This is a genomic window from Streptomyces cyaneus (genome assembly GCF_004028635.1).
GTDB lineage: Bacteria > Actinomycetota > Actinomycetes > Streptomycetales > Streptomycetaceae > Streptomyces > Streptomyces cyaneus.
Genome location: NZ_RQJW01000016.1, coordinates 55645 through 170987 on the forward strand (window position 1 = coordinate 55645; position 115343 = coordinate 170987).

The window sequence follows — 115343 nt, forward strand, 5'->3', positions numbered from 1 at the left end:
GCATTCTTGCTGTGTCGCGCGCGTGAGGGCGTACGGACGAGGTAGGGCCGATGACTGGGAGCGCCGAGGACGCAGAGCGGACGCCCGGCAGGCTGGCGGCGCTGCTGATCGATGCCTCGGCGGAGGCGATCAGCGCGGCCGGTGGCCACGCGGCCGGGGTCTATCTGCGCTCCGGCACGCCCGGACTGCTTCGTCTGGCGGTGCTGGAGGGGCTGCCGGGGCCGCTGTTCCGGCCGTGGTGGCGGCTGCATGTGGACCGGCCGTTCCCCGTTGCGGACGCCTATCGGCTCGGCGTCGAGGTGGTGCTGCCGAACGCGACGGAGACGATGCGCCGCTATCCGCAGTTCGCGGCCGGTCTGCCGTTCCAGTTCGGGTCCCTGCACGTCCCCGTCGCGGGCGGGTCGGCCGTGTACGGGGTGCTGACCGTGCTGCGGCCCTCGGCGCAGGACGCCACGGAGCTGCTGCCGGTGCGTGAGCGCATGGCCCAGGTGGCCCAGGAGCTGGGATCGGCGCTGCGGACGCTGGAGGCCCAGGACGCGTCGGCGGTGTCGTGGGACGGCGGGCCGCTGTCTGTCCGCCCGCCGGCCGGCCGCCCGCCCACGGGGCGCGTCGGACGGTTCGCCTGGGATCCGGTGACGGGTGTTGTGACCATGGACGAGCGGCTGAACGTCGTACTGGATACGGCCTCGGGGAAGTCCGACGGCGCCGCGGAGGCGTTCGCGGAGGCCGTGGCACCAGGTGATGCGGAGCGGGTTCTGGCGGCGCTGCGGGAGGCGGCCGGTGGCCGGCCGCCGGCCCTGCCGCTGTATGTACGCGCGCCGGACGGTGCGTTGCGGCTGGTCGAGGTGTGGGGGCCGCACGACGACTCGGCCCCGTTCGGTGCGGCGACGGTACGGGGTCTCGTCCTCGATCCGGGGCCGGGCGCGGTGGCGGACGCGGCGGCCGATCTGCTGCCGGACGGTGTGTTCTGCCTGGACCGGGTGGGCGCCGTCGTCTACGCGAATCCGCATGCGGCTCGGCTGCTGCGCCGGCCGCGCACCGAGTTGCTGGGCCGGACCCTGTGGGAGGGCGTGCCGTGGCTGAACCAGCCCGCCGTCGAGGATCACCTGCGCGGAGCGCTGCTGTCTCCGGACCCGGTGCACTTCCATGTCCGCAGACCGTCCGCCCATGGGCGTGAGTCCGGCGCCGTAGCCCGTAATCGCGAGCCCGCCCCTTCGCTCGAGGACGACGTGCTCGCCATGTCCGTCTATCCCGGCCGGGACCTGCTGACGTGCACGCTCCGTCCGGGACACCGGATGGCGGCCGGTCCGGCCGGGCTGCCGGACACGCCCGGCTCGCCGGAGACGGCCGGTGCGCCTTCGCTCTCTCCTCTCTACCGCCCGATCGTCCTCGCCATCGCGCTGACCGAAGCGGTCACCGCCCGTCAGGTGTCCGCCGTGGTGATGCGGGAGCTGCTGCCCGCGTTCGGCGGCCGCCGGCTGGCCATCTACCTGCTGCAGGAGCGGCACCTGTACCTGGCCTGGGAGACCGGATTCCCCAAGGGGTTCCTCGCCCCCTTCGAGGGTGTGGGGCTGGACGAGCGGCTGCCCGGCGTCGAGACGCTGACCAGTGGCCGCCCGCTCTTCTTCGACTCGATGCAGCAGCTCGCCGACGCCTATCCGGGCATCGCGCTGGACGCGACGGAGGGAGCCCGCGCTTTCCTGCCCCTGATCGCCTCCGGGCGTGCGGTCGGCTCGTGCATCCTTGGCTTCGACCGGCCCCGCAGCTTCAGCACCGAGGAACGCACCGTGCTCACCGCCATGGCCGGGCTGATCGCACACGCCATGCAGAAGGCAAAGCTCTACGAGAGCGAGGCCGCGCTGGCCCGTGGACTGCAGCAGGCACTGCTCCCCCGGCGGCTGTCGCAGCACCCGCTGGTGGAGACCGCCGGGCGCTATCTGCCGGGCACCCAGGGCATGGAGGTGGGCGGCGACTGGTACGACGTCGTCTCAGCCGGGGACGGTCTGGCCCTGGTGATCGGCGATGTGCAGGGGCACGGCGTTCAGGCGGCGGCCACCATGGGCCAGCTGCGCAGCGCCGTGCGGGCCTTCGCTCTCGGCGACCGGCCCCCCGACGAGGTCATGAGCGGCACCAACCGCCTGCTGATCGACCTCGACGCCGGTCTGTTCGCGAGCTGCTGCTACATCCGGCTCGATCCCGCGACCGGCGTCGCCCAGGCCGCCGTGGCCGGGCACCTGCCGCCGCTGCTGCGCCGCCCCGACGGCCGTACGCATGTCGTCGACCTGCCCGGCGGGGTCGTGCTCGGCGTCGATCCGCAGGCCCAGTACCCGGTGGCGGAGCTGCGGATGGAGCCCGGTGCCGTCCTGGCGTTGTACACGGACGGGCTGGTCGAGCGGCCAGGTGCCGACATCGACGACGGCATCAGCGCGCTCAGGGTGGCGCTGGCCAAGGCCGGTGCTCCTGCCGGCCGCCGGGGTGGCCGCTCGCTGGCGGGCGTGGCCGACCGGCTCACCGTGACGGCCCGGCACACGGCGGACCGCCCCGACGACATCGCGCTGCTGCTCGCCACGCGGCGGGCCACGCCACCGCCCCGTAAATGAGGGGGCGCCGATGACGCCGGGCGGCGTAACCCTGGCGTGGGGACGGGAGTTGCCCGGATTCGCCCCCTCACTTCTGTGATCGTCGTGTGAGGGAGACAGCGGGTCCTGTCACGTTCCGTGACGTCTCTCGCCTCCTGGGGCGCGGCAGTGTAGACATGGGCACATGGTCCGACTATCGGGTCGATCCGGGGCCCGGTCGGCCCGTCGTCCGAGCGGTCTGCGCACCCGGGGTGCGTCCGACCGCGTCTTTGCGGTGCCCGAACGGGGAATCCCGCGCGATCCGCTCGCCGACGGGCAGCGCAAGGGCCCGCTGGCCGGGGTGCGGTCGGCGCTGGGCGGGCGCAGCGTCGCCGGGCAGGTGTTCCTGCTGCAAGTGGTGATCGTGCTGCTGCTGGTCGTCGCCGCGGTGGTCGCGCTGGTGCTGCAGACGCGGTACGACACCACGCAGGAGGCACGCAACCGTTCGGTGGCGGTCGCCGAGGCGTTCGCGAACGCGCCCGGCACCCGGGAGGCGCTGGACAGCCCGGATCCCAGCGCCATCCTGCAGCCGCGCGCCGAGGCGGCGCGCGAGGCGACCGGCGTGGACTTCATCGTCGTCATGAACACCGACGGCATCCGCTACAGCCACCCCAGGCCGGACCGCATCGGGAAGAAGTTCGTCGGGACCCTGGAACCGGCGCTGGCCGGGAAGGTCGTGGTCGAGCAGATCACGGGGACCATCGGTCCGCTCGTGCAGGCGGTGGTTCCCGTCAAGGACCCCGACGGGAAGGTCGTGGGCCTGGTGTCGGCCGGGATCACCACGAAGACCGTGGGCGGCACCGCGGACCGGCAACTGCCGCTCGTCCTGACGGCCGCGGCGGTGGCACTCGCCCTGTCCACGGCGGGCACGGCACTGGTCAGCAAGCGGCTGCTGCGGCAGACGCACGGCCTCGGGCCGGACGAGATGACCCGGATGTACGAGCACCACGACGCCGTCCTGCACGCCGTCCGGGAGGGCGTGATCATCGTCGGCGACGAGGGGCGGCTGCTGCTCGCCAACGACGAGGCGCACCGTCTGCTCGACCTCCCCGAGGACGCCGAGGGACGCCGCGTCCTCGACCTCGGCCTCGCCCCCGACACCGCCGAACTGCTGGACTCCGGCCGGATGGCCACGGACGAGGTGCACCTGGTCAAGGACCGGCTGCTCGCCGTCAACCAGCGCCCCACCCACCTCAGGGGCCGGCCCTCCGGCAGCGTCGCCACGCTCCGCGACTCGACGGAGCTACGGGCCCTGTCCGGCCGGGCCGAGGAGGCCCGCGAACGCCTGAACATGCTGTACGACGCCGGTGTCGGCATCGGCACCAGCCTGGACGTCACCCGTACCGCCGAGGAACTGGCGGAGCTCGCGGTGCCCCGGTTCGCGGATTACGCCACCGTGGACCTGTTCGACGCCGTGCTGGGCGGCGGGCAGCCGGGGCCGGTGACCCGGCTGCTGCGCACGGCGTCCAGCGGGATACGCAAGGACGCGCCGCTGTACCCGGTGGGCGAGCAGATCCGGTTCGTCGACTCCTCGCCGCAGGCCCGGGCGCTGGGCGGCGGGCAGGCCGTCGTCGAGCCGAGCCTTGGGGAGGCGCCGGGCTGGCGCGCCCAGGATGTGGAGCGGTCGACGCAGGTCGTGGACTTCGGCATCCACTCACTGATCGCGGTGCCGCTCAGGGCGGGGTCCCTGGTGCTGGGCGTGGTCAGTTTCTGGCGGTCGCAGAAGGGCGAGCCATTCGACTCCGACGAGGTCGCGCTCGCCGAGGAGCTGGTCGCGCGGGCGGCGGTGTCCATCGACAACGCCCGCCGGTACACGCGAGAGCACAGCATGGCGGTGACCTTGCAGCGCAGCCTGCTGCCTCGCCGCCTGCCCGAGCAGAACGCGCTGGACATCGCCTACCGGTATCTGCCGGCGCAGGCCGGGGTGGGCGGCGACTGGTTCGACGTGCTGCCCCTGTCCGGCGCCCGGGTGGCGCTGGTGGTGGGGGACGTCGTCGGCCACGGGCTGCACGCGGCGGCCACGATGGGCCGGCTGCGTACGGCCGTGCACAACTTCTCCGCCCTGGACCTGCCGCCCGACGAGCTGCTCGCGCTCCTCGACGAGCTGGTCGCCCGGATCGACCAGGACGAGACGGAGGAGGGCGACAGCGCTCCGGTGGCCGGCGCGACCTGTCTCTACGCGATCTACGACCCGGTCTCCCGGCGGTGCACCATCGCCCGCGCCGGGCATCCGCCGCCGGCCCTGATCCGGCCGGACGGCACAGTGGAGTTCCCCGAGGTGCCCGCCGGTCCCCCGCTGGGCCTGGGCGGGCTGCCGTTCGAGACGGCGGAGCTGGAGCTGGCGCAGGACAGCCGGCTCGTGCTCTACACCGACGGGCTCGTGGAGGACCGGGACCGGGACATCGACGAGGGCCTGGAGTTGCTGCGGGCCGCGCTGGCCCGGGCCGGCCGGTCGCCGGAGGAGACCTGCCGAGCCGTACTGGACGGCCGGCTGCCCGAGCGGCCGAGCGACGACATCGCGCTGATCGTGGCGCGGACGCGGGCCCTCGGCACCGACCTGGTCGCCGAGTGGCAGGTCCCGTCCGACCCGGCGGCCGTCGCCCAGGTGCGCTCCGACGTGACGCGGACGCTTCAGCAGTGGGGGCTCGATGAACTGTCGTTCACCACGGAGCTGATCCTCAGCGAGCTGGTCACCAACGCGATCCGGTACGGCGGTGACCCCATCCGCGTGCGCATGCTCCGCGACCGCAGTCTGATCTGCGAGGTCTACGACGCCAGCAGCACCTCGCCGCATCTGCGCTACGCGGCCATGACGGACGAGGGCGGGCGCGGCCTGTTCCTCGTGGCGCAGCTTGCCGAGCGCTGGGGTACGCGGTATCTGCCCACGGGCAAGGTGATCTGGTCGGAGCAGCCGCTGCCGTAGTCGGCGGCTGCCCCGTGCACGCCTGTTTGTGCGCGCCGCTTCGTACCCGCCTCTTCGTACCCGCCCCTTTGTGCATTGGTACGAACCTTTGACGCGACCGGTGCGCCTCGCGGCCAACCTCTGATAGGAAACCTTCCTATCAGTGTCACGTGCGACCAACTCCCCACCCCCCACCTCCACTTGGAGCCGCCGTGAAGCACCCCACGCACACGTCGCGCCGCACCCTGCTCGCCCTGATCGGCGCGTCTCTGGCGTCGACCCCGCTCCTCAACTCCCCCCGTGCCGCCGCGGCCCGAGCCGCGGTGGGACTCGACGACCCGGCGAAGAAGGAGATCGCCATGCAGTTGGTGTCGAGCGCGGAGAACTCCTCGCTCGACTGGAAGGCGCAGTACAAGTACATCGAGGACATCGGCGACGGCCGCGGCTACACCGCCGGCATCATCGGCTTCTGCTCCGGCACCGGCGACATGCTCGACCTCGTCGAGCTGTACGCCGACCGCCGCCCCGGCAACGTCCTCGCCCCGTACCTGCCGGCGCTGCGCCGGGTGAACGGCACCGACTCGCACGACGGGCTCGACCCGAACTTCCCCCGCGACTGGGCCCGGGCCGCGCAGGACCAGGCGTTCCGGCAGGCGCAGAACGACGAGCGTGACCGGGTGTACTTCAACCCGGCCGTACGGCAGGGCAAGACCGACGGCCTACGGGTGCTCGGGCAGTTCGCGTACTACGACGCCATCGTCATGCACGGCGACGGCACCGACCCGACCAGCTTCCGCAACATCCGCAGGCGCGCCCTGAACCGGGCCCGGCCGCCGGCGCAGGGCGGCGACGAAGTCACCTACCTGCACGCCTTCCTGGACGCGCGGGTGTGGGCCATGAAGCAGGAAGAGGCCCACAGCGACACCAGCCGGGTCGACACCGCCCAGCGGGTCTTCCTGCGCAAGGGCAACCTCGACCTCGATCCGCCGCTCGACTGGAAGGTGTACGGGGACAGTTACCACATCGGCTGAGCGGCACCCGGCGCCCCGGACGAACGGGGCGCCGGACCTCGCCGAACGCACCTCTCGCCCGGCATGAGAGAGTGACCGGCGCGGCCCGCACGGGTCATAAGGTTGCTTTATGAGCTCATAGAGCGGACCCGCGTACCGACTTAGGCTTGCCTTAGTTTAGGCTTCCCGACGAGATCGTTTGTCGCCGCTCGAAGGGACCCTGATCATGCCCCGCCCCCTGCGGGTAGCCATCGTCGGAGCCGGCCCCGCCGGGATCTACGCCGCCGACGCCCTGCTCAAGTCCGACGTGGCCGCCGAGCCCGGCGTGTCCATCGACCTCTTCGAGCGCATGCCGGCGCCGTTCGGTCTGATCCGTTACGGTGTCGCCCCCGACCACCCCCGCATCAAGGGCATCATCACCGCCCTCCACCAGGTGCTCGACAAGCCGCAGATCCGCCTCTTCGGCAATGTCGACTACCCGAACGACATCAGCCTGGACGACCTGCGCGCGTTCTACGACGCCGTGATCTTCTCGACGGGCGCGACGGCCGACCGCGAGCTGCGCATACCCGGCATCGACCTCGACGGGTCGTACGGCGCCGCGGACTTCGTCTCCTGGTACGACGGCCACCCGGACGTGCCGCGCACGTGGCCGCTGGAGGCGGAGAAGGTCGCCGTCCTCGGTGTCGGCAACGTCGCCCTCGACGTGGCCCGCATCCTCGCCAAGACGGCGGACGAGCTGCTGCCGACGGAGATCCCGCCGAACGTCCACGAGGGCCTCAAGGCCAACAAGGCGCTGGAGGTCCACGTCTTCGGCCGCCGTGGCCCGGCGCAGGCGAAGTTCTCCCCGATGGAGCTGCGCGAGCTGGACCACTCCCCCAACATCGAGGTCATCGTCGACCCCGAGGACATCGACTACGACGAGGGCTCGATCGAGACCCGGCGCGGCAACAAGCAGGCCGACATGGTCGCCAAGACGCTGGAGAACTGGGCGATCCGCGACGTCGGCAACCGCCCGCACAAGCTGTTCCTGCACTTCTTCGAGTCGCCCTCGGAGATCCTCGGCGAGGACGGCAAGGTCGTCGGCCTGCGCACCGAGCGCACCGCGCTCGACGGCACCGGGAACGTCAAGGGCACCGGCGAGTTCAAGGACTGGGACGTCACCGCGATCTACCGCGCCGTCGGCTACCTGTCCGACAAACTCCCCAAGCTGCCCTGGGACATCGACTCGGGCACCGTCCCGGACGAGGGCGGCCGGGTCATACAGGAGTCCGGCGAGCACCTGCAGTCGACGTACGTCACCGGCTGGATCCGGCGCGGTCCGGTGGGCCTCATCGGCCACACCAAGGGCGACGCCAACGAGACGGTGTCGAACCTGCTGGACGACTTCGCGAACGGCCGTCTGCAGACGCCGGGTTCGCCCGAGCCGGAGGCGGTGGAGGCGTTCCTCGCCGAGCGCGAGATCCGCTTCACCACCTGGGACGGCTGGTACAAGCTCGACGCCGCCGAGAAGGCGCTGGGCGAGCCGCAGGGCCGTGAGCGCGTGAAGATCGTCGAGCGCGAGGACATGCTCCGGGAGAGCGGCGCGTAAGTCAGCGACAGCAACGCCAGAGGGCCCGGGGTTGATTCGCCGGGCCCTCTCGGTTTTCGCACCCTCGGGGTGATCGGCGCCTGTTAGCGTCCCTCGGTGTTCTCACTTCTCGAGCCCCCCTTCTTCACCCGGCTGCGCGATGCGCGGCGGGTGCTCGTCGCCGGCGCCGGCGGCGGTTTCGACGTGTACGCCGGTGTGCCGCTGGCCCTCGCGCTGCGGGCGGCCGGCAAGGAGGTGCAGCTGGCCAATCTGTCCTTCTCGGATCTGTACGGGCTGGACCTCGATGTGTGGGTGGACCACCACGTCGCGGCGATACGCCCGGACACCACGGCCCGCGGCGACTACTTCCCCGAGCGGACTCTCGCCACATGGCTCGCCCGGCAGGGCCTGCCCAACATGGTGTACGCGTTTCCCCTCACGGGCGTCCAGCCGCTCCGGGCCGCCTACCGCGCGCTTGTCGAGCATCTGGGCGGCGTGGACGCGATCGTGCTGGTGGACGGCGGGACCGACATCCTGATGCGCGGCGACGAGAACGGGCTGGGCACGCCGGAGGAGGACATGGCCAGCCTGGCCGCCGTGGCCGGGCTCGACGAGGTTCCCGAGCGGCTGGTGGCGTGCCTCGGATTCGGGGTGGATGCCTATCACGGGGTCAGCTACTCCCTGGTGCTGGAGAATCTCGCCGCGCTGGACCGCGAGGGCGGCTACCTCGGCACGTTCTCGCTGCCGCGCGACAGCCGCGAGGCAAGCCTCTACCTCGACGCGGTGGAGCATGCCCAGCAGTGCACGCCGGACCACCCGAGCATCGTCCAGGGCTCCGTCGCGGCCGCCGTACGCGGCGACTTCGGCGACGTACGGTTCACCGCGCGGACCCGGAACAGCGAGCTGTTCGTCAATCCGCTCATGGCCCTGTACTTCTGCGTCGACGCGCCCGCCCTGGCCCGGCGCAACCTCTATCTCGACCGGCTGGAGAACACCGCGCTCATGCGCCAGATCAGCTCGGCCATCGCGGAGTTCCGCGACGAGCTCCCGCGTCAGCGACCGCCGCGGGCCTACCCGCACTGATGCGCCTTCGTCTCACATTTCGGTGAAGTCGCCACAGCACTCACGTGCACTGCATACACTCCTGATCTTCACAGAAGCTCCATACAGGGGGGATGTTTCTCCATGCGTATACGCATTGTCGCCACAACCGCCGTCGTGGCCGGCGCACTCACCGCGCTGTCCGCCGTACCGGCCCAGGCCACCGAGTACTCGTCCGCGCTGAAGATCAAGGGCATCCAGTACGACGCGCCCGGCCGCGACTCCAACAGCTGCTCCACCGGAAACACCGACGAGGAATACCTGACGATCAAGAACTACTCGTCGAGCACGACGGTGAACCTCAAGGGCTATGTCGTCAGGGACGCCAGCAGCACCAACAAGTTCGTCTTCACCGCGAACCACTATCTGCAGCCCGGTGACTACGTGAAGCTCCGGGGCGGCAACGGCTCCGACTCCGACAGCAGGAACGTGGTGTACCGCGACAACTGCAACTTCATGTGGAACAACGACAAGGACACCATCAAGCTGTACAAGCCCTCGGGCGCCGGCGCCGACTTGCACTCGTACACCAAGAGCGGCAGCGACCCGGACGGAAACGGCTACATCAACTACCACGGCTGACCGTTCGCAGTCCGCGAGTGAGCAGGACCCGCCCCAATGCGGATGGTGGGCGGGCCCTGCTCACCGAGTCATTGTCATGACCGGACGTGGTGCGGGCCACGAGTGAGCGACGGTCGGGCTGTGCGGATGGTGCACACCCCGTGTGCGGACCCCCCGCCCGACCGGCGTCCATCTGCGGCGACGATACTGGTACGAGCATCTACCCCCGCCCACAGATGGACTCATGCCCAGCTCCTCCAGCGCCCGCCCCACGATCCCGCCCTCGGTGTGGTCGGCCCGTGGCCGTCACATCGGCCCCGCCGCGGAAGACGTACTCCGGCTCAGTCTGCGGCAGCTCAAGGACAGCCAGGTCATAGACGACTTTCTGGAAGTGCCCGAGGCCGAGGGCGCCCAGGAGTGGATCTTCGAGGCTCGATGGCGGGTCGCCGACGCGGTGACCGTACGGGCCCGACTGACCCTCGAACGCGACTCGGCCGAGGGGCAGCAGTGGGTGCTGGTCGCGGAGGCGCAGGCTCCGTGGGACCCGCGGTGGCCGTCCCCGGCCGCCATGTTCTGGCCGCAGGAGCCGGACGCCACCTGGGACCACGATGCGCTCACGGGCCTGCGCCTGAGGGACATCAACCCCCTCCCCTCGGACGACAAGGCCGTTCGGCGCATACTGCGGGACTCCGCGCGCGACGGCTGGACCATCCATGTCGTCGTCCACGAGGCCATGACCACGGACGAGCGCGGCCGCGTGCCGCTTGCCGGGATGCTGCCGCCGAGCCTGCGGCACCGGGTGGTCGAGCATCGCGCCGCGCCCCATCAGCTGCGCGTCGTGAACTGGGCCCTGCGGGACTTCGGCGTACAGGTGCCACGTGGTGGTGCCGTGGTGCTGCCCGGCACCACGGCCTCGTCCGGCTACGACGCCGACGACTTCGCCGTACGCAGCGTCTTTCTCGACGGCTCGCAGCCGGCCGAACTCATCCATACCGTGACGCGCTTCGCCGCGCTGCCGCGCCCGTTGCCGGACGGCGGCGAGGAGGCCGTCACCGCCCTGCGCGAGGAGTGGCGGCTGCTGACGCTCGAGGAGGAACTCGCCCGTGAGCGCAAGCTCGTGGCGATGTACGCCGAGGCGCTCGAGGCGATGACGAAGTCCCGCGACCTGTATCGGGAGGCCGCCGAGCAGGCGCATGCCGCGCTGGCGGCCTACCGGGAGTCCGCCGGGGCCGAGCCCGAGACACGGCCCCAGCCGGACGCCGCCGCGGCGACGTCCCCGCTTCAGCAGCTGACCCGGACCTTCGAGCGCCTCAAGGTCCCCGCCTGGGCTCGCAGGCCCGGTCCCGGCGCGGACCGTGAGCAGGAGGGCAAGGCCGTCGAGGAGCAGGCGGAGACGTCGGACCGCTAGAGCGTGTCTCGTCCAAGAGACGGGAGAAGAGACGGAACTAGTCCCGGGCGCCGGTGTGCAGGGCGGCGAACAGCCCCTGGGCGCGGGTGCCGTCCGGCAGCTGCCAGGCACCGCCGACATGACCGGTGGCTCCTTCGGGAAGGAGCGACGCGCCGTCCGGGGCGGGCCGCAGGACCCGGTGCAGACGGAGGGTCGTGCCATCCGGTGCGGCCAGCCGGGTGCCGTCCGGGTCGTCGATGGCGGGAGCCGTGACCTGCGTCGACGTGAGGCCCGCGCCGGTGTAGGAGCGGGTGACCTCCTCGTCGACGGTGTCGGTGATGCTCTGTGCCTGAGCCTGGACGCGCCCCTCGATCAGGGCCCACAACTGGGCGACCAGTACCGGGTCGTGGCAGCCGTCGTAGGCCCAGCGGTGCCCCAGCACCCCGTGCTCCATGGTCCCGACGAGGGCGTGCTCCGCACCGTCGAGCGGGGCGCCGCGATAGGTCAGCGGCACCAGGTAACTGACCGGCTCGGCGCCGGCGTCGTCGGTGGCCACCATGAGCTCGATCCCGACCTCGCCCCGCGGGTCGTCGAGCCGGAAGCCGCCGGCCTTGGCCAGCCTGGGTTCTTCGGCGCCGCCGTACCACGGACGGGTGGGCAGCCAGGTGGTGAGCAGTTCCAGCTTGGTCGGCTTGAGGGTGGTGTGGTGAATGATCGCCATGTCCGCAGGCTCTCACGGAAGTTGACGCGCTGATACTCTGTTCGATCATGACGTACTTCTTCCCCCTCCGCTAGCCGCTCCGTCGGCACTGCGCGGCTCGACCCGGCGCCGATGATGCGGGACGGTCATCCACCGTCCCGGGCTGCGACGTGGGAGAAAACGGCATCATGCGCATGGTGGCGCGGTGCGTACGCGGGCTGGAGCCCGCACTCGGCACGGAAATTCTGCGGACGGGTTCCGCGACCGTCGACTGGATCGGCCATCGTGAGGTGGTCTTCCGGACCAGGAGCAGTACCAGTACCCATGCCGGCGCAAGCAAGGTGCGGCTGCGGACCGCCGACGACGTCTTCCTGCTCGCCCTGCGCCGGGACGACATCGGTCCGCACAAGAGCGACCTGACCGCCTTGGCGGAGATGGCGCGCGCGGTCGATCTGGCAGGGCTGGCGCGGGAACGCGGGGCACTCGGCGGGCCGCACGGGTTCGGCGGGATCGAGGTTTCGGCGTCCTTCCTGGGGCGCAGGACGTACAACCGGTACGACATCGAGGACGCCGTCGGCCGGGTACTGGCCGAGCGCGCCGGTGTGCCGTACCACGCGCGCCGGCACGGCGATCCTGCGCCGCCCGGCCACAGCGGGTGGCGGCTGACGCTGGACGGCGACCACGCCACCCTGCTGCTGCGCCTGGCGCGGCGCCCGGCACACCGGCGTGCCTACAAGAACGCGACCATCGCGGGAACGCTGCACCCGCCGGTCGCCGCCGCCATGGCTCAGACGGCCGAACTGCGGCCGGGCCAGCGGGTGCTGGACCCGTGCTGTGGAGCGGGGACGCTGCTCATCGAGGCCCATCACACGGTGCCGGGCACCACGCTGCTCGGGTTCGATCTCGATCCGGCCGCGCGCCGGGCGGCACGGCAGAACGCCGGTCCGCTCCCGGTCGCCGTCGAGCACGGCGACGCCGGCACCCTGCCCGTCGCCGATCGCAGCATCGACCGCGTCCTGTGCAACCCGCCGTGGGGAGCGCAGGTCGACGCAGGAGGACGCCTCGCCGGGCACCCGGAGCGATGGTGGCGCGAACTCGCCCGCGTCCTCACCGACGAGGGGAGCGCGATCGTGCTGCTGCCCGAGGCACGCGGCCTGGGCCACGCCCTGGCGCTCGGCCTGGCTCCCGTGCACGTACAGCAACTCAGCCTGTTCGGCAGCCGTCCGCTGCTGGTCCGCCTCGAACGGCAACGCGACCGCGGACGTACCCGGGTCCGGCGGGAGGTGGCGGGCAAGGTCCGCACGCGCCCACGCGCGGTGCGTACGGCGCCTGCGCAGGACTCGTAGGTGGCGCGTACAGCGTCCAGCGGGTTGCCTTCGGTGCGCGTGGTGGGCGGTTCCGGCTCCTGCGCAGGCAGGTGTCGGGGCCGGTTGCGCGTCTTTCGTCCTGACGGGTGACGGGGGCCGCCAGGTGACCGCCGTCATGCAATGTGCACGCCGCGAGGGGGAATCCGACCAGCAGTGTGTCGTGCGCACCGCCGGCAGGAGGAGGGTCCGTGGAGTCGACCACCACAGTGATCGTCGTCGCCGTGGCCCTCGCGGCCGTGGTGCTCGCCCTGGCCGTCGGTGTGCTGGTGCGGCTGGTGCGAACCCGGCGCGTCATGAGGCGCGCCGGGCTGCCGACCGGGCCGCGCTGGGTGTTCTGGGGTGCCGTCGCGTACTTCGTGCTGCCCGCCGATCTGGTGCCGGATCCGGTGTATCTGGACGACATCGGCGTGCTCTTGCTGGCACTGCGTACCCTGCGCCGCTCTCCCGATGCGGGACCGCCGGACGCCGTTGGTTACAGAAAGTAAGGAAACCAATCACTCGTTCGATTCGTTTAAGTAAGAGGAACCCAAAGGACGTCGGCGGACCCGAGGACGCCGCTGGGTGACCCCGCTCGATCGGAGCAGCACCTGTGAGGGAGAGACGATGCAACCGTTCGCGCTCAACTACGCACGGCCGGCCGCGGAGTTGGAGGTCAGCGCTCCGTACGTCTACGACTCCGGCCTGCAGTTGAACGTGCTCCGTGACGGGCGGATAGCCGCCCGTGATCATGGCCTGTTGCGTGAGCTGGGGACCACGACGTCCACGGCGGGCTCGAAGACCCACTTCGACGACTGAACACAGGCCGGCGACGATGACGGTCTTGATTCTGACCAGCGAAGAAGACGTGACGGCGGACATGGTGGTCGTGCACCTGAACGCGTCCGGCGTCCCGGTGGTCCGTCTCGATCCCGCCGACCTGACCGGCGGGGTCGCACTGTCGGGCGAGTACGTCCACGGCGCCTTCCGCGGCCATCTGTCGTCCGCGGGGCGCCTGGTGGGCATCGACGGGCTGCGGTCGGTCTGGATGCGCAGGCCGGGAACCGCGGCGGCCCGGGCGGCCACGCCGTCCGCCTGGCTGACGGAGGAGGCCGGGCAGGCGTTGTACGGCATGCTGCGCGGCTGTGACGCCCGCTGGATGAACCATCCCGACGCGGCCCGCCGGGCCCGTTACAAGCCGTGGCAGCTGCGGGTGGCCCAGCGCTGCGGGCTGCCCGTGCCGGCCACATTGATCACGACGTTCCCGCAGGCCGCCCGCGAATTCGCCGATCGCTATCCGGATCTGGTGGTCAAGCCGGTGTCCGGCACCCATCCGCAGGACCCGCCCCGGGCGGTGCCGACCAGCAGGGTGGCCCCGGACGCGGACTTCTCCGCCGTCGCCTTCGGTCCCACCCTGCTGCAACGGCGCGTCGTCAAGCGGGCCGACATCCGTCTCACGGTGGTGGGCGAGCGGCTGTTGGCCGCCCGCAGGGTGACCGACGCCGAGGCCGAGGTGGACGTCCGCTTCGACGCCTCCGACGCGCCATGGTGTCCCGTCGAGGTCGCGCCGCGCGTCGCCGAGGCCGTCCGCGCGTACATGCGGGAGGCGGAACTCGCCTACGGCGCCTTCGACTTCGCGGAGGACGCCGACGGGACGTGGTGGTTCCTGGAGTGCAACCAGTCGGGACAGTTCGGGTTCATCGAGGTGGACACGGGCCAGCCGATCGCCCTCGGCATCGCCGAGTGGCTCGCCCGACCCGCCGCGTGGCGGCAGTCGCACGTCAACGGGGCGAGCGCGCAGGTTCTCTGAGGGTGCTCAGAGCTGCTGCGGGCCGGGCGGCAGGGCGCCGCGCTGCCAGGTGGGAGCCGGGGGCGCCGGGCGCCCGGGAGCGGGGGCGAGGCCACCGGACTGCAGCAGCGGCTGCATGGCGAACTCGACTTCCCTGCTGACGCGTTCGGCCTCCCGGCGCACCTGGGTCGGGATGTCGCCGCGCTCCGCGATGAGCCTGTCGTAAATGGGGGAATCCTGGAACACCCGTCAACGCGCCTTTCATGTCGTAGCCCTGTGTGCATTTGGGCACGGCTGTCGAGTCTAGGCGCCGACGCACACTGAAGTGCGAATTCTGCCAGAGCGCTTGACGAGCGACGTCAGGCACCCGTAGTCGAGCCGGGCCGGACGATCATCAAGACGGTGACGGTTGCCCACAGGAGGTTGAAGATGCCGGTGAACATGGCGAGTTGAACGGTGGCCGAGTGCTCGGCGAGCCGCGAGGCGCTCAGTTGCTCGAGGACTTCCTCCTGGCGGGGCAGGACGAAGGCGATCAGGATTCCGGCGGCCGCGGCGGTGAGGGCGATGGACGTGATGAGCCATCCGCTGCCCAGGACGCCCATGGCCAGGGCCGTGGCCATGCCGAGGACGGGGACCGACACCCCGATGGCCGCGTAGACGCGGCAGATGCGGTGCAGGAGCCGGACGGTGCCCACCGCCACCGCCCCGTCCGTCGCCGGGACGCGGCGCGCGGCCGGCGGGAACATGCTGGCCGCGACGGTGACGGGGCCGACGGCGACGATGGCGGCCAGGACGTGAAGAGTGAGGAGGATCTTGGTCACCCGCCCCACGCTAGGGATCCCGCGGGTGATCGGACAGAGGCTGAAATGACAGCTTCCAACGGGTTCCCGCCAACAGCCCTGCGTGCTCCTCCCTCACACTTCACCCGCACCACCTGGGCTTATACCTATGGCGGGAATCCGCCTAGGGTGTCACTCATGCACACCGTGGCGATCCTGGTTCTCGACAACGTGGTGCCGTTCGACATGGCGACGCCCTTCCAGATGTTCGGCTGGACAAGGCTGCCGGACGGCCGCCGTCCCTACCGGGTCCGGATGTGCGCCGAGTCGCCGGAGGTGGCCACGGAAGGCTTCGCCCTGCGGATCGACCGGGGGCTCGACGGGCTGGTGGACGCGGACACGATCATCGTGCCGGGCTGCGACGACGCCGGGCCGCCCTCCCCGCACGTGGTGACGGCCCTGCGGCAGGCGGCGCAGGCCGGCACGCGGATCGCTTCCGTGTGTGTGGGCGCCTTCGTCCTGGCCGAGGCCGGCCTGCTGGACGGGCTGCGCGCCACCACCCACTGGATGGCCACCGACGAGCTGGCGCAGCGCTTCCCGGACGTCCACGTGGAGCCGGACGTGCTGTACGTCGACAACGGGCAGATCCTCACCTCCGCCGGAGCCGCCGCGGGCCTGGACATGTGTCTGCACATGATCCGGCGGGACCTGGGATCGGCCGTGGCGGCCCACACCGCACGCATGTCCGTCGTCCCACTCGAACGGGAGGGCGGACAGGCGCAGTTCATCGTGCACGAGCACCCGCCCGTACCGCGGGGTTCGGCGCTCGAACCCCTGCTGGCGTGGATCGAGGACAATCTGGCCGGGGAGGTCACCCTGGGGGCGATGGCGGAGCGTTCAGGGATGAGCGAGCGCACCTTCAGCCGCCGGTTCCGTGAGCAGACCGGCACCACTCCGCTGCAGTGGCTGCTGCGGGCGCGGGTGCGGCGGGCCCAGTATCTGCTGGAGAACAGCGACCACCCGATCGAGCGGATCGCCCGGCAGGCGGGGTTCGGTTCGCCCACGGCGTTCCGCGAGCGGTTCCGCCGGGTGGTCGGCACGACGCCGCACGCCTACCGCTCCGCGTTCCAGGGGAAGAAGGCCGTGGTCGGCGCCCACTCATAACCGGTGACCCGCCCTGATCAGTCACGGTGGGAAAAATCACCCGAGTCCACACGGGCCGTCAGCAGTTGGACAAGGGGTATCGATCCTCCCCCAAGGACGGTGTACTCCCATGAACTACTCCAGCCGCCTTCTCTGCGCCCTCTACATCGCCACGAGCGCGGGGCTCGCCTGGACCACGGTCCTCGCCTTCCGGTACGGCCCCGTGTGGACGGCGTGTCTGTTCGCCGCCGCCAGTCTCGTGCCGGTCATCGCCGTCGTACGGGAGACGGTGATCGGCGAACAGCGGCGGTGGCTCCTGGAGTTGATCGCGCGGGCCGGGCGCGCCGGCGACGCCGCCGACGCGATCGTCCGTGCGGAGCTCGACTCGGCGTGCTGCGAGCGCTGGTGGACGAGCCTCGGCAGTGAGCACGACGTGACCTGCCGGCACGGGATGCCGCGCAGCAGCAGCGCCGCGTGAGCGTCCGGGTCAGCTGTCGAGGGCCCGGTCGACCTCCTCGCGCAGGAGGGCGACGTAGTCGCGGGTCCAGCCCTCGATCGTGGTGCGGTCCCACAGGTCGGACGAGTACTCCACGAAGCCCTTCAGTTCGTCCCCGGCCGGGACCAGCCCGAAGCTGAGCTCGGTCCGGGAAGCGGCGGGGGCGAGGTCCTCGACGGCCGTGATCAGCCCGGGCAGTTCGATCTCCGCGTCCAGCGTGCTCTGGTAGGCGAAGCCGACGTCCAGTCGGTCCGGCACGTCGACGCCCGTGCGCTGCCGCAACGCGGGGGCGATCCGGCGCACCGGCAGGGCGAGGTCCATGCACTCCACCGCCGTACGGGCGACCTGGTCCGTCAGAGCGGAGAAGGATCGGGCCGCTGCGTCGCGCACGCGCAGTGCGAAGCCGGTGATCGTGCAGGCCAGCAGGGATTCGAACTCCCGGCGCTCGCGGTTGGCGTAGGAGATGTTGAACACCACGTCGGCCTGTTCGGACTTCTGCGCGAGCATGCGGCCCAGGGCCGCGGCCGTGACCACGAAGGGTGTGGTTCCCCGCTGTCGTGCCAGTCGCTCGACGGCGGCTCGCGCCTCGGCCGGCACGGTGAACATCACGGCGCCGCCCCGTCCGCTCGCGTGCTTCGGCCGGGGCCGGTCCAGCGGGAGGTCGACCGTGAACGGCACTCCGTCGAGCTCACGGAGCCAGAACTGGAGCTTTTGTTCGTCGGCGGCTCCGTCTGCCTGCTCCTGCTGCCACCGCGCGTACGTCACGGGCTGGCACTGCACGGGCGGCAGGGTGTGGGGTTCGCCCGTCACGGCGGAGCTGTAGAGCGCGGCCAGCTCCTTGAGCAGCAGGCTGACGGACCAGCCGTCGCAGGCGGAGTGGTGCAGGACGAGGAGCAGGGTCCAGGCGCTCTCGCCGGTGCGCAGCAGGCGCAGCGCCACCGGGGTTCCGTCGGTGGGGTCGAGCGGTGTCTCGGCGGCCTCGGCACTGGCTTGTTCCAGGGCGGCCTGCCGCTCCTGCGCGGGCAGGGCGGTGAGGTCCTCGACCGGCAGCTCCACCGGGCGGGGCCGCAGCACCTGCTGTTCCCAGCCGTCCCCGCTGCGGGCCAGGCGGGTCCGCAGACCCTCGTGCCGTTCGACGAGCCGGTTCAGGGCCGAGTGCAGGGACGCCACGTCCAGGTCGCCGGAGAGGGTGATCCGCAGGGCGACGTTGAAGACCTGGGGCAGGAGGTGGTCGGCATGCACCGTGGCGAAGCGGGCCTGCTGCGCGGTGGCGGGCGCCCGGCGCTCCACCGTGCCGGGGCCGTCGTCGGCCTCGGAGGCATCGCTCTTCCGGCCCGTCGTCTCGCTCGCCGCAGCGGTCAGTCGGGCCGTCATGGCCTGCAGCGTCGGTTCCTGGTAGAAGCTCAGCATCGGGTACTCGGTGCCGAATTCCTCCCGGACCTGGTTGACCAGCCGCATCGCGGTGATCGAGTGACCGCCCAGCTCGAAGAACGAGGCGTCGGTCGCGATGCCGTCGGCGTCGACGCCGAACTCGGCCGCCCACAGCTCCCGTACCCGTCGCTCGACGTCTGTGCGGTCGCCTCCCGCCGCGTGTCCGGCACCGGCGCTCGGTCCGCGGCCGGGTGCCGAGGTGACGAGGTCGGGTGCGGGCAGCGCGGATCGGTCCAGCTTGCCGTTGCCCGTCACGGGCAGGGCGGGCAGGATCCGCCAGGCGCGCGGCACGAGGTACTCCGGGAGTCGGGCCGCGAGTTCCTCGGCCAGGAGGTCTGCGTATGCCTGCCGGTCGTCGGCCGCCGCGCCGATCGGGTCGGCGGGGACGGCGTAGGCCGCGAGGTACGCCTCGCCGCGGTCGTTGCGGCGGGCCCGCACGGCCGCTTCGCGGACGCCGTCCAGGGCGTTGAGCACGCGGGCGACCTCTTCCGGCTCGACCCGAAATCCACGGATCTTCACCTGGTCGTCGGCCCGGCCGCAGAACTCGAGCGTCCCGTCGGAACTGAAGCGGACCAGATCGCCGGTGCGGTACCTGCGGGCGTCCGGACCGCCGTCCGGGTCCGGCAGGAAGCGCTCCGCGGTGAGTTCGGGGCGATGCAGATAGCCGCTGGTCACGCCCGGGCCGCCGACGTACAACTCCCCCACCGTGCCGACGGGCACGGGGCTGCCGAACTCGTCGAGCACGCTCAGCCGTACGTTGTCGACCGGGCGTCCGATCGCGATCGGGCAGGCCGGTTGCGGTTCCTGGCCTTGCGGGGACACGGTCTGCGTGGTGCACAGCACGGTGACCTCGGTGGGCCCGTAGACGTTCACCGTCTCGTACCGCGCCTCGGGGCGCGGCCGGGTGCGCAGCACGTCACCGCCGAGCAGCAGGTGGCGCAGCGGCGGCTGTTCGCCGGCCGGCAGCCGCAGCAGTTGTTCGCCCAGGGCGGTGGGGAGGATGGAGAAGGTGGCGCGCTGCTCGCCGTACCAGCGGGCCAGCGCGAGGGGATCCCTGCGGAGCTCCTCGCCGGCGATGGTGACCGAGGCTCCGGCGGTCAGCGCGGGCCAGATCTCCAGGAGCGTGGCGTCGAAGCTCTGGCTGCACACGACCGCGCTGCGGTCGGCGGGGGTGAAGGCGAAGCGCCGGTGGTGCCACTCGCACAGGTCGACGACGCCGCGGTGCGTCACCACGACGCCCTTGGGTGTGCCGGTGCTGCCCGAGGTGTAGAGGACGCAGCACGGGGACTGGTTGTCGGTTGCGGACGCGGGGCGCGGTGCCTGGTGCGCGGTCGCGTCGGGCCGTACGACCGTCACTCCCGCCGGCAGCTTCAGGGCGGCCGCGTCGTCGTGCCTCGACACCACGATCCGGGCCCCGCACTCGGCGATGACCTGCTCGGCGCGCGCCCGCCCGAGCGACGGATCGAGCGGCACATAGGCGCAGTCCGCCTTGAGTACGGCGAGCATGGCGACGACGAGGTCGGCGGAGCGGGGCAGCCACAGGGCCACCCCACCGCCTGCGGGCTGCTGCTGCCGCAGAGCTGCGGCCAACCGCTGGGCCTCGTCGTCCAGTTGACGATACGTCAGTCGAGTGTCGCCGCTGATCACAGCCGTGCGGTCGGGCGCCGTGGCCGCCTGACGGGCGACGAGGTCGTGGACGGTCGTCTCCGCGAGGGGGCGGGCCGGGCCGCGCTGCCAGGACCGAGGGACGGGCTCCCCGTCGACGGCGGTGTCGACGACTGCCGGGGCGAGCCGGGACAGCGGTGCCTCGGGTGCCTCGGGTGCCTCGACCGCCGCCGCGAGCAGGTCCCTGAAAATGGCGAAGAACCGGTCGACGGTGTCCTCGTCGAACAGGTCGGTGTTGTACTCCAGATGGCAGCGGATGCCGTGCGGCTGGTCGGTGAAGTAGACGGTGAGATCCGTCAGGGACTTGTCCGGCCCCGCGTCCAGCGGGGTGGCCTCGATGCCGGGCAGGTCGAAGCGGAACGGTTCGGCGCGCTGGAACTCCGCGAACGCCTGGAACACCGGTGTCCGGTCGACCGCCCGGGGCGGCGCGAGCTCGCGCACCACCGTCTCGAACGGCACACGCGCGTGGTCGTAGGCGTCGAGGGCGACCGTGCGCACCCGGTCCAGCAGCGAGCCGAACGCGGGATCGCCGGACAGGTCCAGGCGCAGCGCGAGCGTGTTCACGAAGAACCCGAGCAGGTGCTCGGCCCGCTCGGGCCGGTCCGAGATCGGGGTGCCGACGACGATGTCCGTCTGCCCGGTGACCCGATGCAGCATCGCCGCGTACCCGGCGAGCAGGGTCATGAACAGGGTGCTGCGGCGGGCGCGGCTCAACTCGCGCAGTCTCCGTGAGAGTTCCGGGTCGAGGGTGTGGAAGACGGCCCGGCCGCTCGAGGTCATCGTCGCCGGGCGCGGCCGGTCGGTGGGTAGGGCGAGGGCGGGCAGGTCGCCGCCGAGGGTGCGGCGCCAGTAGGCGAGGTCCTCGTCGGCCTCTGGGCTGTTGGCGTTCGCCGCCCGTTCCCTGGCGTGGTCGGCGTAGCTCCAGGTGAGCTCGGGCAGTTCGGGTGCGGTGCCGTCGCGTTCGCTTCGGTAGAGCGCGGACAGGTCGCGGGCGAGGACGGTGGCGGAGGCCGCGTCGACCACGATGTGGTGGAGGGACAGCACGAGGACGTGCTCCGCCTCGCCCAGCTCGACCAGTCGGGTGACGAACAGCGGGCCTGCCGCCAGGTCGAAGCGGCGCGCGCTCTCGGCCGACAGGACGTCCTGGAGCGTGCGTTGGGGGCTGCCGGTGCCGTCGACGGCCTCGAAGTCGGGCTCGGCGGACGGCAGTACCACCTGGCGGGGCTCGCTCCCGGTCTCCCGGAAGACGGTACGCAGGCCCTCGTGCCGGGCGACGAGGCCGCGCAGTGCCGCGCGCAGGGCGGGTACGTCGAGTGGGCCGTCGAGGCGGATCGCCTTGATCTCGTTGTAGGCGGTACGGCCCGGGAGCAGGCGTTCCAGGAACCAGATCCGTTCCTGGCCGGGCGACAAGGGTGCGTGGGTGGGAGCGAGTTCGGCGGCTGCGGTGACCCGGGCGGCGGGTTCGGGTGCTGGCGTTGTGGAGACGGGCGTGGGACCGACGGTCGGACGGCGGCGGCGGTGGCGGCGCAGCGCGTCCAGGCGCGGGAGCCCCGCGCGCAGCTCGTCCGGTGCGACACCGAAGTCGACGAGCGCCACGATCTCGTCCGCGCCGGCCCCGGTCACCGCGTCCACCACCGGGCGCACGCTGTCCACCGTGCCGATCAGCGCACGCTGGTCGCAGTAGCGGCCGTAGGCACGCTGGAACACCGTCTCCAGGTCGTCCTCGCTGAGGGCGGACAGGTCGATGCTGTGCCCGAGGCTGTTGGTGACGCCACTGAACAGGGACAGGGACGCGCGCATGTAGCGGGACAGCGGTTCGTACGCCTCGGTCCGCGCGGTGTCGTGGTCCTCGGCGAGATAGGTGTGCAGCAGGACGGCCACCCGCCCGGCGTCCGGGTCCAGGCCGTGCAGGGCCCGTGTGCGTCGGTAGCGGGCGATGTTCTCCTGGAGCTGCTCGACCGTCTGGGTCATCAGGTTGGTGACGACGCCCAGGTCGTGGCGGGCGGCGAGTTCGTACGAGGCGGGGTTGCCGACCACCGCGGTGTACATCGGCGGGGCGTCCTGCACCGGCCGCGGGAAGAGCCGTAGGTCGGCCTCGCCGTCACCGGTCGTGCGGCGCACGGTGTCCCCGCGCCAGAACTTCCGTACCTCCTCCAGCTGTTCGTACATCAGCTCCTTGTGCCGGCCGAAACGGTCGGGGAAGAAGGCGAAGTCCTTGGCGCTCCAGCCGCCGGCGACGCCGATGCCGACGCGCCCGCCGGAGAGGTTGTCGACCATCGACCACTCCTCGGCGACCCGGATCGGGTCGTGGAGCGGCAGGACGACCGAGCCGGCGTTGAGCCGGATGCGCTCCGTCTCGCGGGACAGCGCGGCGGCGAGCACCGCCGGGTTGGGGAAGAGGCCACCGAAGGAGTGGAAGTGGCGCTCGGGCATCCACAGCGCATGGAAGCCCTGCTCGTCCGCGAACCGGGCGATGTCCATGAGGAGTTCGTACTGGCCGTGGCGCGGTGCGGAGGCGTCCTGGGGGTAGTCGCCGAAGAAGTAGACGCTGAAGTCGGTGGTGCGCGCGGCGGCTCCACTCGCGGGCCGCGTCCGGGATTCGGTGACGGCAGCGGCGTTCCAGGCCATGGAGGCCACCGGGGCCGGGGCCGGGGTTGGGGTTGGGGTTGGGGTTGGCACCATCGCAGGTTCAGTCGGTGCCGGTTTCGGTGGCGCGGCCTTCGGGGGCACGGGTCGCCCGCCCGGGAAGAACCCCGCCGACCGCAGCTCGCGCAGCGAATCCCGTACGGCGTCCGCCACGAACTCGAGGTCGCCGTCCGAGTGGGCGGTGGACAGGAAGAAGTTGCGCCACTCCCAGACGTGTACGCCGCGCACCATCAGGTGGTGGTACAGGAGCTCCATGTCGGCGCGGTGCTCGAAGCGGAACTGGGAGCCGAAGTGGCTCATCCGCAGCGGGTACTCCTCGGCCTCGAAGAAGCCGTTGAGCGTCGCCGCCAGTTCGGCGGTGCGCGCGTTGAGCCGCTCCTGCAGGTGGGGGCTGTGCTCCTTGAGGTGGGTCAGCACGGCGCGGGCGGCCACCATGGACACCGGGTGCTGGATGTACGTACCGCCGAAGAAGGTGGTGTCGGCGGGCGGGTAGCTGTCGTCGCCGTACGACCAGAAGCCGCCGTCGACGCCGTCCATGATGTCGGCGCGGCCGGCGATGGCGCCGATGGGGAAGCCGCCGCCGAGGAGCTTGCCGTAGGTGGCGAGGTCCGGTGTGACGCCGTACAGCTCCTGTGCGCCGCGCAGGGCGGGGCGGAAGCCGGTGAGCATCTCGTCGAAGAGCAGCACGATGCCGTGGCGGCGGGTCAGCTCCCGCAGCCTGCGGACGAACTCGACCGGTTGGAGCGAGGGGTGCCTGCTCTGCACCGGCTCCACGACGACCGCGGCGATGTCGCCGGCGTTCCGTTCGATCGTCTCCAGGGCGGTGTCGCTGCCGTAGTCGAGGACCAGCAGATCGGAGACCGCGGCCTGCGGGACCCCTCGGGAGACGGGCACGGTGAGCTGGTCGGCGCCGCTGCCCGAGGTGCGGCCGAGGACGTTGTCGGCGTGGCCGTGGTACGCGCCGAGGAAGGTGACGATCTTGTCGCGGCCGGTGGCGGCGCGGGCCAGGCGGATGGCCGCGGAGTTCGCCTCCGTACCGGAGGCCGCGAACGCCACCCGCTCCAGGCCGGTCAGTTCGGCGAGGAGTTCCGCCGCCTCGCCGGTCTCGATATTGCGAGGGCCGAGTTGGATGCCGCGGGACAGGTGCTCGCGGACGGCCTCGGTGACGAAGTCCGGCTCGTGGCCGAAGAGGAGGACGCCGAAGCCCATCGTGATGTCGACGTACTCGTTGCCGTCGACATCCTCCAGCCGTGCCCCGCTCGCCCGGCGGCCCGCGATCGGGTACAGCATCTCCTTGGTGCCGCTGCGGAAGCCGACGACGGCACGGCTGTCGGCCAGGACGCGGCGGTGGCGCTGGGCGATCCGCTTGGAGGTCGGGGTCCTGGCGGTGTAGCGGCGTACGAGGTCGTCCAGGTGCTCCTGCTGGGAGCGTGGGGAGGCGTCCCGCACCATGCCGGACGTCCTCGCCACCGTCACCCTGGGGCCGTGGATGCGCGGCGGCTCCGGGGACGGCTCTTCCAGTGACGGCTGTTCCGGGACGTGGAGATCTGTTCCCATCTGCTCGGCGATGCGCTGCGAGAGTTCGGTCATTGCCGCCAGGTCGCGGTCCAGTGCGGCGGATATGCCGTTCAGCCCGGTCACTTGGCCACCTTGCCGTTGAGCCGGTCCGACACCGAGGCGGTCTGGAGAGCCAGCAGCTGGGAGAGCTGGGACATCATCTGCAGCTGTATCCGGGACATCTGTTGGATCTTCTCGGCGAGGTCCTCGAGCTCCTCGCGGGTCGCGTACTCGGGAGTGGGTGCGGGTGGGGGCACAACCGGTGGGGCGGGTACGGCGGGTACGACGGCCGTGGGCACCGGATCGGGGACGGCAGGTCGTTGCGGTGCATCGCCGGGAGCGTCCGGCATACGGGCGACGATGAACTCCGCGAGCCGCCGCGGCGTACCCGTCTCCTCGAACAGCTCCCGCATCGTCACCTTGATCTGGTGCTTCTGCTCCAGTTCCCGCAGCACGCTGATCATCTGCAGCGAGTCGGCGCCGAGGTCGAAGAAGGACGCGTCCTCGACGATCGCCGAGGGATCCTCGCCGAGGTGCCGGGCGGTCGCCTCGACGATGCTGTGCAGTACCCGCGCGACCGCTGCCTCTTGCTGAACCACTTCGGCTTCCTCTCTCGCTGTTCTTTCCGTGCTCAGGGCGGTCGACTCCGGCCCTGTCCAGTAGTCCTTGTGCTGGAATCGGTATCCGGGCAGCGGGATGCGCCTGCCCCCGCTGCCGGCCAGGAGCACCGGCCAGCGGATGTCCGCCCCCGCGCAGTGCAGCCCCGCCGCCGCGCCCCAGAGGGAGCCGAGGCCGGTGCCGCGCCGCAGGGACGGCAGCGACCGCACGTCGGGCAGTGCCCGGCGGGCCAGACCGCTGAGGGTGGTGTGCGGCCCGATCTCGAGCAGTACGTCGGGCCGCTGTGCGCCGATGCCGCGCAACGCCGCGTCGAAACGGACGGGTTCGCGGGTGTGCCGTACGAAGTACTCGGCGTCCGGGGTCCAGCCGGGCGGGCGGGTCACACCGTCCACGGCGCTGACGAAGGGGATGCGCACCGGCCGGAGGTCGACGTCGTCGAGGGCCTTGCGGAACTCCTCCAGCATCGGTTCCATCAGGGCGGTGTGGAAGGCGCGGGTCACCGGCAGCCGCTGCCCCGCTGTGCCACGCTCGTCCAGCAGGGCGCACACGCGCTCCACGGCCTCGACCGGCCCGGCGAGCACCTGGGCGCGTTCCCCGTTGGTCACGGCCGGCTCCAGGCCGGGCACCTCGGCGGCCAGGGCGAGGGCGGTCTCCCGGTCGAGCGCCGCCGCCACCATCGCGCCGGGCGCGCAGCGCTGCTGCATCAGTTGGCCGCGCAGGGTGGTGAGGCGTAGACCGTCGTCGAGCGAGAGGGCGCCGGCCGCGTACAGCGCGGCGTACTCTCCGACGCTGTGTCCGGTCACGGCGTACGGTTCGACACCGATGTCCCGCCACAGCCGGACGAGGGCGCACTGCAGGGCGAACAGGGCGGGCTGCGCGGTGTCCGTGTCCCCGGTCGGCCCCGCGAGAAGTGGGTCGCCGGTGAGGTCGCGGTAGTGGCGCTCGCAGGCGTCGAGCACCTCGCGCGCGCCGGTGAACCGCTCGTGGAGGGCGTCGGACATCCCCGGGTAGTGGCTGCCCTGCCCGGTGAACTGGAACGCGACGCGCGCGGGGCCTTCCTGTGGTGTCGTCCCCGCGGTGACCGTCGCTGCGGTGCCTGAGGCGAGCCAGGCGTCGAGGGCGTCGGCGAGGGCGGCCGGGGTCGCGCCGCGGGCCGCGAGCCGGTGGCCGCGGTGGGTGCGGCCGAGGGCGGCGGTGGTGACGAGGTCCGCCAAGTGGGGTGCCGGTGGCTGCCGTAACCGGTCGCGGAGGGCGCGGGCGTTGTCCACGAGGGCCTCTTGGCTGCTTGCGGAGACCAGCAGCACGTCCGGAGGGGAGCAGGCGTCGGTCCTCGGCGTGGGTTCGGGGGCCTGTTCCAGGATCAGATGGACGTTGGTGCCGCCGACGCCGAGCGAGGTGATGCCCGCGCGGCGGGGCACGTCGCTCTCGGGCCAGGGCCGGGCGGTGCGGGGGATGTAGAAGGGGCTGTGGTCGAGGTCGATGCCGGGGTTGGGCTCGCTGAAGTTCGCCATCGGCGGGATGACGCCGTGCTGCAGGACCAGCAGGGTCTTGACGAGGCCGGCCAGTCCGGAGGCCGCGTCGAGGTGGCCGATGTTGGCCTTGGTGGAGCCGAGGGCGCAGTAGCCGGTGCGGTCGGTGTCCTCGCGGTAGGCGCCGGTGGCGCCGTCGAACTCGATCGGGTCGCCCTTGAGCGTGCCGGTGCCGTGGGTCTCCAGGTAGCCGATGGTGTCGGCGCCGACGCCGGCGCGCCGCAGGGCCTGGCGGACTGCCGCGCGCTGGCCCTGTGCGCTGGGCGCGGTGAACGCCGTCTTGTCGGCGCCGTCGTTGTTGATGCCCCAGCCGCGGATGACCCCGTGGACGGTGTCGCCGTCGGCGACGGCCCGGGTCAGCCGCTTCAGTACGACGGCCAGGACGCCCGTGCCTCCCACGGTGCCGTCGGCGCCGGCGTCGAAGGCCCGCAGGCGGCCGGACCTGGAGAGGATCGAGCCCTTGACGTAGCGGTAGCCCAGGACCTGCGGCACGTGGACGGCGGTGGCGCCGACGAGCGCGATGTCGCAGTCGCCCATGAGCAGCGACTGCGCGGCCGACTGCACACCGACCAGGGAACTGGAGCAGCCCGTCTGGATGTTGACGGCGGGGCCCGTCAGGCCGAGCCGATGGGCGACGCGGGTGGCCGTGAAGTCGGCGTAGTTGCCGACGGTGATCTGCATGCCCGACATCCAGTCGGTGGGGGGCTGGGTGGGCAGGACGTTGTTGAGGAGGTAGTTCTGCAGGGTGTAGAGGTGGTATCCGGCGCTGGCATAGACACCGACGCGGGTGCCGTCCCGCTCGTCCGGATAGCCGGCGTTCTCCAGGGCGTGCTGGGCACACTCCAGGAACATGCGTTGCTGGGGGTCCGTGAGCCGGGCCTCGCGGGCGCTCATCGCGAAGTGCTGGGCGTCGAAGCCGGCGATGTCGTCGAGCACTCCGGAGGCGCCGACGAAATCCGCCGCCCGGTATTCCTCGGCGGGGACGCCGGCGGCGGCCAGTTCCTCCTCCGTGAATCGGGTGATGCAGTCCTTGCCGTCACGGACGACGCGCCAGAGCTCCTCGGGGGTGTCGGCGCCCGGCAGCCGGAAGGCCATGCCGATGACGGCCATCCGCGGGTCGAGATCGCTCGTGGCCATCAGCCCTGTCCCTCCGTCACCGTCGTCCTGTCCTGGCCAATCGTTTCCGCAGCGCTGGGGTCGCGGGTGCGGCGCCGGCTCAACAGGAGCAGGAGCAGGACCGCGCACAAGACGATCGCGAGGCCGTGGAAGGAGGCCACCACCTGCAGCGGTGAGAACGTCTCCAGCAATGCGCCGCTCACGAGCATGCCCAGGCCGAAGCCGGTGTTCTCGGCCGAGGCGGAGAGCCCGAAGAGGCGGCCGCGCTGCTCGTCGGGGGCGGTCTGCAGCCTCGACACATAGACGATCTCGGTGAATCCGTCGGCCGCTCCGGCAACCAGCGCGGCGATCACGGCGGGCACGGTCGGCAGTCCGCTGAAGACCACGATGAACCCGGCCGACATCACACAGGCGCCGAGCGCGAACGCCCGCTCCCCCGGCGTCCGCCCGGTCTTCTTGGTGACCCGCCCGATCACCTGCTGGGCGACGATGTTGCCGATGGCCCAGGTGGCCCAGAACTGGCTGATGAACGTGGCCGGATGGTCGGGGTCCAGGCTGCTGGAGTAGATCGGCAGGGCGACGTTGTGGGACGAGGAGCCCAGCCCGTCCACCGCCCGGACCGCGATCATCGCCATCAGCAGCGGCGCCGTACCCAGCAGCATCCTGGCCGTCCAGCGGACGGCGCCGGAGGACTCGGCGGTGCCGCCGCCGGCGGTGTCCTTGGCGGCCCTGGTGCGCACCGGCAGCAGGAACAGCACGGTCGCGGAGACCAGGAAGGTCGCGGCGTCCAGCGCGAACGCCGCGGAGTATCCGAGCTCGGCCACCACCACGCCCGACGACGCGAACCCGGCGATCATGGCGAGCGAACGCCCGGTCACCAGCAGTCCGTTGGCGCGTACGCGGTGCTCCGCGCCGACGATCTCCGGGATGCTGCTGCGCAGGGACACCTGGGACAGTGTCGAGCAGCCGCCGGTGACCACGGCAAGGACGTACAGCAGCCCGGGACGCGTGCCGTCGGGGGCGAGCAGCAGCGTCAGCAGCGCCACGGCCTGGCACAGGTCGGCGCCGACCATCAGGCGCTTGCGGTCGTAGGCCGAGACGAGACGACCGCTCACCCAGCCCGACACGACACTCGTCGCCAGCCGTACGGCCATGAAGAGGCCGGCCGCCAGCGCGCTGCCCGTGGCGTCGTAGACGAAGACGTTCAGCGCCACCATGTTCAGGTAGCTGCCGTACGCCGAGATGCCGTTGCCCAGAACGAGCAGACGGAAATACCTCATGCACCTTCCTCTGGTCTGCATGAAGGGTGTGAGTGATGTGCGGCCGGGATGCCTGCCCGCCGGCTCAGTGGCGGCGCGCGGTCCGGGCGGACGGCAGGTCGCGGTGCGGTCGCCCGTCGCGTCCGCCGCGCGGCAAGCGATGCCGCGCTGTCGCAGGCCCGGTCAACGGCCCCGACCGCTCTCGCACCCGCCGCAGGTGCGTCGGTGCGCACCGCTGTCGCACGGCGTGTACATGCCCCCATTGCCGGCCCAGCACAAAAACCATTCCCCCTGTAAGCCGCCGGACAGCGGCCATTCGTCCGTCACCCAAGCAGACCCGGACACGGGCGTTCAAGGCTCCGAACGAGGTACAGACGATTTCCGGTCCGGATTTGGCGATTTCGGAGCGCCACTCGGGGACCGTGCCAACACCCGGCGACCCGACCCCCTTCCCGGCCACGTCCATGGCGAGGTCGCCGTCGACCGTGGCGCGAGGCGCGGTCCGGCCCGAGCCGGCCCGTTGCAGGTTACGGCCGGTTCCGCCCAGGCAGCTGAGCCCCCGCCGTGAGACGGACCAGCAGGACACCGGGAGTGCGGGGCAGTGACACCCGCAGTCCGTCCCCGTCCCAGACCGCCGAGCCGGTCGGTGCGGAGGACGGGTGCAGGATCTCCGCGCGGACCTCCCCGTCCGCCAAATGCCGTACGGGCACGTGCAGTTCGGACTCCCCGCCGCGGCGCCAGGCCGTGATGTACGACGTACGGTCGTCGGGCGACCGCATCCCCAGCGCCAGCCACTCGTCGGTCCACCCGGGCAGACCCAGCGGCCAGAACGGCACGGCCCGCGCGAGGTCGTGGCGGATCGACTTGTACGTGCTCACCGCGTCCCGGACGAGGGTGAGTTGGCGTTGCGACATCCGGTCCAGATGGCCCGAGAGATGGATTCGCCCGAGCAGTGCCCCGCCCAGGGTGAAGGCGATCAGGTCGTCGTCGAAGCCGGGCTGCGGGTACGCCCAGACGGCGCCCTGTTCTGGCGGCACGACCGTAGGTGCGGCGGCGGCGATCGGCGGGTAGCGCAGGGGGTCCTGCTGGTCGCTGGTGGACTGGAGCTGCGTGACGGCCAGCGTGGCGCCGTCCATCCGCATCCCGCCCGAGGCGCAGTTCTCGATCACCAGGTGCGGGTACCGGTCCAGCGCCTCGGAGAGCCAGTCCAGGTAGGCGTGGGCGTGGCCGAGCAGACCGGCTCCGGGTGCGAGGTCCCCGGGGGCGAGGGTTCCGGGATCGATCACGATGTTGTAGTCCAGCTTGAGGTAGCCCACGCCCCAGTCGCCCACGATCCGGTCCACCGTCTTGTCGAGGTGGGCGCGGGCGGCCGGATGGCGCAGGTCGAGCTGGTGGCGGCCCTGCTCGGTGAGGCGTACGCCGTCGCGCTGGAAGAAGGCGTCCGGTGGGAGCGCGGCGGCGACCGGGCTGCGCACGCCGACGACCTCCAGCTCCAGCCACAGCCCGGGAACCATGCCGCGCTCCCGGATCCGTTCCAGGACCGCCCGGATTCCGCCGTCGGGGAAGCGGCGCGTCGAGGGCTGCCAGGCGCCGACGCTGTCCCACCAGCCTCCGTCCGCCGAGTCGTCGTACCAGCCGGCGTCCACGCAGAAGTACTCCGCGCCCGCCTGGGCCGCCGCGTCGATCAGGGGGAGCAGTTTCTCGGTGGTCGGGTCGCCCATGAGCGTGTTCATGTAGTCGTTGAAGACGACCGGGAGTGCGGTGTGGTCCGGGTGCGGGCGGCGTACGGCGCGACGGTACGAGGTCAGCGCGCCCATGGCCTCGTCGAACCCGGAACCGAGGGCCAGCACCCCCGGCACGGTCGTGAACTCCTCGCCCGGGGAGAGCCGGACCCGCCACTGGTGCTCCGCGTCGGTGGGGCCGTTCAGCGCCAGGTACGTGCCGCGCGCGTGTTCGCCCAGGTCCCAGCGCCAGCCGGCCGGGGACTCGATCTGCCACAGCCAGGTCCGGCCGCTCCCCCGGTCCGTGAGCGCCCCCATCGGCAGGTGACCGTCGGTGGGCCAGCTGCCGCGCCCGGCGAGGACGAGGGCGGCGCGGCTGTCGTGCTGATGGGCGTCGACGTTGATGTCGGCGACGGTGTCCCGCAGCGGCTCGGCGTACCAACGGCACTCCGCGAGCCAGTCGTTGCGGGCCCGGTGCACATCGAGGGCGTCCGGAGCGGGCAGGCCGCCGATCAGCAGACTGCTGACGGACTGGACGACAAGGGGCTCCGGGCCGTCGTTGCGCAGCCGCACGCGGGAACGGAGCGCCGGCACCCCGGCGGGTGACGTCAGCTCGACGAACGCCGTCAACCCGGTGGCCCGGTCATGGAGTTCGACGGTCAGCCACTGCCCGCCGTCCCGTGCGCCGCTGCGGTGGCCCCGGTAGCCCAGGCGCGTACCGAGGGCCGTACCGGTGAAGCGGGGGCCGGACCATCCGCTTCCGTACCCGACGGCGGTGAGCTCGACGAGGGGGAGGGCGGATTCCGGGTGGACGGGTACGGCAGGTACTGCGCCGGTGTCACCCAGCCGGACCAGCCGCAGCGTCCCGTCGGAGGCGACGGCGAACTCGGTCTCCAGGGCCGCATGACCCCAAGTGAACGTTCCCTGCATGCCGTTGAGATCCGCGTCCGCCGTACCGGTCAAGGTGCTCCCCCTGATGAATCCCTCGTTACGGTCTCTTGACGACCCCAATGTGACCGGTCACAATCCTGGCATGAATGTGACCGGTCACACAAGGCGGCCGGCGAGCATCAGGGACGTCGCGACCGCCGCCGGCGTCTCGTACCAGACCGTCTCCCGGGTGATCAACGGCCATCCCAGCGTCAAGCCGACCACCCGGGACCGCGTGCTCGCCGCCATCGACGAACTCGGCTTCCGGCGCAACGCCACCGCGCTCGCCCTGGCCAGCGGACGCAGCAGGGCCGTGACCGTGCTCACCGCGAACACCACCCACTACGGCTATGCGTCGATCCTCCAGGGCATCGAGGAGTCCGCCCGCGCGGCTTCCTACGCGGTCGGGATCGGCGTACTGGAATCGGCGGACGAGGCCGCGGTCGCCGCCGAGGTGCAGCGGGCGGCGGACGCGGGCGGCGGACTGATCGTGATCGCCTACGATCCGGCCGGTGTGCGGGCGCTCGGCGCCGTCCCCGCCGAACTCCCGGTCGTCGGCGTGGTCGAGACCCCGGCGAGCCCGCCCGGCGGCGACCGCCCCTGGGTGTGGACCGACGACCGCGAGGCCGCCTACGAGGCGACCCGCCACCTGCTCTCGCTGGGCCACGAGACGGTGCACTACGTCGCCATCCCGTCCAGCACCCGGCGCACCAGCGCCCGTACCAGCGGCTGGCGGCAGGCACTGAAGGAGGCGGGGGCGCCCGAACCCCGCCCTGTGCAGGGCAGTTGGGGCCCGGCGGGCGGCCACACGGCGGGCTTGCAGCTGGCGCGGAACCCGGCCGTCACGGCGATCCTGTGCGGCAACGACGACCTCGCGCTCGGGGTGCTGCGCGCCCTGCACGAGGCCGGCCGTTCCGTCCCCGGCGACGTCAGCGTGGCCGGGTTCGACGATGCCCCGCACTCCGCCTTTCTGACCCCGTCGCTGACGACCGTACGCCTGGACTTCACCGGACTGGGAAGGGCCGCGTTCGCCCTGCTGCACGGGGTGCTGGAGGAGGCCGCGCAGATCGCCCCGCATCCCGTCTCCGTACCGGAGCTGGTGGTGCGGGAGAGTTCGGGGCCGCCGCCCGCCGGCGCCTGAACTCGCCGCGCGACCCCTGCCCGCGCCGAACCACCGCGGACCGCGCCGCACGGTCGCCGAACGCACCGCACGAGCACCGCTGTACCGCACGAGCACCGCTGTTCTGATTCCTGCTTCCTGAACCACCCGTTCGCGAAAGGCACGTGATGAAGACAAGAGCTCTCCCCGCCCTGGCACTGATATGTGCCATCGGCCTCGCCGCCACCGCGTGCAGCGATCCCACGGCCGGTGATTCCGGCGACTCCGGCACGGACGGGAAGCAGACGGCCGTCGACCCGACCGCCCGCCTGGACGGCGTGAAGCTGACCATGTGGACCGCCCAGAACACGGTCAACGCCCCCAAGCAGGTCATCGACGCCTTCGAGAAGGCCACGGGCGCGACGGTTCAGACCCAGGCGATCCCGGACCTGTACGAGCAGAACGTGCCGACGAAGCTCGCCTCCGGCGACCGGCCGGACCTGATGTTCTGGCAGCCGTCCATCTCCACGCTGCCGTTCATCCAGCCGAAGCAGAACCTCCTCACCCTCGACGGTGAGCCGTGGGAGGCCAAGCTCGGCGACACCGAGAAGTCGCTCGGCATGATCGACGGAAAGCGGTACGCGGCGATCGTCACCAGCCCCGCCATGCTCGGCGTCTACTACAACAAGGACGTCTTCAAGCGGGCCGGGCTGAGCGAGAAGGACTTCCCGAAGTCGTACGACGAGCTGCTGGCGCTCGGCCACAAGGTGGTCGAGAAGTCGGATGCCGCCGCCTTCTACGAGGCAGGTGGCGACAAGTGGCCGCTGCAGTGGCAGATGCAGGTCCAGCTCACCGACCTCGACCAGCAGTGGTGGGACGGGCTCAACGAGAACAAGGAGAAGTGGACCGACCCGGTCGTCGTCGGCGCGATCAAGAAGTACAAGGAGAAGCTGCTCGACGCCGGGCTCGCCCAGAAGAACTACCGCACCGGCACCTTCACCGGACAGGCCGACGCCCTGTGGAAGGGGGAGGCCGGCATGGTCCTCAACGTCACCTCCTTCCAGAGCCAGTTGCAGGCCAAGTACTCCACCGCCGAGATCGACAAGAGGATCGGCTGGTTCCCGATCGCCAACTCCGCGGCCACCGGCATGTACTCGCCCGACCAGACCAACGGTGTGGTCGCCTTCAAGACCGGTGACGACAAGCGGCAGAACGCGGCCCGGCAGTTTCTGGCGTTCTGGCTCGGGCCCGACTACGCCGACTACATCAAGGCGATGAAGATCCCGTCCGTGCAGCCGTCCGTGCCCACGCCCGACGGGCTGCCGCAGACGTCCAAGGCCCAGGTCGCGTCCCTGCCCACCGCCATCGGTGTCTTCCAGGCCAAGGCGATCGTCGCCCCGGACACGCACCTCTACCTCGCCGACATGATCTTCGGCAAGAAGAACCCGCAGCAGGTCGCCCAGGCGATCCAGGATCAGTTCGCGCAAGTGGCCAAGGCCCAGGGCGCGCCCGGGTTCTGACGATGGCTCACACAGTCGTACGTACCGAGCCCACGCCGGTGGCGGGCCCGCGCAAGAAGGTGGGGCGACTGCCGCGCGCCGCCGTGCACCACCCGTGGTGGTTCGCACTCCCCGCGATCGTCGTCTTCGCGGGCTTCTTCCTGGTGCCCAACCTGCTCAACTTCTACTACCCGTTCACCAACTGGTCCTCGTACCACGCGGACATCGCCTTCACGGGCCTGGACAACTTCAAGACCATCGCCGACGACGGCTCCCTGCTGCGCGCCATCCGCACCACGCTGCTGTACGCGCTGCTGGCGGCGCTGTTCCAGAACGGCTTCGGGCTCGTGCTGGCGCTGCTGCTGGAGTCGGACACCCGCTTCAACCGGTTGTTCCGCGCCGTCTTCTTCCTGCCGGTGCTGATCTCGGCGCTCGCCACCGGTTACGTCTTCCAGGCCCTGCTCGACCAGGACGGAGCCGTCAACTCCGTACTCGGGACGGACGTTCCATGGCTGGGCTCGACCACCTGGACCCTGGTCGTCGTCACCCTCATCCACGGCTGGAAGTGGATGGGCCTGTCCATGCTGATCTACCTGGCCGGGCTCAAGGGCATCCCGGGCGACATGCTCGAAGCGGCGCGGATGGACGGCGCCGGGCCGTGGCGGACCTTCTGGTCGGTGCGCTGGCCGATGCTCGCGCCTGCCGTCACCTTCAACGTCACCACCGCGCTGATCGGCTCGATGAACACCTTCGACATCGTGCAGGCCACCACGGGCGGCGGGCCCGCGGCCGCCACGGAGGTCTTCAACATCTATATGTTCCGGATCTTCGGACAGGGTCTGTACGCCCAGGCCTCCGCGATGAGCCTCGTCCTCTTCCTGGTCGTGGTCGCCGTGGCGATTCCGCTGGTCGTCGGGTTGCGGCGAAGGGAGCAGCTGCTGTGAACCCGTCCGTGGCATGGCGGTACGGCCGCCCCGCCCTGGTCCTGCTGCTCGCCGGTCTCGCGGTCGGCGTACCGCTGTGGCTGGTCGCCGTCACCTCGGCCAAGCCGCAGGCGGAGGCCATCAAGCCCAACCTCGACCTGCCGCAGCACTGGCAGCCCGCCGACAACTACGCGGACGCCGTCAGCCAGGGCGAGATGCTGCGCGGCTTCGTCAACTCCCTGCTGGTCGTGGTGCCCTCGGTCGTCCTCGTCCTGCTCCTCGGGGCGGGCGCCGCCTGGGTCTTCGCGCGCCGCAAGTCGAAGCTGGTGTCGACGGCGTACGCGCTGTGCATCAGCGGCCTGCTGCTGCCGCCGGCGGTCATCACCATCGTGATGGAGCTGCGGCAGCTGGGCCTGGCGAACACCCGGCCCGGCATGATCGCCGTCTACACCGGCATGTATCTGTCGACGTCCATCTTCTTCATGACCGGCTTCATCCGTGCCATTCCACTGGAGTTGGAGGAGGCGGCCCGGATGGACGGGGCGACACCGGCGCGGATCTTCTGGCGGATCGTCCTGCCGCTGCTGCGCCCGGTGATCGCCACCGCGACGATCATGGTGATGCTCTACGCCTGGAGCGACGTCTTCTACGCCTTCTTCGTCCTCGGCGGCGGCGAGCGGGCCACCCTCCCGCTCAACCTCTACCAGGTCGCCAGCGCCCAGCTCTACCTCAACAACTGGCATCTCGTCTTCGCGTACGTCGTGGTGATGAGCCTGCCCATGGTCGCCGTGTTCCTCGTCGGCCAGCGAAAGATCGTGTCCGGAATCACCAGTGGAGCCGTCAAGTGACCGGAGGTCCAGCAGCGTGATCACCCCCGCCCGCACGAGATCCCGCACCGCCTTGCTAGCAGCCGCACTTGGAGTAGCCGCCATGGCAGCCACCTTGCCCGCGACCGGGTCCGCAGCCGCCGCCGACCCCCAGCGCCTCACCGTCGACCTCGCCGCCTCCGAGGGGCCGGTGATGCTCGGCGCCAACGGCGCGCTGTACGGGCTCAGCGACGACGGGGTGCCCAGCGACGCCGCGCTGGCGCCCCTGAAGGTCACCAGCATCTCGCAGAAGCCGGAGGGCGGCGCCCAGCACCCCAACGGCGACGCGCTCACCGTCTCGAAGTCGTTCCTCCGCAACGGCGGCGGCGAGATCAACGTGATGATGCAGGACATCTACGCCAAGTGGCCGTACGAGGATCTCGGCATCGACGACTACCTCCCCAAGGTCGACAAGATCGCCAAGGAGGTGTCGGCGGACCCGAACAGCGAGCGGTTCGTCTACATCCCGTTCAACGAGCCCGACCAGATCTGGTACAAGCTCGGGGTCGCCGACCAGGCGCAGTACGAGGCGAACCGGGACCGGTTCTTCAAGGACTGGAAGACGGTGTACCAGCGCATCCGCGCGATCGACCCGGACGCGAGGATCGCGGGCCCGAACGAAGCCGCCTACCACTCCCGCCTGTTGAAGGACTTCCTCGCGTTCGCCAAGCGGGAGAACGTCCTGCCGCAGGTGATGACCTGGCACGAGCTGGGTTCCGGCTCGCTGCGCGACTTCCAGGCGCACTACGACAACTACCGTTCCCTGGAGCGGGATCTGGGCATCGCTCCCCTGAAGATCAACATCGATGAGTACGCCAACCGTCGCGACCTGTCCGTCCCGGGGCAACTCGTGCAGTGGGTGTCGATGTTCGAGCGGAACAAGGTGTACGCCAACGCGGCCTACTGGGACGCCGCCGGCAATCTCAGCGGCCATGTGGTGCGTTCGAACATCCCCAACGGCGGCTGGTGGTTCTTCCGCTGGTACGCCGGACTGACCGGTGACACCGTCAAGGTGACCCCGCCGCAACCCAATACGATCGACACCCTTCAGGGCCTGGCCTCGCTGGACGCCTCCCGCCGCCAGGCCCAGGTCCTGCTCGGTGGCTCCGCCAGCGACTCCGACGTCGTGGTGCGGGGCGTCGACCGCTCCCTGTTCGGCCGTACGGTCACCGCGACCGTCGCCGAGGCCGCCTGGTCCGGCTACGAAGGACAGCACGCCACGCCTCGCGTCCTCACCCGTACGAAGGTGCGGGTCGCCGACGACGGTTCGGTCACGGTGCCGCTGCGCGGCATGCACAAGATGTCCGCCTACCGGATCGTCCTCACCCCCGGCGGCACGGGCACCCCCTCCCCCGCCGCCGTCCCCTGGTCGGCGTCGTACGAGGCCGAGGCCGCCGCCATCACCGACGGCAAGGTCTACACCCAGGGCACCGTCGAGAACGCCAACGGCTACGCCGCCTCCGGCACGAAGGACGTCGGCTCCCTCAACCAGGCCACCAGCAAGGTGGACTTCACGGTCACTGTGCCTCGCGAAGGGTCCTACGACCTGGCGATCCTGTACGGCAACCAGTCCGGCACGCCCGCCACGCAGAAGTTGTCCGTGGATGGAGGAACCCCGGTCACGGTGACCTATCCCTCCACCGAGAACTGGACCTACCGCGCCAAGAAGGACGTCACGGTGCGGCTGTCCGAAGGCACCCATGTCCTCACGCTCGCGAAGGGCGACGCCGAGGTCACCCTCGACCGTGTCGACCTGACCGCCCGCACGGGTGCGGCCTCCGCGTCGTACGAGGCCACGCTGGCCGACATCAGCGGGAAGCCGTCGTACGACTACTCGTCCTCGGCCGGCGTGGGCACCGGCGCTCTCGTCCTGCGCTCGGGGGACAAGGCGGTGTTCGACGTCTACGCCCCGCGTGACGGCTACTACACGGTGGTGCCGCGGGCCTCGGCGCCGGTCCGGCTGGCGCTGCACGGCGAGACGGTGACGGCGGCGCCCGGACGCGCCCTGCGGCTCTACCTGGTGGCCGGCAACAACCGCGTCGCGGTGACTGCGGGGCAGGCCGCCGTCCGCTCGCTCGACGTCTCGGGCGACGGATCGACGTCCGGCACGCTCTCCTACGAGGCCGCCTCGGCCACCCTCGCGGGCGGGGCCAAACTAGTCGACTCGGCGTACGCCTCCACCGGTTCCTACATCGGCAAGCTCGGCAACAGCGCCTCCAGCACCGCCGAGTTCACGGTGCGGGCGCCCAGCTCCGGCCGCTATCTGCTGGTCGTCCACTACGCGCACAACGACCGGCGCGACAACGGCCACGCCTACAACACGGACATCATGTCCCGTACGGCGGACATCACCGTGGGGAACGCGGCGCCGGTGAAGGTCACCTTCAAGAACACCTGGAGCACGGACGACTACTGGACGCTCGGCGTCCCCGTCGACCTGAAGAAGGGCTCCAACAAGGTGACGTTCGCCAACGCGACGGCGTGGGCACCGAACATCGACCGCATCGAACTGGGCCGAGTCGTCGACCGGCCGTAGTCCGACCGTTCCACCCGCTCACCCGCTCCACCTCAGGTGGAGCGGGTGGGTGCGCGGCTGTCATGGTGCCGCCGTCAGGCGACCTGCCCGCTGTGCAGCGCCGTGTACGCCCCGCCTCGGCGCAGGAGTTCCTCGTGCGTGCCGATCTCCTGGATCCGGCCCTCCCCCATCACCACGATCCGGTCGGCACCCCGCACGGTGGACAGCCGGTGTGCCACCACGAAGGTGGTACGGCCGTGCAGGAGGCGGGCGAGGGCCTGCTGGACGAGCGCCTCCGACCGGGTGTCCAGGGCCGAGGTCGCCTCGTCGAGGACCAGCACCCTCGGGTCCCGGATCAGGGCCCGGGCGATGGCCAGGCGCTGCCGCTGTCCGCCGGACAGCCGTGCCCCGCGCTCGCCGACCAGGGTGTCGAGGCCCTGCGGCAGCCGGTCGACGAACTCCAGCGCGTTGGCGTCGCGCAGCGCCGCGCGCACCGTCTCCTCGTCGGCGTCGTCCATGCCGTAGGCGACGTTCTCGCGGATGGTGCCGTCGAAGAGGATCGACTCCTGCGGCACGACCGAGAGGAAGCGGCGGTATGTGCGCAGGTCGAGGGTGCTCATGTCCGTGCCGTCGAGCAGCAGCCGGCCGGAGGCCGGGCGGATGAAGCCGATGACGAGGTTCAGCACGGTGGACTTGCCCGCACCGGACGCGCCGACGAGGGCGATGGTCTCCCCCGGTGTGACGGAGAGGCTGAAGTCCCGTACGGCCGGGTGGCCGCCGTCCTCGTAGGCGTACCCGACGCCCTCGAAGGTCACGGCTCCGCGCAGTGCGGCGAGTTCGGCCTTGCCCTCGTTGTCCTCCAGCTCTGGGGCTTGGAGCACCTCACCGACGGAACGGACGGACTCCAGGCCCTTGGTGATGACCGGGGCCAGCCCTGCCAACGTTGTCGTGGAGTTGGTGAGGGTGGTCAGGAAGGCACTCAGCATGACGACGTCACCGGCCGTCACGCCCCAGACGCCGTAGTACGAGATCAGCGCCGCGCCGGCGAGCACCAGCACACCGACGACGTTCAGCACGACCCAGGCGAGCGAGCCGAAGCGGCCGTTGACGAGATCGAGGCGCATGCCGGAGGTCAGCAGCCGGTGCAGGGTGCCGTCCATGCGGCGCAGCGCCTTGCCCTCCAGACCGTGGGCGCGGGTGACCGGGATGAGGCGCGTCATCTCCGTCACCCGGGACGACAGGGTCTCGACCTCGTGCCGGAAGCGCTCGTTGTGGGCGCGCAGGCGCGCCCTGAGGCGGGCCACGACCAGTGCGGCCGCTGGCACGACCACGAGGAAGACGGGCACGAACTCCGGTGTGCGTACGGCGATGATGACGAGGCCACCGATGAGTACGGTGCCCGCGCCGAGCCCCGTCTCCGCGGTCTGCTGCACCATCTGCTCGACGGTCTCCACGTCACGTACGACCTTCGCCTGCAGCACACCGGCGCTGACCCGTGAGTGGTAGCCGATGGAGAGCTGCTGCATGCGTGTGCACAGCGCGGAGCGCAGGCCGGTGCCCATCCGGCGCACGCTGCCGTACAGCAGGCGTACGTACAGCAGGTGCAGGGGGTAGTTGACGAGCAGGATGAGCATGATGACGCCGGTGCTCAGCCAGAGCCGGCTGATCGGCTGGTGCTGGACGACGGTGTCGATGATGGACGCGGTGATCAGCGGCAGCAGCCAGATCGGGCTGTGCTTGACCGTGAAGACGCCGACCGCCGCCGCGAGGCGGTGACGGTCGGCCCGGAACAGATAGGCGAGGGTGCGTACGGGGTGTTCGCCGCGATAGCGGTGGTCGAGCGGTCTCTCGTGCGACGACGCCATCGGCGTTGTCCTTCCCAGGTTTCCGAACGGGAGCAAGCGCTTTCCTATCCCATCTCGGGAGGAATACACACCCGGTCGCGCACGGATTCCCGGGAGAAGGTTCCAGCGGACTCCGGAGGGTCGGTTCAGACAGCGTCCAGCTCCGCGAGTTCCTCGGCGGTGAGCACGAGGTCGGTCGCGGCGAGCGAGTCCAGGATCGTCTCCGGCCGGCTCGCCCCCGGGATCGGCACGACGACGGGTGACTTGGCGAGCATCCAGGCCAGGCACACGCGCTGCGGGCTCACCCCGTGCGCCTCGGCGACCCGGGCGAACGGGGCGTAGGCGGAGCCCAGTTCGCGGGCCCGGGAGATACCGCCGAGGGGACTCCAGGGCAGGAACGCGATGCCGAGTTCGTCGCACAGCCGCAGCTCCGGCTCGCTGGAGCGGAACGCCGGGGAGAACTGGTTCTGCACGGAGACCAGCCGACCGCCCAGGATGTCGTTCGCCTGCTTGATCTGCTCCGGGTTCGCGTTGGAGATCCCGGCCATGCGGATCTTGCCCTCGTCGAGCAGCTCGCGTACGGCGCCGACGGACTCGGCGTAGGGCACCCGCGGGTCGGGGCGGTGGAACTGGTAGAGCCCGATGGCCTCGACGCCGAGCCGGCGCAGGGAGTCCTCGCAGGCTTCCTTGAGGTGCCGGGGGCTGCCGTCAAGGGTCCAACTGCCGTCGCCGGGGCGCAGATGGCCGCCCTTCGTGGCGACCAGGACGTCCTGGCCCAGGTCGTGGGAGCCGAGCGCCTTGGCGATCAGGGTCTCGTTGTGACCGACCTCGTCGGCGTCCCGGTGGTAGGCGTCGGCGGTGTCGATCAGGGTCACGCCGGCGTCGAGCGCGGCATGGATCGTGGCGAGCGAGCGTGCCTCGTCCGGGCGCCCCTCGATGGACATGGGCATCGCGCCCAGTCCGATCGCGCTGACCTCGACGTCACCGATGCGGCGGGTGTGCATGGGTCGTGACCTCTTTCGGCTGTCGCGCGGGAAACGTTGTCGTCCGGCGGGCGGGCCGCGGATCACGGCCGTACCGGGCCGACACCAGCGTGGCTGTCCGGACGCGAGAGGTCCAATAGAAGAAAGAGAACGCATTCAGCGACGGCGCCACTGAATCCGTGGTGCGGGGTCCCGCCGGGCGCGGAGGTCGACCCCCCGTCGTCCATCTGCCCGTCTGCCCATCTGCCTATCCACCTATCTGCTTGCACGGCCTCCCGGTTGGTGTGGCACGCTCACCCTTGACCAGCACGGCGAGAGGCGGCGGCATGCGCATCGGACTGCTCGGCACCGGCCCGTGGGCCCAGATGGCCTACGCTCCCGCCCTGAGCCGGCACGGCGAACTGGACTTCGTAGGAGTGTGGGGCCGCCGTGCGGCCGCCGCGAAGGAGCTGGCCGACAGCTACGGCGTGCGTGCCCACGACGACGTGGACGCGCTGTTCGCCGACGTGGACGCCGTTGCCGTTGCCCTGCCGCCGGCCGTGCAGGCCGATCTGGCGGTGCGGGCCGCGCGGGCAGGCTGTCATCTGCTGCTGGACAAGCCGCTCGCGCTGACGGTGCGGGAGGGACGGGCGCTCGTCGAGGCCGTCGGGGAGGCCGGTGTGGCCTCGGTCGTGTTCTTCACCGCCCGTTTCCAGTCGGAGACCGAGGCGTGGATCACCGAACAGGCGGCCGTGGAAGGCTGGTTCATGGGCCGCGCGCAGTGGCTGGGCGCCGTGTTCAGCGGTGACGGCAACCCGTTTGCGGCCTCGCCGTGGCGGCGGGAGAAGGGCGCTCTGTGGGACGTGGGTCCCCACGCCCTGTCCGTGCTGCTGCCGATACTGGGCGACGCCCGGCGCGTGATGGCCGCCGCGCACGGGCCCGGCGACACCGTCCATTTGGTCCTCGAGCACGTCAGCGGCGCGTCGAGCACGCTCGCCCTGAGCCTCACGGCGCCGCCCGCGGCAGCGGGGGCCGCGGTGGAGCTGCGGGGCGCGGCCGGTGTGACGCTGCTTCCGGAGAGCGCCGACAGCGCGGTGTCCGCCCTCATCCGAGCCGGGGACGCCCTGCTGGCCGCCTCCCGCACCGGGCGGGCGCATGCGTGCGACGCGGCGTTCGGTCTGCGGGTCACCGAGATCCTGGCGGCGGCCGAAGCGCTGTTGAACGGCGGCGCGTGACGGCGCGGCCGGACAGGTCGCAGGGGTTGTAGCCGCCCGATACGGCGACGTTCGGGGCAGTGGCCCCATCGCGGCATGCTCGGCCGCACCGGCTCTAGGGCGTGTATCGGAAGTGGATCTTGCGTGAGATGATCTTGATCCGTGGCAGATGGGGATCTGACGCATGCTCAATGGGCCCAGCTCGAACCGCTGCTGCCCAGGGGCAGGAAGCCGGGACGCCCGCCGATACGGATCTTCACCGAGCTGCAGGCCAACGCGAAGAACCTGATCATCTGGGACGTCAACGAGTAGTTGTGACTCCTTCATCCCGCCTGCGCGGGTTGTTGGTGGCGAGCAGTTCCTGTAGGAGCTCAACGACGAGATCGGGCTGCCCTATGTACGGGGAGTGGCCCGTCTGCCACTCGCGCACGCCGGTGCAGCGCGAGGCCATCTTCCGCTGCAGGCCTGGGTCGATGGCTCGGTCCTGCGCGCAGACGACGTAGGTGGAGGAAATGTGCTTCCAGCTGTGGCGCTCTGGGACTCCTCGCCCGCAGCCGGGGGCTTGCGCACGCAGGAGGCCGACCGCCCAGGCGGCGAGGGGGTCGGGACAGTCGCCATAGAGGGTGGCGACAGCCCGGTCGGGGTGCAGGCTGGTCGAGCCGTCGGGCTCTGGGTTGATCGCGTCCTGGAGCTGCGGGGACGCCCCACCCAGACTGGCCGCGCTCTCGCCGACATCCGGCACGAAGGCCGCCAGATAGACCAAGTGTCCCGCTCCGCGCACTCCGGTGATCACTGACCCACCGTAGGAGTGACCGAGCACAAGCGGAGGCTCGTGCAGCGCGTCGATGACTGCCTGGACCACAGCTGTGTCAGCGAGCAATGAGCCCCGGTGGAGCTCGGGAACGACAACGTCGGTTCCTGTGGTCCGCAAGCGTTCTGCCACTACGGCGAAGTGCTCGGGACGGTGATACAGGCCGTGAACGAGCACCACGGCGGCCAATTCGCCCGCCTCCTCAAGTCGGCGTCAGGCCAGTGATCCTAGCTCCGGACCATGGCCGGCCATCACTCACCACGTGATCCATTTCCGATACACGTCCTAGTCCTCTTCGGCCATTTCCTGGACGGTGTACTTGCTGGTGCCGTCCGGCAGGGTCTCGTCGTACATCTTGCGTACCAGCTGTACCTGGTGGGGGCGAGCTTGGGCTTCTGGCCGCAGGTGCGGCCACGGGCCCGGGCGGCGGTGTCCCTGACAGGCCTCGCGTCTTCAGAGATGACGACGCGCCTCAATCCAATGACACATCCCCCGGGGTGAGGTGGAGCGGCAGGTCGGGGTTGAGTTGGCTCGGTGAGGCAGAGAACGCCGGCAGGGCGACAAGGGTCCACAGGAGGGTCAGTGTGGTGAACAGGGCGTTTACTGCGAGGATCCGAGCGACGGGCTGCTGCCAGCCTGAGAGATGTTCGCTGCCGCGGAACAGGGGGAACGGAGTTCCCCGGTCGCGGGCGAGTCTGTCCATGAATACGAAGGTGGCTGTCCACATTCCCAGCAGAAAGACTTCGAGCAGGGGAAGTTGGTACCAGTGGCCGGCGAACAGTGCAGGGCCCGGGGATGCACTGACATAGGCGTAGGAGCCGGTCAGAATCCAGAGCTGCTCGAAGAGACAACTCGCAGCCATGCACACGGCCAGAGTGGCAACGAGGAGGGTGGTGCGCCGCCAGTTCTTGCGAGGGCTGCAGACCCGGTCGAGAAGCCACCTTGAGACCAAGATCCAGCTGGCCATGAGCGTGTAGGGCAGGCCGTCGGCCGACAGGGGCGTGATGAACTGAGACTCGGGGTTGTCGCCATGCCAGCCTGGGATCCAGGGGCCCCAGCTGCTGACGTTGACGGTGACCCGGCTCAGACCGAACACATAGCCGTCGTACTGGTACAGCGGGGTCACCCACAACGACAGCAGGCCACTGGCGAACATCGCCCCACTGAGCGTGATCTGTCGCGCAGCGCGGTATCGGCGCACCAGGTAAACCGCTAGGGCAGCCGTCAAAGCGACAACGACCCCCTGCCAGACCCATAGGAGCAGTCTGCGCGTGGCGGAGGTCCCGTAGTCGCCGGAGCCGACCGAGTGCACACCTCCGTCGATGATCCATCGGCCGTATACCACCATGGAGAAGCCGACGTAGAGCAGCCCGAGAAGGGCCCAGTAGATATTGGGTTGCCGCCACAAACTGGTGTGGTGGTGGATCACCCCGGACGTGGGTAGGGCCATAGTCGCCTCCGGAGGGGTTCGTGTTTCCGGACAGGTAACCGATCGTTTCTCATGCGGTGGTTCACAGCTTCGAGTGCTCCTCGTGGGCTTCGCCTGGAGGCGGTAGCTCGGCATCAGGTGAAGCTGTCTGCGGTGATGAAGCACCGGGAGGAACGACCTCTTGCATCAGTTGTATTTCAATGCCGCAGCCTGAAGGTGTTCCGCGGCGAGCTCACCGCTGGCGAGCGCCGCGTTAGTGGCGCTGTAGGAGAGAAAGTCGCCCGCGAACTGGATGCGCGAATCAGGGTTGATGCTCCTGGTGAACTGGCTGAGGCTGCGGTAGCCATGGGCGGGGCGGGCCAGGAGGGCTTGTTCCCAGCGGTGCACGACACACATCTCCTGATGGGCGTCGATGTGTTCAGCCAGGTCAGGGAATGTCTCGCGGAGCGCGTGAAGAGCATCAGCGATGACGACGTCGTCATCCGACGCGAAGTGCTTTCCGGTCCAGGAACCTCGGAAGTGGGCTGCGACGAGCCCTTTGCCTGCCGGTGCGCGGCCCTGGCTGAGATTGTGGTTGAAGGTGACGCCGAGGAGATCGCGGCTCTCGCGACAAGGGACGAGGAAGCCCAGAGCCGGCTCCGTGGGGGGCCGTCGCAGCCCGAAGGTGACGCGAATGTCAGGGATGTATCGCAAGGCCGACAGGTATTCTCGCTGGCGCTCCGAGAGCTGGGGAACAATCCGGGGCACGTTCGGGCCAGGAACTGCCACCACGCAGGCATCGGCCCTTGTGCTGTGCTCCCTTCCTCCACGCTGCCAGAGGACGTGGACACCGCTGGCGTCTTCACTCACCCGGGTCGCGCTTGCGGCGTACTCGACGCGGAGTCGCTCAGCGAGCAGCTGCGTCAGCGTGCCGACGCCCGCATCGAAGTTGAATGCCGGTGCCTTGAGCGTTGCCCAGAGCGGGATGAGAGCGCCGACGGCTGATACGTCGCGGGGCTCTGCCAGGAAGTAGCCACTGCACAGGGGTTCGATCAAGTAGTCGAGCAGTTCCTCATTCAGTCGTCGAACGGCCCAGTCGTCTGCATTCTCCACGTCGATCTCAGCTGCGCCGGACATGTCGCCCCACTGCAGCAATGGAGTTGCCCGGCGAAGGTCTCGCAAGAGGTTGATGGCCTTGAGTTTTGACTTCCAGCTGAACAGTCGAGTGCGTACAAGACCGGACGGCCGGCTGAAGTCCAGGCGGTGGATCTTCCCTGCCCGCAACACGCCCCACACGTTCGTACTGGGCTGGATCTCTGCCGCCAGTCCGGCATCGGTCAGGAGTCGGACCATGGCTGTGTAGTTGTACGACAGCCAGAGCGCGCCGAGGTCCACTCGGTAGCCGTCTCGCTCGACTGTGGTCATGCGACCGCCAACTCGGTCTTCCTGTTCCAGGACGGTCACCGTGTGTCCCGCCTGCTCCAGGCGGAAGGCCGCGGTCATGCCGGCGATGCCGGCGCCGACAACGATCACGTGCTTGGGGCCAGACTCGCTGGTCATCTTCCCCCCATAGGATTGTGGTCAGCAGGTACATCGCACAGACGATTTCGCACGTGGCGGGGTGCCGCCGTCGTTGCCGGCCCGGCGCAACGACATCGGTCTCTCGCAGGCAAACGGCTGGGGGATGGCGCTCATGACCGAAGCCGTGCACATGTGGCTCAGGGCTCAGAGTCGGGCTGTTGTCCGGGCTCACGACGCTCTGTGAGATCAACGGCAGATATATGTCCGGGAATCATGAAGCCTGCTGCAAGGTCCTGGCAGGGAGGCTGTCCAGCCACCACGCGAGGGCAGGCATCGTCAGCGGGGCCAGGGCGTCCGCCGGTGGCTCCTGAGAAATGGAGCTCTCGATCTTCACCGCTCCGGGGTGAAGGCCATCGGGGTTGGTATACCGCTCCATCGTCAAACCGGCATTGAGGTTGCGGGCTACGACCTTTCCGACAGCGGTGATGTACCTCTGCAGAGGGGGACTGGCGGAAGGCGTAACACGGTCACGCAACTGCAGGTAGCAGGACATGGAAGCGTCCCTCAGAGCCACCGCCTCAGCAATGGCCTGCGAGGGGGCGCACTGGGAGCGGCGCGCGAGGATGTCTACGACGTTCTCGACAGCGAACCTCTTTCCCCGCTCCAAGTTTTGCGACAGCCAGATATCTCGACCGTAGGAGAACAGATCGTTGTCGACCTCCCCGGTCAGCGCCGCTGCCGCAACAAGCGCCCTCACCGGATCAGACTGGATTTCATGCCCGGGCACTTCTCCCGTGGCCAGCTCGATCGCCGCCATCGTGACCCACGCTCCACCGGCCAGCGGCCGGACCCGCACCCACTCGTCCAGTGAGAGCGTGCCTCCCCGGGAAATGCACGAGGTCTCACGCGCGACACCCAGGAGCCACCCCCGGTGCTCCTGGGCCCAGCGGTGGAAGACTGCAGCCGTGGAGCACGCCCGCCCCCGCCGCGCCAGGTCACACCAAGCCGCCCCAAGGGGGCTCTCGTCGGCCACGAGGGAACTCGGGGGAGACTCAAGCGCATTGAGCGCATCGAAACCGAGATCGACGGCATCGGACAACGTCGTGGCGCTCCTGTCGAATTGATCGTCCATCACGTACGCCAGATACGTCCAGTCGACCAGGAGCTGGAGTACATCCACGGAGGTATCAGAGGGCACCATCCTGGGAAGCCACGCGTGGGCATCGGTCTGGTCCAGCCGGGCGGCATCCTCCCGCCTGTCACAAAAACCGAATCGCCTCAGCCATTCCATTCCGTGGTGGCGGAGGGTCTCCTCCAGCGGGTTCTCCCGCACCGCAATTGGACAGTAGATCGACGGCAGTTCAATAGTGAGCGTGTTCATTCCTCTCCTTCTCCCAGGTCCGCCTCGTCGGCCATCTGCTTCACCGCTTGCTTGCGATTCTGGGTGGCATAGCAGATGTCGTCGCTGGGCCGGCTGATGAGCTGCGGGAACACGTCCTTCAGCGGGCCGTCGACCAGAGTGAAGTGGTCGGGGACCTCGCCCAGGGTGCCGATGACCTCCTCGTGGTGGCCCCCGTGCCGATCAGCAGGATGTCGTAGTCCTTGCGCGCGAAGCGGACAGTTTCCTTGTGGACCTTGGTGACCAGGAGGCAGGTGGCGTCGATGGTGGTGAGCGATGCGCACACTGGCCACAGAGATCATGAGGTCCTCCAAACCGCCTGCTTCGCCAACCGCTTCAGCTCGTCCTCCACCCCACGCGGCAGGTGGGCGTCCTGCAGCGCGGAGAGCGCCTGTTCGTAGCGGTCGCGAATCATGGTCTCGACGGCCCGGTCGGCCCCGGTGGCCTCGATCACCGCGCGCAGGGGGGCCGCGCCCCCCTCGTCAAGGTGGGGGCTGCCGTACAGGGTGCGCAGCAGCCGCGCTTGGCCCACATCGGCCCGCTGAAGTGCCAGGGCGATCAGAGCGGTGGGCTTGCCCTCCCGCAGATCGTCCAGGACCGGCTTGCCGGTGTCCGTGGGGCTGCCGAAGACTCCCAGCAGGTCGTCCCGCAGCTGGAAGGCCTCTCCCAAAGGGAGCGCGAACGCACTGAGCTGCTCGAGGTATTGCTCATCGGCACCTGCCAGGGCGGCACCGATGTGCAGCGGCCTCTCGATGGTGTATTTGGCGGTTTTGTAGCGGGCGACGGCCAGCGCCTGCTCGACATCGGCCGTGGGGCGTCCGGTGGCCAGTAGGTCGAGGTACTGGCCGTACATCACCTCGCTGCGCATCACGTCTATCAGCGGCCGCAGCCGTTCGCGCTGCGCGGTGCTCAGCCCTGTTTCCCGGCCGGTAAGGAGTTCGTCGGACCAGATCAGGGCGAGGTCACCGGCCAGGATCGCGGCCCCGGTGCCGAGGCTGTCGGCCGCGGCCGGGGTACGGTCGCTTCGGTGGCGGGCGGCGAGTGTCCGGTGGACGGTGGGCTGTCCGCGGCGGGTGTCGGAGTGGTCCATCACGTCGTCGTGGATCATGCAGAAGGTGTGGAACATCTCCAACGCCGCCCCCGCCCGCACCGCCGTCGCCGGACTCCCGCTGTCGCTGTCGCGGGCGGCGTGCCAGCCCAGCACACACAACAGCGGACGGATCCGCTTGCCCCCGGCCGCCAGGAATTCCCCCACTGCCTGTGGCGCATCGACGGGCAGCCCCTGTCGACGGGCCGCGGCCGTCTTGCGAGCGACGAAGGCGTGCAGGATCGTGCCCACTTCACGGCGTACCGCCTGCGCATCCAGCAGGCCCGGCGGCGTAGAGGATGCCCGGGCTTGCGGCTGGGCCGTGGAGGCGATCGGTGTGGTCATGACGGCTCCCCCGCCCTGGTGGCATGTCCGGTCGTGAAGTCCGCGGTCTCGATGGCTTCAGGCAGAGGTAGTGCCTCGTCCACCAAGACATCGACGATCTTCGATTCCGGTCGGTTCGAAGGACTTCGCCCTGGCGGAAGATCCAGCCTTTGCCGTTGCCGCAAGAGACGCCGAGGTCGGCTTCGCGGGCCTCGCCGGGCCCGTTGCCCACGCATCCCATGACCGCGGTGCGCAGGTGGTGGGAGAAGTCGTGGAAGGCGGCTTCGACCTGGGCGGCGAGCGGTGCCCAGGCCGTCGTGGCGCAGGCCGTCCTCGACGGTGACGACCAGGCGGTGTCCGGCGGCCGGATCGGTCAGGACCGGTGAAACGGGCAGCAGCCAGCGCGGGTCGATGACGGTGGTGCCGATCCCGAAGTCCTCCAGGTCCCTCGCCGCCGTATACGCCTGGGAAGCCATCGGCCCGACCGCCACCAGCAGCACGTCTCGGCTGCCCGCCGTACTGCAGTGCAGCACGTCCCCGACCTGAAGCCGCTCCACCGCCGGCACATCGACGGGAGTGGAGCCTTTGGGGAATCGCAGCAGACTCGGCCCCTGCTCGAAGCAGACCGCCTCGGTGAGGAGTTCGGCAAGGCGCACCCCGTCGCGCGGGGCGGCGATGCGCAGACCGGGGACGTTCGCACCGCCGCGCTGGTGACGGCATGCTGTTCGGCGATGCCCACATCGAAGTCCCGATCCGGGAAGCATTCGGCTGGGGCGTGCAGGCCGGTGGGGCGCAGTATCGACGCCGTCACGCCCACGATGTCGTGACGTTCGGCGGCCAGGTCGGCCAGGCTCGTGGAGGCACTCGTCCACGACGGCAACGCTGGGGAGGGTGGTGTCCAGTAACGAGCCGGCAGCAGAGGGCTTCGGCGGGGACTTGGAGACCGTGGCCATCAGGGGTCCGCCTTACGTCACATCGCGAGTGGGGGACAAGCCGACCGGGCACAACAGCATCTCCAGGATGTGCGGGGCGAAAGGCTGATGTGGGCCCTCCGCGACCGGATCACCCTCACTATGGGCGCGATCACACCGGCGTGCGCAAGGTGCAGCCCACCCGCGCGTTGAGCGGGACATGACCTACGAAGCACGCCGCGGAGACCGCCACACCACAAAGGGGCAAAGCTGTCACATCCATGCGAATCCGCCCGCGCACGCCTCAAGACGCCCTGGCAGAAACGACACTGCGTACTTGCTCCCGAACGAAACCGCGTCCACCCCGGCCCCGCGCACGGCGTCGAAGGTGAACAGCAAGTGCTCCCTGCGGACGCGGGGGTACGTCGGTCTACTACATCACCGTCAGGTCCCAGCTCTGAACGAGTAGTTCCGATGCGGCTCAGTGGTCGTAGGCGATCAGTGAGCGGGTGAGGGGTGCGGCGATGGTGCGCTTGTGCCAGATCGCGCAGGTCATCGCCAGGATGCGCTGAACCACACGGACGCCGACGCCTTCAATGGTCCGGCCGCCATGTTGTTCCAGGTCGAGCCGGCCCTTGAGGGTGTCGTTGACCGACTCGATCAGCTGGCACACGGTCTTGAGCAGGGCTTCTCCCGGCCGTGAGGGACCCCGGTCGCGGTAGGAGCACCGCAGCAGGCTGATGCCGCGGGCGGCGAGGAAGCGGTCGAGTCCGGCGGCGATGCAGCCCTTGTCAGTCAGGATGAGCAGGTCGAGTCGGTCGGCGGCCAGGTGCGGTTCGTTGTCGATCAGGGCGGCCAGCACCCGCCGCTCGTCGATCTTGGGATCGGCCAGGGCCAGGTGACCGGCGGGCTGGCCGGGGTGCACACCAGGTGCAGTTTCAGGCCCCAGTAGACGCGTGAGTGGGAGCGGCAGTAGCCGTAGTTGGCCGATCCTGCCAGGTCGGAGGAAACCGAGCATGACCTGGGCCACGGCCAGGGTGACCAGCTCCGCGTCGGTCAGCCGAGGCGGCCGACCACGCCGCCGCGAGTCTTCACGCGTGCGGCAGCGACAGCGGGAGTCCGGCGACGGCGGCGCGGGCGGGGGCGGCGTGCTACTCAAGATCCACTTTCGATACACACCCTAGTCCTCGAACGGCTCGTCACTCCACCGGAACCAGGCCCTGTCCCCCTCGATGTGCAGCAGGAACTCGGCGACCGGGCCGTCCGGCGAGGACAGTGAGACGCGTCTTCGGATCTCGTCGTAGGCCGCCTCCCAGGCTTCCCAGACCTCGTCGTAGCCCCGCTCCAGCAGGGCCAGTTCACGGGCGAACAGGTCGTGGACCGCGTCGTATCCCGGACCGGGCGTGAAGCGGCCCGACAGCCACGGGAAGTCGGCCTCGTCGATCAGGATCTCCCCGACCGACTCGTCACCGCCGCGCACCTGCCAGATCTCACCGTCGAACCCCATGCCGCCTCCGCGTCAGCTGTCGATCACACCGTCGACCAGCATGGCACCCGGCACTGACAAGCGGCCCGGACCTGCACTCGGACCGGGCCGCCCGTGATGTACCGCTCCTCGGTGCTACGCCTTGCTACGCCTGGCCCGCCGCATGGAAGTTGATGCGCTCACTGACGACGGGGAAACCGGCCTTGGCGAAGTTCGCGGCCATGGGGAAATTGCCCCGGTCCGTAGCTCCGGTGACCACCTGCGCGCCCTGCTCGACAAGGAAGTGGGTGCACTCCGCGAGGAGGTCGTAGGCGTAACCGTGGCCGCGCTGTTCCGGGACGACCCCGATGAAGCCGATCGTCGGGCCGGAGGGGTTGTGTGCCGGGATGTGGATGCCGGCGAGGTCGCCGTCCGGGGTGTGCGCGAGCTGCCACCACTCCCGTGGGGACGGGCACCAGTGGAAGAAGTCGAGCTCCTCCTGCGCGGCCCGGTCCAGGCCGCCCTCCTCGATGGCCCGCAGCGAGTGGGCGTCCAAGGTGACGGAGTGGATGCGGCGCAGCGCGTCGAAGAAGACCGCGTCGTCCGGCTCGGCACTGAAGCGCAGGCGTCCGGGCCGCTCGGGCAGGCCGAGGTCCGGGGTCCAGCGGTACAGGAAGCGTTCCACCAGGAGTTCGTAGCCGGCCGCGCGTGCGGCGGTGAAACGGGCCTCGGCGGCGGCCTTCAGGTCGAGCTCGTCCCGCCAGTTGCCGGGCAGGTTGATCTCGAGTTCGACCTGCCAGGGGGCGGAGCGCAGGAGTTCGGCGCCGGCCTCCTCCTCGCCCTCGGCCACGTCGAACCAGTTGATGTTGATGGGCTCCGAGTCGTCGGGGCCGCCCCACCAGGCGCCGCGAGCGACGACCGCGCCGTCACGCAGCGCCACCCGCTTCCACTCGGGGCGGAAACGGGTCCGCCGGTGCCCCTCACGGGCGTTCAGCGGGTCGGGGTGTGCGTCGAAGAGATGGGCGTCGCTCGCAGAGAGCGTACGGATGACCGGATCGGTCACGGATTCCTCCGGGATGCAGGCTGCTTGGAGCGCTCCCGGTCAGATCACACGAACCACGCCGGGGCAACGGAGAAGGGAGCGCTGAAAAGGTGTGAATCGCACGGCACTCGCCTCCTTCCGTCCGTCTCAGGGCGTGGAGCCAAACGGTACGTGATCTCTCTCGGGTCCGTCCACGGAATTTTCGGGCGACTCCTGGAGGCGGGTACGCCCCTGCGTCCACGAGTGCTCGGGAGCTCCCGGGAGCGCTCTCAGAGGCCTGCGGGCTTAAGTGGGCCTTAGGGGAGGGTTAAGCAGTCGTGGTCATTCCATGGCGCTTCAAGTTCCCGCAGTTCAGGTGGATTTGAGCGAGACGCAGAGGTATTGGCTGAGGTGGGGGTCGTGCGTACCATCGGGGCCCATCGTTGGCGTCCAGGCCAAGTTCGAGAGCGCTCTCACTATGGTCCCGAGCCAGCTCTCGAGCAGCACGTCCGCCTCGCCACCGCAGCCCGCACACCCCCACAAGTGCTCCGGGAGACCCCCCACATGACACCCCGTCATCAGCGCAACCTCGGCCGACGCAGGCTTCTCTTCGCCCTCGGCGGCGCGGCGGTGGCCGCCCCCGCCGTCGCCACCATGGCCCCCTACGCCCTCGCGGGTACACCCGCGGACGGCGTCGATCCCGCCGCGGCGGGGCCGCTGCCGCTGACGATCGTCAACGACAGCGGCTCCTTCGGCAACGCGAACGTCCACGTCTACATCGTGGGCAACCTGGACGGCAGGCAGGTGCGGGTCACACCCGACGGGACCCTTGCGCCGATCGCGCTGTCGGACAACGGCCCCGACGGCTTCACCGACTACGCCATCGGCCTGGCCGGCAGCGGCGAGACCCGGCTGTCCCTCCCCTACATGTCCGGGCGGATCTATGTGTCGCTCGGCCAGAAGCTCAAGTTCAAGGCCGTCACTGACGGCAACGGAAATGCCGCGCTGCAGTACCCGGCGGGCTGGGTGGCTTCCGACCCCAACTACCCGGTGCTGCACGACTGTGCCGAGTTCACGTACAACGCCTCCGGAATGTTCTGCAACACCACCATGGTCGACATGTTCAGCGTCCCCCTGAGCATTCGGCTGACCGGTGCCAAGGACCAGACGGCGGGCAAGCTGCGCGCCGGCGGGCGGGCGGCCGCGTTCGCCGCGGTGCGCCAGGTCGAGGAGTTCGCGCGGCTCGTCGTGGACGACACGCGCGTGATCGCCCCGGGACACGGCCTGGATGCCGGCCTGTTCGCCAAGGACTACTTCGCCCCGTACATCGACGAGGTGTGGAGCACGTACGCCGGGCGGGACCTGACCGTCACCACCAACGCGGGTACGTTCACGGGGCGGGTGCGCGGTGACCGGTTCACCTTCGGCGGGCCCGCTCAGGTGTCCTTCGCCAAGCCGTCGACCCGGGACGTGCTGTTCTGCGACGGCAACCTCGCCGCCCCCAACGACGGCACCACCGGCCCCGTCGCCGCCGTACTCGGTGCCGGTTTCAACCGCTCGACGCTGCTCAGCCACCCGGCCCAGCCGACGACCGACGCCGCCACCTTCTACCGGACCGGCCTCACGAACCATTACGCCAAGGCGATGCACGCCGCCACCGAGGACGGCAAGGCGTACGGCTTCGCCTTCGACGACGTGGCCGACTTCGCCTCGTACATCCAGGACACGGCGCCTACGGGGATCAGGCTGACGCTCACGCCCTTCGAGGGCTGACGCGGCCTGCGAGGGCCCTCGGCCCTTGGGCAACCCTTGGGCACCCTCGGTTTCATCGCGGGAGCGGAGAGGTACTCCGGGTGTCCAAGGGGCGACCGGTGCGCAGCGGGGTCCTGGCGCCTCCGGATGCAGGGTCCGCTCCGGCGTTGAATGGTGATAGCAGACCCGATGACCGCACCGGGCCCGAAGTAGTGATCCGGATCCGAGGAGCAGAGATGATGCCGACGTCCCAGCCCGAAGCGTCCGGGCCGTCCGAGGAGCGCACCACCCCGGACGACCTGCTCCACGCCCGCACCGGCACCGATGTGTCCCCCGAGGACATCGTGCTTGCCTCAGGCAAGGACCTCACCCCGCGCAACCTGGAATGGGCCAAGCGCAAGCTGGAGGCAGAGGGGCCGTCCGCGCTCGACAAGCTGCTGCCCTAGCCGAGACGGCCACGATCCGCACAGGTCGCCCCCGGGTGCGGGCCGGCACCCGGAGCGGCGGCCATGTGCGCCTGCCGTGCGCGCCACGCCATGCCGTGCTACGCCGCGCCGGGCCGGGCCGCCTCACCCGGACTCACCCCCGCCCTCCCGCGAACAGAGCACCGGCACCCGCTGCACGACGTTGTTGGCGAAACCCCCGCGGCTCCAGAGCGGCTCCAGTGGCTGGGTCTGGCCCCAGGCGTCGGTGGCCCGTGCGCTCAGCACGTGTGTGCCCGGGGTCGCCGTCCAGCTGTGCCGCCAGCGGCGCCACGCCCACCGGTGACCGGCGTCCGGCTCCAGCTCGGCCTCCTGCCAGCTGCGCCCCGCGTCCGCGCTGACCTCGACGCGCGTCACCGGCCCGCGCCCGGACCAGGCACGCCCCTCCAGGGGCACCGGGCCGGGCCGGACCACTCGGGAACGGGACATGAAGTCGGGGAAGCCCGGCGGAACGAGCAGGGCTCGGGGGGCGATGCGGGTGACGGGCTCGCCCTCGTCCTCGGGGTGACGGCGCAGTCGGTAGGCCACGGCCTGCTGGAAACCCGTGAACGGCACGTCGGTGACGGTCACCTCGCGCAGCCACTTCACATGCGCCATGCCGTACCACCCGGGCACGACCAGCCGTAGCGGGCGGCCGTGCTGCGGGGGCAGCGGGGCACCGTTCATGGCGTACGCCACCAGCACCTCCGGATCGCTGCCCGTGGCCACGTCGACGGGCAGAGCGCGCCGGTAGTCCTGCTCGACGCCGCGCTCGACTCCGTGGTCGGCGCCCGTGAAGACCACGTCGACCGCGCCGGGCTCGACTCCGGTCTCGGCGAGCAGCAGGCGCAGCGGTACGCCCGTCCACTCGGCGGTGCCGACCGCCTCGACCAGCCAGGGCTGGCTCACCGGCCGGGGTGTCAGCAGGGCCCGGCCATTGCCGGCGCACTCCAGTGTGACCCGGGTGGTGACCTGCGGGAACGTCCGCAGATCGGCCAGGTCCAGGCGCAGCGGGCGGCGGACGCGGCCGCCGAGGGTGAGGTGCCAGGGGGTGTCGTCGGGGACGTAGGGGATGTCGTAGTGGGTCAGGACGTAGTGCAGGCCGGGCGGGGTGAGGTCGTAGCGCAGGGCTTCGAGCGGGAGGCCGTGGTTGCGGGTGGCGAGTGCCAGTTCGTCCTGGCCGATGCCCTCCTCGGGGGCGGCCAGCCTGGCCGGTGCGCTCACGTCGGCGAGTCGATGCCCCATACCCGCATTATCGACCCGTACGCGCATGTCGCGCTGCGGCATCGGCGGGAGGTGGCGCAACTTCCGTTCCTTCCCTGTCACTTCACGCCGGTAATGGTTTCGGGCTCACCCTTTCGAAAGGGGTCTTGCGACTGTCAGACTCCTGAAGGTGCCCGACTTCGACATGCTCGTCATCGGATCCGGACCGGGTGGCCAGAAAGCCGCCATCGCCGCGGCCAAGCTGGGCCGCCGGGTCGCCGTCGTCGACCGCCCCGACATGGTCGGCGGCGTCTCCATCCACACCGGGACCATCCCCTCCAAGACCCTGCGCGAGGCGGTGCTGTACCTCACCGGTCTGACCCAGCGCGATCTGTACGGGCAGAGCTACCGGCTCAAGGAGGACATCACCGTCGCCGACCTGACCGCCCGCACCCAGCACGTGGTCGGCCGCGAGGTGGACGTCATCCGCAGCCAGCTCTCCCGCAACCACGTCGCCCTGTACGCCGGGACCGGCCGCTTCGTCGACCCGCACACCGTCGCCCTGCACGAGGTCACCGGCCACGAACGGCTGCTCACCGCCGAGCACATCGTCATCGCCACCGGCACCCGGCCCGCCCGGCCCGGCAGTGTGGAGTTCGACGGGCGGACGATCATGGACTCGGACAACGTCCTCGCGCTGGAGCGGGTGCCGCGTTCCATGGTCATCGTCGGTGCCGGTGTCATCGGCATGGAGTACGCCAGCATGTTCGCCGCACTCGGCAGCAAGGTCACCGTGGTGGAGAAGCGCGCGGGAATGCTCGACATGTGCGACGTCGAGGTGATCGAGTCGCTCAAGTACCACCTGCGGGACCTCGCCGTGACGTTCCGCTTCGGCGAGACCGTCGCCGCGGTCGAGCAGCATCCCCGCGGCACGCTGACCATCCTGGAGAGCGGCAAGAAGATCCCCGCCGACGCGGTGATGTACTCGGCGGGCCGGCAGGGGCTCACCGACGAGCTGGACCTGGACAAGGCCGGGCTCACCGCGGACCCGCGCGGCCGGATCACGGTCGACGAGCACTACCGCACCGAGGTGCCACACATCTACGCCGTCGGCGACGTCATCGGCTTTCCGGCGCTGGCCGCGACCTCGATGGAGCAAGGGCGGGCGGCGGCGTATCACGCCTTCGGGGAGCCCGTCGGCGGGATGCACAACCTCCAGCCGATCGGCATCTACACCATCCCGGAGATCAGCTTCGTGGGGCGGACCGAGGACCAGCTCACCGAGGACCGGGTGCCGTTCGAGGTCGGCGTCTCCCGCTATCGGGAGCTGGCCCGCGGGCAGATCATCGGCGACTCGCACGGCATGCTGAAGCTGCTGGTCTCCCCCGAGGACCGCACGCTGCTCGGGGTGCACTGCTTCGGTACGGGGGCGACGGAGCTCATCCACATCGGGCAGTCGGTGATGGGGTGCGGCGGCACCGTCGACTATCTGGTCAACGCGGTGTTCAACTACCCGACGCTCGCCGAGTCGTACAAGGTCGCCGCGCTGGACGCCACGAACAGGCTGCGCCAGATCGACCGGATCGGGGACTGAGCGGCGCGCCCGGTCTACTCGCGGTTCCCGGGGTTCTCTAGCGGTTCTAGCGGTTCTCCGGGTTCCCCGGCAGCTGGGTGTCGTCGACGACGTGTACCGCGGCCTCCTCCGCGCCGGGCGCCGTGTCGTCGGCGTCCTGGTCGGAGGCGGGTTCCGTCGCCTCGGGGACTTCCTGGGTGAGGCGTTGGTCGAGGGTCTCACCCTCGTGCTGTTCGGCGGCCGTGGTGCCGTGCTTGGTGACCCCGAGCGGCCGCTCCGGCGGGGAGTAACCCTCGTCGAGGGTCTCGTCGTAGGTCCGCTCGTCCACCGCGTCCTGCGGATCGAGCGGCGCCGCGTCCTGCTGTTCCTCGTTGCTGCCGGTGGGCTGGTAGGCGTCGTCCGCCATCGGCTCGGAGGGCGTGTGTTCGGTGTCCATGCCGGCCTCCCTCACTCGCGTGCGTCGGATGGTCGTGCGCTGTGCGCGTCCTGAACCGCGTTTCCCGTTGTGCGCTCTCCAACCCCGGAGGATCTCAACGCCCTTGAAGCCTCAATGAGTAGGGCTATCATCACTCGCACACACGGCGTGACCGTACGGCGACGCACCGACGTGCCGTATCCGCCACCCCTTTGTGCCGCCCCTGCCCCGAGGTCAACCCTCCACGGTCCGTGGCGTTGTACCACCCCACCCCCCATACGCCGTCGGGGCCGGTTCGCCCTCGCGTCGTGCACAACGGAAAGCAGCGCATCGATGAGCAACAGCAGGGGCAGAGGGCTGCAGGCCAATGTCCTCGGTACGTTCGACACGGTGGTGATGGCGGTCGCGGGCAGCGCCCCGGCCTACTCGATCGCCGCGACCACGGCGGTCCTCGTCGGCACGGTGGGCCTGGCCAGTCCGGCCGCGCTGCTGTACTGCGCGATACCGATGCTGGGCATCGCGCTGGCCTTCAGCTATCTCAGCCGGATCGACGTGAACGCGGGCGCCAGTTACTCCTGGGTCGGGCGTACGCTGCACCCCTTCCTGGGCTTCATCAGCGGCTGGGCGCTGGTGATCTCCGCGACCATCTTCATGGTGGCCGGTTCCCTGCCGGCCGGGTCGATGACGCTCGCCCTCTTCGACGAGGAACTCGCCGAGAACACCGCGCTGTCGACGCTGGTCGGTGCCGGCTGGTTCCTGATCATGCTGTTCGTGGTGCTGGGCGGCGCCCGCCTCACCGTCCGGGCGCAGCTGGTGATGTCCGGTGTCGAGCTGGCGATACTGGCTCTGTTCGCCGTACTCGCCCTCTTCCACTCGGGCAGTGCCCGGGCGTTCGACTGGTCCTGGCTCGGCTTCGGGCACTTCGACGGGGTGACCGGGTTCGCCTCGGGGGCGTTGATCGCCGCGTTCTACTACTGGGGCTGGGACGTCACCAGCAACCTCAGTGAGGAGACCCGCAACAGCCGCCGTACGACGGGCCTCGCGGGGCTCATCGGCGTCGGCATCGTCTTCCTGCTGTTCGAGGTGTTCACCATCGCGGTGAACGTCATCCTCTCCGCGAAGCAGATCCAGGAGAACGACGCCAACGTGCTGGCCGTGCTCGGCGAGGAGGTGTGGCCGGGCTGGGGCGGCAAGTTGCTGATCGTGGCGGTGATGCTGTCCACCATCGCCACCCTGGAGACCACGCTGATCCAGGTCACGCGCTCGCTGTTCGCGATGGGCCGGGACCGTACGATGCCGTCCGCGCTGGGCCGTGTGCACCGCCGGTGGAACACGCCGTGGGTGGCGATCGCGGTGGTGGGCGTGGTGGCGCTGGCGATGTTCATCGCCGCCAACTCCCTGGGCACGGTGGGCGACATCCTCTCCGACGCCATCTCGGCGATCGGGCTGCAGATCGCCGTCTACTACGGACTGACGGGTCTCGCCGTGGTCGTCGCCTACCGCCGGATGCTGCTGAAGTCGGTGGGCAACTTCTTGCTCGGCGGTCTGTGGCCGTTGCTCGGGGCGCTGTTCATGTTCTGGATCTTCGTCGAGTCGCTGGGCGAGCTGAGCAGGTCCGCGATCGCGATCGGCATCGGCGGTCTCGCGGCCGGGCTGATCCCGATGCTCTGGTACTGGCGGCAGGGCAGCGACTACTACCGGCCGGCCAAGCTGGACGCCGCGCGGACCGTCGAGGCGGACTACGTCCCGGCCGGCGTCGGCGGCCCGAACTCCCCTGTCCACGAGGGTCTTCCCACCGACTTCTGAGGGGACCCGCGATGCCGCGAGGCAGCTTCAAACGCGACTTCACTCCCGACTTCGACCCCGACTGCGGGGACGCCCCCCTCACCTGCGCCCGCCAGGACATCGTCATCGGCCGCTGGCAGGGGCTGCGGGAACTGCTGCGGGCCACCGGCCCCGATTGGCTGGTGCGAGGCCACCGGATCCGGCTGCTCGCGCAGGCCTGTGCGGGCAGTTCGACGGTGGAGTCATGGCTGGCCGCCGAGCCGCACAGCGCCGACGCGCTGGTGCTGCGGGCGGCGACGGAGACGGCCCGGGCGTTCAATCTGGCCATCGCCGCGGGCCGGGGCACACCGATCGACCAGCAGCGCATCGACACCGCGGTGCTGTCGTGCCTCAAGGCCGCCGACACGTACCCCGACGATCCGACGCCGTGGATCTCGCTGATCTCCGTCGCCCGGCTGTATCCGTCGGGCATACGCCGCCAGGAACTGGGGCTGTGGTGGGACGAGTTGCACCAGCGCGACCCGTACAGCGTGGAGGGCCACCTCCAAATCCTGCACTACTACTCCTCGCGCTGGCACGGCACCCACGGCCAGATGTACGACTTCGCCCGCGACGCGGCCGGCGTCGCACCGCCGGGCTGCGCGCTGCCGGTGCTCGTGCAGTACGCCCGCGTCGAGGAGTTCCGCTACGCCCTGGACGCGGCCAAGGGGCAGCATGCCTCCGTGGGACTCGGACAGCACTGGAGTCACGACGGCGCCGTCAGTGACGTACGCCGGACCTGGGAGCGCTGGATCATGGGCCGCACCGACAACAGCGTGGCCCCCGGGGAGCTGCGCGACCTCAACTACCTGGCGCACGCGGCGTGTTACGCGGGTGCCCACGACATCGCCGCAGCCCTGTTCCGGATGCTGGGCCGCCGGGCCACGCGGGCTCCGTGGGTGTACCTCGGCGATCCGGAGAAGCAGTTCGTGAGGTGGCGGGGGGAGATGGTGCTGCGCGGATGACCGGCTAGCGGCGAGCCGGTTGGGCCTTGTCCCAGGCGATCCGGCCATTTCTCAAGGCAATCCCGCCTTGTCTCAAGGTGATTCGGTGTGCGGCCCCGCCGTCCACCTCTCCTCGATCCGGCCGATCCGCCACACCAGGAGGGCGACGATCCAGGTCGCGGCGAAGAGGCCTACGACGACGAAGCCGACGGTGTTGAGGTCGAGGCCGGTGATCCAGCTCCAGAACGGGCCGTGCAGGGCGAGGCGGTCCGCGAGGAGCTCGACCGTGCCGATGAGCAGGGCGACCGCGACGGACAGGCCGGTGACGGTGAGGTTGTAGTAGACCTTGCGGACCGGCTGGGAGAACGCCCAGCCGTAGGCGAAGTTCATGAACGTGCCGTCGATCGTGTCCAGCAGCGACATGCCGGCGGCGAAGAGGACGGGCAGGCAGACGATCGCGTACCAGGGCAGACCGGAGGCGGCGCCCGAACCCGCCAGGACGAGCAGGGCGACCTCGGTGGCGGTGTCGAAGCCGAGGCCGAAGAGCAGGCCGAGCGGATACATGTGCCAGGGCTTGGTGACCGACCTCGTGACCCGGCCGAGGAGCCGGTTCATGAAGCCGCGCTTGTTCAGCTGCTCTTCCAGGGCCGCCTCGTCGTAGTGGCCCGAGCGCATCCGGCGGAACACCTTCCAGATGCCGGCGAGGGCGACCAGGTTGATCGCGGCGATCAGATAGAGGAAGGCCCCGGAGACCGTCGTACCGATCAGGCCGGTGATGTCGTGGAGGCGGGAGCCGTCGTCGCGGAGCGGTCCGGCCAGGGTCTTCACGCCGAAGGAGAGCAGGAGCGCCAGGGCCATGACGACACTGGAGTGGCCGAGCGAGAACCAGAAGCCGACCGACAGCGGCCGCTGCCCCTCCCCCATGAGCTTGCGGGTGGTGTTGTCGATCGCCGCGATGTGGTCAGCGTCGAAGGCGTGCCGCATGCCGAGCGTGTACGCGGTGACGCCGATGCCGATACCGAAGGACTGCGCGCCGAGGCTGTAGTGCTCGGGCGCCACGACGGCGACCAGGGTGAACCAACCGATGATGTGCAGGGCCAGCACGAACGCGGCCATGCCGCCGACCCTGCTCCACTCCTGCCGCGTCATGGAGGTACGGACGCGGTGCCAGGCCGTGCGCTGCGCGGGGGCCATGGCGGGGAGGGTCGGAGTGGAGCCAGGGGCAGCCGTCATCGGGGAGGGAGTGACTTTCTTGTGGCGGGCGGCTGCGTTGTACAGCCTGCGGCCATCCTCCAGTACTTGCAAACCATGTGCAGTAAAGGCCGTGGCAGTTCTTGGCCATGCAGAGGGAAAGGGGGAGGACTGAAGGCCCGTCAGGGGGTGGCGTTCGGACCGTCCGGGCGGCTGCGGCGCTGCTCCACGATCTCGCGGCTCAGCTCCTCGGTCTCCGACTCGGGCAGCCGCTCGAAGCCGTCCTCCGTGATCACCGAAACGATGGGGAAGATCCGGCGGTTGATGTCCGGTCCACCGGTCGCGGAGTCGTCGTCCGCCGCGTCGTACAGCGCCTGCAGCGCGGCCAGGGCAGCCTCACGCCGGGACATCCCCGCCCGGTACAGCTTCTTCAGAGCGCCGCGGGCGTACGGCGATCCGGAGCCCTCGGCGTGGAAGTCGTACTTCTCGTACGGTCCCCCGACCACCTCGAAGTCGAAGATGCGTCCTCGCGCGCCCTCGGGGGCCCCGAAGTCGTAGCCGGCGAGGAGCGGGACGACGGCGAGGCCCTGCATGGCCTGGCCGAGGTTCTGGCGGATCATGCCGGCGAGACGGGTCGCCTTCGCCTTGAGGGTCATCGGGATGCCCTCGATCTTCTCGAAGTGCTTCAACTCGACTTGGTAGAGCTTCACCATGTCCAGCGCGAGTCCGACGGTGCCGGCGAAGGCGACCGCGGTGTAGTCGTCCGCGGGGTGGACCTTCTCCAGGTCGCGCTGGGCGATGAGGTTGCCCATGGTGGCCCTGCGGTCGCCGGCGATCAGCACGCCGTCACGGTAGGTGAGGGCCAGCACCGTGGTGCCGTGCGGGAAGCGGTCGGGTGCGGCGCGGACGCCGTCGGGGAAGGGGCGGCGCATGGGCAGCAGGGCCGGGCGGTGGGCCGCCAGGAAGTCGGTGAAGGACGAGGTCCCCGGAGTGAAGAACTCTTCCCCCAACCGTCCGTCGTGCTCACTGCTCGCCATCACGCTCCCCCTCCTCCGTGCGGACCGACAACCGGTCGACAGTCGGCCGACAACCGGACTCCTACCTGAACCGGCCGCCCGGGAAACGCCTTTGCCGCTCACAGTGCCCTGCGAACCGACACCGTCAGCAGACGATGTCCGAGCACCGCGGAGGCGACCGCCGGGTGTGGGCAGCAGGGCGGCCGGCGGCCACGGCGCATGCGGCGGTCGGCGACGGCGAGTCGGACCGCGCCGGTCTCCAGTACCGGCCATGGGCTGCGGGCCAGGCGGGCGACAGCCGCCAGGACGGTGAGCGTGAGGACGGTGTGCCACTGGGCACGTCGGCTCCGGGGTGTGGTGGGGGCCCTGCTCCGGCGTCAGGCCGGCCCGCCCGCGCCCGGCGCCGGGGCGATGCGGACGTCGAGGCCGTCGAGGCGGTGCAGCTTCCAGTCGCGGGCGTACCGGGGAGGCTTGCCGCCGGGTGGGGTGAGGGCGCCGACCGGGACGCTGCGGGCGGTCCGCAGGATGTCGGCTGTGGTGGTGTTGGCGTTGTGGCCACGGATCGCGCCGGAGGAGCAGCCCGTGTAGTAGCCGACGGGAATGGCCTCGTGCCCGGTGAGCAGACAGGGCGGGCGTACGCCGAGGCGGTGGAGCTCGGCGGCGGAGTGGGCCCAGGCGTGGCGGCCGGCGGTCGTGCGGTCCACGGCGCGGTGCAGGACGGCGTACTGCACGGCCAGATGTCCGGCGAGCCCGAGCGCGATCACCGCGGCGACGGCGGGGCGCCACCGGCCGGACGGCGCGATGAGGAGGTGGAGCAGGGCGTCCGCGACGGGAATGGCGACGAGTGCGTAGGCGGGCAGGAGGAAGCGGGGCGCCGCGTATCCGATGAGGAACAGGTAGGGGAAGGCGGCCGTCCCGGCGCAGACCAGCGGGAGGAGGGTGCGGGTGGTGCGTACGCCTCGGATCGCGATCGCCAGGCCGTAGACGGCGAGCAGGGGGAGGACGAACCACCAGGCGAAGACGGCCGGGTGGGGCATCTCGCCGTTGCAGGGCCGGCACAGGGTGCTGCCGACGAGGCTGCGCAGCTGGTCGTCGACGGCGAGGTTCCAGCCGAGGTCGCCCTGGATGCGGGAGGCCGCGTTCAGTCGTTCGTGCAGGCCGCCGAAGCTGAGGTACGCCTCGATGACCCACTCGGCGCCGCCGGCCGCGAGGCCCGCCAGGAGGGCGGCCCCGAGTCGCCAGTGCTGTGCCACCAGCGCGAGGGCGAGCAGCGGCAGCGTGACCCATACGGCGTCGGTGGGCCGCATCCACGCCATCAGCGTGGCACCGGCCAGGACGCCCCACAGGGCCCGTCGGTCGAGGCGGTGCAGGCGGTCGGCGCGGGCGCGCAGGAAGCAGCCGACGCAGAGCAGGGCGCCGAGCGCGACCCAGAGGTTGGGCATGGCCTGTGGGCCGTAGAAGAGGGTCATCCACAGGGTGGCGAAGAAGGCGCCCGCGCCGGCCAGGACCCGGGCCGGGAACAGTCCGCGCCAGGCGCGCAGGGCGAGATACAGGCCGAGTCCGGACAGGACGGCGAGAAAGACCCGCAGCAGAGTCGTGGACGACGACCAGGAGGCGATGGGCCACACCAGCAGCGAGACGCCACGCGCGCGTGGTGCGCTGAAGAAGGCTGCCGGCGCCTCGGTGCCGACCTGGCTGACATACACCACCTCGTCCCAGCCGAGGCCCATCGAGGGCCGCACGAGGAGGAGTTGGGCGAGGGTGAAGAGGCCTGCCACGGCGGCGAGCAGTCCGTCACCGCCCGACCGCCACGACCGGTTGGCCACGAGCGAGTCGTCGCGCCACCCCGTGCTCACGAGCATGGGCTTCGTGCCGTGGACCATCGTCCGCCCCTCCCCCTACGCGTCGCAGGGTTTCTGAGCCCCGTGGCCGGGCGAGTTGGGCAGCGGGGAGCCGGGAAAGCACCGAAAACACGGACAAACTAACCCGTAGAGGACAAGCGTGCGGCGAGATGTTCGGCCAGGTGCCTGACGCAGGCCGGCCGTCAGTCGTGCCGGCCGGGTGACACACTCTGCTGTGTGGCCCTGACCTTCGACGATCTCCTCGTCCGCGCCCGGTCCCTTCCCCGCGACGGCCGCCGTGCCGTCCTCGGCATCGCCGGCAGCCCCGGTGCGGGCAAGACGACGCTCGCCGAGCACTTGGTGCGGGAGCTGAACGGTGCCGGGGAGCCCTGGGTCGCCCACGTGCCGATGGACGGCTTCCACCTCGCCGACGTCGAGCTGGACCGGCTCGGGCGCCGGGACCGCAAGGGTGCGCCCGACACCTTCGACGCGGCGGGGTACGCGGCGCTGCTGCGGCGCCTCCACGAGGAGGCCGGCGGTGGCATCGTGTACGCGCCCGGCTTCGAGCGGGTCCTGGAGCAGCCGATCGCCGGGGCCGTTCCTGTGGAGCCGACGGCCCGGCTGGTGGTGACCGAGGGCAACTATCTGCTGCTGGACACGGGGGCGTGGGCGCGGGTGCGGCCGCAGTTGGACGAGGTGTGGTTCTGCGAGCTCGACGAGCCGGAGCGGCTCCGGCGGCTGGTCGCCCGGCACGAGGAGTTCGGCAAGCCGCACGAGCAGGCGGTGGCGTGGGTGCTGGGCTCGGACCAGCGCAACGCGGAGCTGGTCGCAGCGACCCGGGACAGGGCGGACCTGGTCGTGCCCGGCACGGCGTTCCCCCTCCCCCAGGAGCCGCCGGCCGCCCGCACGAGAGCCTGACGGTCCATGGGCCTGGACATCTCCGTCCGCGTTACGAGGCCGTCAGGGGTCAGCTCCGGCTCTCCGTCTGCGTCGCCGGCCGCCTCGCCGATCACGGCGGTGAACGCCTCGGTGCGGACCGTCAGCGCTGAACCGTCGTGCGCGAAGGTGGGCGCGAAGGGACCCGTCGGCCCGTAGCGTACGGCGAAGACGTGCAGGTCCTGCGGGGCGCCGGGGGCCGGTTCGGCCTCCAGGGCCGTCGAGCTGACCAGGTGGCTCCAGCCCTCGTCGGGGTTGCCGTAGCCGCGGGGATCGGCCGCCAGGGCGAAGGCCGCCTGTTCCTGGGTCAGGTCCGCGCGGGCGTCGAAGTGCTCCACGCCGTCCGACTCCGGGTGCGTCAGACGGAGTGCACCGGCCGATGTGACCTCGCCGTCCGCGATCCTGCGTACGCGGTCGCCGTCGTCGGCGGCGTACGGCAGGCCGGCGAGCAGATACGGCGATCCGGGGAGCCGTTCCACCGCAACGGTCGTCCACAGGCTGGTGCCGTCGGTGACGTACAGGGACCGGACATGGCGCAGGACGTGGTCGCGGCCGACGACCGGCTTGGTGACCAGCTTGGCGGTGAGCCGGTCGGCGCGGACGTCTCGGACCCGGACCTCGCCCATCGGGCGGCAGAACAGGAAGCCGTCCGTCACCGGGCCGAAGCCGTGCTGCCGGTTCACCGCCGCGGGGAGGTAGTAGGTGCCCGCGGCCTCGACCAGCGACGGGGTCATACGGTCGTCGAAGGCCACCGAGACCGTGCCCGCGCGCAGTTGGTGGCGGGCGGGAGCGGTCGACGGTGTGCGGTGCCAGCGGGTGGCGTCCTGGATCTGCCAGACCAGCATCCACGCGAAGTGACCGTCGACCTTGCCGTCCGCCTTGACCGCGTGCCGGCCCCAGCGGCTGTCGCCCCGGTAGCGGCCGAGGTCGGATCCGATCCGGGCACCGAAGTAGCGCAGGCCCAGGACCGACTCGAAGCCGCTGTGCTGCTCGCTGTAGCGCGGGCCGCCGTTGTCGAAGCCGCCGCCCGTCAGCCGGGCGTCGATGTAGCGGGCGAGCGCGTCGCCGTCCTCGGCGAAGATCTCCTCGCCGCTGATCCGGTGGGCCTGGGCGAGGAAGGACAGGGAGATCGGGCCGTAGTTGTTGTCGTAGGCGCCGCCGTGCTCGGGAGGCAGCAGAGCGCCTCGGTCCGCGACGCGGTGGGCGCGGATCTTGTCGGCGTACAGGGCGAGCGCGCGCGAACGCACCGGCTCGCCCTGCTCCGGCGGGAGATGGCGGGCCAGCATCAACCCGCCGACGATACAGCCGATGGCCTGGTTGCCCGCCTCCTGCGGGTTGAAGAAGGTCGCCTCGGTCAGCCAGCGCCAGTAGCCGTGCGCCACCTCGACGAGTTCAGCGCGCTGCTCGCCCTGGACGAGCCCGTCCGCCAGGTCCAGCACGTTGACGGCCTGGAGGAGCGCCCACACCGTGCTCGGCCAGTCGCCGATGGGGTGGGCGCCGGAGGCGAGGGTGTAGCGGGCGTACGGCAGACCCGTGTTGCGCGCCTTCAGGTTCGGGTAGCCGGGGTTGTCCTCGGTGTACACCCGCTCACGCAGGTGGAAGGCGAGGCTGCGGCGCACCGCCTCGGGCAGACGCGGGTCCTTGCCGCGCTGCCAGGCGAGGGCGAGCAGCGAGGTGATGCCGAGGGAGGTGTCGCCGATGTCGTCGACGCAGTCCGGGTGTTCCAGGTTGCCCTCCGGCGTGAGCCGGGCCAGGGCCTGCTCCGCGACACCGGCGAGGACGGCGTCGTACGCATCGGGGGTGTCGGGGAGGTCGTGCAGGGCGCCGAGCTGGCGAGGGAGATGCACGGGTGGTCAGCCCTTCATGCCTGAGATGGCCATGGTGTAGGTCGTCGGGGTCACGCGACAGGTGCGGGTCGGACAGCGCGCAGTGTGACGGTCAGTGTGTGCGGGCCGAGTCCACCGATGTAGACGCGGTTCCCGGTCGTGGCATCGGTGCCGCCCACCACGGTGTAGTCCTGACCCGGGTCGTACCGTAGTACGTCGCTCCGGTCCGGCCCGGCGAGCGGTTCGCCTGCCTCGACGTCGGCCTCGACCCGGATCTCGTCGTCGCCGACCCGGTAGGTCATCGGTCCGGTCGTCAGGCACCAGCGTCCTTCGCCGATCGGGACGACGCCCTGCGGCTCGCCACCCGGCCGGAAGGTCAGTTCGAGGGTCCAGGGCACCGGTGGGCCGCTGATGTCGATCCGCAGGTCGGCCCCGTCCTCCCGCAGGTCGACCTCGACTCGGGTCGTGTGGGAGACCTCGTCCTGAGGGCGGTCGGGGAAGGCCATCGCCGCGGAGAAGCGGCCCTCGTCCACCAGGCGGTAGGCGCCGTCGTCGCGCCTCCGGTCCTTCGGGAGCGGCTGGTAGTAGGCGGTTGTGAGGGTTTGGGTGAGCCGGTACCGGTTGTCGGCGAGCTGTTCCATCTCGGCGGCACGGAATGGGCCCAGGTCGAAGAACACCCGCGAGACGCGGACCGCGTCGAGGACGGCGGCACCGGCGAACAGCCGCAGGAAGGTGGGGTTGCAGGCGAGGCCCGAGCGGATGCGCCGGTGCTCGGGCACGTCGGAGCCGCCGTACACCACGGTGTGCGCGGTGGCCGAGACGTGTGCGGCGAGGCGTGCGGTGGGGAGGTACCGGTCGCGCGGGAGCTTCTCCGCGTCCGGGGCCGGCAGGGCACGGCACAGATCCGGGGTGAGGAGGGTCTGGGCGAGCAGGTCGGGGTCGTCGATGCCGTCGGCGGCCGCCAGGCGGGCCGCGCGGGCGAAGTCGCCCCGGCCGGTGCGGATCGCGAGCAGCCGGTAGTGCGGCAGGTAGGGCCACAGCGCGAACGAAAGCCTCTGGTCCTGGCGGCGCGAGTGGACGGTCTCCACCGTGCCGTCCGGCCTGATCAGGTCCAGGGTCGCGGCGAGGTTGCGTTCGACGGCGTCCAGCAGGTCGGTACGCCCGAGCACCTCGGCCAGCAACAGCAGCGCCGGGTTGGTCACGATGGACGCGTAGACGGCACTGCGTTCCGAGTACAGGCCCTCCGCGTCGATGTCGACGCCCTCGGAGAGCCACTCCTCGATGCGGTCGAGCAGCCGGTCGTCGGGGAACGACCGGTGCAGCCGGGCCAGCGCCGCCGACAGCTCCCAGCGGTGGTTCGGGGTGTGCACCCCACCGGTCAGGAGGCTGCCGGAGGCGGCGCCGGCGATCTCGGCGAGCGCGGCCGTGACCTCGCGCAGTTCCGGCCCTCCGTCGGCGGCGAGGACGTGCGCGTCGCACACGTCGTTGACGGTGAACGCGGAGTCCGGCGGTGACTGCACGTTGTCGCCGCCGGCGAAGAGGCCGGTGGTGGTCTGCGCGGCCCGCAGGGCACGGAGGTGGGTCATCGCGGCGGCGACGGCCTGCCCGCTGCCGTGCAGTGCCGAGTCCGGGGAACGGTATGCCGCGACCAGGGTCTTCACCCGCCGCGCCAGACCACGGTGCGGCACACCGGCGGGTTCCTCGTCGGGGCCGGCTGCCAGCGGGGCGGCCTGCCGGTCGGCGGCGCGGGCCGCCGCGTGGACGAACTCGTGGTCGAGCGGGGTGGGCAAGGTCAGTCCTTCAGTCCGGCGTTGATGTCGGCATTCATGACGTAACGCTGGAACACCAGGAAGACGAGGATCAGCGGGATCATGGAGATGACCGATCCGCCGAGCAGCACCGACCAGTTGATGTTCTGCGCCCCGACAAGGCTCTGGATGCCGATCTGCACGGTGAACTTTTCGGGGTCGTTGAGCATCAGCAGCGGCCAGATGTAGTCGTTCCACCGCCACTGGAACGACAGGATGGCGAGCGTCAGCATGATGGGCCGGGAGATCGGCACCATGATCCTCAGGAAGATCGACAGCTCACGCGCGCCGTCGATGCGGGCGGCCTCGATGAGCTCGTCGGGGACCGTCAGGAAGAACTGGCGGAACATGAAGCATCCGGTCGCGGTGAGCACGGCCGGGAGGATGATGCCGGCGAGCGAGTTGTAGAGGCCGAGGTCGCGAACCACCAGGAACTGCGGGGCGAGCATGACCTCGGACGGCAGCATCGTGGTGGCCAGGATGCCGACGAAGAAGACCTTGAGCCACTTGTTGTCGTACTTGGCCAGCGCGTACCCCGTGCAGCAGCTGACTCCCACCGTGAGGATCGTCGCGATCACACACACGATGGTCGTGTTGATGAAGTACTGGGAGAAGTTGGCGCTGTCCCATGCCGCCTTGTAACCCGACACGGTGGGGTTGTTCGGGAACAGCGTCAGCGGAAGGGAGAACAGGTCACCCGCCGGTTTGAAGGAGCTGAGGACGAACCACAGCACCGGAATCCCGTAGAGGGCCGCCAGGACCCACAGCAGGGTCGTCGCGGGCACCGCGCGCCGAAGCCCACCACTGGCCGCGCCGCTGGGCCGCTTCTTGCGGACAGCCCGTCCGGGCCCGGCGTCGACCTTGCGTGGCATGTCTGTGGTTGTCATCGGTTCTCCACCCGCCGGTTGACCATCAGCTGGATGATCGCGACGGCCATCAGGATGAGCATGAGCACGAACGACGCGGCGCTCGCGTAGCCGATCTGGCCCGATTTGAAGCCGGTCTGGTAGATGTACTGGACGAGCAGGTTGTTCGACGTTCCGGGTCCGCCGTTGTTGAGGGAGGCGAACAGCGGGTACTCCTTCATCCCGTGGATGGTGTTGAGCAGGATGACGATGAAGGAAGTCGGCGCGATGCTCGGCAGTGTGATGCTGATGAACTGGCGCCACGGACCGGCGCCGTCGAGCGCGGCCGCCTCGTAGTACGACGTCGGTACGTTCTTGATCGCCGCGATGAACAGCAGCATGGAGAAGCCCGTCCAGGCCCAGGATGCCGCCACCACGACCACCAGCAGCGACAGGTCCGCGTTCGACTGCCACGGAACGGCACTTCCGCCGACCTTCTCGATGAGGTAGTTGACCAGTCCGAAGTTCTCGCCGAACAGCCATCGCCACAGGACACCCACGACGATGGGCGACAGCAGCCACGGGATGAAGAAGAAGACGCGGGCGACCGACACGCCCTTGGCGTGCTTGCTCACCAGCAGGTTGGCGATGAGCAGCGAGAACACGAAGTTCATCGGAACGAAGAGCACGGTGTACAGCAGCGTCCGGGTCATCGCGTCGTAGAACGTGGAGTCCCCGAACAGGTTGCTGTAGTTGTCCAGTCCGACGAACTGGAACGCCCCTACGCCCGTGTAGTTCGTGAAGGAGTAGACGAGCCCGATCACCGCCGGCCAGACGAAGAACAGCGCGAAGAGCACGACATTGGCCGCGATGAGGACGAGCGGCGCGAGCGTGTACTTGCTGCGTCTCCTGGGCGGGCTCACGGACACGTCCGAGGCGCGTTTTGTCATCTTCCTGACTCCGTGCTGGTGGAATGGTTTCCTGTGGGCTCAGGCCATGAGCCCTGCATCACGTGGGGTCCGCAGGCCCGGGCGGCGGTGTCTCGACCCCGCCGCCCGGGCCTGTCGGCCTACGATCAGCCGCCAACCTGCTGGTTGTAGCCGTCCACGATGTTCTGCAGGGCCTTGTCGGCCGACTGCTGGCCGTTGATCGCCTTGCCGAGCTCCGTCTTGGTCGGGTCCTCGGTGAGGCTCTTGCCCTTCAGCACCCAGTTCGTCTGCGCGCCGTTGAAGTAGCCGGAGATCGGGTCGTAGAGCGGGATCGACTCGTTGTACAGCTTGAACGCCGCCTGCGCCGCCTCGGACTTGAAGGGGTACTTCGGGTTCAGACCGCTCTCGACCGGCAGGAACCCGGACGCCTCGCACAGCGCCTGGTAGTGGGCCGGCTCGTACAGCCAGGACAGGAACTTCGTCGCGGCGGTGGCCGCGTCGGGGTTGTTGTTGAAGCCGACCGTCATGCCGCCGCTGTTGACGTCGCTGGCCTGCACCGGCTGGGCGGGCGTCGGGACGCTCGCCCACTCGAACTTCTTGATGCTCTCCGCGAAGGCGGGAACCTGCCACACGCCGGACCAGTAGGCGACGACGTCACCGCTCTGGAACATGGCGGACGGGTCGGCGCCGCTGGTCCACACCGACTTCGGCATGGTCTTGTCGTCGTTCCATCCGACGAAGGTGTTCACGGCCTTCTTGGTCGCCGCGTCCACCGAGAACTTGCCGGAGTCGTCGGCGTGGACGTACTTCCCGCCCATCTCGTACACCATGGCGCGCAGCCGGGACGGCGACTGGTCGAACGTCAGGGAGTACTTGGCGTCGGTCTTCTCCCGGACCTTGTCGGCCGCCTTGATGAACTCGGTCCAGGTCCAGGTCTTCTGGGGCGAGGTCGGGTAGGAGACGCCGGCCTTCTCGAAGAGCGACTTGTTGATGAACATGCCGGACGCGGTGACGTCCGAGGGGATGGACAGCACCTTCCCGGACGAGTCCTTGGCGAGGAAGTTGCCATTGATCTTGTTGGTCTTGTTGTTGGCGATGGAGCTGAGATCGATCAGCTTGTTCGACCAGATCGGGTCCAGCGCCGGCACGGCCGCCACGTCGGGCAGGGAGTTCGCCTGCGCGGCGTTGTGCAGCTTCGTCGTGTAGCCGTCGTAGGGGATGTTGACGAGCTTGACCTTGACGCCGGTTTCCTTCTCGTACTGCGCCACCATCTTCTTCCAGCCCGCGTCCTGCCCCGGGACCGTGGAGATCCAGAACGTCAGCGACTTGGAAGTCCCGCCCGAGTCGGATCCCCCTCCGCAGGCGGAGAGCAGCAGGGCACCTGCCGTTGCCACGGCAGCGAGGGGAACCACGCGGCGCATGCCGCCGCGGCCGAGTCGGCGGGAGCGCCGCACACCCACATTGGTCATCTTCAATCCCTTTTCGTCGTAGCGGAAGAAGCACGGCGCCAGCCGAGGCGGCACGGGTGCATTTTGCAGGAGATTTCGCTTTCCGGGGGGCGCGGCCTCGCCCGGCCGCATCGCCTTGACGGGTGGGATCCCCGGCCATGAGGGCCGTCGTCGCACAAGCACGCCCTCGTGCGGCTGCCGTACTTCGAGTACGGGCGGGAGGCTCACCCGGAGTCGGCGTCCCGGCCGACTTAGAAAGCGCTTGTCCGGACATTGGCAGATCGAGTCGGAGGCCGTCAATGCTTCGCCCCCGCGGCCTCGGTCACGGTTTGGACTCCTCGGGAAACCGCGAGCCGTGCGGCGCCCACGACCGTGCCGAGATCTCCGACCGTGCTGCTGACCACTTCGGTGGGCCAGCTCAGCCGGGCGAGCTCGGCCTGCACACCGGCCAGCACCTGCGGGTCCGCGCCGGTACTGCCGCCGAGCACGATCAGCCCTGGGTCCAGTACGGCGGTCACGGCGGCGGCGAGGCGACCGACATCGGTGGCGTGGCGGCCGATCACGGCGCGCGCCGCGGGCCTGCCCTCCCCGGCCAAGGCGAAGAGCTGCTCGGCGGTGCGCGGGCACGGGCCGTCCTCGTCCGGCCAGGCCTCGGCCGCGCGGCGCAGGAGCGAGCGGGCGCCGATGTACTCCTCCAGGGCCTCGTGGCGCGGCTCACGGCCGTCGTCCCACGGGTAGGGCAGCCGGGCCAGCTCACCGGCGGCACCGTTGGCTCCGCGCAGTACCTCACCGCCGACCACGATGCCGAGGCCGATACCGACACCGATCCGCAGGTAGCCGAAGGTGCGCCGGCCGCGCGCGGCGCCCTCGTGCAGTTCGGCGAGCGCGGCGCAGTTGACATTGTTCTCGAGGTGGACGGGAACGCCCGGCGGCAGGGCGACGGCCATGGCGTCGAAGACGGGGCCGGCCTTGGCCGTGGCCGGGCGCACGCCGGCGCCCTCCTTCTCGGGTGCGGTGACGTCGCCGACGGCGACGACGACGGTGCGCAGCGGGGCGTCGGCGGGCAGCGCGACGAGTGCCTCGCGCACCACGTCGGCGGCCTCCTCCCGGGTCCCGGTGGCCTGGGCGAGCAAGGTGCCGTCCAGGGCGCAGCCACGCACCCGGGTCAGGGCGGGACCGAGGTCTACGGCGAGCACCGCCCCGGCGGCAGGCCCGAGACCGTAGACGGCGGCGGAACGGCCCGTGCCGCCGGAGGCGGTGCCGGAGTGGGCGGCCAGCCGAGCGCTCTCCAGCTCCGCGACGGCGGAGGACACGGTGGGCTTGGACAGGCCCGCCAGGCTCGCGAGCTGCGGCCGGGTCGCACTGCCGGCCGCGGCCAGCACGGCGAACACCGCACGCGCGCTCTCGCTCAGGTCCATGCTCTCCCCAGGTGGTGCGGCGACGGCCGGGCAGCGCCGGGGCAGTCCGGGCGCGCTCCCGCACCGCCCGGCACGCAGTCTCGCGCACCGGCCGAAGACCCCAGCAGCTCCTCCCCCAGTCGCAACTTCGTTCGACCGGGGGCACCCCCACCGAGAACCTTCGCCCGCACGCCGCGAGTACACACCGGACGGCACCGGAACACACCCGGACTTCCCCGGCTCCACCAAGGGCCGCCAAGGACGTTCGGCATCGGGTTTCCGCGCCTCTTGACGCGCACCCTACTTCGTTAGTTAACTTCCTAACGAAGTGCACGGTACTCGCCTGCCGTGTTCCGCACGAGGCCCGTCCCGGGGCTTCCCGATTCTTCAACGCCCGTTCCCTGAGCGAAGTCCACGGCGGTTCCGGCAGCGCCCCGAACGGGCGCGGGGCTGCGCTGAATGTACGGCTCCGCCGCGCGGGCGCGACCAGCCACGATGGCGCCGCACACGAACGACGCCCCAGCGCGGCACGTCCAGCGGAGCGCTTGACACGGTTCGCCCGCCGTCATCGCGCTGCGCAACGACGAAAGAGGACCCGTGCAGGAAACGACGCCACTCGTGGTCGGTATCGACGTGGGCGGCACCAAGACGCATCTCCGCGCCTACGCCGGGGACGCCCTGGTCGCCGATCACGTCAGGACGAGCAGCGGCTGGCGGCCGCACGACCCCGTGGCCGCCGCCGGCCGGCTGGCCTCGCTGGTCGCCGACGCCCTGCCCACAGGTGTCCGCCCGTCCGCGCTGGCCCTGGGCGGGCACGCCTGTGAAACGCCTCGCCAGTGCGCCCAGATCCGTACCGCGCTGCAACTCCACTTCGACGCGCCCGCACTGGTCGTGGGCGACGCCGAACTCCTCGTACCCGCCGCCGGATTGGACAAGGGCGTCGGCCTGGTCGCCGGCACCGGTTCCGTCGCCGTCGGCCGGCTGGCCGACGGCACCCCCGTGCAGATCGGCGGCTGGGGTGCGGTGCTCGGCGACGAGGGCGGCGCGGCCGGCCTCGTCCGCGAGGCCACGCGGGCCGTCTGGGCGGCACACGACTGCGGAGAGGAGCCCGACGCCCTGGCGCTCGGGCTCCTCGACGCGTTCGGCGTCGCCGAAGTACCCGCGCTCGGCGCCGCGTTGGAGAGCGTCAAGGACATCTCCGCGCAGTGGGGCCGGCACGCGCCGGTGGTCTTCGCGGCCGCCGAGACCGGCTCACCCCTCGCGCGCGCGGTGATCGACGAGGGCGGCCGTGCGCTGGCCGCGCTCGTCGGGCTGCTCGCCGCGCGCGGGGTCGTGGTGGACGACGTCGTCGTCGCCGGCACCACCGTCCTTGCCCAGCCTCTCCTCTACGACGCCTTCACCTCCGCGCTCGCCGACCGCGTGCCGGGGGCCCGGCCGCAGCCGCTCGAGGCGCCGCCGGTCGAGGGGGCGGTGGCGCTCGCTCGTTCACTGCTATGACATCTGCCGGACGCCGGGCCATCCCGACTCCGACACAACTGGACCGTAGATCTTCGCTCGTACGACTCGACCATTTCATGTGCCACGGACGGCTCTGTTCGCCTCGAACGCGCACTTCGGTCGAGTCGCTCCACTCGATCCATTCGATCCCCCCGGCCGTACGGCCGAAGAACTCCAGAGAGGCAGACGCATGCCGTCATCAGCCGGGCACCGCTCCCCCGCGTCGGTCAGTGAACTCGCCGTGAACCGAAGGGGTTTCCTCAAGACGTCGCTGGGCGCCTCGGCCGGTGTGCTGGCCGCGCCCACTTTCGCCACGTGGCTGGCCGCCACGGACGCCAAGGCCGCCACGGGCGCCCTCGCGTTCGTCGACGACTACAAGTCCAACGTCGTGGCGAACCAGACGCCCGAGACCAACGCCGTCATCCGGGCCCTGGGCGGCTTCGCGAAGGTGTGGAAGACCGGCGGCGCCTGGAACACCGGCATACCGCTGATGCCCGAGGTACTGCGCGCCAACATGCGCTACTGCGCCCGGATCACCACCGCGCGCACGGACGCGCAGGCGAAGGAATCGTTCATCGTCGACCGTCAGCACCAGAGCTACTCGGTGATCGCCGGGCTCGGTCCGCTGGCCGACTTGTACAAGTCGGGCGCCAAGGCGGTCACATCGATCACCAGCGCTCCGGACGGCACCCCCGCCGGGAAGATCAGCGACGCCCTGCCCGCCGACGCCCCGGCCGGTTCCGCGATCGGCGCGGGGTCCTACGACTCCGAGCTCGGCAAGGTGGCCAAGCTGGTCGACACCGTGCGCGGCCCGTTCGCCTCCGGCAACCCGGCCAAGTTCGCCTTCCAGTACCCGCGTCCGTGGCGGATGAACGAGGACAGCGAGGTCGTCGACACCGGCAAGAAGGACGCGTTCGGCTTCCCCGTCTACGAGTCGGAGGTGGTCGTCGCCCCGCAGTTGCTGCGCCAGCGCGGCGAGAACGCGGCCGAGGACGGCGGCTTCCCCAGCGGACACACCAACGCCCTGCACCTGGCAGCCCTGGCCTACGCCTACGCCGTGCCCGAGCGTTTCCAGGAGATGGTGACCCGCGCCTTCGAGCTCAGCCACACCCGGATCGTGGCGGGCATGCACTCCACGGTCGACGTCCTCGGCGGCCGCATCATGGCCACCGCCCTGGCCGCCGCCGCCCTCGCCGACCCGGCCAACGCCGAACTCAAGGCCGCCGCCCGGGCCCAGGCCCTGGCGTACTTCGGGCAGCGGACCGGCACGACGGCCGACACGCTGTACGCGTACGCCCACTCGGCCGGCACCGACACCGACCCGTACGCCGACCGGGACGCCAACGCCCGCACGGTCAAGCCCAAGCTGACGTACGTGCTGACCCGGCAGGGCCGCGACGAGCCCCTGACCGTGCCGAAGGGCGCCGAGGTGCTGCTGGAGACGCGCCAGCCGTATCTGACCGCGGACCAGCGCCGCGAGGTGCTGCGCTCGACCGCGCTGCCCGCCGGGTACGTCCTGCTGGACGGCTTCGAGCAGTGGGGGCGGCTCGACCTGTTCGCCGCGGCGGACGGTTACGGCTCCTTCGACTCCGACGTGACCGTCACGCTCGACAAGGCGGCCGGGGGCTTCGGCGCGGCGGACAGCTGGCGCAACGACATCGCGGGCGACGGCGGCCTGACCAAGCGCGGCACCGGCACGCTCACCCTGACGGGCCACAACCGCTACCACGGCGGCACCGTCGTCGAGGACGGCGTCCTCGTCGCCGCGTCGCCGAACGCCCTCGGGCAGGGCGACGTGCGGGTGGTGGGCGGCACGCTGCGGGTGGACAAGGTCCTGCGCGTGCGCGGTACGTACGTCCAGCAGGGCGACACGACCCTGGAACTGCTGGTCCGCAAGAACCACGGTCCCGCCCTCGAGGTGTCCCGCCGGGTCCAGCTGGGCCGGGGCAGCGTGCTGTCGCTGCACCTCGACGCGGAGCGCCCGCCGGTCGCCGGGACCACGGTTGCGGTCATCGAGGCGGCGCAGCTGCGCGGCCAGTTCGACCGTGTGGAGCTGAACTCCGACACGCTGCGAGCCGTACCCGTATATACGACGGACGGTCTGTCGGTACGACTCCTGAAGCGGTAACGCCGCCTCCCGGCGGGAGCTGATGCAGAGTAGGCCCATGGGCCGGCTCCGGATCACCTCCCGCCGCCGCGGGGTCGACGGCGCCGCGGAGCGGATGATGGCGCTCGAACAGCACTCGGCCCCGGCCCCGGAGGCGGGCCCCGGCACACCCGGCATGCCCGGTACGCCCGACGCGCGGCCCTCACAGGCCTCGCAGCCCTTGGAACCCTCGCGGCCGTTCCGCAGGCGCTGGGTCGTGCCGCTCCTCGTCGTGGTGCTGCTCGGCCAGATGGCCGTGGCGATGGTGACGACCGCCGTGCAGCAGACGCCGACGATCGACGAGCCCGTGTACGTGGGTACGGCGGCCGACTATCTGCATGAGCACCGCCTCCGCTACAACCCCGAGCATCCGCCGCTGGGGAAGCTGGTCATCGCCGTCGGAGTGGGGTTGGCCGATCCGCATGTCGACGGGTCCTTCACCGGCGATCAGGGCCGGCTGGGGCGGCATCTGCTGTATGAGTCCGGGAACGATCCGTGGCACCTGATGCTGTTCGCCCGACTGCCCGTGATCGTTTTGACGCTTCTGTTCGGATTGATCGTCTTCGCTTTCGCCCGTGAACTCGTGGGCGTGGTGGGCGGTTTGATCGCGCTCGGCTTGTACGCCTTCTCCCCCGATGTCATCGCGCACGGCTCGCTGGCCACCCTGGACGTACCCGCGGCCGGGTTTGTGCTGACGTCGGCGTGGCTGCTGTGGCGGGCCCGTCGACGGCCTCGTCTGTTCGTGCCGGCCGCCGGCGTGGCGCTGGGTGCGGCCCTGGCCACGAAGATGAGCACGCTGGCGGCGGTTCCGGTGCTGCTGGGGCTCGCCGCAGTGTCGGTCTGGTCCGCGCGGTCGGCCTCGGAGCCGACAGCTTCGAAGCCGATCCACAGGAGGCTTGCGCGGGCGCTCGCGGGCGCGGGTGTGGTGGCGCTGGCCGCGCTCGCCGTCGTATGGGCCTCGTATCTGGTGGTCGACCCGCGGCTGCGCTGGTCGCCGCAGCAGCCTGTGCCCGACGTACACGGACTGCGGGGGCTACTCGTCGATCTGCTGCCGTTCCCGGAGGCGTACCGGGACGGGATGCGCGTCCAGTTCGGCTTCGAGAACTACCCGTGGGAGGGCTTCCTGTTCGGGCGGCTCTACACCGGGTCGCTCTGGTACTACCTGCCGACCGCGCTCCTGGTGAAGACGCCGCTCGGCATGCTCACGCTGTGGGCGGCCGGTGCCGTCGCGGTCGTGGCGGTACGGCGGCTGCGGCCCGCGGCGCCCTATCTGCTCGTCCCGACCGCCGTACTCCTGGCCGCCGCGATGACCGGCTCGCGGGACTTCGGCACGCGGTACGCCGTGTTCGTGCCGATGTTCCTGGCGGTGGCGGCGGGCTGTGTGCTCGCGGTGCGGTGGCGGTGGGTGCCGGTCGCGGTGGGGGCACTGGCGCTGTTCGTGGTGGTCAGTTCGGTGCGGACGTACCCCTACTATCTGCCGTACTCCAATGAGGCGTTCGGTGGTCCGGCCAAGACTCATCTGCGGTTGCACGATTCCAACGTGGACTGGGGTCAGGACCTCGGCAGACTCGCGGACCGGCTGCGCGAGCGGTACCGGGGCGAGCGGATCTGGCTCGTGTACAAGGGCAGCGGGGTGCCGTCCTTCTACGGCATCCGCGCCGACGATCCGCGCAAGGTGCCCGTCGGCGAAGTGCGCGGGCTGCTGATCGTGTCGGACTCCTCGGTGGCCAAGGCGACCGGGCGGATGGCCGTATTGATCGACAGTAGTCGTCCGATCGATACGGTCGGCCATTCGATCACGATCTATCGCCGATGAAAGTGGACTTTCGGAGGGGCCCTGGTCGCCACGGTGTGTGAGCTATGTTGAAGCACTGTGGAAGACAATGGAGGCGCCTCCCTGCCATCGCCGCAGCAGGCACGCGCACAGGCATCCGCGATCACCTCGGGAAAGACCGCTCCAGAAGTGGAAGCATCCCCGACTTCCCAGCTCAGGACACTCTTCGACCACCCTCGACTCTCCCCCGGGCAGCGGCGCATCGCCCAGTACCTGATCGAGCACATCACCGAGGCCGCGTTCCTTTCGATCACCGATCTGGCGGAACGGGTCGGCGTGAGCCAGCCGTCGGTGACGCGTTTCGCCGCGGCGGTCGGGTTCAGCGGTTACCCCGCGCTACGGGAGAAGCTCCAGTCGATCGCCCTGGGCACCCTCGCCAGGGGCCCCGAGGCCGCCGAGGAGAACGGCGCCAACGAACTGCAGTCCGCGGTGGACGCCGAGATCGAGAACCTGGAGAACCTGCGGCGCGACTTCGCCGATCCCGACCAGGTGATCGACATCGGCCGCAAACTGTCGCAGTCGACCCCCCTGACCATCCTCGGGTTGCGCATCTCGGCGTCCCTCGCCGAGTACTTCGCCTACGCGGCACGCCGCATCCACCCCGACGTGCGGCTGGTGACCCGGGGCGGCAGCGTCGCCTACGACTCGCTGCTGCAGTCGCGCGAGGCGGGCGGCACCTGGGTACTGGCGTTCTCCATGCCCCGGCACGCCCAGGAGACGCTCACCGCCGTTCGGGTCGCGCGCAGCGCCGGGCTGAAAGTCGCCCTGGTCACCGACCTGGCGCTCGGACCGGTGGCCGACACGGCCGACGTCGTCTTCGCCACCGGCACCGGCTCCCGGCTGGTCTTCGACTCCTACGCCGCGCCCGGCGTGATGGCCTCCGCACTGCTGCAGGCCATGACCGACGCCGACCCGGAGCGGACGCAGGCGCGGCTAGAGGACTACGAGCAGATCTCCGACCAGCACCAGTTCTTCCTCCGCGACTGACCCAGCCGTCGCTGCGCCTGCCCTCGCGGGCGAATCCCACTCCAGACAAACCGCACCGCAGGGGAACCATTCACCTCAAATCACGCATGAATGTTTTCATACTCCTTGCAAAGCGGACGGCATATATAAATACTTCACACGCACCATCCGCCCGCAGAAAGCAGCCGGTCCGCTCATGCGCACGTCACCCCATCCGCCGTGCGAACGCCGTCTGCCTCTGAGGGCTCCTCAACGAACAGCCACAGCCGCCGTCTCCTACCCGCGTCGGCGCTCGGGCTGTTCGGTCGGGCATCGCCTGCGCGAGCGCCCGTGGCGGCGGCCCCGGTCATCCCCTAGGCCGGGGCCGCCCCGACCCCGTCGGACACCCCGAACGACGCCGCACACCCGGAAGCGATGACCATGACTCTGACGACCACGCGCATCAGCTCGGACTGGCCGTGCCAGGTCAAGACCCCCGGTTCCTACGACTGGGAGCGCTCGGCGGCCAAGTGGCTGCGCGAGCTGGTGCCGGCCCGCTACGCCAGCTATCCGGCCCTGATCCGCCACCCCGTCCTGCTCGCCCGCCATGCGCAGATCCAGGTCCAGAACGAGATCCGGGTCGCCCGCACCGCGCTGCAGACCGCACGGGCCGACCTGCCCGCGCTCGGCATGCCCGAGTCCGTCATCGAGCACACCATCAAGCTGTACGCGGCGGAGGTCATGCAGCTTCAGCACATCGCCCGCAGCGTGCGTGCGGTGTCCCAGGCACTGATCGACCACGGGCGCTGAACGACCACGGGCCCTGAACGACCAGGGTGCCGACCTACCACGGGTGGTGACCGACCACGGGTGGTGACCGGGCGCTCTCCAAGTCGCGCCGGGCGTCAGGACGCGTCGCTCGTCGCCGCGCAGGTGACCGTCGCCGACGGGGCGCCGGTCGAGGCCGAGGCGTCGGCGATGAAACCGAACTTGACGCTCGCACCGGGGTCCAGCTTCCCGTTCCATGACGCGTTGGCAACGGTGGCCGTGCCGTCCCGGGTCGTGGTGAGAGTGCCGTCCCAGACCTGGGTCAAGCGGGCGCCGTCCGCCGGTACGACCGTCGCGGTCCAGCCGGAGGCGGAGGAAGCGGAGGAGGCGGGTGCGTTGGTCACCGTCACCTCGCCCTGGTAGCCGCCCTGCCAACTGTTGACGGTCCGGAAGGACGCGGTGCAGGCGGGAGGTTCGCCGGGGTCACCGGCGCCGGGTGCTCCCGGGGCTGCCTCGGTGGGGGCGGTCGACGGGGAGGCGGTCGCGGACGGAGCCGCGTCGCCGGCCGCATCATCGGCCGCCGCGCCGTCGCTTCGGCCGGAGAGCAGCAGGGCCCCACCGAAACCGACGACCGCAGCCGCGGTCACGGCGACCGCGACGGCGGCGCGGCGAAATCCGGGGCCGGATACGGCCGGACCGGGGCGGGCACCGCTGCCGCGCGGTGCGATCCTCGTGTCCCCGGCGACGGGTGGCAGTTCCTGTGTCGCGTCCTCGGCGCCGGGCAAGGCCCCGGGAACGGCCACGGTCTCGTAGCCGTTGCGGTCCTGCTCCAACTCGTTGAACAACTCCGCCAGGGCGTCGGTGCGGCGCGGCCGCAGGACGCGGATCGGCTCCAGGGCCGGCCCTTCGTCGGGCTGCTCGGGGTCGGACCGTGTGGGCACGCCACTCTCCTTCCGTCCCGTCTTCACGGGCTTCGCCATTCCCCGAGAAGTGATACGGGGTTGCCGTCCCGCCGGTTCAGCGGAAAGAGCCGAGCGACTTGCCGACCGCCTCCCTCAAACGATCGATACGCTCAATTCGGCATGTTCCATTGAGCATTTGCGCGCCAAGCGGGCGTTCGCCCGTCAGGTCGGCGCGTGCGACCTAGATCACCGTCCGGTTGGGGTGATCGCTGATCGCTCATTCGGCGATCGATCCAGCGCCGCAGGACGAACGGATCCTCAACTCCGGGAGCAGGTCGAGGTGTTGGCGCGGGCTCGGCTGCCGACCATTGCGGCGTTCCGCGAGGCGCTCCAGCAGTAGCTTCGCGGACAGTTCCCCCACCGCGCGGGTGGGGGGCGCGACGGCGGTGAGTGGTACGTCGGAGAGGCCGGCCACCTCGTCCTCGTACGCGATCAGTGCAAGGTCGTTCGGTACCCGGATGCCGCATGCCTGCAGTCGCGGCACCAGCACGATCGCGTCCTCGTCGCTGTGCACCAGTGCGGCGGTGACTCGGCGCTTCTTCACCGCCTCGACGAGGTAGTCGACACTGGCTTCGTAGTCCCCGTGTTCGCGCACGGTCGGGGCGCCCTTGTCCACGTCGAGGCCCAGGGCCTGCACGGCAGCCTGGTAGCCGGCGGTGATCTGAGTGGCGTGGGGGCCCTCCTGCAGGACGGCGGTGATCTTGCGGTGCCCGAGGCTCGCGAAGTGGCCGACGGCGACGGCGGCGCCGTGGGCACGGTCGGTGCGCACCCGGTCGAGTACCGCGGCGGGGTTTCCGGGTGGGGCCAGGCGTTCGACCAGGACGGCGGGCACAGCGTGCTCCAGCAGCCACTTCTCCTGGCCGTCCGCGGGGACCCCGCCGAACCAGCTGGGCGCGACGAGCAGCCCCTGCGCGCCACCCGAGAGGAGGTGTTCGGCCTGGACGGGGTCCTCGGAGTCGACGTATCCGGACACCCCCAGGACCAGGCGGCCGCCTTGTGCCGCCACGGCCTCGCGGGCGCCGCGGACGATGTCCGCGAAGATGTAGTTCGTGGTCGGGACGATCATTCCGATCACCGCGCCCTCGGCGCCGTCGGCACCCTCCGACCGCTCCCCCGCCTCGACGGCCGTATCCCCCGGCCACACCACCGCACCGTGCAGCCGCTGGACCCGGCCCTGCGTGGCGAGCGCCTCCACGTCACGCCTCAGGGTGACCGCCGAGACGCCGAGTTCGGCGGCGAGTTCGGAGACCCGGAGGCTGCCCCGCTCCCGGACGAGTTCGAGTACCCGCTCATGGCGCTGGTCGACGTGCAGTCGCATCGGTTCCCCCTGAGGCAAAGCCGGTCGAACGATCCACAGGCGCACGCGGAGCGTGATCCCGAGCTGCACACTCTACGCCCACAATCATATCGATCGTTTGCGATCAATACGATCACCCAGGTGCTCACTCAAGTGCTCACTCAGGCGCTCGGGCCCGCGAGCTCCCCGCGCAACCGGCGCGTTCGCAGGACGAGTTCGAGTTCGAAGCGGCGGTCGGGGTCGTCCAGGTCCTCGCCCCACAGGTCCCGGATCTGGCGCAGTCGGTTGCGGACCGTCTGAGGATGGACGCCCAACCGGGCGGCCACCTCGGGCGCTCCGCCCTGGGTCTCCAGCCAGGCGAGCAGCGTCTCGGCCAGGCGGCGGGCCTGCTCCGGCCCGGCCTCGGTCAGCTGGGCCAGCCGGCGCCGCGCGAGGTCGTCGATCAGTTTCTCGGCGGGGAGCAGCACGAGCGCCTCGGCGTGTTCGCTGCAGCGCAGAAGGCGGCCCTGCGGAAGCAGGCCGTCCTGGATCATCCGCGCGGCCGCCGCCGCCCACTGCAGTGACGTGGCGGCCTGCGTGACGGGAACTGCGGGGCCGATCGCTCCGGACCAGCCACCCATGGCGCGGTGCAGCCGCTCGACGCGGCCGGGTGCCTCGGGGTCCGCCAGCACCAGCCGGGGGTGCTCGCCGTCCAGGTCCAGCAGGACCTCGTCACCCAGGGCGGGGGTGACGAGTTGCTGGGCGGGACGGAGAAGCACGGCCACCGCGACCTCCTGAGGCAGCGGCCAGTCGGCGCTCGCGGCGCGTTCGGCGAGGACGTCGGACGGGTCGGTGCGGTGCTCGGTGAGGAGGAGGTCGACCAGCAGGCGTTGGCGACGGATCCGCTCCCCCGCCTGGCCGGCGGCGACCTCGGCGTAACCGTGCACGGAATGGGACACGAGCTCATCGAGGTACTCGAACGCGGACTCGGCGAGTTCGTACATCGCCGGTGGCGGAATCTCGACCTTCTGCCCGATCTCGGCGAGGCTGCGCCAGGCCAGCCGTACGTTCAGCCGGTAAATGGCCTGAAGGGAGTCCAGGCGACGGCCCTTGAGTGCCTGATTGCGTCCGAACTCCCGGAAGACCTCGGGGAGTTCGCGGGGTCGCTCGATGTCGGTGGTCAGCTGCGCCAGGAAGCTCTCGAGGGCGAGCCGAATCGCCAGGAGTGCCTTCGGCACACCCATGTCGTCGGTCGTCAGCTCGAGGTTCGGGAACTCCTGGCGCATGCCTCGCAGGATGTCCTGCGCGATGTCCGGTACCTGCTCCATGGCCAGGTCGGCGAATCGCCGTACCTGTTCCGGCGGCACCTTGTGCCAGGCGCGGGGCGCGGGCACGGGCACCATCTCCTAGCGATCGGCGGTCTGCGTGCGTGGCGCGGGCGCAGACCGGTCGCCCGCCGGGTCGGGGAAGGTGACCAGCGGCACGTTCGGCTGCTCGGGAGTTGCGGTCAGGGCGGCGACGAGGCCGAAGGCGGCGCCCACGGCCAGGGTGGCGGAGAGTGCGCACGTCAGGAGGGCGGCGAGGATGGTGGGCATGAGCATTCTGGGCATGGGGACGAGAAGCCTCTCGGTCGATGAGGTTGTCACCCAGCGTTCCGGCCCGGTCCGGCACGATCAGTATTAAGTCAGTGTTGACACCGGGTCAATAGCGGCTTAATTTCGCCGGTCATAACTACTTACTCCCCGGTAGGCCAGATTCGCCCCGGGTGAGCCGGACTGTCTCGCGCACCGTCGCGCAGTCTGCATCTTTCCGCTGCCACCGGAGTGCCCTCATGCGCCGTACAGCTTCCGTTCTGCCATTGATTTTGCTCGGTTTGGGCGTCTTCACGCTGGTTTTCGGCCAGCTACTCGACCGGTATGTGGAGCCCCGGGTCAAGCGCACGCCGGTGGATGTCGAGACGAGTTCGGTCCTCACCGGGACCGGCAGCTATTTCGACACCGGCGTCCTGGAGACCGTGCACGGAAAGCAGATCACGATCACCCGCCGGATCGTGGGCGACGTGGCCGCCGCCGAGCGCAGCGGGCACGCGGTGTGGAACGTCTCCACGCAGATCGACACCCCCACCACACTGCCGCTTCGGGACCCACGCCGGTCGCTGCAGTGGACCACCGAGCGCTGGGTGACGGACCGGCGGACCAACCTGCCGGTGCACTGCTGCGGCGAGCAGCCGTCGTTCAGGGGCGACGCCTATCTGAAGTTTCCGTTCGACGTGCAAAAGCGCACCTACCAGTGGTGGGACGGCGTGCTGGGCGGAGCCGTACCGCTGAAGTTCTCCGGGACCGAGAAGGTGCTCGGGCACGAGGGCTACCGGTTCACCGGCGCCGTGGAGCCCAGGCGGACGGGCGTCACTCGTGACGTGCCCGGATCGCTGGTGGGACGGCCGAAGCAGCGGCAGGTGGCGGCCGAGGAGTGGTATGCGAACGCCGGGATCGAGCTGGTGGTGGAGCAGCGCACCGGCCGGATCATGAACGCGCGCATCGCACCGAAGATCACGCTCCGGGCTCCGGGTGCCCGGGCCGACGCCGTCACGCTGCTGGCGAGCGACCGGGTGGAGTTCACCGACGCGACCCGGCGCACCCAGGTGGCGGAGACCTCGCGCGACAGCCGGCGACTGGAAGTGCTGGGCGAGACCGCGCCCACGCTCGCCACCGTCACGGGCGGCGTGCTCATGGCTGCCGGGCTGACGTTCCTGGTCCGCGGACGGCGACACCGTGCGGTGGTGGAGGACTCACAGAGGGCCGACAGGACTCACACAGGTGACTGATCCAGGGGCGCAGACAGGGAGAAATTGTCACCTTCGTGCGTAGCCAGATCGAACGCTCAATCCGAAAACTTACGTTACTAACCAGTACCTCCGCGTTCTTCCCGGAACCGGCCCGACCGTCCTATGACGTCCCCGCCCAGCGTGTCTCCCCCGGACGCCCGGCTCCCCACTCCCCGCCCCCGCATCCGACGAGTTGGAGCAACGATGCCCCAGCACGCTTCCTCCCTGGTCTCCGGCCAGGAGAAGATCGCCCCCGCTCACCCCCGTACCGCTCAGCCCGGTACCGCTCGTCGTCGTACCCCCGGCGCCGAAGTCACCGCCTCCGGCTCGTCGCCGTATCCGCGACGGATCGTCTTCCTGGCCCGCCGCGACCTGGACAACCCCGCCGCCGGCGGCTCCGAACTCCTCGTCGACCGCATCGCCGACGGACTCACCGCCGCGGGACACCAGGTCACTCTGCTGTGCGGCGGCCCGGCGGCGTACCGCGACTACCGCGTGGTGTCGGCGGGCGGCGACGCCGGTCATTTCCTGCGCGCCAAGCGGGCGTTCGCCCGTCAGGTCGGCGCGTGCGACCTCCTGGTGGAGGTGTGCAACGGCATGCCGTACCTGGCTCCGCTGTGGCACAAGGGGCCGACGCTGTGCCTGGTGAACCATGTGCACACCGACCTGTGGGACATGCGCTACCCGGGCCCCATGGCCCGGCTCGGCCGCAGACTGGAGCACTGGGCGCTGGCCGGCCCGCACCGCGACAGCCTGACGGTCGCCGTGTCCGACTCCACCGCCGCGGCACTGCGCGCCATCGGTGCCCCGCCGGACCGGATCAGGGTGGTCCACAACGGCGTCGACGCGCCCGGACCGCTGCTGCCCAAGGCCCCCGGGCCGCTGTTCGTCGCCGTCGGGCGGCTGGTCGAGTACAAGCGGATCGATCTTCTGCTGCGGCTGTGGGAGCGGGTGCGTCCGGTCACCGGCGGGCAGCTCGTCATCATCGGCGACGGCCCCGAGCGGGAGCGGCTTCAGGCCATGGCCGGGCCCGATGTGGTGTTCACCGGCCGGGTCTCGGAGGCGGAGAAGCACCGGCTGCTGTGCCAGGCGTGGCTGCTGCTGCATCCGTCCCTGGTGGAGGGCTGGGGCCTGGTGGTCACCGAGGCGGCCGCGCGTGGCACCCCGGCCGTCGGCTTCGACGTACCCGGTCTGCGGGACTCCGTCGTGGACGGGGTGACGGGGGTGCTGGCCGGGGGCGAGAGCTCGTTCGCCGCGGCCTGGTGCACTCTCGCGCTCAGCCCGGCGCGCCGTAGCGTCATGGGCCGTGCCGCCGAGGCGCGCGCCGAGAACTTCCGGTGGAGCAGCACCGTCCGGCAGTTCCGGGAGGTGGCCGCGGAGGCCTGCCGCACGGTACGGCCCACGCCGGTCGGCTCGCCCGTGGCGCCCGGCCTGCCCCTCCCCCGCGTCGCGCCCGGACACAGCGTCCCGTCAGCGGCCGTTGCCGAACTTCCCGACGGCGCGTGAGGTGAGCGCACATGACTGAGGTCGCCGAAGGTCCCCTCAGGGACCCCTCCCTGCGCCGGTCGTTCACGCTGCTGCGGGCCTTCATGCGGGAGCAGACCGACCCCGAGGCCTGCTACTCGCTGCTGGCGCGCGACGCGGTCGCCCAGGTGGCGCGCCACACCGACCTGCGCGGCCGGATCGTCCTCGATGTCGGCGGCGGCCCCGGCCACTTCACCGAGGAGTTCCGCCGCCGGGGCGCCCACGGCTACCTCTTCGAGCCCGACCTCGGCGAGTTGGCCTCGCGCGGCCGCCCGCCGGAGGGTGCGGTGGTCGCCGACGGCTATCTGCTGCCGGTGCCCGACGGTGTCGCCGACGTGTGCTTCTCCTCGAACGTCCTGGAGCATGTGGCGGACCCGGCGACCTTCCTCAGCGAGATGGTCCGGGTGACCCGGCCGGACGGGCTGATCTATCTGTCGTTCACCAACTGGCTCTCCCCGTGGGGCGGCCACGAGACCGCGCCCTGGCACTACCTCGGAGCGCGCCGGGCGCGCGAGCGCTACCGGCGACGGACCGGGCGCGAGGCCAAGCACACCGTCGGCGAGAACCTCTTCCCCCTGCACATCGGCCCCACCCTGCGGCACGTGCGCGGACGCGAGGACGTACGCGTCGTCTCGGCCCGATCCCGCTACTGGCCCTTCCTCCCGGGCGTCATCGCCCGGGTCCCCGGACTGAGAGAGATCGCCGCCTGGAATCTCCTGCTGATCCTGCGCCGCACCGGCTCTGCGGCGACGTCCCTCGGCAGCCAGGCACGATCCAGCGAGGCACGCTCATGAGCACCACCGTCCAGGCTCCCGCACACGCCTCCCCCGCACCCGCGCCGACGGCCCCGCCCGTGCAACGGCGCGGACGACGCCTGCTGTTCGGGTTCTGGGCGGCCGTACTGACGGCGTTCGTCGCGGTGTCCCCGGGACGGATGACCTTCGAGACGAAGCTCGCAGTGGCCGCCGATCCACTGCGCTTCCTCGGCGACCTCGGTCAGCTCTGGCACGACCGGGCCGGCTTCGGCGGCATCTTTGACCAATACGTCGGTTACGCCTTCCCGATGCTGCCGTACTACGCCCTGACGGACCTGCTGCACCTGCCGGTGTGGCTGGCCGAGCGGCTGTGGCTGTCGATCGTGGTGACCGCGGCGTTCTGGGGTGCGCTGCGACTGGCCGAGCGGCTGGGCGTCGGTTCGTCCGGAACCCGGCTGCTGGGTGCGGTGGCGTACGCGCTGTGGCCCACGTTCACCGTCGTCGTCGGCTCGACGTCCGCCGCCGCGCTGCCCGGGGCCCTGCTGCCCTGGGTGCTGCTGCCCCTCGCCTCCGCGACGCTGAGCCCGCGCCTCGCCGCCGCCCGCTCCGCCCTGCTCATCCCCTGCATGGGCGGAGTCAACGCCGCCTCAACTCTGGCCGCACTACTGCCAGTCGGGCTCTATCTGCTCAGCCGCCCGAAGGGCCCCCGGCGCCGCGCACTGCTCGCCTGGTGGCTGCCCGGCGTGGTGCTGGCGACCGCCTGGTGGACGGTGCCGCTACTGCTTCTGCGCTTCTACGGCGAGGACTTCATGCCGTACGTCGAGCAGGCGGACACCACCACGGCCACCATGTCCGCGACCGAGCTGCTGCGCGGCGCCGGCAACTGGGTGGCGTACCTCAACTTCGGTGAGGCCTGGCTGCCGGCGGGCTGGACCGTCGCCGCGTCGGTCACCGCCGTGCTCGGCTCGGCGTTCGCCGCCGCCCTGGGCCTGGCGGGTCTGGCCCGCCGGGACATCCCCGAGCGGCGCTGGCTGCTGCTGACCGTGCTGGCCGTCGCACTGATCGCCCTCGCGGGATACGGCGGCGTCCTCGGCGCGCCCTTCCACGACGCGGTGCAGGGGTGGCTGGACGGTCCGCTCAGGCCGTTCCGCAACATCTACAAGTTCCAGCCGGGGCTCGCCCTCGCGCTGGCCCTGGGCATGGCGCACCTGACGGCGGTGCTCGCCGAGCGCCGAAGGACCCGGGCGTCGAGCGGTCGCCGGTACGTCCCGGTGATCGCCGCACTGATCGTCCTGCCGGGTCTCGCGTGGCCGTACGTCAACGGCACCATCCTCCAGCCGGGCGCGTTCACCAAGCTGCCCTCCCACTGGGAGCAGGCCGCCGACTGGCTGGACGAGCACGCCGCGGACAGCCGCGCCCTCGTCGTACCGGCAACCGCGCACGGGACCTACACCTGGGGCTCTCCCATCGACCAGCCCTTCGACGTCTTGGCGAAGACCCGGTGGGCGCAACGCGACTTCGTGCCGTTCGGCACCGCCGGCTCGCGGCGGACGCTGGACGCGGTCGAGCAGGCCCTGTTGTCGGGTGGTGAGGTGCCGGGCCTGCAGTCGTATCTGGCGCGGGCCGGGCTGCACGAGGTGGTCGTGCGCAACGACCTCGACCCCGACCAGATCGGTTACGTACCGCCGCAGACGGTCAGGCGGACCCTGGAGGCCTCCGGCTATCGCAAGGCCGCCGGCTTCGGCCCGCTCGTGACTGCCGGGCGCATCCCCGCCGACACCCCTGTCCAGGTGCAGGGCCTCTATCCGCGCCTCCAGGCGGTCGAGATCTACGAGCCCGCAGGCGCCGCCGAGCGGCCGGGGCTCGTCGGGATCGACGCGGCCGACGACACGGCCGTCGTGAGCGGCGGCCCCGAGGCACTGCTCCAGCTCTCCGCCGACCCGGCGCTGCGCGACCGGCCCGCCGTGCTGACCGGGGACCCCCACCCCGGAGTCGACACCCCGGCGGTCAAGGCCGACGCCGACCAACTGCGCCGCGCCGACACCCGCTTCGGCCTGGTCAACTCCAACACCTCGTACACCTACACCGCCACCGAGCAGAACCCTTCCGGCAGCCTCCAGAACCCGGGCGAGCAGCCCAAGCAGATCCTGCCTGCGCAAGGCGCCGACCACCAGACGACGGCCGTGTTGCGCGGTGCGGCGTCGGTGAGGGCGTCCAGTAGCGGGAACTGGCTGTTCCACCTGCCGCAGTACGACCCGGTGAACGCCTTCGACGGCAATCCCGAGACCGCGTGGGCCGAAGGCAGCCCGGGTGAGCCGGCCGGCCAATGGCTGCGCGTGGACTTCACCGCGTCGACCGACCTGCCGGCGTCGCTCCGGCTGACCCCGCTCCCCGCGGACGCCACGCGGCCCGCTCCCACGCGGGTGCGGATCGAGACGGACCGGGGTTCGGTCGACAGCACACTGCGGCCGGACGGTGAGCAGCAGTCGGTGCGCGCGCCCGAGGGCCGGGCGAAGTGGCTGAAGATCGAGATCCTGGACGCCGAGTCGGCGCGCCCCGGGCTGTCCGGCGCCGGATTCTCCGAGGTGACCGTGCCAGGGGTGAAGGTGACCCGGCTGCTGGCCCTGCCGAACGACGCCGAGCGCACCCACGCCGACGCGCAGGTCTACTCGCTGCACCGCGGCACCGACCCGGGCGGGCTCGCTCCGGCCTCGACGGAAGCCGGACTGCACCGGCAGTTCCACACCCGGGAGGGCATGGGCACGTACGACGTGTCGGCCCGGGCCGTGGCCGTGCCCGGCGACGCACTGGACCGCCTGCTGGACCGCGTCGCCCCGCAGCAGCGGCAGCGAATCACCGTGTCCGCCGACTCCACCGGCCGTAGCGGCATCGCGCTCGGCGCGCGGAACCTGGTCGACGGCGACCTGACGACGGCCTGGATCGCCGGGGACCGGCCGGTGATCCATCTGAGCTGGCCGGGCAGGAAGGAGATCGACGAGATCGTCCTCGGGGCGGCGGGCGGTCTGTCCTCCCGGCCCGAGCAGGTGCGGATCAGCTCGCCGGACGGCACGGCGACGGCCGACGTGGACTCCGACGGGCTCGCGCGGTTCGACGCGATCACCACCGACCGCCTGGACATCACGGTCACCAAGACAGCGCCGCTGACCCTCTACCACCCCGTGGCCGACGAACGGCTCCAACTCCCCGTGGGCCTGAGCGAGGTGTACGTGCCCGCGCTCGCCGGGCTCCGTGTGCCGCAGCCCGAGCCGGACGCCCGCTTCTCGCTTCCGTGCGGACAGGGTCCGGCGCTCGACGTCGACGGCACGCTCCGTCCGACGAAGGCGTCCGGGCTGGTCAGCGACCTGACGGAGCGGCGGCCGGTGACGGTGGAGCTCTGCGCGGGCGACGAGGCGAAGGACGGCAGGCTGGAGCTGGCCTTCGGCAGGCACCGCGTGGAGGCCGGCGACACCGGACCGCTCGCGATCACGGACGTCACGCTGTCCCGGGGCGAGCCGCGTGCCGTCTCCGCCGCGGCGGACCGCGAGGTCACCGTACGGAAGTGGACCGGCGACAGCCGCTCGGTCTCCGTGTCCGCCGGGTCGGGCGAGGTGTCGTACCTGCGGACGTACGAGAACGTCAACGACGGCTGGAAGGCCACGCTGAACGGCGAGGAGCTCACCCCGGTCCGGCTCGACGGCTGGCAGCAGGCCTGGCTGATCCCGGCCGGGAAGTCCGGCACCGTGCACATGGAGTACGAGCCCGCGGGGCCGTACCGGACCGCGCTGATCGGCGGGGCGGTCGGGGTCGCCGCGCTCGTGGCACTCGCCTTCGTGGGTCGGCGACGTACCGCTCGGATCTCGGCCGGACACACGGAAGTTCCTCCGGCGCCCGGTCCGCTCCTCGGAACAGTGGCGCTGACCGCCGTCGTGGCACTGGTGGCGGGACCGCTCGCCCTGGTGGTCCCCGGGCTCGCGCTGGTCGCCCGGCTGCGACCCGGCGCTCTGGTCCCGGTCGCGGCGGCCGCCATGGCCGGTGCGGGCATCGCGGCGGCCACGGGGGCGGGGGCGCCGGTTGCCGCGGATCGCGGAGCGTTCGGCGCGATCGCGCAGGTGCTGGCGCTCGTGGCCCTCACCGCGGCCGTGGTGACGACCGGCGCGGGCCGGACGAGAGCCGGCGTCGACGCGAGAGGCGGGACGCGGTGACCGCGCTGCAGGCAGATCCCCTCGTCGCGGGCGGCGGAGCTCCGGTCGCGGGACGGCTGGCGTTTCCCACCGTCGACGAGGTGTCCCGGCACTGTCTCAGCGACGACGAGCCGGAGAGCGTTCACATCGAGGTTCATCTGCCCGGCCGACCGGACCCGCGGCGGCTGCGGGAGGCGTTCCACCGGGCGCTGCTCCTGCACCCCCGGATCCTCGTACGGCAGGCACCGCACCGCTGGTACCGGCGGTCCTACGCGTGGGAGCTGACCGGCACGCCGGACGTGGACCCGGTGAGTTTCGCCGGGCCGGGGCCCGACGCCCTGGTCCGTGCCCGCGCCCGGGCGCTCGCGCTGTGTCCGCCGCTGCACCGGTCGCCGCCGGTGCGTCTGGAGGTGGTCGCCCTGGACGGCGTACGGTCCGTCCTGCTGCTCACCGTGCACCACACCGCACTCGACGCGCCGACCGGGTTGCGGATCCTCGCCACGACGGCCGCGCTCTACGGAGGGGAGAGCACGGCCACGGGAGGGATCGCGCCCGTGCGCCGGGCACACGCGGGGCAGCGCGGGGACGGCCGTACGCGATGGGCCAGGCCCGCGCGGCTGGCCCGCGACACCGTTCCCCGACCGACGCGAGCAGGCGCTGCGGTGAATGGCATGCTCCTGAGGGAACTGCCACTGCCGCAACCCGATCCGGCCGCTCCCTGGACCGTGAACGATCAACTCCTGGTCGCCGCCTCCCTGATGGTGGGCCGCTGGAACCTGTCCCACGGCAGGCCCGGCCGGCCGGTGCGGATCACCGTGCCCGTGGACGACCGTTGCCGCGGCATGGAGATGCCCCTCGGGAACGGGACGCGCCTCGTCGAGGTGCCGGTGACGCCGGACGACCGCTCCGACGCACCGCTGCTCCTGGCACGCCGTCCCGATCCGGCCGCCGTGACCCGGTTGCTGCACACCACCGCCCGGCGCACCCGGGCGCTGAAGTCACAGCCGCGCGCATCCCTCGGACCGGGAGCGGCCCTGCTGACGGCGCCCCTGCTTCCGGTCGGTGTGCGCGGCGCGCTCACCCGTGGTGTGCGTCGGGCCGCCGCTCCCTGGACGTCGACCCTGCTGCTCAGCAACCTCGGGCGGGTGCCGTATCCGCTGGACTTCGGCGACGCGGGGCGGGCCCGTGCCGTGTGGTTCTCCGCGCCCGCCCGCATGCCCCGTGGACTGAGCCTGGCGGCGGCCTCCACCGGCGGACGGCTGCACATGACGCTGCGCTGGTCGCGCGACCTCCTCGACGACACGGCCGGCGCCGCCCTGGCCCGTGTCTTCGAGGACTGCCTCTCCCTCACCTACGGCTCCCGGAGCGCGCCATGACCACATCGCCGCCGTCCCTGACCACCACAGCTCCCGCCCCGGGACTTCGGGACTTCTACGAGGACCCGGCCGTCCCGGTCGCCTCCGGCGAGGACCGCAGCCGGCGGCAGGCCCGGATGCTGGCCCGCGCGCTCGGTCCCGCAGGGCCGGGCCGCCCGCCGGCCACTGTGCTCGACGTGGGATGCGGGGACGGCTCGGCGGCGGCCGTCGCCGCGCGGGTCCTGGACGGGCACCGGATCGTGGGCGTCGACTGGTCGCAGGACGCGCTGCGCCGGGCGACGCGGTGGCTGCCTCAGGTGGTGCGGGGTCAACTGTCCGACGGCGGGCTGCCGTTCGCGTCCGGCAGTGCGGACGCGGTGCTGTTCAGCGAGGTCGTCGAGCACCTCGTCGACCCCGACGGTGCCCTCGACGAGCTGCGTCGGGTGCTGCGGCCGGGCGGTCATCTGATGCTCTCCACGCCGAACCTCGCCGCCTGGTACAACCGGGCGCTGCTGGTCGGCGGGGTCCAGCCCGTCTTCTCCGAGGTGAGTCTGCGCCGCGTCCACGGCAGGCCGGGCAGCCAAGTGGTGGGCCACCTGCGGCTGTTCACGGCGCGAGCGCTGCGGGAGTTCGTGACGGCGTCCGGCTTCGAGGTCGTACGGCTGGAGGGCGCTCCCTTCCACGGGGTTCCGAGTCCGCTGCGTCCGCTGGACCGGCTGGCCTGCCGGCTGCCGTCGCTCTCCTCGATCCTCCTCGTGCATGCCAGGAGGCGGTAGCACCGTGGTCTGGGGAGTGGTCGCGGCGCTGCTGGCGAACGTCCTCTACAGCACCGGTTTCGTGCTGGAGAAGCGGGCGCTGGCCGGTCTGCCGCCGCTGCACGCCGCACGGCCGGGCCGGGCGCTGCGCCTGCTCGCCGGCAGTCCGCTGTGGATCGGCGGCGCGCTGGCCCTGGCCCTGGGCTTCGCCGCTCAGCTGGCCGTCTACCGGGTCCTGCCGATCGCGGCCGCGCAGGGGCTGTTCGTCTCCGGGCTGGTGCTGCTGCTCCTGCTCTCCTCGGTGGTGCTGGGCGAGCGGCTGACGGCCGCCGAGCGGCGGGGTGTCGCCGTCATCGGGCTGGCGCTGCTGATGTTGGTGGCTTCCCTGCACGACAGCAGCGAGCCGATCGCCCGCAGCGCTCCGGCCGGCACTCTGCTCGCGCTGTGCGTTCCGGCGCTCGCCCTCGGCCTGTGGCTGTACGGCACGGCCGAGCGGCGGGCCCGGCGGCGCCATCGGCCGCCGACGTCGGGTGTGGTGTACGCCGTGGCGATCGGGCTGTTGTACGGGGTGAGCTCGCTCGCGATCAAGGGCGTGTCAGGTCGGCTGGCCGCCACGGGGCTCGGCGACGCCGTCCCGGCTCTGCTCGTCTCCCCCTACCCCTACCTCCTGCTCCTCACCGGAGCTTTCGGTCTCGTGCTGTCACAGACCGCCCTGCAACGTTGCCGGGCCTCGCTGATCGTGCCCGTGTGCACCACCGTCACCTGCGTGTTCAGCGTGGCGAGCGGCACGGTCGCGTTCGGCGAACCGCTCCCGCAGGACCCGCTGCGGCTGACCCTGCGCCTGGGCGGCACCGCGCTCGCCCTGGCCGTCGTACTCACCCTGCCGCGTCACGACGCGCACCGCCCCGCCCCCGAAGGGAACCGCTCATGAAGCCCGACGACCCGCTGCTGAGGATCCTGGTCTGTCCGCTCGACAAGGGCCCACTAGTCCTGGACGAACCGGGTTCCGCGCTGTACAACCCCCGCCTGCGCCGCCGCTACCCCGTGATCGACGGCATCCCCCAACTGCTGCCCGACTCGGGGGAGCCGGCCTCGGACGAAGAACTGGCAGCACTCAGTACCCTGCCAACAGCGCACTGAGTGCCACAGACCTCGCTCTGGTGCTACGTTCGCGTCCATGAGCTCCAGCAGCGCGGCGCCCGGCCGCGACGAGAAGACGGAGGCCGGGGCGGCGAAGCCCCCGATGCGGGAGGCACTGGTCGCGGCGGCTTTCCAGCTGTTCCTGGAGCGGGGCTACGAGCAGACGACCGTCGACGACATCGTGGCGCTGGCCGGTGTCGGACGGCGGTCGTTCTTCCGCTACTTCCCGTCCAAGGAGGACGTGGTCTTCCCCGACCACGAGCGGTGCCTGGCCGACATGACGGCCTTCCTCGCCGCGAGCGGCGAGGAGCACGAGCCGGTGCAACGGGTGTGCGACGCGGCCCGGCTGGTGCTGCGCATGTACGCGGAGAACCCGACCTTCTCGGTGCAGCGCTACCGGCTCACCAAGCAGGTGCCGGGCCTGCGTGCCTACGAGCTGTCGGTGGTGTGGCGCTACGAGCGCGCCCTGGCCGAGTATCTGCGCGAGCGCTTCGCCGGCCGGCGCGACGGCACCCTGCAGGCCGATGTGATCGCCGCCGCCGTGGTCGCGGCGCACAACAACGCGCTGCGCTCCTGGCTGCGCTCGGACGGCCAGGGCGATGCGAGCGCCGCGGTGGACCACGCCCTGGGGTATGTGCAGACCGCCTTCGGCGCCGCCCCTCCCCCGAGCCCCGCCGGTGACGAGCAGCCCGAGGACGTGGTGGTCGTCGTGTCCCGGCGCGGCGCCCCGCTGTGGCGGGTCGTCCAGGAGATCGAGGCCACGCTCGGGCGCGACTGATCGAAATCCCGGACAGATTCAGGGTACGGAGTGCCTTTACGTGTGGCACTGAGTGCCATACGCTGACGCTGTGCACGGTGGCACGGTGAACCGGGCACGTGCGTGCACGGGTGTCCCGCGCACGTGGGATTCCGGCCGAGTGCAGGGAGTTGACCAGCGTGTACCACCACTCAGGAAGCGTTGTTGCTCGTCAGACCGCCGGTTCCGCGGCCGGCGTGCTCGATCCCGCGGCCCCGGGCACGGAGGCCGTTCTCTTCCAGCGCTGCACCTGGTGCGGCACCGCGATGTACCACCGGCTGCTGTGTCCGGTCTGCCAGGGCAGTGACCTGCGCACGGAGCGCAGCGAGGGCGTGGGGACGGTACGTCACTCCACGGTGGTCCACCGCAACACCCCCGCCGCGCGCAATGTGTCGCTCGTCGAGATGGCCGAGGGGTTCGTCGTGCGCGGCCGGGTCATGGGCCCGCCCATCGGCATCCACAGCGGGGACCGGGTCCGGCTGTCCACGGCGCAGGACCCGGTCCGGGGCGAGCCGGTGTTCCAGCTGATCGACGAGCCCTACCGGGCCTGGACCTGAGCCCCCTGACCGTCTGACCGTCCGCCTGACCGACCGTCTGAGCGCTTGCTGATCCCGGGGATCAACTCCGGTACGGCGACGGGGCGTCCCGTCTCGAAGCACCGGTTGGCGGCGAGCCCGACGGCCAGGGCCAGCGCGCCGTCGCGTTCGGTGGCCGTGGGGTGCGCGACCGCGCGTTCAGCCGTACCTGCGTCGGCCGCCCGCGCCGGATCGACGGGGCCGAACAGGGCGTCCAGCATGCGCGGGTCTCCCCCGCCGTGCGCCTCGTGGGCGGTCACGAGCGGGATGTCCACCGGAGGCCGCCACAGCGGACGCAGCGTGAGCCGTGCGCCGCCCGCGTGCTCGGCGGCCGTGTCTCCGTGCACCGCACCGCTGCCGGAGCCGATCCGGGTCCGGGGCGGCTGCCAGCGGCTCTCCTCGACCTCGAGTTCCAGCCGTCCGGCGCTGCCGTTGAACATGACCCGGTAGCCCTCCCACGGGGAGTACGCGGTGAGGTGGTACGTCATCGTCGCGCCCCGGGCGTATCGCACGAGGACGGCCATGTCGTCCTCGATGGAGACGGGCCCGCCGAAGACGTTGCGGTCGCGCAGGTACCCGTCGTCCCGCTCGGCGTCGAGGTAGAGAGCCCGTAGGGTGTCGTTGGCCGCCAGGTCCAGGGCGAAGGGGTCGTCGGCGGCCTGCTCGGCCCCGTGGGCGCGGTCGTAGTCCCGGCGCAGCCCATGGCGTTCGCCCGCCTCAGGGCCGTAGAAGCCGAGCCGCCCGTAGCCGAAGACGTCCCTCGGCTCGTCCCCGAGCCACCAGTTGACCAGGTCGAAGTGGTGGCTCGACTTGTGCACCATCAGGCCGCCGCTGTTGCGCTTGTCCCGGTGCCAGCGGCGGAAGTAGTCCGCGCCGTGGCGTACGTCGAGCAGCCACTCGAAGTGCACGGAGAGGACCTCGCCGATCGCGCCGTCGGCGAGCAGGTCGCGGACCTTCTCGTGCACGGGGTTGAAGCGGTAGTTGAAGGCGACGGTGAGGGAGTTGCCCGTCTCACGGACCGTGTCGAGGATGCGGGCGCAGCGGGCGGCGTCGACGGTCATCGGTTTCTCGGTCACGACGCGGCAGCCCGCTTTCAGGGCAGGGACGATGTAGCGATCGTGTTCCACGTCGATCGTGGTGACGACGACCTCGTCGATGTCCTCCGTGGCGAGCATGTCGGTGAAGCGGTCCGGCTCCCACCGGGTGGCGGCGGGTGCGCCGGCCTCGGCCAGCAGCCGGTTGTGGAAGGCCATCCGGGTGGGGCTGGGGTCGCAGAGGGCGGCGACGAGGTGGCCGGGGCGTTCGGCGAGGGCACGGGTGAAGGTCTGGGCGCGGTGGCCGGTGCCGACGACGGCGGTGCGACGGTGGGGAGTTCGGCTCATTGTGGTGGCCTTTCCCGTCGGCCGCCCACCCAGTCCTCAGCCACCGACCCGGTCATCGGTCGACCGCCCGGTCCATCATCGTTCCCTTCCTTCACAGGCAACGCACAAGCACCTCCTTCCGTCCTCTCGGAGTGAGGGCCCCGGGGCCGTCCTGGGGCGAGCGGAAGGAGGGGCACGTGATCCGTGCCCGGCGAATATGGGTCACCGCGGTGGCGTTACTCGCGGTGGTGGGGGCGTCGCCAGGGTGGGCTCAGGCTCAACAGGCGTCCGATGTACGGTCGTTGGGGGACTCGGTGGACAGCGGCGGCGGTCTGCCGCCGGACTGGAGCATCACCGGTGAGGGTTCCGCACGGAAGCTGATGTGGCGGTCCGACGAACGGGTGCCGATGGGGGACGCCCGGGTCGAGTTCTACGCCGGTGACCGGCTGCTCGGCCGTCCGGCGCCGGCGAAGGACGGGCGCACGTTCCGCCTCGGCCTCGACGGTGTCCCGCTGGCCTCCGTCGAGAACCTTCAAGTGCGGGCCGCAGGGCGCCGGTTGGACGCACCCGAGGTCAGCACCGGTCGAGGTGAACGCCAGGCGGTGACCACCCCGCAGCGACTGCCGGCGAACCCCGTCGACCCAGGCAAGCCGGGCGCGTACCGGACCGTCACCGGCGAGTACGACCTCGCCCCGGTACGGCTGCCCGGTTTCGCCCAGCCGGTCGAGATGCGTGCCGTGGTCGTGGCGCCCAAGGGTGCCGACGGCCGCCGGCCGCTCGCCCTGTTCCTGCACGGACGCCACTTCACCTGCTACACACCGCAGGGCGAGATCACCGGCGACTGGCCCTGCGCGGCCGGCTCCAAGCCGGTGCCGAGCCACCGCGGCTACCTGCGCGACCAGCGACTGCTGGCCTCCCAGGGCTATGTGACGGTGTCGATCTCCGCCAACGGCATCAACGGCCAGGACTGGCGCGCCGAGGACGGCGGCGCACAGGCCCGTTCGTCGCTCGTACGGCAGCATCTCGCCCGCTGGGCCGGCTGGTCCGCGCACCCGAGCACGGCACCGGCGGCCGTACGGCAGGCACCCAGGGCCGACCTGTCGCGTGTGCTGCTGGTGGGACACTCGCGGGGCGGCGAGGGCGTCAACCGGGCCGCGATGGACAGCCTTTACCCGCCGCCCGCGGACCAGGACGGTTATCACGGCCCGGTGTCCTGGCGGATCCGCGGCACCGTACTCATCGGCCCGACGATCTTCGGCCAGAACCCGGTCGCGGACGTGCCGTCGATGACGATCCTGCCGGGCTGTGACGGCGATGTCTCCGACCTGCAGGGTGAGGTGTACATCGACGGCACCCGCCAGGTCAGCCGCGGTGCCGCGCTGCACAGTGCCGTGTACATGGTGGGCGCCAACCACAACTACTTCAACAGCGAGTGGACGCCGGGGCAGGCCGAGGCGCCCGCCGACGACGACTTCTGGAGCGACGAGGAGGAGCGCGACCCGGTCTGCTCCCCCGGCACCAGGACCCGGCTGACCGCCGACCAGCAGCACAAGGCCGGCGCCACCTACATCGCGGCGGCGGCACGGCTGTTCGTCGCCCGGGACGACCGGGTTCGTCCGCTGCTCGACGGCTCCGGCCGCCGCGCGCCCTCGGCCGATCCCGCGCACGTCCTCACCCATGCCGTGGGCGCACGCCGCGGCGGCGGGTTCCTGCCGGACGGCAAGGTCACCGTGAGCGGAGGCCGGCTGTGCTCGGCGGTGGACCCGTCCGCGGCCAAGGCCTGTCTGTCGTCGGAGACGGCCGGTACCTCACCGCACTTCGCGCAGTGGGAGACCGACCGCGAGCCCGGCCGCCGCGCGGTCGCGCTGCGCTGGTCCGCGGCGGGCTCCGCCGCACGCATCCGACCCGACCGGCCGCTGTCCCTGGCGGGCGACAAGGCGCTGGCGCTGCGCGTCATCGTGCCGCCGAACAGCACCGGCACGCAGCTGGACGTCTCCGTCACCGACACCACCGGACGGCACCGGACCCTCGGCCGCGTGAAGGTCGACGGCCTGCCGGGGACGGACCGGACCGCCTCCTACTGGGCGCGCGAAGTACGCGTGCCGATCGGGGCCGACGACGCGGCCGCACTCGACCTGAAGCACGTCAAGTCCCTTGAGCTGACGCCGCGCACGCGGTCCGGGCGGGCCTGGCTGATGGACGCCTGGGGCTGGCGTCCGGGCACGCCCGAGGTGCGCGAGGCTCGGCTCCCCCGGGTCGACCTCGGCCGGCTGACCGTCAAGGAAGGGGACTCGGGCGTACGCACGTACCGGGTGCCGGCCCGGGTCTCGGGACAGGGCAGTGGGCAGGTCCGGCTGTTCGTCACCGACCCGGCCACGGGCGGTGTCAAGGACCGGCTGGTGACGGTCCGGCCGGGCACGCAGTCCATCGACGTACCGGTCAAGGTGGAGGGCAACACCCGCTACGGCTACGACACGGGCCAGGAAGTGTTCGTGAAGGCGGTCCGTACCGCCGTGGTCGGCGCCCATCTGGGCGGGGTGACCGTCGAGAACGACGACCCGATACCGACGATGTCCGTGACGCCGGTCGCCGACCGGGTGACCGAGGGTCAGCCGCTGAAGTGGCGGGTGACCTTGTCGGCGGTGGCCGACGCGGAGGTGGGCGGAGCATACGCCGTGGTGCCGGTCACCGACGGGCGGGAACTGTCGACGAAGGACGTCGACCCCCGCTGGCTCGAGGAGAACACCGGCGCGTCCCCGGATCCGGAACGGCCGTTGTCCAAGGTGGACGGCTTCTATGTCTGGGTGAGCGTCCCGGCGGGCCGGACGTCCGCGGAGCTGAGGATACCGACGGTCAAGGACCAGGTGGCCGAGCAGGCCGAGTCGCTGCGTCTGCAGGCGGCCGACGACTCCGGTGAGCCGCAGCCCGGCGCCCCGGTGATCACGGGCACGGTGCTGGACGGCTCGTGACACGGCACGCTGACGTCCGTGACCTCGGTCAGGGCGTCAGCGTGATCCGTATGCCGACTGTGCCGTTCACACCGCGGCGCAGTCGGCTGCCGAGCAGTGTGAGGCGGCCGGTGATCCCGTACTTGCGGGCGATGAGCCGGCGGTAGCGGGCGCTGGTCGCCTCGTCGCAGATCTCGGCGGTGGCGGGGACCTGGTCGCCGGTGGGCTTGCCGCGCAGGTCGCAGGGGCCGACGAGGACGTCGCCGCGGGCGCGGATCCGCTTGACCTTCCAGGAGTCGGCGACCGTCCAGACGCCGAGTGCGTCCGAGTCGCGGACCACCCAGACCGGTGTGGCGACACCGGTGCCGTTCTTGCGGTAGCTGGTGATGAGCAGGTACTTGCCCGCGCCGAGCTGCTCCAGCGACGTGTCGTCCATGGCGGGAAGTGTAGGCAGGGTGGGGCGCCGGACGTCGCCCCACCCCCGGCCCGGCTCAGTCGAGCGCCGCCACCATCCGCCGTACCCCCTCCGCGAGCAGCTCGGGTGACGTCGCCAGGTTCAGCCGTACGTGCCCCGCGCCGCCGGTCCCGAAGGGGATCCCGGAGTTGAGCGCGACCCGGCCGCGCTGGAGGAAGACCTCCGCCGGGTCGTCGCCGAGGCCGAGGGCGCGGCAGTCGAGCCAGGCGAGGTAGGTGGCCTCAGCGGGACGGTAGGTGATCGCCGGGAGGTGCTCGGCGAGGAGGTCCGCGAGCAGGCGACGGTTGTCGTCCAGGCCTGCCAGCAGGTGGTCGAGCCAGTCGGCGCCGTCGCGCAGGGCGGCGCTGTGGGCTATGACGCCGAGGTGGCTGGGTCCGTGGCTCACCTCTTCGGGCAGCCGGGCCAGGTCGGCTGCGGCCTCGGGGCCCGCGATGGCCAGGGCCGCCTTGAGGCCGGCCAGGTTCCATGCCTTGGACGCCGACATCAGCGACAGCCCGTTCTCGCCGCCGGGGACACTCAGGTACGGCACGAACTCGACTCCGCCGGCGGTGATCGGTGCGTGGATCTCGTCGGTGACGACGCGTACGCCGTGGCGGTCGGCGAGGGCGGCTACGGCGGCCAGTTCGCCGGCGGTGTGCACGGTACCGGTCGGGTTGTGGGGGCTGCACAGCAGGAAGGCGGCGCGTCGGCCGCCGCCCTCCGTCGCCCGGCGAAAGGTCTGTTGCAAGGTGTCGAGGTCGATGCGCAGGTCCGCGCCCAGCGGCGCCTCGATCACCCGCCGGTCCATGTGCTCGACGAACTGGTAGAACGGCGGATACACGGGCGAGTTCACCACGACCGGATCGCCCGGTCCGGTGACCAGTTTGAGCATCTCGACCACACCCAGCATCACGTCGGGCACGATCGCCGTCCGCTCCACGGCCGGCCCGTCCCAGCCCCAGCGCTTCTCCGCGAAACCGGCGAGCGCCTCGGCGTAGCCGGTGCCCGCCGGGTAGCCGGTGTCGCCGAGCGCGAGGGCGTCGGTGAGCGCGCGGACGACGGGTTCGGCGAGAGGTACGTCCATCTCCGCCACCCACAGCGGCAGGACGTCTTCGGGGTAGGCGCGCCACTTCATGCTCGTACGTCGTCGCAGCCGGTCGAGGGTGAGGGTGCGCAGGGGATTCGGTTCACCGGACGTTGCGTGCGGGATCCTGGTCATGGGGCACAAGATAGGTGGCCGTGCGGTGACCGGGAACGGCGCCGACGCGAGAAGGATCATCTGTGCGGTGAACACGGGCGTGCCGAGCTCCGTATGGAGAGAGGGTGCTCAACTCCGGGAGGGCCCCGCGGCGTTCACGCCGCGCTGTACTGGTTCGGGAGCCCTGCATGAGGCACGCACGACGACGTCTCGTCCGGCGAGTGACACGGCTGGCGGCCGTCGGCGGACTCCTCCTCGGAGGAACGATGGTCACACGCGCTGTGGCGAGCGAACCCCCCGACGGCTCCACCGGCCCACGCACCTACGCCGCTCCGGCCACCGACACCGGCAGCGACCTGGTCTCACGCCTGGGCTCTTCCCGTACGGCGGGCAGTTGGATCGGCTCCGACGGGAAGCCGGTCGTCGCGGTCACCGACGAGGCGGCGGCCGCCGAGGTGCGGCAGGCGGGCGCCGAGGCGAAGATGGTCGACCACAGCATGGACGAGCTGAATTCGGCGACGTCGACGCTGCGTTCGGCGCCCAGGGTGGCCGGCACGGCATGGGTCATGGACTACCGGTCCAACGAGGTGGTCGTACGGGGCGACAGCACCGTCTCGGCCACCGACTGGTCCCGGATGACGAAGCTCGCCGACGGCATGGGCGGCTTCGTCCGCATGGAGCGCACCGAGGGCACGTTCACGACACGGCTCAACGGCGCACTGCCGCTGCTGTCGACCGCCGGGCGCTGTTCGGCCGGTTTCAACGTCACCGACGGACAGCGCGACTTCATCCTCACGGCCGGGCACTGCGGGCCGGACGGTTCCGTGTGGTTCGCCGACAACCGGGGCACCCAGCAGATCGGCCGGACCGTCAAGCAGAACTTCCCCGGCGCGGACTTCTCCCTGGTGGAGTATGCGAGCGGGGACGCCGGCGCCGGCGCCGAGGTGGTGTCCATCGGGGACGGCAAGGGTGTGCGGATCACGGGTCTGGCCGACCCGGCGGTGGGGCAGCGGGTGTTCCGCAGCGGCAGCACGAGCGGGCTGCGCGACGGTGAGGTGACCGCGGTCAACGCGACGGTCAACTACCCGGAGGGCACGGTCACGGGGCTCATCGAGACGAACGTGTGCGCCGAACCCGGGGACAGCGGTGGCCCGATGTTCTCCGAGGGGATCGCGCTGGGTGTGACGTCGGGCGGCAGCGGCGACTGCAACGCGGGCGGCACGACCTTCTTCCAGCCGGTGACCAAGGCGCTGGACTCGCTCGGCATGAAGCTGATCGTCGCGGCACCGAACGGCTCCGGGCAGCAGAACGGCTCGCCCGCTCCGACACCCTCGGCGTCGGCCACACAGAGCGCGATCGCGCCCGGTGCGGCGTCGCCCGGCTCGTCGACCCCGATCATCGATGCGGATGCGTCGACCCTGTTGTCCAGGCTCACCGACCCGAAGAACGTCGGACCGGGGCTGCTGGTCATCGCGGGGAGCATGGTCGCGCTGGTGGCGGCCCGCTTCATCCGCGCGGAACAGGACCGCAAGGCGTACCGGCGCTACTACTCGGCGACCTGGGGCTGACGGGGCCGAGCTGTCACCCCAGGGTCAGGGTCAGCAGTGCGGTCGCCGCTGCCGCGCCGGAAGCCACAACTCCCGTCCATGCCACCGGGGCGACGAGGAGTGCGGCGGCGGTGGCGAGGACCAGCCCGCCGAGTTGGCCGATGAAGGTGACGGCGGCGAAGTGTGCGCGCCTGGAGAGCATGCCGCCGGCGAAGTCGATATGCCGTAGCAGACGGCCGAGGTCAGTGCGAGAAGGGCACCCATTGGATCAGGGGTGCCCTCGGAGGGTGTTCCGATGCGTGGCGAGGCGCTTCGAGGAAGATGCTCGGGCCTGTGCCCGGGAGGGTGCTCAGGCCGCCTTCGCCGGCTGTGGGACCGCGGCGGCCCACTCCAGGACGAGGCGCTGGTACTCCTCGCGCTCCTCGACGCTCAGTGTCCCGCCCGCCCGGCGCCACAGCGCCCGGATCTCCTCGTTGACCTCGTCAGCCGAGCGATCGGAGGCGAATTCAACAGTGGTGGACATGCTGTGAAGCATACGGCTCCCGGCGTGAAGGCACTGTGAGTAAGCTCGCACAATACGGACATTTTGGACCGTGTTGCTGATCACGTCCATCTGTCAACGCAGGGCGAGGAGTTCAGGCGTCCGCCGCCCCGAGCACCAGCACCTGGATCGCGAGAACGGCGGCACCACGCGCCCAGTCGTGGAAGTCGGACACCTTGGTCTCGAGGTCGATCGGCGCGGCCAGCGGGTGCCGGTGGGCGCGGATGGTCTCCGTCACAGTCCGGCCGGCGACGTCCATGAGGCCCACCCCCTCTCCGGCGAGCAGGATCTTCTGCGGCAGCACGAAGTTGCCGATCTGGGCGACCAGGGTGCCCAGCGCGCGGGCCGCCTCCTCGATGACACGGGAGGACATCGGCTCGCCCGCCGCGGCGAGCTCGAGGATCTCCTCGTATGTGCGGTCACGGCCGGTGGCGGCCTGCACCTGGTAGCGGATGTTGGGGATGGTCAGCAGGGAGACGGCGCTGCCGCGTGCCCCGTCGGGGGTGAGCGGACCGTTGGGGTTCACGATCCAGTGCCGCCCGAAACCCCGGTCCTCCTCGGCGTACGGCACCCGCTTGCCGCCCAGGACCAGCCCGTAGCCGATGCCGGCTCCGATGGTGAGGACGACGAAGCGGTCGAGGCCGCGGCCGGCGCCGAACCAGGTCTCGGCCTCGACGAGGGCGGCCACGTCGTTCTCCACGACGACCGGCAGTCCCGTGCGCTCCTCGACCAGTTCGGCGAGCGGGACGTCGCGCCAGTGCAGGAACGGTGACTCCCCGACCACGGCCCGGTCCTCGACGAGCCCGCCCACACCGATGCCGATGCCGGCGAGCCGGGGGTGACTGCCGGCGAGCTCGTCGGTCATCTCCCCCAGCACGTCCACGACCTCGGCGGGGTCCGGGGTGCCGAGAGGGCGGTCGTAGCGGGCGACGATCTCGCTCCTGAGGGTCGTGACGACGCCGTAGACCATGTCCTCGGTGATCTTGAAGCCGATGAAGGAGCGGGATTCGGCGACGACGTCCAGCGGCTGGGACGGGCGGCCCTGGCGCACCTCCGCCGGAGCGCCCGCCTCGGGGACCTCGACGAGGAGTCCCGACTCGATCAGCGGTTTGGTCAGCCGGGTGAGGCTGCCCGCGGACAGATCGAGCCGCCGGGCGAGTTCGGTGCGCGACACCGGGCCACCGAGGAGCACCTCGATCGCCACCGAGCGCTCACCGGGGCTGAGGGGAAGCCAGCTGGCGGCTACTGCGGTCATGGTCGTCAGGCTCCCACATGATTTTTTTCTCTACAAAAGCAACCAGGCCAGTCTATGGCGATCAGCATGGCTCGGAGAAGATGTTCGCACCCCTCTTGACGGCTGGATTCTTCCGCCACAAAAGTAAGTGGCCGAGGACGAGCCGCAGACGAGGGAGTCTCCCGATGACCATCGCCTCCAGCAGCCCTCCGTCACGTCTGCCCTTGGGCGGCGCGACGGGGGCAGGGACCAAGTCGAGGACGCGGCGGGCACGCTCCCGCGAGAACCAGGGGGACGGGCGGCTCGCCGCGGTGTTCATCGCTCCGGCGATGTTGGGCTTCCTGGTCTTCCTGCTCTGGCCGACGCTGCGGGGCGTCTATCTGAGCTTCACCCGCTTCAACCTGCTCACGCCGCCGGAGTGGGTGGGCCTGGACAACTACGTGCGGATGGTCAACGACCCGATCTTCTGGGACTCACTCACCGTCACCGTCGAGTACGTGGCCATCAACATCGGTGTGCAGACGGTCTCGGCGCTCGCCATCGCCGTGCTGCTGCAGCGGCTGACCCAGTCGGCGGTGCTGCGCGGGGTCGTACTCACGCCGTATCTGATGTCGAACGTCGTCGCCGGCATCGTCTGGCTCTGGATCCTGGACACCCAGCTCGGCATCGGCAACGAGATCATCGCCGGGCTCGGCTTCGACCGGATCCCGTTCCTGGCGGACGAGACCTGGGCGGTCCCGACGATCGCTCTGATCAATGTGTGGCGGCACGTCGGCTACACCGCGCTGCTGCTGTTCGCCGGTCTGATGGCGATACCGAACGACGTGTACGAGGCCGCGAAGGTGGACGGCGCGCGCGAGTGGCGGATGTTCTGGCGGATCACGATGCCCTTGCTGCGGCCGGTCCTGGCGGTCGTTCTGATCATGACGGTGATCGGTTCGTTCCAGGTGTTCGACACGGTCGCCGTGACGACCGCGGGCGGTCCCGCGAACGCCACGAACGTCCTGCAGTACTACATCTACGGCGCCGCCTTCGGCCGCTTCCAGTTCGGGTACGCCTCGGCGATGTCGGTGGCCCTGCTGGTCGTGCTGAGCGCGATCACCGTCCTGCAGTACCGGCTCACCCGGGCCGGCCAGAGCGACCTCGGCTGAGGGAAGGGAGACGCGACATGGCTGCCGTGGCAGACACCACGACCGTACGGCGCGTGAGGCGCAGGCCCTCCTTCGGGCGGGTGATGGCCTGGGCGGTGATGGCCGCCATCGTGCTCATCACGCTGCTGCCGTTCTACTGGATCCTGCGCACCGCGCTGTCCACGAACACCGCCCTCGCCGCCCACCCCGGCGATCCGCTGCCGGTGGACCTCACCACTGGAGGCTTCGAGCGGGCGCTCGGCCTGCAGTCGGCCGAGGAGGCGATCGCCCAGGGCGGTTCGGGCGGCGGGCTCAAGTTCTGGCGCTATCTGATCAATTCGGTGATCGTTTCGACCCTGATCACCGTGTGCCAGATCTTCTTCTCCGCCATGGCCGCGTACGCCTTCGCCCGGCTGCGCTGGCGCGGACGGGAGAAGGTGTTCGGGCTGTTCCTGGCCGGGCTGATGGTGCCGACCATCTTCACGCTGCTGCCCAACTTCGTGCTGATCAAGCAACTCGGCCTGGTGGACAACCTGTTGGGCGTGGCGCTGCCGACGATGTTCATGACGCCGTTCGCGGTGTTCTTCCTGCGGCAGTTCTTCATGAACGTGCCGCGGGAGGTGGAGGAGGCCGCCCTGCTGGACGGGGCCGGGAAGATCCGGATCTTCTTCCGGGTGATGCTGCCGATGGCGTCCACCCCGATCCTCACGCTGGGACTGCTGACGTACATCACCGCCTGGAACGACTACTTCTGGCCGCTGATGGTGTCCTACAGCGACAGTTCGCGCGTGCTCACCGTGGCGCTGGCCATCTTCCGGGCGCAGACCCCGCAGACCGGCTACGACTGGTCCGGCCTGATGGCGGCCACGCTCATCGCCGCGCTCCCGATGCTCGCGCTCTTCGGCTGCTTCGCACGCCGCATCGTCAGTTCCATCAGCTTCACCGGCGTCAAGTAAGGGGACAGGGATGCGAGTTCGTATGCGTACGGCCGTGGCGCTCGTGGGGGCGCTGGCACTGTCCCTGGCCACCGGCTGCGCGAAGGACGGCGCGGCCGGGTCGGGCGCAAACACGGTGACGTACTGGCTGTGGGACGCCAATCAACTGCCCGCGTACCAGGCCTGTGCGAAGGGGTTCGAGAAGGAGAATCCGGGCCTGAAGGTGAAGATCACCCAGATGGGCTGGGCCGACTACTGGACCAAGCTCACCGCCAGCTTCATCGCCGGCACCGAGCCGGACGTCTTCACCGACCACATCCAGAGGTTCGGGCAGTTCGCCGACCTGAACGTGCTCGAACCGCTGGACGACCTGAACATCGACGACTCCGCCTACCAGGCGGGGCTCGCCGCCAACTGGAAGGGCCAGGACGGTCATCGCTACGGCGCGCCCAAGGACTGGGACACCGTCGCCCTCTTCTACAACCAGAAGATGGTCAAGGAGGCCGGGCTCACCGGCGAGGAGCTCGACACCCTCTCCTGGAACCCGAAGGACGGCGGCACCTTCGAAAAGGCCATCGCGCACCTGACGGTCGACAAGAACGGCAAGCGCGGGGACGAGAAGGGCTTCGACAAGAAGAACGTCAAGGTCTACGGGCTGGCCACGGCCGGCGCGGGCGACGGCGACGGGCAGACCACGTGGAGCCCGTTCACCGGCTCGGCGGGCTGGCACTACACGGACAAGGCGCGCTGGGGCACCGAGTACCAGTACGACAGCAAGACGTTCCAGTCGGTGGTCGACTGGTACTTCGGGCTGGCGAAGAAGGGCTACCTCGCGCCCTTCACCGACTACACCGACGGCGCCAACCCGGCCAACGCCCAGGTCGCCTCCGGTAAGGCGGCGACCTCCTTCGACGGTGCCTGGATGATCTCCACGTACTACGGCACCAAGGGCCTCGACGTCGGCACCGCACCCACACCGGTCGGCCCGACCGGCAAGCGGGCCACCATGATGAACGGCCTCGCCGACTCCATCACCAAGGACGCCCGCAACAAGGCGGGCGCGAAGAAGTGGGTCCAGTACCTGGCCTCGAACGAGTGCCAGAAGACCGTCGGCAGTTACGGCATCGTCTTCCCCGCGACCCCTGACGGCACCCAGGCGGCCGTGGCGGCGTACAAGAAGAAGGGCATCGACGTGTCCGCGTTCACCGAACCGGTCACCGACAAGAAGAACTCCACCACGTTCTCCTTCCCGATCACCGACTACGCGGCGGACGTGTACTCCCTGATGCGCCCCGCGATGCAGGGGGTCTTCGCCAACGACGCCCCGGTGAGCGGTCTGACCAAGACCAACGACCAGATCAACCTGATCCTCTCCCAGTGATCTCTCCACCAGTGAAGGGCACTTGCTCCATGACGTTCTCCCTCGGCATCGTCGGCGCCGGCCAGTTCTCCGGCCAGTTCGCCACGCTGTTCCAGGCCCACCCCGGTGTCAGCGACGTGTACGTCACCGATCTGCTGCCCGAGCGGGCCGAGCAGCTCGCCGACGCACAGGGACTGGCCGGCACCTTCCCCTCGTACGAGGCCATGCTGGAGTCGAAGGCCGTCGACGCCGTCGCGATCTTCACCCAGCGCTGGACCCACGGCCCGCTGGTGCTCCAAGGCCTGAACGCCGGCAAGCACGTCTACTCCGCGGTCCCCATGGCGATCACCACGGAGGAGATCGCGGCGATCATCGACGCGGTCAAGGCGACCGGCCTGACCTACATGATGGGCGAGACCAGCCAGTACAACCCGGCGACGGTGCACGCCCGCAACCAGATCGCCGAGGGCGCCTTCGGGCGGCTCTTCTACGCCGAGGGCGACTACGTCCACGACATGGACCTGGGGTTCTACGAGGCGTACCAGTACAGCGGCGGCGAGACCTGGAAGGCGACCGCCAGCTATCCCCCGCTGCTGTATCCGACGCATGCGGTCGGCGGTGTGCTGGGGGCTTGGCAGACGCACGCGGTCAGCGTGTCGGCGATCGGGGTGGTGGACGACCGCGGCGACGGCGTCTTCGACAGGTCCGTCAGCCAGTTCGACAACGACGTGTCCAACGCGACCGCGCTGTTCGAGGTCGCGGGCGGCGGCTCGTTCCGTACGAACGAGTTCCGGCGGGTCGGCTATCCCTCGCACATACGGGAGTCGCGCTTCAGGTTCTTCGGCACCGAGGCGAGCATGGAGCAGCTCGCGACGGTGGCCCTGTGGCAGGACAAGAAGGGGGTCAAGGACATCAGCGAGCTGCTGGAGCCCAAGCCCACCATGGCTCCTGACGACCCGTCACTCCAGCACATCTCGCCGGATCTGCGGGCCGCCTTCACCTCGGGTTCGGCGCCGGTGCACGACCGGTCGCGGCTGCCTCGACAGTTCGACAACCTGCACAACGGCCATGAGGGCAGCCACCACTTCCTGGTGGACGACTTCGTGACGGCCGTCAACACCCGCACCCTGCCGTCCGTGAACGCGTGGGTCGCGGCCCGCTACACCCTGCCGGGCATCGTCGCGCACGAGTCCGCGCGGCAGGGCGGGGTCAGGCTGGAGATCCCGGACTTCGGGGACGCCCCCGAGGCGTGACGTTCCTGCGTGAGCCGGGTGCCTGTGCTGCCTCAGGTGCCCGGCTTGCGGCCGTAGACGAAGACGTCGTCGCCGTTCTTCAGCAGCGACCAGTACTTCTTCGCGACGGTCTTGGTCATGTTGACGCAGCCGTGCGAACCCGGCGGGTTCCACATGCTGACGCCGACCGAGTGGAAGGCCTGGCCGCCGTCGAAGAACTGGGAGTACGGCATCGGCACGTTGTAGATGCTCGACACATGGTCGATGTCCCGCCAGTAGATCTTCTTCAGTCCTGTGCGCGTCTCGTACCCGTTGCGGCCGGTGCGGACCGGTACGGGGCCGTACACCAGCCTGTCCCCGTCCTGGATCCAGCTCAGCTGGAGCGTGAGGTTCACACAGGCGATACGACCCTTGTTGACGGGGCACTTGCCGTCCCTGTTCGGGTTGTTGCCGACGACCTTCTGCTTGTTCATGAGGTCCATCACGCCCCAGGTGACGGAACCCGCGTAGCCGGCGTTCGGGGTGATGCCGTGCTTGGTCTGGAAGGCCTGGATGGCCTTGCAGTCGGCGGTGGACTGCTGGCCGTCGACCGGTCGGCCGAGGAACTTCTCCACCTGCTTCTGGTAGGGCCCGGTCTGCGTCGTACAGCTCGCGGCCTGCGCCGGCGCGGCGCCGAGCGCGAGCGTGAGCGGTGCGACCAGTCCTCCGGTGATGCCGAGTGCGACTGCTCGCCGTCTGCGTATGTCCGCCATGACCAGGCCTCTCCCCATGTGATTCGTGCGTTCTCTGCCAGCTAGACAGGTGCGCGGGGTCGTGGGTTGTGGGCCTGGCGCGGCTGTGACCAAACGGTGAAATTGTGCCTACGCTGCCGTTAGGACCCCGTACTGGCCTCGCCGGCCGGGGACTGACGGGTGAGTCGGCTGCCGGCGCTGTTCGGGCTGCGCGATGCGCACAGCGGGGCATCCATGACCGGTGCGACCACCGAGTCGACCTGCTCGCCGACGCCCTCGACGCGCTGGGGGGCGACCGGCGATCGTCGTAGCCAAGGCCGGGACCGTGAACAGCTCACGCTGCTCGTGATGGTCCGGGTCGGCGTCGTCTGTTTCACGCTCGCTGAGGCATTCCTGACGCCGACCGTGTGCGGCGGGACGCCCGGGCTGCGGGCGGCGTTCAGCGACTGGCGTGTGTCCGAGGCCGACACGGATCAGGGGTCGCCGGGATCGCTTCCGGGCTCGACGGCATGTGTGGTGTCGGGAAGTCCTGAGCAGGCGACGGCCGCCATGCCCCATGGAGGCCCGCCTCGCCCGTGCGGATAACATCGAGGTCCGCCATGGTTCCCAGCAGAGGCGACGTTCATGGATCCGGCCGCGGTGTCTCCGCCCCCAGCCGGCATCAGCCTGCGCCAATTGCTGATGGCCCTGGGTGACACTCTGGTGGAGGCGCAGGCCGCTCCCGCCGGGCTCGACGTCGAGATACGGGGCGTTGCCCTGCTCGACCCCGAGGACCCTCCGACCGCGCAGCCGGGCGAGTTGGTCCTCGTCATCGGTGCCCGTGGCCGAGCCGCCCTTCCCGCGCTGCGGGCCGCCGCACGGGACGGAGCCGCAGCCGTCGTGGTCAAACTGGACGGTCCCGGCCAGGCCGCGGCCCTCAGCGAGACCGCCGCCGAGGCCGGGGTGGCCCTGCTGTCGCTGCGCAGTGAAGCGCGCTGGGAGCAGGTGAACACATTGGCCCGCGCCGCCCTCGACCACGCCCCTCCGGGATATCCCGGAGAAGGAGCGGACGAGGGCGACCTGTTCTCGCTCGCCCAGACCACCGCCATCCTGACCAGCGGCATCGTCAGCATCGAGGACGCCGCCAACCGGGTGCTGGCCTACTCCCGCTCCACCGACTCCGACGAGATCGACGACCTGCGGCGGCGCTCCATCCTCGGCTGGCAGGGACCGGAGGCGTATCTGGCCAAGCTGCGCGAGTGGGGCGTGTTCCAGCACCTGCACTCCAGCGACCAGGTGATCGGTATCGACAGCCACCCGGAGCTGGGGATCCGCCGCCGGCTCGCGGTGGCGATCCGGTCCGGGGACCGGCAGCTGGGCACCATCTGGGTGCAGGAGGGCTCGACGCCTCTGTCCGACCACTCGGAGCAGGCACTTCTGGGCGCCGCCCGGGTCGCCGCGCACCACCTGGTGCGCCGCCGCCGGGAGCTCTCGGAGGACCTGACGCTCACCCGGACCCTGCTGGCCGGACTGCTGGAGGGGAGCACCGGGCCACAGCCACTCGCCACCCACCTGGGATTCGACGCCGGCCTCCCGGCCGCCGTCCTGGGGTTCTCGTACGGGACCGCGGAGGTCGTCGCCGCGCCGGAGACGAGTCCTGTCGGCGCCGCACCGGAGCTGACCCACACCGAGGTCACCAACCTGATCTCGGTGCACATCGCCGCACGGCACCGCAGCGCGTTGGTCACCCAGCTCGACCCCCGTATCTATGTGCTTCTGCCCCAGCTGCCCCGCAGTATCGACACGGACACACTGCGCGGCTGGGGCCAGGAGATCACCGACGCGGCACGCCGCCACCTGGGTCTGCCGCTGCGGGGCTCGGTCGGCTGCCTGGTGTCCCGGCTCGGCGACGTCCCCGAGTCACGCCGGGAGTCCGACCGCATCCTCGACGCCATGATGGGCGCCGGCCTTCCCACCGCGGTCGCCGCGCTGCCCGACATCCAGGCGGAAGTGCTGGTCAGCGAGATGCTGACGCTGCTCTCCAGCCACCCCGAGATACGGGATCCACGGCTGACCGCCCTGGTGGCACACGACAGCGCCCATCAGGGCCGGCTGGCCGAGTCCCTGCTGGTCTACCTGAACGCCCTCGGCGACGTCCGGGAGGCCGCCGCCCAGCTGCACGTGCACCCCAACACGCTGCGCTACCGCCTTCGCCGGGCCGAGGAGCTGACCGGTCTCGATCTGAGCCGTCCCGACCAGCGTCTGCTGGCCATGCTCCAGCTGCGGCTGCCAGCCACCGACTGACGCCGACCGCGCATTGGCCGCTCGTACAGGCATTGCGGTCCAGTTTGTTCGTCCTTCACAAACACGTCGCCCCACGGCCCCCCATACGCTTGCGCAAATCCATTTCCCCAAGTGACACGGCTCACCTCCCACGAAGAGACGGAGCGGGACACCTGCTCCATGCCGTGAACGCTTTCCCCGGGCGCCGACTCCCCCTCAGGCCCTCCCAACCACTCAATGGATGTCGACATGACTACACGTCCCCTCGGTTCTCTCCCCCCTGATACCGCACCACCCGCAGCTGGGCAGCCCCCGGAGCAGGCTGGTCTGCGGGCCGGTCTCAAGAACCGCCATCTGTCGATGATCGCCATCGGCGGGGTGATCGGCGCCGGTCTCTTCGTGGGTTCCGCCTCCGGTATCGCCGCCGCCGGACCCGGCATCCTGGTGTCGTACGTGCTGGTCGGCGCCCTGGTCGTCTTCGTGATGCGGATGCTCGGCGAGATGGCCGCGGCCAATCCCTCCTCCGGCTCCTTCTCCGCCTACGCGGACCGGGCGCTCGGTCGCTGGGCCGGGTTCTCGATCGGCTGGCTGTACTGGTTCTTCTGGGTCGTCGTACTCGCCGTGGAGGCGACCGCGGGTGCCGTGATCCTGGAGGGATGGGTGCCGGCCGTACCGCAGTGGGCCTGGGCGCTGATCGTGATGGTGGTGCTCACCGCGACGAACCTGGCCTCGGTCGGCTCCTTCGGCGAGTTCGAGTTCTGGTTCGCGGGCATCAAGGTCGTCGCCATATCGGGCTTCATCGTCCTGGGCGGCCTGGCGATCTTCGGTGTGCTGCCCGGCTCCGACCACGCCGCGACCGGCTTCGGCAATCTCACCGAGCACGGCGGTTTCCTGCCCAACGGGCCCGGCACGATCCTCACCGGCATCC

87 protein-coding genes and 4 pseudogenes (1 of these 91 running past the window's edge) are annotated in these 115343 nt (G+C 70.7%); 49 read left to right on the forward strand and 42 right to left on the reverse strand.

The window, feature by feature from the left end; genetic code table 11:
* Nucleotides 1–50: 50 nt before the first annotated feature.
* The 7 genes from EHO50_RS38305 (at nt 51) to EHO50_RS38335 (ending at nt 11170) form a co-directional block, all read left to right on the forward strand.
* The gene (locus EHO50_RS38305; RefSeq protein WP_128436391.1) at nt 51–2600 is read left to right on the forward strand and encodes a SpoIIE family protein phosphatase; all 2550 of its coding nucleotides are present in this window, start codon (nt 51–53) and stop codon (nt 2598–2600) included.
* A gap of 163 nt (nt 2601–2763) precedes the next feature.
* The gene (locus EHO50_RS38310; RefSeq protein WP_128436396.1) at nt 2764–5541 is read left to right on the forward strand and encodes a SpoIIE family protein phosphatase; all 2778 of its coding nucleotides are present in this window, start codon (nt 2764–2766) and stop codon (nt 5539–5541) included.
* Nucleotides 5542–5732: 191 nt separating this feature from the next.
* A complete protein-coding gene (locus EHO50_RS38315) occupies nt 5733–6551 on the forward strand; it encodes a chitosanase (RefSeq protein WP_128436401.1) in 819 nt (272 codons plus the stop codon).
* Between the two features lie 205 nt (nt 6552–6756).
* Nucleotides 6757–8121, forward strand: a complete 1365-nt coding sequence (locus EHO50_RS38320) for an FAD-dependent oxidoreductase (protein WP_128436406.1) — start codon at nt 6757–6759, stop codon at nt 8119–8121.
* Nucleotides 8122–8217: 96 nt separating this feature from the next.
* Nucleotides 8218–9183, forward strand: a complete 966-nt coding sequence (locus EHO50_RS38325; protein WP_128436409.1) for a DUF1152 domain-containing protein — start codon at nt 8218–8220, stop codon at nt 9181–9183.
* 102 nt (nt 9184–9285) lie between these two features.
* A complete protein-coding gene (locus tag EHO50_RS38330) occupies nt 9286–9783 on the forward strand; it encodes a lamin tail domain-containing protein (protein ID WP_128436412.1) in 498 nt (165 codons plus the stop codon).
* Between the two features lie 223 nt (nt 9784–10006).
* Nucleotides 10007–11170 (forward strand): hypothetical protein, encoded by a 1164-nt coding sequence (locus tag EHO50_RS38335; RefSeq protein ID WP_128436417.1) that lies wholly within the window; start codon nt 10007–10009, stop codon nt 11168–11170.
* A 37-nt stretch (nt 11171–11207) separates the two neighbouring features.
* Here the strand turns inward: EHO50_RS38335 and EHO50_RS38340 are convergent, their stop codons facing one another.
* Nucleotides 11208–11870 (reverse strand): maltokinase N-terminal cap-like domain-containing protein, encoded by a 663-nt coding sequence (locus tag EHO50_RS38340; RefSeq protein ID WP_128436422.1) that lies wholly within the window; start codon nt 11868–11870, stop codon nt 11208–11210.
* Nucleotides 11871–12037: 167 nt separating this feature from the next.
* On the opposite strand from EHO50_RS38340, the gene EHO50_RS38345 reads away from it, so the two are divergent.
* The 4 genes from EHO50_RS38345 (at nt 12038) to tgmB (ending at nt 15002) form a co-directional block, all read left to right on the forward strand.
* Nucleotides 12038–13195: a methyltransferase domain-containing protein gene (locus EHO50_RS38345; protein WP_128436429.1), complete on the forward strand. Its 1158-nt coding sequence runs from the start codon at nt 12038–12040 to the stop codon at nt 13193–13195.
* A 209-nt stretch (nt 13196–13404) separates the two neighbouring features.
* Entirely contained in the window at nt 13405–13701 is a 297-nt protein-coding gene (locus tag EHO50_RS38350) for a DUF1232 domain-containing protein (RefSeq protein ID WP_128436432.1), read from the forward strand.
* A gap of 118 nt (nt 13702–13819) precedes the next feature.
* The gene (gene tgmA / locus EHO50_RS38355) at nt 13820–14011 is read left to right on the forward strand and encodes a putative ATP-grasp-modified RiPP (RefSeq protein ID WP_128436436.1); all 192 of its coding nucleotides are present in this window, start codon (nt 13820–13822) and stop codon (nt 14009–14011) included.
* Between the two features lie 16 nt (nt 14012–14027).
* Nucleotides 14028–15002, forward strand: coding sequence for an ATP-grasp ribosomal peptide maturase (tgmB, locus tag EHO50_RS38360; protein WP_128436441.1), 975 nt, complete (start codon nt 14028–14030; stop codon nt 15000–15002).
* Between the two features lie 6 nt (nt 15003–15008).
* On the opposite strand, the gene EHO50_RS38365 is transcribed toward tgmB, so the two are convergent.
* Both EHO50_RS38365 and EHO50_RS38370 read right to left on the reverse strand, forming a co-directional pair.
* On the reverse strand, nt 15009–15227 hold the full coding sequence (locus EHO50_RS38365) for a hypothetical protein (RefSeq protein WP_128436444.1): 219 nt from the start codon (nt 15225–15227) through the stop codon (nt 15009–15011).
* Nucleotides 15228–15340: 113 nt separating this feature from the next.
* Nucleotides 15341–15802: a DUF2269 family protein gene (locus tag EHO50_RS38370; RefSeq protein ID WP_128436449.1), complete on the reverse strand. Its 462-nt coding sequence runs from the start codon at nt 15800–15802 to the stop codon at nt 15341–15343.
* A gap of 156 nt (nt 15803–15958) precedes the next feature.
* Between EHO50_RS38370 and EHO50_RS38375 the strand changes: the two genes are divergently transcribed.
* Nucleotides 15959–16924 (forward strand): GlxA family transcriptional regulator, encoded by a 966-nt coding sequence (locus EHO50_RS38375; protein ID WP_425472352.1) that lies wholly within the window; start codon nt 15959–15961, stop codon nt 16922–16924.
* 109 nt (nt 16925–17033) lie between these two features.
* Complete coding sequence (locus EHO50_RS38380; protein WP_128436456.1) at nt 17034–17381, forward strand: hypothetical protein; 348 nt, start codon at nt 17034–17036, stop codon at nt 17379–17381.
* Between the two features lie 9 nt (nt 17382–17390).
* Here EHO50_RS38380 and EHO50_RS38385 read toward each other — a convergent pair whose 3' ends face one another.
* The 4 genes from EHO50_RS38385 to EHO50_RS38400 form a co-directional block, all read right to left on the reverse strand.
* A complete protein-coding gene (locus tag EHO50_RS38385; RefSeq protein WP_246101802.1) occupies nt 17391–24782 on the reverse strand; it encodes a MupA/Atu3671 family FMN-dependent luciferase-like monooxygenase in 7392 nt (2463 codons plus the stop codon).
* A complete protein-coding gene (locus EHO50_RS38390; protein ID WP_128436460.1) occupies nt 24779–27982 on the reverse strand; it encodes a type I polyketide synthase in 3204 nt (1067 codons plus the stop codon). The genes EHO50_RS38385 and EHO50_RS38390 overlap by 4 nt, the downstream gene beginning before the upstream one ends.
* Nucleotides 27982–29241: an MFS transporter gene (locus EHO50_RS38395; RefSeq protein WP_128436463.1), complete on the reverse strand. Its 1260-nt coding sequence runs from the start codon at nt 29239–29241 to the stop codon at nt 27982–27984. Before EHO50_RS38395 ends, EHO50_RS38390 begins: the two co-directional genes overlap by 1 nt.
* A gap of 506 nt (nt 29242–29747) precedes the next feature.
* On the reverse strand, nt 29748–31871 hold the full coding sequence (locus EHO50_RS38400; RefSeq protein ID WP_128436558.1) for an alpha-galactosidase: 2124 nt from the start codon (nt 31869–31871) through the stop codon (nt 29748–29750).
* A gap of 103 nt (nt 31872–31974) precedes the next feature.
* On the opposite strand from EHO50_RS38400, the gene EHO50_RS38405 reads away from it, so the two are divergent.
* The 5 genes from EHO50_RS38405 to EHO50_RS38425 all read left to right on the forward strand — a co-directional run bounded on the left by EHO50_RS38405 (nt 31975) and on the right by EHO50_RS38425 (nt 38794).
* Entirely contained in the window at nt 31975–33012 is a 1038-nt protein-coding gene (locus EHO50_RS38405) for a LacI family DNA-binding transcriptional regulator (RefSeq protein ID WP_164905072.1), read from the forward strand.
* 146 nt (nt 33013–33158) lie between these two features.
* The gene (locus EHO50_RS38410) at nt 33159–34490 is read left to right on the forward strand and encodes an ABC transporter substrate-binding protein (protein ID WP_128436468.1); all 1332 of its coding nucleotides are present in this window, start codon (nt 33159–33161) and stop codon (nt 34488–34490) included.
* Nucleotides 34491–34492: 2 nt separating this feature from the next.
* A complete protein-coding gene (locus EHO50_RS38415; protein WP_128436472.1) occupies nt 34493–35413 on the forward strand; it encodes a carbohydrate ABC transporter permease in 921 nt (306 codons plus the stop codon).
* Nucleotides 35410–36240: a carbohydrate ABC transporter permease gene (locus EHO50_RS38420; protein ID WP_128436474.1), complete on the forward strand. Its 831-nt coding sequence runs from the start codon at nt 35410–35412 to the stop codon at nt 36238–36240. Before EHO50_RS38415 ends, EHO50_RS38420 begins: the two co-directional genes overlap by 4 nt.
* A gap of 82 nt (nt 36241–36322) precedes the next feature.
* The gene (locus tag EHO50_RS38425) at nt 36323–38794 is read left to right on the forward strand and encodes a carbohydrate-binding protein (protein WP_128436477.1); all 2472 of its coding nucleotides are present in this window, start codon (nt 36323–36325) and stop codon (nt 38792–38794) included.
* A 74-nt stretch (nt 38795–38868) separates the two neighbouring features.
* On the opposite strand, the gene EHO50_RS38430 is transcribed toward EHO50_RS38425, so the two are convergent.
* The gene (locus tag EHO50_RS38430; RefSeq protein WP_128436478.1) at nt 38869–40638 is read right to left on the reverse strand and encodes an ABC transporter ATP-binding protein; all 1770 of its coding nucleotides are present in this window, start codon (nt 40636–40638) and stop codon (nt 38869–38871) included.
* A gap of 125 nt (nt 40639–40763) precedes the next feature.
* Nucleotides 40764–41621 (reverse strand): aldo/keto reductase, encoded by an 858-nt coding sequence (locus tag EHO50_RS38435; protein WP_128436479.1) that lies wholly within the window; start codon nt 41619–41621, stop codon nt 40764–40766.
* Between the two features lie 305 nt (nt 41622–41926).
* Here EHO50_RS38435 and EHO50_RS38440 point away from each other — a divergent pair, with 305 nt between their 5' ends.
* Together EHO50_RS38440 and EHO50_RS44335 are read left to right on the forward strand one after the other, a co-directional pair.
* Nucleotides 41927–42814, forward strand: a complete 888-nt coding sequence (locus EHO50_RS38440) for a Gfo/Idh/MocA family protein (protein WP_128436480.1) — start codon at nt 41927–41929, stop codon at nt 42812–42814.
* A 141-nt stretch (nt 42815–42955) separates the two neighbouring features.
* A complete protein-coding gene (locus EHO50_RS44335) occupies nt 42956–43105 on the forward strand; it encodes a hypothetical protein (RefSeq protein ID WP_181449777.1) in 150 nt (49 codons plus the stop codon).
* On the opposite strand, the gene EHO50_RS38445 is transcribed toward EHO50_RS44335, so the two are convergent.
* The 11 genes and pseudogenes from EHO50_RS38445 to EHO50_RS38495 form a co-directional block, all read right to left on the reverse strand.
* Entirely contained in the window at nt 43095–43793 is a 699-nt protein-coding gene (locus EHO50_RS38445; RefSeq protein ID WP_128436481.1) for an alpha/beta hydrolase, read from the reverse strand. The two genes, EHO50_RS44335 and EHO50_RS38445, sit on opposite strands and share 11 nt — an antisense overlap.
* A gap of 283 nt (nt 43794–44076) precedes the next feature.
* Nucleotides 44077–45033 (reverse strand): spirocyclase AveC family protein, encoded by a 957-nt coding sequence (locus EHO50_RS38450; RefSeq protein WP_164905073.1) that lies wholly within the window; start codon nt 45031–45033, stop codon nt 44077–44079.
* 186 nt (nt 45034–45219) lie between these two features.
* Entirely contained in the window at nt 45220–46572 is a 1353-nt protein-coding gene (locus tag EHO50_RS38455; protein ID WP_128436483.1) for a protoporphyrinogen/coproporphyrinogen oxidase, read from the reverse strand.
* A gap of 232 nt (nt 46573–46804) precedes the next feature.
* Entirely contained in the window at nt 46805–47914 is a 1110-nt protein-coding gene (locus EHO50_RS38460; protein WP_128436484.1) for a terpene synthase family protein, read from the reverse strand.
* Between the two features lie 14 nt (nt 47915–47928).
* A pseudogene (locus EHO50_RS38465) lies at nt 47929–48206 on the reverse strand (4-hydroxy-3-methylbut-2-enyl diphosphate reductase); the annotation flags it as partial.
* A gap of 24 nt (nt 48207–48230) precedes the next feature.
* On the reverse strand, nt 48231–49364 hold the full coding sequence (locus EHO50_RS38470; protein ID WP_128436485.1) for a polyprenyl synthetase family protein: 1134 nt from the start codon (nt 49362–49364) through the stop codon (nt 48231–48233).
* Nucleotides 49273–49713 carry a flavodoxin-dependent (E)-4-hydroxy-3-methylbut-2-enyl-diphosphate synthase gene (locus tag EHO50_RS46200; RefSeq protein ID WP_425472356.1) on the reverse strand — a complete coding sequence of 147 codons (441 nt, stop codon included), beginning with the start codon at nt 49711–49713 and terminating at the stop codon, nt 49273–49275. Before EHO50_RS46200 ends, EHO50_RS38470 begins: the two co-directional genes overlap by 92 nt.
* Nucleotides 49706–49819: pseudogene (locus EHO50_RS46205) on the reverse strand (hypothetical protein); the annotation flags it as partial. The pseudogene EHO50_RS46205 and the gene EHO50_RS46200, both read right to left, overlap by 8 nt.
* Before the next feature lie 916 nt (nt 49820–50735).
* A pseudogene (locus EHO50_RS38485) lies at nt 50736–51259 on the reverse strand (transposase family protein); the annotation flags it as partial.
* A 175-nt stretch (nt 51260–51434) separates the two neighbouring features.
* The gene (locus EHO50_RS38490) at nt 51435–51761 is read right to left on the reverse strand and encodes a hypothetical protein (protein ID WP_128436486.1); all 327 of its coding nucleotides are present in this window, start codon (nt 51759–51761) and stop codon (nt 51435–51437) included.
* Nucleotides 51762–51885: 124 nt separating this feature from the next.
* Nucleotides 51886–52782, reverse strand: a complete 897-nt coding sequence (locus EHO50_RS38495) for a GNAT family N-acetyltransferase (protein WP_128436487.1) — start codon at nt 52780–52782, stop codon at nt 51886–51888.
* Nucleotides 52783–53304: 522 nt separating this feature from the next.
* Between EHO50_RS38495 and EHO50_RS38500 the strand changes: the two genes are divergently transcribed.
* Together EHO50_RS38500 and EHO50_RS38505 are read left to right on the forward strand one after the other, a co-directional pair.
* Complete coding sequence (locus EHO50_RS38500) at nt 53305–54513, forward strand: beta-1,3-glucanase family protein (protein WP_128436488.1); 1209 nt, start codon at nt 53305–53307, stop codon at nt 54511–54513.
* A gap of 218 nt (nt 54514–54731) precedes the next feature.
* Nucleotides 54732–54938: a hypothetical protein gene (locus EHO50_RS38505; protein ID WP_128436560.1), complete on the forward strand. Its 207-nt coding sequence runs from the start codon at nt 54732–54734 to the stop codon at nt 54936–54938.
* Between the two features lie 123 nt (nt 54939–55061).
* On the opposite strand, the gene EHO50_RS38510 is transcribed toward EHO50_RS38505, so the two are convergent.
* Entirely contained in the window at nt 55062–56198 is a 1137-nt protein-coding gene (locus tag EHO50_RS38510; RefSeq protein ID WP_128436489.1) for a sulfite oxidase, read from the reverse strand.
* Between the two features lie 148 nt (nt 56199–56346).
* Here EHO50_RS38510 and sthA point away from each other — a divergent pair, with 148 nt between their 5' ends.
* Entirely contained in the window at nt 56347–57750 is a 1404-nt protein-coding gene (sthA, locus tag EHO50_RS38515; protein ID WP_128436490.1) for a Si-specific NAD(P)(+) transhydrogenase, read from the forward strand.
* Between the two features lie 46 nt (nt 57751–57796).
* Here the strand turns inward: sthA and EHO50_RS38520 are convergent, their stop codons facing one another.
* Nucleotides 57797–58165 (reverse strand): hypothetical protein, encoded by a 369-nt coding sequence (locus EHO50_RS38520; protein WP_128436491.1) that lies wholly within the window; start codon nt 58163–58165, stop codon nt 57797–57799.
* A gap of 312 nt (nt 58166–58477) precedes the next feature.
* Here EHO50_RS38520 and EHO50_RS38525 point away from each other — a divergent pair, with 312 nt between their 5' ends.
* Together EHO50_RS38525 and EHO50_RS38530 are read left to right on the forward strand one after the other, a co-directional pair.
* Nucleotides 58478–59950 carry an APC family permease gene (locus EHO50_RS38525; protein WP_128436492.1) on the forward strand — a complete coding sequence of 491 codons (1473 nt, stop codon included), beginning with the start codon at nt 58478–58480 and terminating at the stop codon, nt 59948–59950.
* A gap of 11 nt (nt 59951–59961) precedes the next feature.
* Nucleotides 59962–60933, forward strand: coding sequence for a hypothetical protein (locus EHO50_RS38530; protein ID WP_128436493.1), 972 nt, complete (start codon nt 59962–59964; stop codon nt 60931–60933).
* Nucleotides 60934–61005: 72 nt separating this feature from the next.
* Here EHO50_RS38530 and nicT read toward each other — a convergent pair whose 3' ends face one another.
* The 3 genes from nicT to EHO50_RS38550 form a co-directional block, all read right to left on the reverse strand.
* Nucleotides 61006–62145 (reverse strand): Nickel transporter NicT, encoded by a 1140-nt coding sequence (gene nicT / locus EHO50_RS38535; RefSeq protein WP_181449770.1) that lies wholly within the window; start codon nt 62143–62145, stop codon nt 61006–61008.
* Nucleotides 62146–62285: 140 nt separating this feature from the next.
* Nucleotides 62286–63140, reverse strand: a complete 855-nt coding sequence (gene prcB / locus EHO50_RS38540) for a proteasome subunit beta (RefSeq protein ID WP_128436494.1) — start codon at nt 63138–63140, stop codon at nt 62286–62288.
* 356 nt (nt 63141–63496) lie between these two features.
* A complete protein-coding gene (locus EHO50_RS38550; protein ID WP_246101806.1) occupies nt 63497–65002 on the reverse strand; it encodes a hypothetical protein in 1506 nt (501 codons plus the stop codon).
* 195 nt (nt 65003–65197) lie between these two features.
* Between EHO50_RS38550 and EHO50_RS38555 the strand changes: the two genes are divergently transcribed.
* Nucleotides 65198–65878 carry a nucleoside/nucleotide kinase family protein gene (locus tag EHO50_RS38555; protein WP_128436495.1) on the forward strand — a complete coding sequence of 227 codons (681 nt, stop codon included), beginning with the start codon at nt 65198–65200 and terminating at the stop codon, nt 65876–65878.
* A gap of 47 nt (nt 65879–65925) precedes the next feature.
* Here EHO50_RS38555 and EHO50_RS38560 read toward each other — a convergent pair.
* The 6 genes and pseudogenes from EHO50_RS38560 to EHO50_RS38585 form a co-directional block, all read right to left on the reverse strand.
* A pseudogene (locus EHO50_RS38560) lies at nt 65926–67743 on the reverse strand (hypothetical protein); the annotation flags it as partial.
* Nucleotides 67744–67793: 50 nt separating this feature from the next.
* On the reverse strand, nt 67794–69512 hold the full coding sequence (locus EHO50_RS38565) for a hypothetical protein (protein WP_128436496.1): 1719 nt from the start codon (nt 69510–69512) through the stop codon (nt 67794–67796).
* A 2-nt stretch (nt 69513–69514) separates the two neighbouring features.
* Nucleotides 69515–70417, reverse strand: a complete 903-nt coding sequence (locus EHO50_RS38570; RefSeq protein ID WP_128436497.1) for a carbohydrate ABC transporter permease — start codon at nt 70415–70417, stop codon at nt 69515–69517.
* Complete coding sequence (locus EHO50_RS38575) at nt 70414–71325, reverse strand: carbohydrate ABC transporter permease (RefSeq protein WP_128436498.1); 912 nt, start codon at nt 71323–71325, stop codon at nt 70414–70416. Before EHO50_RS38575 ends, EHO50_RS38570 begins: the two co-directional genes overlap by 4 nt.
* Before the next feature lie 125 nt (nt 71326–71450).
* Nucleotides 71451–72773, reverse strand: coding sequence for an extracellular solute-binding protein (locus EHO50_RS38580; protein WP_128436499.1), 1323 nt, complete (start codon nt 72771–72773; stop codon nt 71451–71453).
* A gap of 275 nt (nt 72774–73048) precedes the next feature.
* Nucleotides 73049–74170, reverse strand: coding sequence for an ROK family transcriptional regulator (locus tag EHO50_RS38585; RefSeq protein ID WP_128436500.1), 1122 nt, complete (start codon nt 74168–74170; stop codon nt 73049–73051).
* A 576-nt stretch (nt 74171–74746) separates the two neighbouring features.
* Between EHO50_RS38585 and EHO50_RS38590 the strand changes: the two genes are divergently transcribed.
* The 5 genes from EHO50_RS38590 to EHO50_RS38610 all read left to right on the forward strand — a co-directional run bounded on the left by EHO50_RS38590 (nt 74747) and on the right by EHO50_RS38610 (nt 81381).
* Complete coding sequence (locus tag EHO50_RS38590) at nt 74747–75646, forward strand: N-acetylglucosamine kinase (protein WP_128436501.1); 900 nt, start codon at nt 74747–74749, stop codon at nt 75644–75646.
* A 190-nt stretch (nt 75647–75836) separates the two neighbouring features.
* Entirely contained in the window at nt 75837–77774 is a 1938-nt protein-coding gene (locus tag EHO50_RS38595) for a phosphatase PAP2 family protein (protein WP_128436502.1), read from the forward strand.
* A gap of 37 nt (nt 77775–77811) precedes the next feature.
* The gene (locus EHO50_RS38600) at nt 77812–79608 is read left to right on the forward strand and encodes a phospholipid carrier-dependent glycosyltransferase (RefSeq protein WP_425472353.1); all 1797 of its coding nucleotides are present in this window, start codon (nt 77812–77814) and stop codon (nt 79606–79608) included.
* Between the two features lie 81 nt (nt 79609–79689).
* Nucleotides 79690–80613 (forward strand): MurR/RpiR family transcriptional regulator, encoded by a 924-nt coding sequence (locus EHO50_RS38605; protein ID WP_164905074.1) that lies wholly within the window; start codon nt 79690–79692, stop codon nt 80611–80613.
* A gap of 393 nt (nt 80614–81006) precedes the next feature.
* Entirely contained in the window at nt 81007–81381 is a 375-nt protein-coding gene (locus EHO50_RS38610; protein WP_128436504.1) for a hypothetical protein, read from the forward strand.
* A 95-nt stretch (nt 81382–81476) separates the two neighbouring features.
* Here the strand turns inward: EHO50_RS38610 and EHO50_RS38615 are convergent, their stop codons facing one another.
* The 4 genes from EHO50_RS38615 to EHO50_RS38630 all read right to left on the reverse strand — a co-directional run bounded on the left by EHO50_RS38615 (nt 81477) and on the right by EHO50_RS38630 (nt 85187).
* Nucleotides 81477–82280 carry a cellulose binding domain-containing protein gene (locus EHO50_RS38615; protein WP_246101807.1) on the reverse strand — a complete coding sequence of 268 codons (804 nt, stop codon included), beginning with the start codon at nt 82278–82280 and terminating at the stop codon, nt 81477–81479.
* Between the two features lie 238 nt (nt 82281–82518).
* Complete coding sequence (locus tag EHO50_RS38620; protein WP_128436506.1) at nt 82519–83619, reverse strand: substrate-binding domain-containing protein; 1101 nt, start codon at nt 83617–83619, stop codon at nt 82519–82521.
* Between the two features lie 140 nt (nt 83620–83759).
* Nucleotides 83760–84980: a PucR-like N-terminal domain-containing protein gene (locus EHO50_RS38625; protein ID WP_128436507.1), complete on the reverse strand. Its 1221-nt coding sequence runs from the start codon at nt 84978–84980 to the stop codon at nt 83760–83762.
* A 3-nt stretch (nt 84981–84983) separates the two neighbouring features.
* Nucleotides 84984–85187: a hypothetical protein gene (locus EHO50_RS38630; RefSeq protein ID WP_342787046.1), complete on the reverse strand. Its 204-nt coding sequence runs from the start codon at nt 85185–85187 to the stop codon at nt 84984–84986.
* Between the two features lie 221 nt (nt 85188–85408).
* Between EHO50_RS38630 and pgfA the strand changes: the two genes are divergently transcribed.
* The 10 genes from pgfA (at nt 85409) to EHO50_RS38680 (ending at nt 97464) form a co-directional block, all read left to right on the forward strand.
* Nucleotides 85409–86401, forward strand: coding sequence for a cell envelope lipid trafficking protein PgfA (gene pgfA, locus EHO50_RS38635; protein WP_128436508.1), 993 nt, complete (start codon nt 85409–85411; stop codon nt 86399–86401).
* A 204-nt stretch (nt 86402–86605) separates the two neighbouring features.
* Nucleotides 86606–87907, forward strand: coding sequence for a glycosyltransferase family 4 protein (locus tag EHO50_RS38640; RefSeq protein WP_128436509.1), 1302 nt, complete (start codon nt 86606–86608; stop codon nt 87905–87907).
* Between the two features lie 11 nt (nt 87908–87918).
* Nucleotides 87919–88719: a class I SAM-dependent methyltransferase gene (locus tag EHO50_RS38645; protein ID WP_128436510.1), complete on the forward strand. Its 801-nt coding sequence runs from the start codon at nt 87919–87921 to the stop codon at nt 88717–88719.
* Nucleotides 88716–92882 (forward strand): alpha-(1->3)-arabinofuranosyltransferase domain-containing protein, encoded by a 4167-nt coding sequence (locus EHO50_RS38650; protein ID WP_128436511.1) that lies wholly within the window; start codon nt 88716–88718, stop codon nt 92880–92882. The genes EHO50_RS38645 and EHO50_RS38650 overlap by 4 nt, the downstream gene beginning before the upstream one ends.
* Nucleotides 92879–94237: a condensation protein gene (locus tag EHO50_RS38655; RefSeq protein WP_425472354.1), complete on the forward strand. Its 1359-nt coding sequence runs from the start codon at nt 92879–92881 to the stop codon at nt 94235–94237. The genes EHO50_RS38650 and EHO50_RS38655 overlap by 4 nt, the downstream gene beginning before the upstream one ends.
* On the forward strand, nt 94234–94992 hold the full coding sequence (locus EHO50_RS38660) for a class I SAM-dependent methyltransferase (RefSeq protein ID WP_128436512.1): 759 nt from the start codon (nt 94234–94236) through the stop codon (nt 94990–94992). Before EHO50_RS38655 ends, EHO50_RS38660 begins: the two co-directional genes overlap by 4 nt.
* Nucleotides 94993–94996: 4 nt before the next feature.
* On the forward strand, nt 94997–95902 hold the full coding sequence (locus tag EHO50_RS38665; protein WP_246101808.1) for a DMT family transporter: 906 nt from the start codon (nt 94997–94999) through the stop codon (nt 95900–95902).
* Nucleotides 95899–96111 carry a Trm112 family protein gene (locus EHO50_RS38670; RefSeq protein WP_128436513.1) on the forward strand — a complete coding sequence of 71 codons (213 nt, stop codon included), beginning with the start codon at nt 95899–95901 and terminating at the stop codon, nt 96109–96111. Before EHO50_RS38665 ends, EHO50_RS38670 begins: the two co-directional genes overlap by 4 nt.
* 37 nt (nt 96112–96148) lie before the next feature.
* A complete protein-coding gene (locus EHO50_RS38675; RefSeq protein WP_128436514.1) occupies nt 96149–96889 on the forward strand; it encodes a TetR family transcriptional regulator in 741 nt (246 codons plus the stop codon).
* A 158-nt stretch (nt 96890–97047) separates the two neighbouring features.
* Nucleotides 97048–97464: a Zn-ribbon domain-containing OB-fold protein gene (locus EHO50_RS38680; RefSeq protein WP_128436515.1), complete on the forward strand. Its 417-nt coding sequence runs from the start codon at nt 97048–97050 to the stop codon at nt 97462–97464.
* Here the strand turns inward: EHO50_RS38680 and EHO50_RS38685 are convergent.
* Nucleotides 97446–98864, reverse strand: coding sequence for a Gfo/Idh/MocA family protein (locus EHO50_RS38685; protein WP_246101809.1), 1419 nt, complete (start codon nt 98862–98864; stop codon nt 97446–97448). The two genes, EHO50_RS38680 and EHO50_RS38685, sit on opposite strands and share 19 nt — an antisense overlap.
* Nucleotides 98865–99040: 176 nt before the next feature.
* On the opposite strand from EHO50_RS38685, the gene EHO50_RS38690 reads away from it, so the two are divergent.
* Nucleotides 99041–101812, forward strand: a complete 2772-nt coding sequence (locus tag EHO50_RS38690; RefSeq protein ID WP_128436516.1) for an alpha/beta hydrolase — start codon at nt 99041–99043, stop codon at nt 101810–101812.
* Nucleotides 101813–101840: 28 nt separating this feature from the next.
* Here the strand turns inward: EHO50_RS38690 and EHO50_RS38695 are convergent, their stop codons facing one another.
* Nucleotides 101841–102227, reverse strand: coding sequence for a PPOX class F420-dependent oxidoreductase (locus EHO50_RS38695; RefSeq protein WP_128436517.1), 387 nt, complete (start codon nt 102225–102227; stop codon nt 101841–101843).
* A 55-nt stretch (nt 102228–102282) separates the two neighbouring features.
* Nucleotides 102283–103464, reverse strand: coding sequence for a MalY/PatB family protein (locus EHO50_RS38700; RefSeq protein WP_128436518.1), 1182 nt, complete (start codon nt 103462–103464; stop codon nt 102283–102285).
* Nucleotides 103465–103631: 167 nt separating this feature from the next.
* Between EHO50_RS38700 and EHO50_RS38705 the strand changes: the two genes are divergently transcribed.
* Nucleotides 103632–105011 carry a S1 family peptidase gene (locus tag EHO50_RS38705; protein WP_128436519.1) on the forward strand — a complete coding sequence of 460 codons (1380 nt, stop codon included), beginning with the start codon at nt 103632–103634 and terminating at the stop codon, nt 105009–105011.
* A gap of 13 nt (nt 105012–105024) precedes the next feature.
* Here EHO50_RS38705 and EHO50_RS45475 read toward each other — a convergent pair whose 3' ends face one another.
* The 3 genes from EHO50_RS45475 to EHO50_RS38720 form a co-directional block, all read right to left on the reverse strand.
* Entirely contained in the window at nt 105025–105192 is a 168-nt protein-coding gene (locus EHO50_RS45475; protein WP_246101810.1) for a hypothetical protein, read from the reverse strand.
* Nucleotides 105193–105339: 147 nt separating this feature from the next.
* Complete coding sequence (locus tag EHO50_RS38715; RefSeq protein WP_128436520.1) at nt 105340–105525, reverse strand: hypothetical protein; 186 nt, start codon at nt 105523–105525, stop codon at nt 105340–105342.
* A 100-nt stretch (nt 105526–105625) separates the two neighbouring features.
* Nucleotides 105626–106786, reverse strand: a complete 1161-nt coding sequence (locus EHO50_RS38720; RefSeq protein ID WP_128436521.1) for an ROK family transcriptional regulator — start codon at nt 106784–106786, stop codon at nt 105626–105628.
* Between the two features lie 164 nt (nt 106787–106950).
* Here EHO50_RS38720 and EHO50_RS38725 point away from each other — a divergent pair, with 164 nt between their 5' ends.
* From EHO50_RS38725 to EHO50_RS38740, 4 genes are read left to right on the forward strand one after another with little or no spacing between them, the layout of a single operon-like run.
* Nucleotides 106951–107916: a carbohydrate ABC transporter permease gene (locus EHO50_RS38725; protein WP_128436522.1), complete on the forward strand. Its 966-nt coding sequence runs from the start codon at nt 106951–106953 to the stop codon at nt 107914–107916.
* A 17-nt stretch (nt 107917–107933) separates the two neighbouring features.
* Nucleotides 107934–108851: a carbohydrate ABC transporter permease gene (locus tag EHO50_RS38730; RefSeq protein WP_128436523.1), complete on the forward strand. Its 918-nt coding sequence runs from the start codon at nt 107934–107936 to the stop codon at nt 108849–108851.
* A 10-nt stretch (nt 108852–108861) separates the two neighbouring features.
* Nucleotides 108862–110211, forward strand: a complete 1350-nt coding sequence (locus EHO50_RS38735; RefSeq protein ID WP_181449772.1) for an ABC transporter substrate-binding protein — start codon at nt 108862–108864, stop codon at nt 110209–110211.
* 29 nt (nt 110212–110240) lie between these two features.
* A complete protein-coding gene (locus EHO50_RS38740; RefSeq protein WP_128436524.1) occupies nt 110241–111443 on the forward strand; it encodes a Gfo/Idh/MocA family protein in 1203 nt (400 codons plus the stop codon).
* A 32-nt stretch (nt 111444–111475) separates the two neighbouring features.
* On the opposite strand, the gene EHO50_RS38745 is transcribed toward EHO50_RS38740, so the two are convergent.
* On the reverse strand, nt 111476–112174 hold the full coding sequence (locus EHO50_RS38745) for a L,D-transpeptidase family protein (RefSeq protein WP_128436525.1): 699 nt from the start codon (nt 112172–112174) through the stop codon (nt 111476–111478).
* A 603-nt stretch (nt 112175–112777) separates the two neighbouring features.
* Between EHO50_RS38745 and EHO50_RS38755 the strand changes: the two genes are divergently transcribed.
* Nucleotides 112778–114436: a PucR family transcriptional regulator gene (locus EHO50_RS38755; RefSeq protein WP_128436527.1), complete on the forward strand. Its 1659-nt coding sequence runs from the start codon at nt 112778–112780 to the stop codon at nt 114434–114436.
* 228 nt (nt 114437–114664) lie between these two features.
* Nucleotides 114665–115343, forward strand: partial view of an amino acid permease gene (locus EHO50_RS38760; protein WP_128436528.1) — the start only. Its footprint extends 782 nt past the window's final position; the window shows 679 of its 1461 coding nt (coding positions 1–679); it begins with the start codon at nt 114665–114667; the stop codon falls past the right edge of the window.

What these genes read in the sequence shown, in the direction of transcription:
- EHO50_RS38305 (WP_128436391.1), top strand. Translation starts at nt 51, where the DNA reads ATGACTGGGAGCGCCGAGGACGCAGAGCGGACGCCCGGCAGGCTGGCG.
- EHO50_RS38310 (WP_128436396.1), top strand. Translation starts at nt 2,764, where the DNA reads ATGGTCCGACTATCGGGTCGATCCGGGGCCCGGTCGGCCCGTCGTCCG.
- EHO50_RS38320 (WP_128436406.1), top strand. Translation starts at nt 6,757, where the DNA reads ATGCCCCGCCCCCTGCGGGTAGCCATCGTCGGAGCCGGCCCCGCCGGG.
- EHO50_RS38330 (WP_128436412.1), top strand. Translation starts at nt 9,286, where the DNA reads ATGCGTATACGCATTGTCGCCACAACCGCCGTCGTGGCCGGCGCACTC.
- EHO50_RS38335 (WP_128436417.1), top strand. Translation starts at nt 10,007, where the DNA reads ATGCCCAGCTCCTCCAGCGCCCGCCCCACGATCCCGCCCTCGGTGTGG.
- EHO50_RS38340 (WP_128436422.1), bottom strand. Translation starts at nt 11,870, where the DNA reads ATGGCGATCATTCACCACACCACCCTCAAGCCGACCAAGCTGGAACTG.
- EHO50_RS38345 (WP_128436429.1), top strand. Translation starts at nt 12,038, where the DNA reads ATGCGCATGGTGGCGCGGTGCGTACGCGGGCTGGAGCCCGCACTCGGC.
- tgmA (WP_128436436.1), top strand. Translation starts at nt 13,820, where the DNA reads ATGCAACCGTTCGCGCTCAACTACGCACGGCCGGCCGCGGAGTTGGAG.
- tgmB (WP_128436441.1), top strand. Translation starts at nt 14,028, where the DNA reads ATGACGGTCTTGATTCTGACCAGCGAAGAAGACGTGACGGCGGACATG.
- EHO50_RS38375 (WP_425472352.1), top strand. Translation starts at nt 15,959, where the DNA reads ATGCACACCGTGGCGATCCTGGTTCTCGACAACGTGGTGCCGTTCGAC.
- EHO50_RS38380 (WP_128436456.1), top strand. Translation starts at nt 17,034, where the DNA reads ATGAACTACTCCAGCCGCCTTCTCTGCGCCCTCTACATCGCCACGAGC.
- EHO50_RS38390 (WP_128436460.1), bottom strand. Translation starts at nt 27,982, where the DNA reads ATGGCCACGAGCGATCTCGACCCGCGGATGGCCGTCATCGGCATGGCC.
- EHO50_RS38395 (WP_128436463.1), bottom strand. Translation starts at nt 29,241, where the DNA reads ATGAGGTATTTCCGTCTGCTCGTTCTGGGCAACGGCATCTCGGCGTAC.
- EHO50_RS38400 (WP_128436558.1), bottom strand. Translation starts at nt 31,871, where the DNA reads ATGCAGGGAACGTTCACTTGGGGTCATGCGGCCCTGGAGACCGAGTTC.
- EHO50_RS38405 (WP_164905072.1), top strand. Translation starts at nt 31,975, where the DNA reads ATGAATGTGACCGGTCACACAAGGCGGCCGGCGAGCATCAGGGACGTC.
- EHO50_RS38410 (WP_128436468.1), top strand. Translation starts at nt 33,159, where the DNA reads ATGAAGACAAGAGCTCTCCCCGCCCTGGCACTGATATGTGCCATCGGC.
- EHO50_RS38415 (WP_128436472.1), top strand. Translation starts at nt 34,493, where the DNA reads ATGGCTCACACAGTCGTACGTACCGAGCCCACGCCGGTGGCGGGCCCG.
- EHO50_RS38425 (WP_128436477.1), top strand. Translation starts at nt 36,323, where the DNA reads ATGGCAGCCACCTTGCCCGCGACCGGGTCCGCAGCCGCCGCCGACCCC.
- EHO50_RS38430 (WP_128436478.1), bottom strand. Translation starts at nt 40,638, where the DNA reads ATGGCGTCGTCGCACGAGAGACCGCTCGACCACCGCTATCGCGGCGAA.
- EHO50_RS38435 (WP_128436479.1), bottom strand. Translation starts at nt 41,621, where the DNA reads ATGCACACCCGCCGCATCGGTGACGTCGAGGTCAGCGCGATCGGACTG.
- EHO50_RS38440 (WP_128436480.1), top strand. Translation starts at nt 41,927, where the DNA reads ATGCGCATCGGACTGCTCGGCACCGGCCCGTGGGCCCAGATGGCCTAC.
- EHO50_RS38455 (WP_128436483.1), bottom strand. Translation starts at nt 46,572, where the DNA reads ATGACCAGCGAGTCTGGCCCCAAGCACGTGATCGTTGTCGGCGCCGGC.
- EHO50_RS38460 (WP_128436484.1), bottom strand. Translation starts at nt 47,914, where the DNA reads ATGAACACGCTCACTATTGAACTGCCGTCGATCTACTGTCCAATTGCG.
- EHO50_RS38470 (WP_128436485.1), bottom strand. Translation starts at nt 49,364, where the DNA reads ATGACCACACCGATCGCCTCCACGGCCCAGCCGCAAGCCCGGGCATCC.
- EHO50_RS38490 (WP_128436486.1), bottom strand. Translation starts at nt 51,761, where the DNA reads ATGGGGTTCGACGGTGAGATCTGGCAGGTGCGCGGCGGTGACGAGTCG.
- EHO50_RS38500 (WP_128436488.1), top strand. Translation starts at nt 53,305, where the DNA reads ATGACACCCCGTCATCAGCGCAACCTCGGCCGACGCAGGCTTCTCTTC.
- EHO50_RS38505 (WP_128436560.1), top strand. Translation starts at nt 54,732, where the DNA reads ATGCCGACGTCCCAGCCCGAAGCGTCCGGGCCGTCCGAGGAGCGCACC.
- EHO50_RS38510 (WP_128436489.1), bottom strand. Translation starts at nt 56,198, where the DNA reads ATGGGGCATCGACTCGCCGACGTGAGCGCACCGGCCAGGCTGGCCGCC.
- EHO50_RS38520 (WP_128436491.1), bottom strand. Translation starts at nt 58,165, where the DNA reads ATGGACACCGAACACACGCCCTCCGAGCCGATGGCGGACGACGCCTAC.
- EHO50_RS38525 (WP_128436492.1), top strand. Translation starts at nt 58,478, where the DNA reads ATGAGCAACAGCAGGGGCAGAGGGCTGCAGGCCAATGTCCTCGGTACG.
- EHO50_RS38530 (WP_128436493.1), top strand. Translation starts at nt 59,962, where the DNA reads ATGCCGCGAGGCAGCTTCAAACGCGACTTCACTCCCGACTTCGACCCC.
- nicT (WP_181449770.1), bottom strand. Translation starts at nt 62,145, where the DNA reads ATGACGGCTGCCCCTGGCTCCACTCCGACCCTCCCCGCCATGGCCCCC.
- prcB (WP_128436494.1), bottom strand. Translation starts at nt 63,140, where the DNA reads ATGGCGAGCAGTGAGCACGACGGACGGTTGGGGGAAGAGTTCTTCACT.
- EHO50_RS38550 (WP_246101806.1), bottom strand. Translation starts at nt 65,002, where the DNA reads ATGGTCCACGGCACGAAGCCCATGCTCGTGAGCACGGGGTGGCGCGAC.
- EHO50_RS38570 (WP_128436497.1), bottom strand. Translation starts at nt 70,417, where the DNA reads ATGACAACCACAGACATGCCACGCAAGGTCGACGCCGGGCCCGGACGG.
- EHO50_RS38575 (WP_128436498.1), bottom strand. Translation starts at nt 71,325, where the DNA reads ATGACAAAACGCGCCTCGGACGTGTCCGTGAGCCCGCCCAGGAGACGC.
- EHO50_RS38580 (WP_128436499.1), bottom strand. Translation starts at nt 72,773, where the DNA reads ATGACCAATGTGGGTGTGCGGCGCTCCCGCCGACTCGGCCGCGGCGGC.
- EHO50_RS38585 (WP_128436500.1), bottom strand. Translation starts at nt 74,170, where the DNA reads ATGGACCTGAGCGAGAGCGCGCGTGCGGTGTTCGCCGTGCTGGCCGCG.
- EHO50_RS38595 (WP_128436502.1), top strand. Translation starts at nt 75,837, where the DNA reads ATGCCGTCATCAGCCGGGCACCGCTCCCCCGCGTCGGTCAGTGAACTC.
- EHO50_RS38600 (WP_425472353.1), top strand. Translation starts at nt 77,812, where the DNA reads ATGGGCCGGCTCCGGATCACCTCCCGCCGCCGCGGGGTCGACGGCGCC.
- EHO50_RS38610 (WP_128436504.1), top strand. Translation starts at nt 81,007, where the DNA reads ATGACCATGACTCTGACGACCACGCGCATCAGCTCGGACTGGCCGTGC.
- EHO50_RS38620 (WP_128436506.1), bottom strand. Translation starts at nt 83,619, where the DNA reads ATGCGACTGCACGTCGACCAGCGCCATGAGCGGGTACTCGAACTCGTC.
- EHO50_RS38625 (WP_128436507.1), bottom strand. Translation starts at nt 84,980, where the DNA reads ATGGTGCCCGTGCCCGCGCCCCGCGCCTGGCACAAGGTGCCGCCGGAA.
- EHO50_RS38630 (WP_342787046.1), bottom strand. Translation starts at nt 85,187, where the DNA reads ATGCCCAGAATGCTCATGCCCACCATCCTCGCCGCCCTCCTGACGTGC.
- pgfA (WP_128436508.1), top strand. Translation starts at nt 85,409, where the DNA reads ATGCGCCGTACAGCTTCCGTTCTGCCATTGATTTTGCTCGGTTTGGGC.
- EHO50_RS38640 (WP_128436509.1), top strand. Translation starts at nt 86,606, where the DNA reads ATGCCCCAGCACGCTTCCTCCCTGGTCTCCGGCCAGGAGAAGATCGCC.
- EHO50_RS38645 (WP_128436510.1), top strand. Translation starts at nt 87,919, where the DNA reads ATGACTGAGGTCGCCGAAGGTCCCCTCAGGGACCCCTCCCTGCGCCGG.
- EHO50_RS38650 (WP_128436511.1), top strand. Translation starts at nt 88,716, where the DNA reads ATGAGCACCACCGTCCAGGCTCCCGCACACGCCTCCCCCGCACCCGCG.
- EHO50_RS38660 (WP_128436512.1), top strand. Translation starts at nt 94,234, where the DNA reads ATGACCACATCGCCGCCGTCCCTGACCACCACAGCTCCCGCCCCGGGA.
- EHO50_RS38670 (WP_128436513.1), top strand. Translation starts at nt 95,899, where the DNA reads ATGAAGCCCGACGACCCGCTGCTGAGGATCCTGGTCTGTCCGCTCGAC.
- EHO50_RS38675 (WP_128436514.1), top strand. Translation starts at nt 96,149, where the DNA reads ATGAGCTCCAGCAGCGCGGCGCCCGGCCGCGACGAGAAGACGGAGGCC.
- EHO50_RS38685 (WP_246101809.1), bottom strand. Translation starts at nt 98,864, where the DNA reads ATGAGCCGAACTCCCCACCGTCGCACCGCCGTCGTCGGCACCGGCCAC.
- EHO50_RS38695 (WP_128436517.1), bottom strand. Translation starts at nt 102,227, where the DNA reads ATGGACGACACGTCGCTGGAGCAGCTCGGCGCGGGCAAGTACCTGCTC.
- EHO50_RS38700 (WP_128436518.1), bottom strand. Translation starts at nt 103,464, where the DNA reads ATGACCAGGATCCCGCACGCAACGTCCGGTGAACCGAATCCCCTGCGC.
- EHO50_RS38705 (WP_128436519.1), top strand. Translation starts at nt 103,632, where the DNA reads ATGAGGCACGCACGACGACGTCTCGTCCGGCGAGTGACACGGCTGGCG.
- EHO50_RS45475 (WP_246101810.1), bottom strand. Translation starts at nt 105,192, where the DNA reads ATGCTCTCCAGGCGCGCACACTTCGCCGCCGTCACCTTCATCGGCCAA.
- EHO50_RS38715 (WP_128436520.1), bottom strand. Translation starts at nt 105,525, where the DNA reads ATGCTTCACAGCATGTCCACCACTGTTGAATTCGCCTCCGATCGCTCG.
- EHO50_RS38720 (WP_128436521.1), bottom strand. Translation starts at nt 106,786, where the DNA reads ATGACCGCAGTAGCCGCCAGCTGGCTTCCCCTCAGCCCCGGTGAGCGC.
- EHO50_RS38725 (WP_128436522.1), top strand. Translation starts at nt 106,951, where the DNA reads ATGACCATCGCCTCCAGCAGCCCTCCGTCACGTCTGCCCTTGGGCGGC.
- EHO50_RS38730 (WP_128436523.1), top strand. Translation starts at nt 107,934, where the DNA reads ATGGCTGCCGTGGCAGACACCACGACCGTACGGCGCGTGAGGCGCAGG.
- EHO50_RS38735 (WP_181449772.1), top strand. Translation starts at nt 108,862, where the DNA reads ATGCGAGTTCGTATGCGTACGGCCGTGGCGCTCGTGGGGGCGCTGGCA.
- EHO50_RS38740 (WP_128436524.1), top strand. Translation starts at nt 110,241, where the DNA reads ATGACGTTCTCCCTCGGCATCGTCGGCGCCGGCCAGTTCTCCGGCCAG.
- EHO50_RS38745 (WP_128436525.1), bottom strand. Translation starts at nt 112,174, where the DNA reads ATGGCGGACATACGCAGACGGCGAGCAGTCGCACTCGGCATCACCGGA.
- EHO50_RS38755 (WP_128436527.1), top strand. Translation starts at nt 112,778, where the DNA reads ATGGATCCGGCCGCGGTGTCTCCGCCCCCAGCCGGCATCAGCCTGCGC.